This window comes from Robertmurraya kyonggiensis (assembly GCF_005116465.1).
In the GTDB taxonomy this organism is placed as follows: Bacteria; Bacillota; Bacilli; order Bacillales; family Cytobacillaceae; genus Robertmurraya; species Robertmurraya kyonggiensis.
The window spans coordinates 173015-288357 of sequence record NZ_SWBM01000005.1 but is presented as its reverse complement, the minus strand read 5'-3'; the positions used below and the strand labels follow the sequence as shown (position 1 = coordinate 288357).

Sequence of the window (115343 nt, the reverse complement as noted above, 5' to 3'; positions counted from 1 at the left end):
ACTTTCATCGGTTCCATCATTTTCCCATCCGTACCAAATGCTAATCGGAATTTTTTCTAATTGATTAATTAATAACATTCTCACAAGGTATGTCGCTTGTTCTTCCTCACTTAAATGTAAATCGTACCAACCATTTTCTGTAGAATAGCCCCACTCACCTGAAATAATTGGAACATTTTTAGAAGAATATTTTTCCACCAGTTCTCTTAATACATCATATTCATATGCAACGGTTTCAGGTGCCCAAGAACGATACGGATGAACTGATATGGCATCCATATGTTCTAAAGCCCCTAACCTAAAAAGTTCTTCTAGCCATACAAATGATTCTTCTGAAAGTCCCGCAAGAGCTGGTGCGACTATATAGCCACTAGGGTCATTCGCTCTGATGGTTTTAGCCGTTTCTTTCAAAAGTTTGTAATACTCCTCTGGCTTCCACAAGCCGATATTCGGCTCGTTCCAAACTTCCCAAATAATATTTTTATTTTTATATCTTTGAGTTGCTTCATCTACATAACGATCGAAAGCTTTGAAGCCTTTTTCTGTTTGGATGAATGCCCCATCTTCCTCATAAAGTGTATTGCTATAATCGAGGACGTAATACGGCGTGATATTTTCTTTTTCCAGTTCAGAGGTTAGTTCATCATAACCAAATGAATTGAAGTCAAAAACACCTTGTTCTTTTTCAATAGCCGACCAAAACAGATCTGTTCTAACCATATTAATTCCGGCATCACGAATCCTGTCAATATCTGCCTGCTTGCCAGTAAAATGAATATTCACTCCTACTCCTCCAGGAAATGTTGCATTCATTTTCTTTACGTAAGGTATTAGACAAATGCAAAGAAGCATCAAAAATATTCCTACAAGGATAAGACTCCATCTTTTTCTCATATTTCTACGACCTCTTATTCACGAAAAAGTCATACAGATTCTTGCCTTGAAATAGCCAACCAGTTATGCCTACTTCTTTCGCAGCATCCATATCTGAATTCTTATCCCCAATGACAACACTTGCACTTATGTCTATATCAAAATCATGGAAAGCTTGGTGAATCAAACCGGGCTTTGGTTTTCTACATTGGCATTCCCTCTTATATGAACCAATACCATGGGAAGGATGATGAGGACAATAATAAAAAGCATCGATCTGTGTCCTATATCTTAGGAAGAGTTCTTCGTTCATCCACAGATGAAGTTGCTGCACATCTTCTTCCTTATAGAGCCCCCTTGCAACTCCTGATTGATTCGTTATGACAAAAATAGAATAGCCTTCATCCTTTAAAAATTTGATTGTTTTCATCGCACCTGGCATCCATTTAAATTGTTTCTGGTGATATACATATCCCAAATCCTCATTTAACACGCCATCTCGATCAAAGAATACTGCTGGTCTTGACAAAATGTTCACCTATTTCTACTTTTTTCATTGCTTCAAATACATCGTCCACTTGAATCGTCGAGATACACCCATCTTCTAGAACGCATTGATGCTTCTCGAAGCCTAAGCTTAGTAATTGATCACATTTGATATTCGGTGTCAGAATAACAGATTTTTTTGTTACAGGACCCCATCTTTCTGGTGATGTCGGTCCATGCAATGCAACAATATATGCATCCATTACGGCTGCTAGATGCATAACCCCTGTGTTCACAGTAATAATCGCTCCGACTTCCTTTATTACCGCCGCTGTTTCTTCAAGAGAAACCTTCCCCGCGAGTGAGAAGCATTGGAATCCACCTATGAGCTGAACAAAAGCTTCTGCCTGCTCTTTATCCTCTTTTCCACCTGTCAAGATAATCGTATATCCTTCCTCCATTAGTCGTTGGGCTAATTCGAACCATAGCTTTTTGGGCCATTCTTTCTTCATTTTATGAGAGCCTGAGGCAAACATATGAAAAACAACATATTTCCTTTTAGGATTTAACCATTGGCTATTTTCACTACTTACCTTAAACTCAGGGTCTAACGAAAGTAATCGATGTCCAAGTGCTCTAACTAAATTTCTGTAATTTTCTATTTCATGTAATTCATCGATATGTTCAGTTATGCAATCATAAATATAATGGCGATACATTGATTTTCTTTTGAAGCCAACTTTAAAATTCGCCTTAATCACAAAAGAAATAAAAGCATTGAATTTGGCCCACGTTCCAAAATCAAATAATAAATCATATTCGGGAAGTTTCCTCAACAAAAAAAAGCTCCCCAATACATTCGCCATATCAAACTTGATCATATGGTCGACTTGAGGGAGATTTTTTGCCGCTTGGATATTACCTTTTGAACAAACAAGTGTAATAGCGACGTTTGGAAAGAGTAGTTTTAACTCCTTAATAATCGCTGATAACAGAATGGTATCTCCGATTGCTGCAATCATCACAATTACGATATTTTGAGGATTCCTCTGGAGCTCTTTTTTCTTTTTTCTAAACAAACCAAGCATAAATATAAGCGGAATTCCGATATATTTATCCATGAACTTCAGTTTCGAGTTTCCGCGTTCATTCAATTTCGACACCTTCTTTAGCTTAGTTCGTGATTTTTTCAATTATAGTAGTAGTTGAATATCCATCAACAAAAGGAAGTATCTCTACTCTCCCAGCATATTCCTTGCCCAATACAGCTTCAGCTTGATAGTCTCCACCTTTTACAAGAACATCAGGTCGAATTTCAGCAATTAAATTCTCTGGAGTATCTTCGTCAAAAACTATGACTGCATCAATAAACTCAAAAAACGATAGCATTTTCGCACGATCATGCTCATGAACAATCGGTCTACTCGCTCCCTTGAGACGTTTAACCGACTCATCGCTATTAAGTCCAATAATTAATTTATCTCCCATTTTTTTAGCGTTCTGTAAGTAGGTTGCATGACCAATGTGGAGGAGGTCGAAACAGCCATTCGTAAAAATGATTGAATGCCCTTTAGATTTCCATTTATTAATAACTGACTGATACTTTTTACCGAAGTAAATTTTGTTTTTCTCCTCATTGAGAATCTCAAGCTCTTCAATCAAGTCATCACCATGAACGGCGTAAGTGCCCACTTTCCCAACAACAATTCCAGCAGCAATATTAGCGACTCTGACCGCATCATGTATCGGAATTCCAATTCCTATAAGCGCCGCCAAGGTGGAGATAACCGTATCCCCAGCACCGGAAACGTCAAAAACCTCTTTTGCTAAAGTTGGAATATGAAACATTTCCTCTGCTCCAATTAGACTCATCCCCTGCTCAGAACGGGTGATTAATAAATATTCAAGCACATACTTATTTCTAAGCATCGGTCCATACGCATGAATTATTTGATCATGATTAGGAAGGTCCTTTCTTAACAAATCCCCTAGTTCTTTTAAATTAGGAGTAATCATCGTTGCTTCAGCATATTTCCCCCAATCATTCCCTTTCGGATCAATGATAATTGGGATCTTTTTTTTCTTTGCGAAAGCAATTGCAAATTGACAAAGTTCCTTCCGGCAAAATCCTTTTCCGTAATCAGAAATAATGATTGCATCGTATATTTTAGTGTTGACCTTAGCACTAAACCAATCCTCAAACTGTTTCAAGCTTGCGTCCGTGATTTCCTTCTGTTCTTCCTGATCAATCCTTAACACTTGCTGATTGCCACTGATGATACGTGTCTTTGTAGTCGTAAATCGGTCATCCGTGAAAATACCCGATACATCAACACCTTTAAATTCGAGCATTTCAAGTAGTTCATCGCGTCCCTGATCGTTTCCTACTATACCTGCCAAAGATACCTGGCAGCCTAAATGTACGAGATTATTAGCAACATTTGCTGCCCCTCCCAAAGTTTTTGTCTCCTCTTTCATATTAACAACCGGGACAGGGGCTTCCGGTGATATCCTTTTCATATCCCCAAAATAATATTTATCAAGCATCAAGTCGCCAATCACAAGGACTTGGCAACCTTTTATTTTTTCTCGGAAAATCTGGACAACAGATCTAAGATTTTGGCTCATAATCATTTCCCTCATCGATAATTTCACAAATGATATGTCCAATTAAAATATGGGCCTCTTGGATTCGAGCAGTCGTATTGGAAGGAATGACAATACAGTGGTCAGAAATCTCCTTTAACATTCCTCCATCTTTTCCAGTTAAACCGACGGTAATAGCACCAAGTTCTCTTGCCTTAACCATCGCATGAAGAATGTTAGAACTATTACCAGATGTCGTTATGCCTATGACAATATCATTTGGCCGCACTAAAGCCTCAACTTGTCTCGAAAACACTTCATCATACCCATAATCATTTCCCACTGCTGTAAGAATTGAGGTATCTGTCGTTAAGGCGAGCGCAGGTAATCCTTTTCGTTCTTTTACAAATCTGCCCACAAGCTCTGCCGCCAAATGCTGACTGTCTGCCGCACTACCTCCATTCCCCATGAAGAAAATGGTTTGCTTATTTGTAACGGCTTTTTTACATCTTTGGGCGACTAATTCAATATCAGACCTTAATTTTGTTTTTACTAACTCCATAACAATCTGATGCTCAGACATTGCTTTCTCTAAAATATCTAAAACAATTGTCATGTGCTCATCTCCCCTAATTTAATGATAAATAAGCCACTAAGAATGCAAACTAGCGACTTAACCTTTTTATCCTTATGTTTTTATTAACATCTTCTTGGCAAGATTTTTAAGTGAAGCATTAGAACGAAGCATTTTATAACCACTTTTTAATAGCATCGACTTAGGCGAATTGTTGAAAAACTGATATTTATGATTAAAATTTTCCGTGGTTCCCCATTTATGTTTGTACTCCTCGTCTCCCCTAAGGAAGTCTAAAACTTCATATCCTTCTTTACATGCTTCAATAGCAAGCCTGTGAACGAGAAGTTTACCAGGTGAATACTTTTGGAATTTCATATTAATAGAATGGAGATAGAAATATTTTCTCTTTCCATCCCCCATACCAAAATGGACCACAACAATTTCATCATTCACGCTTAAGTATGCTAAATATAATAAGTTATTTTTAAATAAACCCTTCGCAGCTTCAAGCGCGTAGTCTCTTTCTTCCTTATACCGATAACCGCTTGGAGTATTTGTATGCTCCCATCTTTCACAATGTAGTTCAAAAAACTTATTCATAACAGGTTCTATTTCTCGTTCAGAGCTAACTTTTACAAACCTTAGCTCCCCGAGCTTACTTATTTTTCTTTCTTTGTAACGTACTCCTTTTAAAAAATTCGGGTCAAAGGTTTGTTGAAGGTCATTAATATCTCCTCTTATTCTTATAAATGGACACGTTTCTGACCTAAATATTTTCACTAACCCTGAGTAATTATAAAAATGGTTATCTATGAATGATGCAAAATTTGTGTCTTCTGGTACCGATCCCCATTCTAAAATATCCCATTCTTTATCTTGATAGATTTTCTCGAATGCTAATTTTAGAAGTCGATCGGGTGAATATTTTTTCGATAATATCGGTAGCAGATAGTCGGAATTTCCGGTTCCGATTGGTTCAAGCATTCGTATTTCTATTCCTTTTATCCTTTTACTCGATTGATAAAGTGGAAGGATTCCGATCGTTTGACCTTCCTCTACTATTTCCAAAATATAAGGAGTTATTTTCTTTCCTTGATTACTTTTATAATGCCACCAATTACGTAACCAATTTCGGTCTTGAAAGATGGTTGAATCATAAAAATCTGTTCTTAATACTTCCCATTGAGGAAAAATCTCATCAAAAGACTCTGAGTCCTTGCGTATGATCACATCCAACATTGCCACCTCGTCTAATCGATATCTGAAAAAGAACAAAAGCGCAAGCGCCTTGCTCAGCCCCGACTGCTGCTTGCGGACCCAGTGGGTCTGAAGCGACCAATGAAAAATTGAACTTTATTTTTCAAAAGAGGGGCTAGGCGCTGGAGCTAAACGTAGACACTCTTAATAAAAAAAGTTATCCACAAAAGCGAAATCTATAATTTCTTATTAAAATAAAAAAGCCTTTTGCAAGAGAACACAGCAACTTTAAACGGAGTGATTCTCCGATTCTAATACTGTAAGCTCACTAAAAAATATATTCATTTGAAAATCCTGTACTAGGGGCTCTAAACAACTACTTGATATGGGACAATAACGATAAAGTTCTATGTCCGAGTTTTTTAACTCTGCCTTTCTAATCGTTTCCCCTTGTCGATAGTATTTATCAACTCCTTGTGACTTGTGAAAGGACAACATTTTTCTCTTTATTTTTCTCTCATCTTCTGAAATTTCAATCATTTCAACTCCTGTTTTATCTATTGTACTTGATAAAAACTTCACTTTTTCCGTTCCAATTGGCTGAGCAGGATAATATTGGGTGTATTCGAACACATTAAAGTATCCAAGCTTGTGGCAAGTTGACTTGACCGCAAAGCTTGTCATATCATGATCAATATGTCCACCTTCGATACCATGAACATAGACCCTATTAGGGTTCAATTTGTTTATTAGCATGGTAATATCCACAGCCATTTGTTTCATGTATCTTTGCGTGCCTCCATCAGGAAGACCCAGACAATAGATATCTTTCTTTGAAACACCAATTTGAGCTAAAGCCAGAGAACCTTCATGATATCTTAAATTCGCCCTGTTCTTAGCCTTATCTTTTCTCCGATACCAGCTTTCTCCATTTCCAGCTGTCCCATTTGTCACAAAAACAACTTTAATTTTTTCATCCTTCAACCGATGTCGATACAATACTGTCCCTATGCCTAATATGTCATCATCTGGATGTGCTGCAAAGACAAGTACATCCGTTTTATCAAAGTTTATATCCATTTTTCTTCCCAACATTTGATTCGGATATCTGTAAAGTCCCCTATGATACTCGATAACTTTGATGAATTTATCAAAAAAGGTCACCCTGGTCCTGAAATATAAAATAATATTGCTTATCACTCGATCATCGACAAATCGGTTAACTTTGAAGATAAATCTTTTGATTTGACCTGTAATATTCATTACACCATACCACCTAGTTTACACCTCTAAATACCCCATAATATCTTTTACACTCTCCGCCGTAAAAATGGCCCCAACCTGCTCAATGTCTTCCTTCGCTTTAAAGCCAAAACCATATGTTACACCGATAAAATCAATACCAGCTTCCTTGGCACCAATTGCATCAAAAATACTATCTCCGATCAACACAACTCTTGAAAAATCATATTCCTCTATTTCTTTTAAACACAATTGAATAATATCTTTCTTAGAAAGAGTATCCTTTTCATCAATCCCATTGATCGAATCGAAATAATGAAACAACCCAAAATGCTGCAAGATCTCTTTTGCAAATCGATCCATTTTCAGAGTTGCCACCGCCAATTTGAAGCCCTTCTTCTTCAACAATGCAAGCAATTCCTCCATTTTGTAATAATGTTTGGCTTCATATAAACCTTTTTCTTGATACCTTTCCCGGTACATACTGACAGCTATTTCTGCTTCAGACTTTGTTAGTCCACATTCTCTTATAAAAGATTCTAGAATCGGTGGACCAATAAAGCTTTTTTGTTGGTCAGTTGTTAGCTCGGAAATCCCCATCCTCTGTGCCGTATAACTTGCGCCAACCATAATTCCTTCTGAGGTATCGAGTAAGGTTCCATCTAAATCGAAAATAATAGTTGAGTACTTCATGGCTTCATCACTTTTTCCTTAACTGTATCTCGATATACGGTTGATGTAATAAATTGAATTTCCATCTTCTTCTCCATGAAAGAAAGATATTGTCTAATGGCATCATTTATTTTCACCAAATCCTCAGGCTTGGCATTAGTATTTAAATTGGGAGTGAAATAGTTTGTTGACTGATTAATTGTGAATCCATCAAACCCTGCAAAGTATACACTCTTTACTGATAATCTTCTTAAGAGTTTTAATAGCATAAGTGCTGCATTATCTGCAATCATAGGATTCTCATTTAGTAAATCGGAATAATTCACCTGTAGTGTGGTGTATTTATTAGACACGGTAATATTGGAGGTCGTGATGCAAGACATCGCTTCATTTTTCTGATGAAAAGTATCCTCTACCTTTTCAAAGCGCTTTGAGTTACTAATAAACACTGCATCGACACAAAAGAATTGAGGAATAAAGTTTACACTAATCACATAAGGATTTTCATTTCGAATGAAAGCTTGAACTTCTTCTTTCTCATTCTCGATCGATTTCCCAGGTGCAAGGACAAGTAAGTCTCGGTTCTGAACCATTTCTCTTAGTTCCTCAAGAGTATGAAAATCATCAATTAAATTACTTTGATAGTTAATATACAGTTCTTCAAGATGTTCCTTGTCGTACATATCTCTTTTTATTCGAGGAATCATGCTTAAAATGGCACTAATCGATTTAACCGAGAGCGTTTGCTTATTGATTAAATGGTAGGCATAGTTCGGATGGCATCTATAAATGGCTGCAAGAAAGTATGGAATAGAATAACCCCATTTAGCTTCTAGACTGATTCTATTCAAATGTTCATCAATTATTTGTAATAAAGGAATAGTCTCATATCTTGTTTCTATATTCTCATTTATATATTGAGTGATTAACTCCGTACATAAATTACCCGCACCTCTTCCCATGCCAAAAACAGAGGAATCTATAATTATATTTCTTTTAGTAGGCAGTGTTAATAATTCCTGTGCATTTGAAAAAGACAACTGAAGATTGTTATGGGAATGAAATCCAATCGAGATAGAATCATGCAAATTATGATCTAGGAGATGAAACATACGTAGTAAATCGTTCTTATACATAATTCCGAGTGTATCAACTAAATAGAAGGCGTATGGATTAAGCTGATTTACCCGTTGAATTAAATCTAGCAAACTGGCATCTGAGTAACTCGTTGTTCCGACTGGCTGGATAAACACCTTATAGCCCTTGTCAATCAATTGCTTACCATATACTAGTGCTTCATCAATTTCATCTTCATGAAATGTGAGGCGGATCCCATCAATAGAATTGCCATCACATTCAGAAATAAGTTCAATCGGGATATACGGCTGTGCGATCATCCCGACATACATAATATGATGTTCCTTAGGTTCAATAAATTCCCTCATTCTCTCCACACTATTAAATAACGATTTATTATAATCGACCCCTTCTTCATCAAGAAATCCACATTCAATAATGTCGATTTTCGACTCCGTTAGTTTGTGGATAACCTTTTTAATTGTCTCTTCTCCAAAATTCCACCCGTTTATATAGCCACCATCACGGAGAGTACAATCTAATATCATGATTTTATTCATACACAAATTCCCTCCCTTCCAATTTTTCAGACATCAGTAGCCTTACTTTATCCAAATCTTTCGGCGTATCGACAGATATCGTAGTAACATTAGCCTCAAAGAATTTGATTTTTTGCCCATTCTCTAGGAAACGAAATTCATCAATATCTTCAGCTTCCTCAAGAGGACCTCTATTAGCGTAATAACAGAATTCAAGAGCACTTTTTGTAAAGCATTGAACCCCAACGAATTTTTTGTAGACAAAATTATACGTTCCTTTTGGATATGGAATTGGGCTTCTGGCCATATATAATCCATTACCGAAAACATCTGTTGTAACTTTAATTTTCGAAAAATCAACCGCTTCTAATGGATTTTTCAATTCTGTCATGAGATTTGCAACATACAAGCTACTAGGATCAATATCTATGGGGATCATCTGCTCAATAGCACTGGTTTCAATTAACGGTTCATCTCCATTTACGTTAATAAAGAAATCAGCCTCAATTTTGGTTGAAACTTCATACAATCTATCCAAATGGGTTTTATGATCGGTTGACGTCATTATCGATTGAATATTGAGTTGTTCACATACACTTCTAATCCTCGAATCATCCGTCGCAATATAAACCTCATCAATTCCTTGCACCATTTTAGTCTGCTGATGGACCCACCAAAGCATTGGTTTCCCACATATGTCCGCTAAAGGCTTTCCTGGGAATCTAGAAGAATGATAACGTGCCGGTATAATACCTACAATTTTCAAATTTGATAACTCCTTTGCTTTTTATTCCAAATTTCTCGATATTCGATGTTTAAAACTTCTTCAAGCTGAATTCGTTTAAAAACTTCCAGCTTGCCACCTCTAGTAGCGTTTCTAATTAATACACCCTCGTCTTCTGCAAAATTTTTGGCCGACAAAAAACCTAAGAAAGATTTCTCTAAATTAGGTAGTTTCAATCCTATATTGTGATCATTTGAAAAATAGTCCTTAACACCTTCTTGGATGATGATGTTTCCTTCATTATCAATTGTCTGGGCATAATTGAAATCGACCCCTAGAAGATAGATTTCCTTAAAGCCCATATAGACAGCCAGTTGAATGGCAGCATACGTAACCGAGTAACCTTCATAGACTTCCTTACTAGCATTCTTGCTAAATCGAGGTAGTTGCGTGGAAAATTCCTCAGAATTCAAATAAAAATACACTGCGTCATCGATATTAAAATCATGTAACCACTTTATATTAATAGGGAAAAATTTATTTTTGGCCTCTACTTTCTTCGCTTGTTCTTCGATCTCCTTGAGTAAAACAAAATCCTGCCCTAAGTAATATGTTGGACGCCATTCAGTCCCGGAAAAGATATTGTAAATTCTATGGGCCGCAAAGGTAACTTCATTCTTAAGCAAATCTAAATCCTCCACATTCAAGCTTGGACCGTTGCCAATAATAAAACATCTTTCTTCATGATGAATGTTTTGGAAAGTCTTAAGCCTTGTACAGTCATTTGATCGATAATAGAATTCTAATCTTATTTTCCTACTAATCAACACTAAGAAATGATAGAATTTTTTAAAAATAGGGATCGACTTAAATACTTCTCTTATATTCACCTTTACTTTGATCCTTTCTAAATAATTTCGTTATAAGCATCTCCTTAATACCACGTAAGTCATGTCTATTTAGCGTGATAAGAACGCTTGTAATGTAACCAATGAGTGCACAGGCGCAGGAAATTGCAACTAAATCTGTCCACTGATTGATATGGACGATCCCTTTAATACAATAAAAAAGAAATACCAATAAACTCATTGCACCGAGATTACGAATGATTAAACCATAGAAAGTACTCCACTTTCTTCCTAAGCATAAAGCTGGGTATATAGGAGTAAAAATGGAGTTTCGAATCACACTCAAACTAGTACTTGAGATTGCGATTCCGAGCAAACCAAGATTTGTAAAATTGATCAAAAGAAACACGAGAGGAACATTGATTATTCCAGTTACAAACAGCATAATGGATGGCACTTTGACTTTGTTTAAAATCGTGTTCACATTAAATAACACATTAATAGAGCCATTTATAAGATAGGGACCCATCATGATGATCGATAACAAGTGTAAGTAATCTGCATCTTCACTCGGCACCCATAATCGATAAAACACATCACCAAAAACGATAAAGCCCGAAATCGGAACGCTGATTAAGATGCCTAGTACTTTACTTGAAAATTTAATTTCACTTACTAACCCATTCACATCATTTTTGGCGAATCTTGCAGCTAAAGGTGGTACAAATACACTAACAAGCATTCCTATCAATGAGGCAATAAAGATTGGCACAGTCTGGGCAATCGAATACTCTCCAGCCTTAGCCGCACCAAAGAAAATATTCGCTATTAAGAGATCGAGACCAGTTAGTAAAATAACGCTTAAATGATTAAATGAGCCCCAGACCCCAGAACTTAACAGCTCTTTAACAACAGTTTTGTTAAAATATGAAAAGGAAAGATGAATTTTTGGTAATAAGCGCTTCGTGTAGTAAATTGCAATAATACTTCCAATCACACTTACACTAAAACTAACAATCCCTACATATATGATGGAGGGAGCAAACAGTGCAAATAAAGCAATAAACAAAACTGCTCTCAAGCCACTTTGAATAATTTTTTGATAAGAGTCCAAATCGATTCTATTCATCGAAATGGGAGCAACACTGAAGACAGAACCTAAAACCGATATCAAGAAAGTAAGAAAGATAAAAATAAAGAGGGTTTTAACCTCGCCTTCTAAGCCAACTGGGATATCCAAGAAGCTTTCGATGAAAAATACAATGAGACAAAGTGGAATGAATAGTAAGCAAATCATGATGATATTGGAAAAAAAAACTGAATTAAAATAAATATTTGCTTTGGCAAAATCCTTTTTCATCACTTCTAGCATAATAAATCTTGCAGCCATGGAGTTTAAGGCTATTACCAATAGATTAATATAAGCTACAAAATTATTAGCCAATGGATAAAATCCGAATGCCTCTTTTCCTATATGTTTTATTAAAAAAGGAGTAAGCAAGAAGCTTACACCAATACCGATAGAAAATGACATAATATTTGCTAATAAATTGACACTAAGTTGCTTTTTATTCTTCATAAAGTTTTCCTTCTAACTATAAGAGATTTATTCCCTTTTCCGGTTATTTAAACACATAAGAAAAAGAACTCGCATCTTCAAACCAGTCCGCGTTCTCTTTATACCAATCAATCGTTCTTTTAATTCCCTCTTCAAATGTATAAAGTGGTCTCCAACCTAATTCATTCGTTATTTTGAAATTGTCTATTGCATATCTTCTGTCATGCCCTAATCGATCCTGCACATAGCATAGTAGATCCTCACTTTTTTCAAGATAGCTAAGAATCAGTTTGACTAATTCCACATTTATTTTTTCGTTATTCCCACCAATATTGTAGACCTCCCCCAATTTCCCCTTGTGTAAAATCATATCTATGGCTCGACAATGATCAAGTACATATAGCCAATCTCTTATTTGTCTACCATCCCCATAGATCGGAATAGCTTTTTCCATCATGGCATTTTTAATGGTCAATGGAATCAGTTTTTCCGGATGCTGATATGGTCCGTAATTATTTGAACATCTTGTAATATTAATAGGTAAGCCATACGTTTCAAAATAAGCTCTTACCATAAAATCAGCAGCCGCCTTTGATGCGGAATAAGGACTATTAGGAGCTAGACTTGTTCTCTCTGTAAAATATCCATCTTTGCCCAATGTTCCATACACTTCATCCGTTGAAATTTGGATAAATCTAACCCCATCCATAAAAGCAGCGACTTCAGTTTTCCAATTATCTTTCGATACTTCCAACAATATTTGAGTCCCAAAAACATTCGTTCTCAAGAAAATTTCCGGGTCTTCAATACTTCTATCTACATGTGATTGGGCTGCAAAGTTAATAACGCTATTAATCTTGTATTTTTCAAATAACTCTTCTACTAAACCTCTGTCACAAATGTCCCCTTTTACAAAATGATATCGTTGATGTGTTTCAATATCTTTCAAATTTTCCAGATTACCGGCATAGGTTAAAGCATCAATATTAATGATCCTGTAATCATATCTAGCCAGCATATATTTAATGAAATTTGAACCGATAAATCCTGCTCCTCCGGTAACTAAAATATTCATTTTCGTATTTCACCCCCACAACTAATAAGAATAGAGCAATGGCATAGAATTTTTACTATTAGCAATTTCCATTAAATATTTTCCATAGTTTGTTTTCATTAATGGAAATGCTAAATCCTGTAGCTGCTGTCTTGAAATATATCCTCTGCGAAAGGCGATTTCTTCAATGCAGGCGATATATAATCCCTGGCGCTTTTGAACTGCTTCAACAAAATTACATGCTTCCAGCCACGATTCGTTCGTTCCTGTATCAAGCCATGCTAAGCCTCTTCCTAACAGTTCGACTTTAAGCTCTCTTCTAGCGATATATTGTTCTATGACGGATGTTATTTCCAGTTCACCTCTAGTAGAAGGGGTTACCTTCTTTGCTATTTCTACCACTTGATAATCAAAGAAATATAGCCCAGGTACAGCATACGACGATTTTGGCTCCTCTGGTTTTTCTTCAATAGAGATCGCATTATCATGCTCATCCACTTCAACAACACCATAGGCCCTCGGATCTTTTACAAAACAACCAAAAATAATGCCTCCTTTTATTAAAGAGGCAGCTTCTTGTACTTTATTTCCGAAATCAGTTCCGTAAAAGATATTATCCCCCAAAATTAAAGCAACAGGTGAATGATCAATAAATTTTTCTCCAATGATAAATGCTTCCGCCAATCCATTGGGATGGTTTTGAATAGCATATTCAATGCTAATTCCAAGGTGTTTTCCATCTCCTAATAGGTTCTTAAAGACCTCAACATCTCTTGGGGTCGAAATTAATAAAATTTCCCTAATTCCCGCGAGCATTAATACAGACAAAGGATAGTAAATCATCGGTTTATCATAGATCGGTAAAATTTGTTTTGAAACAGCCTTTGTAAGAGGATATAGTCGAGTACCAGAGCCACCTGCCATAATAATCCCTTTCAATCTCTCACCCACTTTTGAGAATTTTTCTCGTCCACTTACTGAACAACCTTCGAATAAAAGCTCTTTAAAATTTCACAGATTCTAATGACGTCCTCTTTTTCTAGACCTCCATAAAAAGGCATAGAAAGAGTTTCCGAAACCGTTTTATAAGCCTGTGGTAAATTTTTCTTATGTGCCGATGATAAATGGCTATACCATGCAAAATCACTACATAGGGGTGTAAAATATCTTCTCGTAAACACATTATAGTTTTTGAATTCTTCGTGCACCCAATCTCTAGAGCGACCAAATTCATTTTCATTTATCTCAATAACAAAATACTGATAACTACTACTTTCTTTGTGATGCATTGTAACAATACGTATGCCTGGAACTTCATCGAGTTCATTTTCATACGTACGTCGTATATGGTCCCTTTTTGTTCTTTCTTCATCTATAATCTTTAATACTTCGAGTCCAACACTAGCTTGAATCTCGTTCATCTTTGCGTTTAGTCCAGAGAATTTTACTTCCTCTGGGCTCACTAAACCAAAGTTTTTAAGACTATTCACCTTTTCTATCAAAGCAGGATCATTGAAGATCAGTGCGCCTCCTTCAATCGTATTGAATAGTTTCGTTGCATGAAAACTTAACATCGTCATATCGCCATAACGACTGATCGGCTTATTATTTATTTTTGTTCCAAATGCATGAGCACCGTCATAAATCACCTTCAGATGATATTTTTCCGCTATCTCCTGTATTTTCACAACGTTGCACGGATTTCCAAATACATGGACAGCTAGAATAGCACTAGTTTTATCCGTAATTAATGATTCAATTTTATAGGCATCAATATTCCAACTATCTTTTTCAATATCACAAAATATCGGTGTTAGCCCATTCCAATCAAGAGCCTGAACTGTAGCAGGAAAGGTAAAAGGCGTTGTAATTACTTCCCCTGTTAACTCTAAAGTTTTTATTCCAAGTACCAAAGCTAAAGTACCATTATTAAAAAGCGAAATTTCATCAATCTCTAAATAGTTCTTTAATGCTTCTTCTAATTGTCGATGCTGCTCTCCGTTATTTGTTACCCATTTCTTTTCCCAGACTTCTCTTAATCTAACATGTAAATTCTGAATATCTGGAAGTAGGGGACTTGTAACATGAATTGGCTGTTTTAAAGCTGGAATCGCACGTGACACCACACTAGTCTCATGCATATTTATCAACTCTTTTCCCTTCAAAAATAGGTTTTATTTTATGGTAACTAACCATACATAATCGCAGTAATCCTGCTTTATATAAGAATAGCTTTAGCAATAATTCATAATCGATTGGACGATTATATTTGATGAATTCCTGAATTGTGATTGGCTTTAAATTTTTCTCAAAGGTTTCTCTTAATTTATCTGACTCTTTTAAAACTTCAGAACAAGCACCAAACTCAGTTAAAAAGCAGCCACTCGTATAGATAAAATATTCTTTTCTATATTTACCGAATAGATTCTCTTCTTCCAATACATCCTTTACCCTATGAATTGCCTCAATAAAGCTGGTTACATTTTTTTCATTTTTTGAAAAGGAAAATGAGGTATGATGCTGGACGTAATGATAAAAAGTTTGATTAATGTACTTACATTTTTTTATTTTTGTTAATATTTTGAAAATAGTAGGTATATCTCCATAGCTAATATCAGGGTATTCGATTTGGAAATCCTGAAATAGACTCCGTTTCATTAATTTATTCCACGAATAAGCTTCTACAAGCTCTTTCTTATTTAAGAAAAACTCGCGTATGATTTCGCTACTAGTAAATATTTTGTTATCAAAATCTACGTGATCATGGTGATTTATGAAATTCCCCTTCACGTCCACTCTATCCCAATTGCACAAAACGACATCTAAATCATGAAAGGTAGCTTCATAGTATAATGTCTCTAACATTTTGGGTTCAATGTAGTCATCCGCGTCAACAAATGCGATATAGTTTCCAGTAGCAACACTCAATGCACGATTCACAGCATTCGAGTAACCACCGTTTTCTTGATCAATCACGACGATATCGGAATGAGAATTTTCATAATTTCTTAAAATATCAAGACTTCCATCTATTGAACCATCATTGACAGTGATAATTTCACAATCACTTAATGTTTGATTTAGAACACTATCAAGACATTTATTTAGGAATTTCTCGTTATTATAAACTGGGATAATAACACTCACCTTAACGTCATTCATTACTTATTACCACCCACTTTTTCTTCATTTTCCATCTGATACAAGAAACTATTATTAAAGAGTTGGAATTAAGATGGAGTTTCTTCTAAAATTGTTCGAAATAAATACTCATATTCTGGAATAATTTTTTGAAGTGAAAAATCATTTGCCCTTAATATTCTTTCATGTTTATTTTGTTCCGAGTCACTCATTATCGTTTCATGTATTCTATTTCCTAATGCCTTATAATCATCTTGAGGAGACAAGAGACCATATTTTCCATCCTCAAGGATCTCCGCAGGACCACTTTGACAATTCGTTGACACAACTGGAATTCCTGCTGCCAAAGCTTCAGCCACAACTAAGGAAAAGCCTTCGTATCTGGAGCTTAATACAAAGACATTTGCTGTACGTAAATATTTGTATGGGTTATTCACGAATCCCTTTAGCCTTACGCTTTTCTGTACTTGAAGTTCAGCAATTAAGGTTTCTAGAGATGCTCTTTGGTCACCTTCTCCTAATATGATCAACTGATTAGGTATCTTCTGATCTAGCAAATATTTATGGGCTTTAATAAGGTTGTCAAATCCCTTGGCGGCCGTCAGCCTCCCAATACCTAAAATAATAGGTTCATTGACTTCTTCAAGGTCATGTTGCTCCAAGAACAAATGACTTATTTCTTCTATACGAATCGGATTGTAAATACGCTTAACACGTACCTGAAGATTGGGAAACATTTCTTCAAATGACTTTTTCGCCCCATCGGAAACAGCAATGACAACTTTTAACCTTTTGTACAATTTCCGAGTAAGATAGCGATGAATTGGAGCATTTATTTTCGGATATTGTTTCACATCGATATGCACCCAACCAATCGCAGGTTTCTTCGTCAAGACCGAAACAATAGATGCCAAGTATGTTGGAGTCATCTCTAATGTACCAATGATTAAATCAGATTGTTTTGCAGCCTTTAGAACTGTTCTAATTACTTTGAAAAAGTGAAAATAACTCTTCTCCCTTTCTCTTAATACTGGAATCACCTTGATATCTTTCGGAACAGTTGAGACTAATTCTCCGAAATAGTTGACGACCAATATAGTCGGTTCAAAGAGACTTTTATCAAGGTGTTTGATTACATCGAGCGTTACCCTCTCCGCCCCTCCACCCTGAAGACTTTGCATAATAAACAACAATTTTTTTCTCACCAGTGGAAGACACCTCGTTTCATCTTTTCTTAATATTTCTAATCGTTAGGAAGACGACTGTAATTGCGGTCATGAGAAACCCTTCTCCTAATCGATCCATTTTCTTTATATAGCTGTCCCCAAATCGATTCGAAAAATAGCTTGTATTCGTTAATAGATAGGGATTCTCTTTCCAATCAGCAAAATAATGATAGATTAGCTCTCTTGTAGTTTTCATTTTTTTGTAAAAACCCACAAAGTTTAATTTGTAGTACTTTAACTGCCGATACATATTGGGCCATAGCAAAATTTTGACGTACTGATAACAAAGCCCCTCTGCGTTTTTCGAAAAAGCACCATTTCTTTTGTAAAATGTATAGGTATCTTCTAACACATCATAAATATCATTAATCCTAGGAGAAATAGTCGTTAAAATACTACCTTGTCTATTTTTACGATATTTGTATATAGGTTTGTTAATGTACACGTAATCTTCAATAAAGGAAAGGAGCTTATAAGTCGTTCCCACATCTTCATAAATCTTCCCCTTGGGAAATTCCACCTTATCAAATAATTTTGTTTTATAAACTTTATTCCATGCGCTTGGTTGTACGGTCCATAAGTACTCAGGAATTTCGATCCCTTTTACAATATTCGTATAATCATCATCCCCTACATCCATCCAATCAAAAATAACCATGTCAGGTTCGCTTTTTAACGCATTAAAAATCTCTGAAAAATAATTTTCCGCAATATAATCATCACTGTCGAGGAAGGTCACATAGGAGTATTTAACAAATTTCAGACCGAAATTCCTCGCATCTGATAAACCACCATTCTCTTTCAATGCATACAAAAACAGTTCATACTGTGCAGCGAAGCTCTGAGCTATTTTTCCTGACTCATCTTTGGATCCATCATCGACAAGAATAACTTGAACATTTGTGAACGTACCAAGACTTTCTACAATCGAGGTTAAACATTGAGTAATATATTTTTCCACATTATAAATTGGAATGACTACACTTAATCCATCCATCATCAAATTCTCCTAACCATGCTCTAAATAAAAAAGTTATACGGAACAATGCCATGAACATTGATCGATAACCTCAATGTGTAATACAAAATCCAAAAAGCAATGATGAGAAAAACAAAAAACTGCTCGAATATTTTTTTCCTATTTATTAGGAGATGTATTAAGTAAGCATAAAAATAAATGTTAAAGCTAGAAAAGTAGATTTGTAGTCGATCTACCGCTTCCACTCCAGCAAGAGCATAGAGACAAAGATTAATAATGACAGCGTTCGTGCTAAAAATATATAATTTTTCATTTAGGTTTAACTTTCTATTAAACTTGGGTATATAAAGAGAGACTACAACGAATATCATTTGCACGATCACCGGAATTAACTGCAACAATCCTTTTTCCTTATTCACGCCAAAAAAGTTATAACCGCTTGAATATTTCTCTCCATAGGACCCTGAAATGGCGATCATTAGCTCTCCTATTTGATTTTTAAAACCTGGAATAAAATATAGAACGATCGTAATCAGAAAAAGTGGAATCACTAGCTTCGAACTATATTTTTTCTTCGGCATAAAAAAGAGGATAAATAAAAAAATAGCACTATTATGAAACCATAGAGCTAATAAAAGAATAAAAACATATTTGAGTTTATCGATTTTTTTACCAGAAGTGAGAAAATGGACAAAGCAAAATACAATCGAAACAGCTAATAATTGACGTATTTGATTAAAGGCATTGTAATAAATGTGCATAATGACAAATAATAAGATACTAATTACATAGTTCGGGGTATTCTTCTTAATTCCATAAAACATGAACAGAAGAAATAATGAATAGACAAGAATAGAAAAGACATAAAAATTATCATATTTTACTGCTAAATCATATAAAAAACTAATTCCCGGCTCTAGAAGTTCACGATAATTTTCTTGAACAAAAAAACCATAATACATAGGGTAATCGACGCCAACTTCCATCCCCTTAAAGGCAACTAAGACAAGGAGAAGGATAAACCATATCAGGAGGACCCATTTGCTTCGGGAAACAAATATTTCATTTCCCCCGCCAGAGGTATGCTTAATTATCGTAATTCTCGAAAGGAAAAAGCAGTAAAATATAGTAACGAGTAGAATAAAATAAATAAGCATAAGCTTCTCCTAGAATGTTTTTAATATGCCCCTTTTCGATTAATCACCTGTACAAACGTATTAAATAATATCTTAATATCGAGCTGTAATGAACGATTGAATACGTAATAAAGTTCGATATCCACCCGCTCTGGGTAGCCAACTGTACTTCTTCCACCTGATTGCCAATAGCCCGTAATACCTGGTTTTACCGATAGAAACTCTTGAACTCTCTCTTTATATTCTTGTAATTCAATATCTACCACAGGTCTTGGGCCAACAAGACTCATTTCACCTCTCAAGACATTAATAAATTGCGGAAATTCGTCAAGACTGGTATTGCGGATAAATTTCCCGAATTTCGTCAATCTAGGATCCTCTTCTTGCTCTAACTTATAATTGTTCTTTAGATATTTTTGATAAAGGATTTTATTTTTCAATAATTTTTCCTCTGCATCGATGACCATGGAACGAAACTTGTACACTTCAAACCTCTTTCCGTTTTTCCCTACTCTTACTTGTTTGTAAAACATGGGCCCTTTGTTTTCACCTAATTGATAAATTGCAAAAAAAAGCAGCATCAATAAAAAAAGCACTAATATACCTATTAGCGCCCCCATTACATCCATTATTCTTTTTATGATTAAGAACACTTTATCATCATTCCTACTAGCGACTACGTAGTCCTGACTTGTAAGCTTCCTACTATTCACCTGAGACTCCAACTACTTTACCCCCTCAGACAACTTCTCCAATGATACTTTATTGATTAAATAGCGAAGCAGGTCATCTCTTAACTCATCCTGACTCAGGGCAAATTCAATTATCGTTTGAATAAATCCTAATTTCTCTCCAACATCAAAGCGTTTTCCTTCAAATTGATAAGCAAACACACTTTGGACATTATTTAATTGTTGAATGGCATCAGTGAGTTGGATTTCTCCTCCTGCCCCTATTTCTTGTTTATCTAAAAAAGTAAAGATTTCAGGAGTAAAGACGTAACGACCAATTATCGCCAAATTCGATGGTTCTTCACCAAGTGCTGGTTTCTCGATCAGGTTCTTAATCTCATAACGTCTACCTAATTGTTTTTTAAAATCTACAATTCCATAACGATCCGTTTCACCTGTAGGTACATTTTGGACAGCAATAACGGAAGAGCCAGTTTTTTCATATTCATTCATCAATTGACGCATGCATGGTACTTGAGACTGAACAATGTCATCACCCAGCAAGACAGCAAATGGCTCATCATCGACAAATTTCCTGGCACACCAGACCGCATGACCTAATCCTTTTGGTTCCTTTTGGCGAATATAATGAATATCTACCTTTGACGGTGCCTGAACCTTTTCAAGTAATTCAAACTTGTTTTTTTCCATCAAATTATTTTCAAGCTCAAATGCATTGTCAAAATGATCTTCAATTGCTCGTTTTCCTTTCCCAGTTACAATAATGATGTCTTCAATTCCAGAAGCAATTGCTTCTTCTACAATATATTGGATGGTGGGTTTATCAACAATGGGTAGCATTTCCTTCGGCATTGCTTTCGTTACAGGTAAAAATCTCGTTCCAAGTCCTGCTGCTGGAATAATCGCTTTTCTTATTTTTTTCATATCCCAATCTCCCCTAGTTCCACTTTTTATAGTTCATACATGATACTTTCTCGAACCTCGCTTTCGCTCTATTCGATTTAAAACCACACCAAGCAGCTGAGCTTGTGCTTTTTCCAATAACTCCTTTGCCTCTAAAGCTGCATTTTTCAACGTTTTTCTACTACTAATCACGAGTACCACACCATCGCATTGATTGGCTAGTACTTGAGCATCTGTAACAGAAAGTGCAGGTGGTGTATCAAAGACGATAAAATGATAGTCAGTATACATTTCCTTCATGAGCACCTTCATTGAATTAGAATTTAATAACTCGGAAGGATTTAATGGAATAGGACCGCTTGTTAGAACATCCAAATGTGGAATATAGGTTTTCGTTATGGCCTCATCTAAATATACTTCTTTCCTCAATGCACTAGTAAGTCCTATTTGATTGCTAATATTAAAAACAAGGTGGAGTGAGGGCTTCCTTAAATCCGTATCAACAAGTAGTACCTTTTTTCCCTGTTGAGCTAGAACAATAGCAAGATTGGTAGCTGTGGTAGACTTCCCTTCACCTTGCTCTGGTGACGTAATCATAATCGATTTGATTTCTTTATCCACAGCTGAATACAAAATGTTTGTTCGAATTAGTCGATACTGCTCTGTTACAGACATTCTCGGGAAATTATGGGCAAGCAACTCTACCGAATTCTTACTTTTATTTTTTTGCTTACGTCCCAAATGTCTCAACCCCTACTTCATGTAATTTAGTGGCTTTTTTGACTTTCTGTTTTGATATTTCTTCAATCGAACCGAGCACTGGTAGAGCTAGAAATATATCTACTTCTTGACTGTTCTTAACCGTGTTGTCTAAGTATTCAGATAACAAAGCCCAACCAATTCCAAGTGCCAAACTCACCGATACTCCAGCCGCAATAATCAATAATGGTTTTGGTTTTACGGGTACCCGTTTCTCTTTTTGCTCTGCTTTTGCTAATACACTTACATTATCCACGTTCATAATGTTTTTAACTTCTTTTTGAAATGTATCAGTAATTGAATTGACAATTTTCACAGCCATCTCTGGATCACTATGCTGAAACATTAAGGAAAATACCTGAGAATTACTTTGACTTCCTACTGAAATTCCTTTATTTAGTTGCTCAACGCTTGTGGATAGGTTAAGATTTTCAATTACCTTCTCCAAAATTGCTGGGCTCTTGATAATAACACTGTAAGTGTTAATTAAACTGATATTACTCTGTTGTTGACCAATATCAATCATATTTTCCGAGTTTTTCTGATTAACTAATATTTGTGTAGAAGCCTGATAGACTGGAGTCAAGTAGTAGTATGTTACAGCACTACATATAAGAGCTGCAAAGATGGGGATTGTAACAAGAAGCTTCCAGCGATTAATTAGTATTTTAAATATATCCTTTATACTGATTGATTCTTCCATGTGAACCTCCATAGTTATTCCCAAAGCCACGTGGTATGTATGAGAGATATTTGACAAGGTATACGACGTGGACATGTAAAATAGTTTCCTAGTCTATTTTTCATTCTTCCATTTAATGAATTCAATCAGAGTTTTGTATTCTTCTATCTGATCTTTCTCAATACCTAATTCCTTAAGTTCATGCATCAAGACAACCCATTCGCAATCATACGAAAGATGTTTATCAAAATCTGTCCCTGTCTTTAAAAGTGTGACCAAATCTACATTTAAGACAGTAGCAATTTTTTGAATGACATCGAGGGAAGGGTTCTGGTGAATATTGCGTTCAATATTACTTAAGTATGATTTTGAAACATTCGATAATTGGGCGAGCTCAGTTAATGTATATCCTCTTTTCCTTCTAATTTCTCCAATATTTTTACCAATCATTGATTAAATGCCCCTTTTTCTACTCACCAAATTAAGTGTTACACGTGTCGTCACTTACAAGTCAGATGCTATTCATTACTAAAACTAACCTCTCCAATATACATTCTCATTATCTATTCATTAGGAAGATATTAAAGCTATCACTTCGTCTTACTGAAAGTAACCAATAATGACACAATTACACACCTCCAAGTTCTATAAAATAAATATAAATCCTTAACTATAATGTCTTCTGATCTTATTCCCTTAAAGTTCCAATATGTGTAAAAATAGGTGATATATAGTTCATGATATTTATAAGAGAAAACTTCATAGTTAAGAATTTAAGCATAATTAAAGTGGGCATCTAACCCATCCTCACATCACACTTTTGACGACTAGCGTCTAAGGTTGATTACAACCCACAGCATAACCGAGTGCCTTCATTGATAATGGCAAGAAGACATCGCCAATTTTTCATTAAATCCCTTATTAGATTACAATAAATTCTTTATAAAGAACAAAATAAGAAAATAAAAACCGTTCATATCATTCTTAATAAAGAACGTTTGAATCAAAGTCATTTGATAAAAAACTTTTATTTTGTTTTAATATGATTATTTTAATTCTTAATAAAGAACAGGTCAATACATTTCTCAAACTAAATTTTTCCAAAAATAGACTTAATTCTTTAAAACTACCCTTTTCCCCTCATTCGTAGTACCATGTAAAAATACGAATTGATTGAAGGAGATTTGCATTCATGAATACACAGGAACAATGGACATCGAAATTAGGTTTTATTTTAGCCGCAGCAGGGTCCGCCATCGGGCTCGGTGCAATTTGGAAGTTCCCTTATGTTGCGGGAACGAATGGAGGAGCAATCTTCTTTCTTATCTTTATTTTAATGACCATATTTATCGGGGCTCCAATCTTAATTGCTGAATTTGTGATTGGACGACGTACACAGAAAGATGCGATTAGTGCTTATCGTGAACTTGCACCACGTTCCCCTTGGCAATTGCTTGGTTACTTAGGCGTCATTGCGTCGATTATATTGTTATCTTTTTACAGTGTTGTCGGAGGATGGATTTTATCGTATTTATGGAGAAGCTTTACAGGGGCATTTTCGGGATTAACTCAAGCGGAATACGGCTCCTTATTTGAAAATACGATTGGCAATCCAGTTGAAGCAGTCATTGCTCAGCTTATCTTTATGATTTTAACGATTTGGGTCGTTCGAGGTGGTGTACAAAAAGGAATCGAAAAGGCAAATAAATATATGATGCCTGCATTGTTTATCCTTTTTATCGTACTAGCTATCCGCTCCATGACGTTACCAGGAGCATCCACCGGTGTTGAATTTTTACTCAAGCCAGATTTTAGCCATATATCCGCGAATACGTTGTTGCTTGCTTTAGGCCAATCATTCTTTGCTCTAAGCGTCGGTATTTCCGTAATGGTCACTTACGCATCTTATTTATCTAAAAAAGAACATATCGTAAAGTCGGCTTTCTCTGTAGTCGGATTGAACATTTTGATTTCGTTATTAGCAGGGCTAGTGATTTTCCCTGCAGTATTCGCTTTAGGATTCGAGCCTACTGCTGGACCCGGGTTAGTGTTTGTCGTGCTACCAGCTGTTTTTAATGAGATTGTGTTCGGTGGCTTCTTTTTTGCGATATTCTTAGTTTTACTCTTATTTGCCACATTGACTTCTGCTTTTTCAATTTTGGAAATCGTTGTGTCGGTATTAGTGAAAAACGATGCTCGTAAAAGAAATAAGGCCTCCTGGTTAGCAGGCATTGTTATTTTTGTCGTGGGAATTCCAAGTGCTTTGTCTTTCGGAAGTTTAGCGAATATCACAATAATGGATCGAAGCATTTTTGATTTTGCTGATTTCCTTGTGAGTAACATCAGCTTGCCACTTGGCGCGTTCTTCATTTCTTGGTTTGTCGGCTACCGCATTCCAAAACAAATGGTAAAAGATGAGCTAGAATCGGGAACAAAAGGATTAGGAATACTTTTTAACGTGTGGTATTTCGCGATTCGTTTCATTGTTCCGATTGGCATACTACTAGTCTTTTTGAATTCAATTGGGTTAATCTAAGAGTTAACAAAATATTCAAGTAAGCGCAGTTTAGAGACAGTCCTTCCATGATACAATGAAAATAGAATAGATCTGATTTGTTATGAAAGGACGGTGTGACCATGGCTTCAATTGGCGAAAATATAAAGCTATATCGGGAAAGAGTGAATATGTCCCAAGAGGATCTCGCACTAAAAATTCGTGTCGGTGCTGCGAGAATTGAGAGTTACGAATCCGGGGAACAGATTCCAACGAAAGAAACCATCCTTAAAATTTCAACTGTACTTGATATTCCTGCTTCAGAGATTATGGATACTAGAGCATTGTGAGACCTAAAGACTTGTTCAAGAGGACAGCCGAATGTGGCTGTCTTTTTCTTTGGTTATTGTTGGATGGATTTTGAGAGTGGAGATGGGATTTCATAGTTACCACTGGGTTATCTCTTTCTTCGCAACGGGCATTATAGAGCCTTCATAGTTACCATCCGCTCTCCTTTTTCTGCACGAAGGGCATTATGAAGCCTTCATAGTTACTATAGGAACCTATTTTCATGCACCACAAACATTATAAAACCTCCATCTTCCCAAACAAACAAAATGAAAAGAACGCCACCCGGTGATGAAGGCAACGTTCTCCCCAAACATATACTATGGTCTTTCAATAAAGCTCTTGATTCTTTTAATCGATTCCTGAAGCTGCTCCATTGAGGAAGCATAGGAGCAACGGATATGTCCTTCTCCGCTTTCGCCAAACACATCTCCAGGCACGACTGCAACCTTTTCCTCAAGCAATAACCGTTCAGCAAACTGAGTCGAGGTTAGACCTGTACTTTTGATGGAAGGAAATACGTAGAATGCTCCACCTGGCACATGGCACTCTAGTCCCAATTCATTCAAACTATGTACAAAATAGTTTCTTCTGCGGCGATAGCTCTTTCTCATATCTTCCACATCACCGCGTCCATTTTTTAATGCTTCTACTGCTGCAAATTGCGCCATCGTCGGTGCACACATCATGGCATATTGGTGAATTTTTAGCATCGCCTGCGTGAGTTCTTCTGGTGCACAAACAAAGCCAAGTCGCCAGCCCGTCATGGCAAAACCCTTGGAAAAACCAGAAATAAGAATTGTTCGCTCCCTCATTCCTTCAATGGCAGCCAAACTAACAAATTGTTCATCGTAAGACAACTCTGCGTATATTTCATCTGATAAAATCAGCAAATCATACTTTTTCGCCACTTCCGCAATGCCGATAAGATCCTCACGGCCCAGCATCGTTCCGGTTGGATTGTTCGGCGAGCATAAAATAATTGCCTTCGTACGAGACGTAATCACCTGCTCTAACTCTTCTTTTGAAACCTTAAAATCATTTTCCTTTTTTGTGTTCACCGTAACAGCCTTACCACCTGCTAAAACTACTAACGGTGCATAGGAAACAAAGCTAGGCTCGATCACAATTACCTCATCGCCTGGATCGACAATTGCTCTTAAAGCAATATCCAACGCTTGGCTAGCCCCTACTGTTACAATGATTTCATTTTTAGGAGAATACGGAACACCGAAGCTCTGCCCCATATAAGCCGAAATTTCTTCTCTTAATTCCATCAAACCAGCATTCGCCGTATAGGAAGTATAACCTTGTTCTAATGACAAAATTGCTGCTTCTCGGACAGACCAGGACGTAACAAAGTCTGGCTCCCCTACCCCTAAAGAAATGACTCCTTCCATTCCAGCAGCCAAATCAAAAAAACGTCTAATGCCAGATGGCTTTAATTCTTCTACTGTCTTTGATAAATAACTCGTTTTTTTCATATTAAGGAGACACCACAATTCTTCGGTCATCATCATTTTGTTCAAAAATTGTTCCGTCATGCTTATATTTCTTCAGTATAAAATGAGTTGTTGTGGAAAGTACTGAGTCTAATGTAGAAAGCTTATCCGACACAAAGTGTGCCACCTCATTCATCGATTTTCCTTCAACAACAACAGATAAATCGTAAGCACCGGACATTAAGTAAAGTGCCTTCACTTCTTTAAAACGATAAATTCGCTCAGCAATTTCGTCAAAGCCAACTCCTCGTTTTGGAGTTACTTTTACATCGATCATCGCTGTTACACCTTCATGACCAGCAATTTTGGACCAATCAACAATAGCTGAATATTGAACAATGACGTTGCTTTCTTCAAGTTTCTTGATTAAACCTTCTGTTTCTTCTAGACTTAAATTTAACATTTTCGCGATATCTTCTGTTGAAGTTCGTGCATCTTTTTCCAAAATTTCTACAATTTCAAGCTCTTTTTCAGTTAGCTTCATAAAGACCACCTTAATCCTTCATAAAATATTTAAATTATAGCAAAATATCCATTAGTTGAATATTTTATTTTTACCTATTTTGATAAAAACATTTTTGCAAAGGAGGATTGTTCATGGAAAATCCCGATTACAAAGGTCACAAGTTAATCAACGGCAACGACCTTTATTACGAGTATTATAAAAATGAATCGTCCTCAAGAACCGTCGTATTAATTCACGGCTTTCTTTCCTCTACCTTCAGTTTTCGCCGTTTGGTTCCTTTGCTGCAGGAAGAATACAATGTTCTTTCAGTTGACCTTCCCCCATTTGGAAACAGTGGGAAATCAACGCAATTCGTTTACTCTTATGAAAATATGGCCAAATCAGTGGTGGAGCTTACTCAACAGTTAGAGGTCGATCGATTTGTTGTCATTGGACATTCGATGGGCGGACAAATTTCTTTAAATATTGCTCATATGCAACCGGAACTCGTGGAGAAAGCTGTACTACTTTGTAGCTCAGGTTATTTAGAAAGGTCCAAGCAGTCTTTAATTTTGCTTAGCTATATGCCTTTTTTTCATTTATTTGTCAAGCGACACCTAGCCAAATCAGGCGTACTGAAGAACCTTCAAAATGTCGTTTATCGTCAGGAATTAATTGATGAAGAGATGTTTCATGGTTACATGAAACCATTTTTAGAAGAACAGATTTTCAAAGGATTAACTCGATTACTCCGTGATCGGGAAGGTGATTTACCAGAAGATATTTTGCAAAAAATCGAGACTCCTTGCTTATTGATTTGGGGAGAACAAGATAAAGTCGTGCCGTTACATATTGGTAAACGATTGAACAAAGATTTGAAGAACGCCAAACTTGTGGTCTTACAGGAAACCGGTCACTTAGTGCCAGAGGAGCGGCCAGAAGAGGTTTTTTCACATATTAAGGAGTTTATCGAAGGGGCATAAGGCCCCTTTTTATATGGAACATGACCCTTCATTTTTGATAAGCAATAGCTCATGAGCAATACTTATACATTTTTCTAAAGGAATAATTTCCTCAAAGGAAAACTCATAAATCCCTTGAATTTTCCGTGCAAGCTTTTCTTCATCTTCAATATAATGAACCGCTGCAGCAGAATCAGCAACCTCTGGATCATATGCTTCCTCACCAAGCTTTAGGGGATCCCATTTTTTCAAAGCCTTCACGAGTCTTAAATTGGTTTCTAACAATTCCATTCTGATCACCTAATTGATTTATATTTTCTCTCCAATATTTTATCATAGGTATTAGTAAGAATATATTCTGAGAAACGGGGTGTTACAATGGGAAATTATGATTTTGATAAAAGGATCGACCGCCACAATACAGCTTCCGTCAAATGGGGACTAAACCGAGTTATTTTTGGTACGGACGACGTGCTGCCGATGTGGGTGGCAGATATGGATTTTGAACCTCCTCATGAGGTAACAGAAGCCCTCAAAGAGCAGCTGAATCACGGCATCTATGGTTATACTTACATACCTGAATCAGTGGCTGATGCCATTCAATTATGGGTGAAAAAGCGGCATGATTGGGATATTCAAGCTTCTTGGATTTTATACAGCCCTGGAGTTGTACCTTCTATCGGAGTCGCCATCCATGCATTCACACAGCCTGGAGATAAAGTACTAATTCAATCACCAGTCTACACACCGTTTTTTAAAACGATTGAACAAAATGATCGTGTTGTCGTGAATTCACCACTTATCTTAAAAGGTAACCGCTATGAAATTGATTTTGCGGATTTTGAGGAGAAGCTTAAAGAAGGCGCGAAGCTTTTCGTCCTATGCAATCCACATAATCCAAGTGGAAGATCTTGGAGTGAGAGTGAATTAAGAAAAATCGCTGATTTGTGTATTCAATATAATTGCCTAATCGTTTCTGATGAAATTCATTCAGACTTAATGTTCAAGCCGAGTCGACATATCCCGATTGTGTCATTGGACGAAAAATATCAAGATCATATCATAACCTTTGTTGCACCGAGCAAGACATTTAATTTAGCAGGTCTTCAAGCTTCTGCTGCCATTATTCCAAACACCGAACTTCGTAAAGCTTTTAAAACGACACAAGGAAAGCTTGGGTTCTTTCATTTGAATATCTTTGGTGTTACGGCAATGGAAGCAGCCTACCGTCATGGGGAGCCTTGGTTAGAGGAACTCATCGCCTATGTGAAAGAAAATATCGACATCACTACCGATTTTATTGAACGAGAATTGCCGGAACTGACTGTCATGCAGCCTGATGGTACATATCTTCTTTGGATTGATTGCCGTAATCTTGGTTTGTCCGATGAAGAAATAAAAGAAAACCTGATTAAGAAAGGTAAACTTGGCCTTGAGCCTGGTCCGAAATATGGTCCCGGTGGCGAAGGATTTGTCCGCATGAACCTTGCTTGCACACGCGAGACGCTTATGGATGGACTTGACCGGTTAAAAAAAGCATTCTCCTAACTGAATTTTCGGCAGCCACTAAACACTTTCAAGCAAAGTAAAAGCTACCTAGCTCTTAAACTAGGTAGCTTATTTATCTTGTTGTTCTTTTAGCATTTTTTCTTCAAGTTCTTTCGTTTTTTCTTCGTCACGCTTCGATTTTTTGATGATCCAACGCATCGTAATAATCGCTGCAATTAAAAAGATCGCAGACGTGATTCCTGCAGGGATATATTCTGTTTTATCCTCAGGAAAATATAAAAATAGTGAAAGCACACCCCAATGTAACATCTGTTTCTCCCTTTCTGTCCAACCCTTCTCTTTTGTTCATTATATCCTCACAAACTTGGAATTCAAAGCACTTTGTTTTTCATTCAGATTGGGTCATAATGAGGATTAAGCAATTAGAAAGGGGCAAAAACATGAGCGAATTGAAGATCGGCGATTATGTAACTGCGTTTTACAAAACGGGAAAATATATTGGAGAAATCACAAATATACGGGAAGAACATTATTTGGTGAGGGTATTAGCCGTGGCTAAGCATCCGATGCAAGGTGACATACATACTGGGAAGGAAGTGGACGTTCCTTTTTTCCATGAAAGACGTGCCCTTGCTTATCGCGAACAGGCGAATATGCCGAAAAAAATGGTTAAGCCTTACGAGGGAGAAATTCCAGAATATAAGGATTCCTTAAAAGAAGCTGTAGAGAAAATAAAGGGTGAGTTACAAGAGGACGCTTCTCCTTGGGCACAACAAAGCTTAAAACATATCGAAACCCTTGAGCAAGATTATTTTAAATGAATATAATAATAAGCCAAATCATAGGATAGAGATTTGGCTTATTAGGCAAAATTATTGAACAGCTTGGAGAAATCGACTCGGTCTCCAATCGTTGTTGGTTCATGTTGCTTTAAGTATTTTTTGTCCTTTTCAACTAGATTGAAAATATGATAGGTAGTAAGAGCGTCATCTAATGCTCGATGATGCTTTCCAACCCCTTCTTTTCCATATTCCTCGACAGCCTTCCATAGGCCCGTTTGATTTTGGTCTCCAAAAAAACGCTTGTACTCCATCGACAAATCGATTTCCTGGCTCTTTATCGGAAAAGAAAAACCACCCTTTTGGCAATTGTTGCGGAGAACCTTCATATCCATGTTCCCCCAAGTTACGACGGTACTCTTTTTCGAATCAGAGGTAATATCTTCAAATTTTCGAACTAACTCTGCAAAAGACATCCCTGTGTCCACTTGTTCCTGTGAAATATTCAAAAATGACTTGCAGCGTGCAGACAAGATGGGAAAACGTACGGGCGTGACATAAGAAGAAAATGTTTCATAAATTTGATTATTGCGCACTGCTACAATTCCGACTTCAATAATCTCAGGAAAAAAACCACGATACTTGGCACTTTTTTCAGGCATCGTAAATTCAAAGTCTATGAATAAATATTGGTGCTCCACCATTTTTTCTCCCTCCCTCCTTAACTTATTATTTATTCCTGTATGTAATCCGCCATTCCGAAAATCTTGAATGGCTATTAGATTTATTCATTATACCATTTTTTAGAATTGTTTTTTAACTTTTCTGTGAAAACTTCTTGCTGAAATTACCTAGTAAAATTGAAAATATTGTTGAGTTATTTTTCGTATAAGTCTCTTTTTTCGACACAAATTGTTCTATAATGAGGTAAGTTCAAATAATTTACAAATGGTACTAGGAAGGAACGACTAATAATGCGGGTGTTTACTGGCTACTTTTTTATCATACTATTATTACCTGTATTTATTATACTTCTCATTCAGCTTTCCGAAGAGACTAGTAGAGTACAAAGCTTACATAAAGTACTCGATAAAAATATTCAGGTTGAAGAAACAAACCTTTCCCAATCCAGCTTTATAAAGGATCAAAACGAAGAAATTATCTCTGAAATTCACAAGCCTAGGAACCGAATCTATGTGAGTTCAGAAAAAATCCCTGAATTCATAAAAGAGATTTTTATTCTTTCAGAAGACCAGCATTTTTATGAGCATGCTGGTTTTGACATTGCCGCAATGGGAAGAGCCCTAGCGGTAAATATACAAGCAAACGGAATTGAAGAAGGCGCGAGTACGATTACCCAACAGCTCGCACGCAATCTTTATTTATCCTACGAGCAGACCTATAATCGTAAATTAAGTGAGGTCCTTTACGCGTATCAGCTAGAGCGTACATACTCCAAGGAAGAGATATTAGAACTCTATTTAAATACGATTTATTTTAATAGCGGTGCTTACGGGATTGAGGCAGCTGCCAACACTTATTTTCAAAAAAGTACGGAACAGCTAACGAAAGCGGAGCTCGCTTTTTTAGCAGCGATCCCAAATAATCCAACCTTGTACAATCCGATTACTCATTTTGAGCAAACAAAGGCCCGACAGGAACGATTAATCGATTTAGTTGCAAAAGATGGTCTTCTTAATAATGAAGAAGCGATGGCCCTAAAAGGGGAAAACATCCACCTCAATCCGAAAAAGAGGATTGATCAATACCCCGATTATGTCACGTTTGTAGAGAGTGAATTAAAGGATTTAATTGCTCAAGCAGAAGGCTTCACTGTACAAATGGCCGGAGCCGATGCTTCTCAAAAAGAGTTACTGGAAAAGAATTTAGACACTCGAGTAAACGAAGTTATCGCTTCAGGCATTGTGATTGAAACTGCTTTGAATCCGACGGTTCAGGAAAGAGCAGTTCAAGCTGTGAAACGATTTCTTCCTTATGAAGACATCGAGGGCTCAGCCACCGTGATTGATCATGGAGCTCACGAAATCATCGCCCTTGTTGGTGGAAAAAATTATCAGAAATATGATTTTAACCGCGCATATCAAGGGTACCGTCAGCCTGGTTCTGCAATAAAGCCATTGCTCGTCTATGCACCTTATATCAATCAAACAAACGCCGCGCTATCTGAAAAAATAAGTGCTGATAATATTTGCTTTAATGAATATTGTCCAAAAAATTATGGCGAAGGCACTTACGGAAAGGTTACGCTTGAGCAAGCATTGATTAAGTCCTACAACACACCTGCTGTACGGATTCTGAATAAAACTGGAATCGAGAACGCCTTTAATGACTTAGCTAAGTTTCAATTCAAAAAGGTCACTGCTGAAGATCAGCGATTACCTGCAGCAATTGGAGGATTTTCTTACGGTATGACTTCTCTTGAAATGACCAATGCCTTTACCGTTTTTGCGAATGGGGGCAACTACCAACCTGCTCGAACAATTCGGCAAGTCACCGACTTAAGCGGAAAGGTACTTTATAAATGGGAAGACTCTCCGACTATTGTATGGAAAAGTACTACCGTTGATAAAATGAGGTCTCTACTAAATAAAGTAGTCACTTCCGGAACAGGAAGAAAAGCATATTTCTCGAGTCCTTATATCGGCGGAAAAACTGGAACAACAAATGATTACCATGATTTTTGGTTTATCGGCCTGACCGATAAAGTAACTGCTGGTGTATGGGTCGGCAAGGACAATCCTGCAAATATTAAATATGTAGAATCAACCGCTCCTCACCAGTTGATTTGGAAGGAGATTGTGTCGGGGATACAATAATGCTTAATGCATGTTTGATTGACAAATTGACTGATATTCAACCGGATTTTGTCATTCATTCTCTATTTGAATGACAACCCGAGCGACATTCTACTAGTTTTTGTCACTCAAACACCCTAAAAACAAAAAAGCTTTCCTCTAAAGGGCATCACCCTTAAGGAAAGCTTCTTTTCATTTATTAGCCTTGTACTACAGCCTTTTTCCCGCGCAGCGCCATTGGAGTATACACACAATATGGTTCGCTTTCTAGGTAGTCACCTGTCACTGCATACGTTCTCGAACGTGAGCCACCGCAGACAAAGCGATATTCACAAACTCCACATTTCCCTTTGTATAAATCCGGATTGCGAAGCTCCTTCAACACTGGTGATTCACGGTAAATTTCTTTTAATGGCTTCTCTCTAACATTTCCAACCTTAATCGGAAGAAGTCCACTTGGTAGAACGTCACCAACATGGGAAATAAAAATAAATCCATTTCCGTCATTTACTCCTTTTGGAGCTCGTTTAAGACCATCAATCATGGACGCATGGTCAGTCGTGATCGTATCCTCATAACGAATCTCCGAACTATCAATTCGATGTTCTCTCGCTTTTTGCTGTAAGACAACACGGCGATAATGTTGAGCAGCCGTAGTTTTAATATCAAATGGAGCCGTTTTACTTAAATCATACAACCAACGAAAGACCTTCTCGTGTTCAGCAGGCGTGATACAAGCATCTTCCTGACCACGTCCAGTAGGAACAAGAAGAAAAATATACCACATAATCGCCTTTAGGTCCTTCACTAGCTCAGCCATTTGCTCCAGATGGTCATAATTATAACGAGAAATTACCGTATTGATCTGTAGTGGCATTTCCAACTCATTCAAATACTTAATTTTCTCTAATGTTAAATCAAAAGAACCCGGTGTTCCTCTAAAATGATCATGGATTTCAGGAGTTGGTCCATCTAAACTGAATCCCCATCTAGAGAGCCCCACATTCTTCGCTCTTTCCATTCTTTCCTTCGTTACATTAGCAGTAGCACTTGGCGTCATCGACACACGCATTCCTTTTTTAACCGCGTATTCAGCTAAATCGAATAAGTCCTCACGCATCATACAGTCGCCGCCAGTGAAGACGAGCATCGGATTATTCATTTCGTATATTTGATCAATGAGCTGAATTCCTTCCTCATGCGTGAGCTCTCTCGGATCAGGTTTTGTTTGCGCATCTGCCCGACAATGTACACATTTTAGCTGACAGGCTCTCGTAACCTCCCAAATAGCAATAAAAGGATTTTCATTATAATCAATCATTTTTCCCATATGTGGATGTCCTTGACCATGCATATTGCTCACCTAATTTCACATTATATTTTTTATTTAATTATAAAAATTATAAATAAGATAAGCAGTTACATTTGTCACTTTTACATACAGACAAAAGAGGAAATCCCATTGCACTGGGACTTCCTCCTACTTAAATTGGCAAGCTTGCCATAATACTGTTATATACTTTTACCGCCAAGAATAATACGCCTGTCAAAAGCGCTGACCAAATCACAACTTGAAAAAAGATAACCCCGATTGTCCCAGCAAAAGTCATTGAAGGACTAATTTTAAATACAAAATAAATAAAATATACCACCGTCGTACCCACAAAAATCGCCACAATGCCGATCATACTAAAGAGACTAAATAGCGATATAGCTCCGCCAATAAAGTAAATAAGTGAACCAGCGCGAATATACTTTAAACTATCGCCTTCTGAATCCTTAGAAAAGAAAAGGAGAGAAATTTCATTCACCGTATTAGCGATGAGCTTCAATGCAGCAAACACCATAAAAAAGAGAATTAGAAGTAAGCTGAGAAGGGCTAATTTAATGCCACCATCAGTAAAGAACTCCTTCATTCCTTCATAAATTCCAGCATTTTTTAAGATCTCAAGGAGCTCCATCTCAACCCGAATCGATAAAGAAAGGCTGAATAAAAGAATTGCAAGAAGTGGAAAGTAGCTAGTTAAGTATGTATTTTTCATCATAATTCTCCAACCTCAAAAAGTAGATTTCGCAAAATGAAATCTACTTTATTATGAAAGAATTATTTATTACTGACAAGTTATTTCAAATTATTATAAATTTTTTCTCATAAATCATATTGTTAAAATCCTAATGCCGTTGGCCAGCGGCCGATTTTAACGTAAAAATAGATATTTGTGCTTATTATACTGTGTGTAGCTCTTTTCTCTCTCTTTCAAGCCATTGAGTATCAAAAAAATTATTTGATTCACTATATATTAGCTCCAACTGCAAAAAAGTTTGAGAAAAGAGCCTTTATAATTCTTCTATTCTCACATATTCTCTCGCTTTAAAAATCTTGTACTTTCTAGGTACGCTCTGTACTGGATTTGAAATTGGCAATATCTCCAAGACGTCTTCGTTTTCCAATCCAATCATGGGATCATAAAACTCTCTTTTATGCTGCCCATCCCAGAACCATGCTAAAGAAAATAGGAGGAGAAAAATGGATGAGACTATTAGTATTTTTCTTCTCAATTCACACACCTCCGTCTCAAGTTAGTGTGTCAAAACATGCCTAACGTTATACGTAAAAAAATTTTTTTTAAGAATTTTTCCCTTGTATTTTTACACGTTTCTACCTATTTATTATAAAGGGTTAGGAACCTTAAGGAATAAGCCATCGATCCATGCAACTAGATATTTTTTAATGTATAATTTTATGTATACGATATTCATAATCGTCAAATCTAGGGGAAAAACATACAGGAATAATATCTTTTTCTTGGATTTTTTAAGGGGGGGTTGTTTTGTCATTGTTGCATTTAGCTATTATTGCACCATTGCTATACGCTATTTTAGTTCCACTTTTTTATAAAAGCTTTCGTCAAATACATACAGGCTGGTTTGTGTTACCGCTACCGATTATTCTTTTTGCTTACTTCTTTTCCTATATCTCCACAACGAGACATCAAGCTATCGTTATGGAAACGCTTAATTGGATCCCATCCATGGGCATCAATTTCACTGCAAAAGTAGACGGCCTTGGACTACTTTTCGCCTTGCTAATTACCGGTATAGGTTCATTAGTCATCCTTTACTCTATTTACTATTTGTCAAAAACAAAGGAAAAACTTAACACCTTTTATACCTATTTGCTCCTTTTTATGGGTGCTATGCTTGGGGTTGTCCTCTCCGATAACCTAATTGTCATGTATGCTTTTTGGGAGTTAACGAGCTTCTCTTCATTTTTACTGATTGGTTATTGGTATCAAAGAGAAAAATCTCGATATGGGGCACAAAAATCGATGATCATCACAGTGTTTGGTGGTCTTGCAATGCTCGGAGGGATCATCCTCTTACACTTGATGACCGGAAGCTTCAGTATTACAGAAATCATTGCTCAGGCACATGATATCGTAAATCATTCCTTATTTATTCCAGCATTACTATGCGTATTGTTAGGGGCATTTACAAAGTCCGCTCAATTCCCGTTTCACATCTGGCTTCCAGATGCGATGGAGGCACCTACACCAGTTAGTGCATACCTTCACTCCGCTACAATGGTCAAAGCAGGTATTTATTTAGTCGCACGACTTACACCTGTATTTGCTGTAGATGGATTGTGGGTCTGGTTAGTCGCTGGATTTGGAATCGTAACCCTATTCTGGGGTTCTTTCTCGGCTGTGAAACAAACCGATTTAAAAAGCATCCTTGCTTTTTCAACGGTCAGTCAGCTCGGCTTAATTATGTCTCTACTTGGAGTTGGTGCAGCGGCTCTTCATTTTCCAGGTGTGGAGGACAATCTTTATATTGTTGCCACGACGGCTGCAGTGTTCCATTTAATCAACCATGCCACCTTTAAAGGAAGCTTATTCATGGTCGCTGGTATTGTCGATCATGAAACTGGGACAAGAGACATTCGTAAACTAGGCGGCTTAATGCATTTTATGCCGATTACATTTACAATCGCGATTATTGGAACATTCTCCATGGCAGGATTACCGCCATTTAACGGATTTTTAAGTAAGGAAATGTTCTTTACAGGAATGCTTCATGTCCTTGAACTCGATTTATTCAATTTCCAATCCGTTGCAATTCTATTTCCGATTATTGCATGGATTGCAAGTGTCTTTACCTTCATTTATAGTATGATGCTTGTATTTAAAACTTTTACAGGGAAACATCAACCAGAAAAATTGGACAAGAAGCCTCACGAGGCACCGATCGGAATGCTAATTTCTCCTACGATTTTAGCTTCACTTGTCATTATTATTTTCTTTTTCTCAAATTCACTTTTATCAGAGAATATAATTGAGCCAGCACTAGCTGCTATCTTTCCAGGGTTACTTACAGAAGGAACTGGATTTATGGTCCATATCGATATATGGCATGGTTTCAAACCTGAACTATTTATGACACTTGGTGTTATAGCTTTTGGAATCTTGCTCTATCTCACATATCCGAAATGGCGAAAAATTTACAAGCTTTTCCCAGATAAGCTAGCGCTAAACCGTCTTTACGATGGGATACTAGAAAGAGCTCAAAACGGATCCAATCGTTTAACAAATTCCTATATGACAGGTTCCATTCGATCATACTTAGTGTACATTTTCACTTTCTTTATTATTATTTTGGCAACTTCACTCTTTGTGAAAAATGCTTTTAAACTGGATACAAGTAAGGTATCTTCCATCGGAATCTATGAATTATTGCTGGCCCTTTTCATTGTCATTGGCGCAATTAGTACCGTTTTTGCAAAAACGAGATTGGCCTCGATCCTTTTACTAGGGGCTGTTGGCTATATGGTATCACTGTTCTATGTATTGTTTAGAGCACCTGACCTGGCCCTAACACAACTCGTCATTGAGACGGTTTCTGTCGCTTTATTTTTAGTCTGTTTCTACCATTTACCGAAGCTGCGCAAAGAAGATTCACGTGTACGCTTTAAACTAATGAACGCGCTGATTTCTGTCGGAGTAGGGATAATGGTGACGTTAATCGCTTTATCTGCTCATAGCAATAAATTCTTTCAATCCATTTCACAGTATTATATTGAAAATACGTATACAGAAGCAGCCGGAAAGAACATGGTTAACGTCATCCTTGTTGACTTCCGTGGCTTCGATACCCTTTTTGAAATCACCGTACTTGCTATTGCTTCATTAGGGATTTACGGAATGATTCGTTTACGTTTAACAAGGGGGGATGAGGAATGAGATCGAACAATAACATCATTTTAGAAACAACGATTAAAGTTGTTCTCTTTATCATCGTCCTCTTCTCTGTCTACATTTTCTTTGCCGGACATTACTACCCAGGTGGCGGATTTATCGGTGGCTTAATGACTTCAGGAGCGATCGTCCTCCTTTTAATCGCATACGACATCAAGACCGTCGCAACGATTTTACCGGTAAATTATCGGACAATGACCGGAATTGGACTTTTGTTTGCAATCGGAACAAGTGCCGGTTCGCTTCTATTTAACGTACCTTTCTTGACTCATGCATTCGGACATATTGAAGTGCCTGTGCTTGGTGAAATTTCCCTTCATACAGCTACACTATTTGATTTAGGCGTGTATTTAGTTGTTGTTGGAGTCACGATGACCATTATTCAAACGATAGGAGAGGATGAATAGTGGAAATAGTAATGGCAATTGTTGTTGGAATTTTGTTCATGACGGCTACTTATTTAATGCTCTCAAAGAGTTTATTACGTATTATTGTCGGAACTGGGCTACTCAGTCACGGTGCTCACTTATTGATTTTAACAATGGGTAGGTTAAAAAGAGGTTCGGCTCCACTTTTAGGAGAAAAGGGCCCGTATACAGATCCATTGCCACAAGCTCTTATCTTAACTGCAATCGTCATTAGCTTCGGAGTTACCGCCTTTTTCTTAGTATTGGCATATCGAGCTTATAAAGAACTAGGCACAGATAACATTGAAAAGATGAGAGGAAATAGAGGCAATGAATAATTTAATCATTTTACCAATACTAATTCCGTTTGTAACAGCAGCAATCCTAATCTTTTTTCATAAAAAAGTTAAGGTTCAAAGATGGTTCTCTGCCCTTTCTTCCATTGCCACCATCATCGCTGCCCTGGTCCTTGTTCAAAAGGTCCATACGGATGGGATTCAATCACTGAATATTAGTAGCTGGGATGCTCCATTTGGGATTACACTCGTTTCAGACATGCTGTCGGCTCTACTTGTACTAACTACGAGCATCGTCGCATTTGTCTGTCTTATTTATTCGTTTAAGTCCATAGGAGCAGAACGTGAAAAGTATTATTACTATCCCGTGTTCAATTTCTTAATTGTTGGGGTAAACGGTGCTTTCACAACAGGAGATATTTTCAACCTCTTCGTCTTTTTCGAAGTGATGCTGATGTCTTCCTATGTATTGATCGTATTAGGTGGCACAAAGATTCAGCTAAGAGAATCGATTAAGTACTTGCTTGTCAATGTTATTTCATCGGCTCTTTTCGTTATTACGGTAGCCTATCTCTACTCTGTAGTCGGAACGCTGAATATGGCCCATATTTCTCAGCGCATCGCCGAAATTGGACAGCCAGGAATTTTATCGGTTATCGCCGTGCTATTCTTGATTGTATTTGGATTAAAAGGAGCCATTTTCCCTCTGTATTTTTGGATGCCTGGCTCCTATTATGCACCGCCTGCACCAGTCTTAGCATTATTTGGTGCTTTATTAACAAAGGTTGGAGTCTACTCCATCACCAGAACGTATACATTATTCTTTTACCATGACCAAGGCTTCACCCATGAACTGTTGCAGCTCCTGGCACTCGTTTCAATTATTGCCGGAGTGATCGGTGCTATCGCTTATTGGGACATAAAAAAAGTTATTATTTATAACATCATTGTGGCAGTTGGCGTTATTTTATATGGCGTCTCAGTCATGAATATTGATGCACTAACTGGATCAATCTTTTATCTCATCCACGATATGATTATTAAAGCCGCCTTGTTCCTTCTTGTTGGTATTATGATTGCTATAACAGGGACAAGTAACCTGAAAAAAATTAGTGGCTTAATCAAACGCTATCCCGGTGTCGGTTGGACCTTCTTTATCTCAGCCTTGGCACTGGCTGGAATTCCTCCTTTAAGTGGTTTTATTGGAAAATTACTGATTGTGCAAGGAGGATTTGAGGGAAGTAGCTATGTCGGGGCAGCCATCGTTCTTATGTCGAGTTTACTAGTCCTCTTCTCTGTTATGAAAATCTTCATTAATGGATTTTGGGGCGTTCACCGAGCATATGAAAATGAGGACAAGGCTCCAGTAAAATGGCTTCTTATTTCTCCTGTGATTTTAGTTATTTTGTCAGCATTGTACGGTATTGGAACAGAAGCAATCTTACCGTATATTTCTCAAGCAGCAGAAACCTTAGCTAATCCAAGTATGTATATTGATGCTGTCTTAAAGGAGTGATGGGAATGGCATTTCAAATTTTGCTCAATGTTTTTCTAGCATTCTTATGGATGTTTATTAAAGTATCCTATGATTTGTCTAGCTTTATTAAAGGTTACTTTTTCGGTCTGATTATCATGTTTGTGTTCAGAAGATTTTTCCGCTCTCGTTTCTATGTTGGGAAGGTAATAGCTGTCATTAAACTTCTGTTCATTTTTTTAAGAGAGCTTGTATTGTCCAATATTTCTGTTTTAAAAGTAGTATTGAAACCAAAGCTAGATATGCGTCCTGGAATATTTGCGTATGAGACGATACTAAAAAAGGACTGGGAAATTACAGTCCTGTCAAACCTCATTACCCTGACTCCTGGAACACTTGTAGTGGATGTTTCTGATGATAATAAAACATTGTACATTCATGCGATGGATATTGCCGATGTAGATGAGGCGATTACCAGCATCAAGGAATCGTTTGAAAAAGCAATCTTGGAGGTGAGCAAATGATGTTAGATATCGTCATTCGAATTGCTCTATTCTGTTTGGCTCTTGCCATGGTAGCACTCATTTATCGTGTGATTAAGGGGCCATCGATGCCCGACCGCATCATCGCATTAGATGCAATCGGAATTAATCTTGTTGCCATTATTGCGCTCATTTCCATTGAATTAAGAACAAATGCTTTTCTTGAAATTATCCTTCTTATCGGGATACTGGCCTTCATCGGAACAGTTGCCTTCGCCAAGTATTTAGAAAAGGAGGTTCTATTTGAACGTGAACGAGATCAGTAATATTATAATCGCTTTTTTCATCCTCGTCGGAGCTTTTTTAAGCCTTGTCGCAGCGTTTGGTGTGATTCGACTACCTGATGTCTATACTAGGAACCACGCCGCTTCTAAAGCCGCTACATTAGGTGTGATGTCCATTTTGTTCGGTGCCTTCTTATATTTCTATTTGGTGGAAGGTCATTTTAACTCACGACTTATTTTAGGAATCGTCTTTATCTTTATGACTTCACCTGTCGCAGGACACTTAATCAGTAGAGCAGCCTATAATACTGGTGTGAAGCTGTGGGATAAAAGTGTTCATGATGATTTGAAAACAAAAGTAAAAAGTAAAGAGTTGTAAGCACGAAAAGAACCAAACTTTTGATAGTTTGGTTCTTTTTTGGGGTTTATGTAACTGATTTCGAGCTTATTTTTCAATATATCGGTCGTTATTCAAATATATCGGTCTAAACATCAAAATACTACTTCCTTTTCACCACTGCCATCGTACATCTCGAAACACAGATTAACTTATTCTCTTCATCAGTAATTTTAATATCCCATACCATTGTAGTTTTTCCTTGATGAAGTACAGTTCCGGTCGCAGTAACAATTCCATCTTTCTTTCCTCTTACATGATTCGCGTTGATTTCAAGCCCAACAGCCGCCTCTGTTTCCTGGTCAATCAATTCAAACGCCCCCACAGATGCAACAGTTTCCGCTAAGGCAACTGACGCTCCACCATGCAACAAACCGAATGGTTGACGTGTTCTATCATCTACAGGCATCGTTGCAACTACATGCCCTTTTTCTAATGTCGTAATTTCGATCCCTAATGTATTCATAAGCGTTTTTGAAAAATCCATTCCCTATCCCCTCCAAATTCGTTTCTACTAATGTTTATGACATTGAATTGAGTTTTTCCTTCTTTTTCCTACGAAAAAATGCAAACAACAAATAACCCAGTACAAGAACAACTCCGACGATTATAAGTTCTTTCTCAAAATCAAAGATTTTTTCTTTATGATCGCCAAACCAGTAACCCAAACTAAAAACAATCGTGACCCATACGAAAGCGCCAGAGTATGCAAAGAGCATAAACGTTTTTATCGGTAATTTGCTGACCCCATATAAAAATGGAACAAAATTTCTTAAGCCTGGCAGAAAATAGCTAAACGATAAAGAATAGGAATGATATTTATCCATCACTTTAAGCGAACGCTCAATCACATTCGCAAAATGCTTCCGTTTTTGTAAAAAAGGGAGCAGTGGACCGCCAACGATCCTCCCAAGCAAATAAGCTGTTGTTAATCCGGCTAAAATGCCTCCGTATGTAACAATAAAGGTGCCTATCGTATTCAGTACTTCCTCTGATGCTGCAAGCCCAACAGTCATAACAATAACCTCATTCGGAAGTGGAGCACCAAACACACCTAACCAAAGCCATAGAAAAAGGCCCAAATAACCGCTTTTTTCTATAATATCTAAAATAAATTCGAGCTCCATTTTGTTGCTCCTTCCCTTCTCGGGATCAAGAAACTTTCCCCTTAAAAATTCGTCTTATTATTTAAAAAAGAACAAAAGGTGGAAATGGTTAATGAAATTATACCAAATCCTGCTACTCTTAGTCTGTTTATTTGTTTTGCCATCTTGGGTACTAGCTGCTCCTGATCCAGCCGTAGTAAAAGAACGGAAACAAGAAGCACATCTTCATGTGAGCGGAAAGGTCATCGATGATTCATTGGTTGAGGAGTTTAAAGAAGACCAAACTCAGTCGCGAAAGATGATTATTAAAATTGAGGAAATTTATCAGCAAACTATCACACCTCCTGAATCCGTTCAAGAACTGATTGAGGTGCAGTATCTCTATGTGCCTGACTGGATTGACTATACTGGAAAAAGCGTTCATGTTCGGACCGGGGACATTGTCGAGCTCTGGCTAGAGAAGGACGGACAATTTTTGACTCCGACTATCGGTGGTTATGGAGTGGAGATGCTTCAAAGTAGTGGCCCGAGAGTAGAACATATTCCTGAACCGTTCACCCACAAGGTTAAGTCCATTTGGCATGAAGCCTGGTCAAATTCCTTTTCTCCTTTTACTGTTTTCATTGTTTTAGTGTTAATACTCTTTATTCTTTTATGGTACGGGAGTAAAAATTGGAAAAAACATTAGCCAAGCCTTTCTTGCATATACATAGTGGAGATGCTCAAGAAGAAAGGAGATGAAAGTGTGCATCCGCATCAGCGTAGAGCTTACTATTTCCCTCCTCCTAATAACTATGTCCCTTATTTTTATCCACCACCTTATTATTACCAACGAGTACTTCCACAAGTAGATCCAACATTATTCATAACCTCTGCCAAACATATGCAAATTATTATGAAAGACGCAAGTATTTTACTAGATAGAATGTCAACGTCAAGACAGTTTGCCTTTGATCTCATGACAGCTGCACAAAATTCCGAGCAAGCCAAGGTCAATCAAATGTTAAAAAACACAGGCATTCAAACAACACCTAAAATTTCCTTTAACCCTGATGGGCTAATACTCAATTTCAGTTCTGTTGCAGCAGATCTGGACTGCTGCCATCTTAGCCTATCATTACGGTGGCGAAAATAAGAAAAATAGGTGCATTTTATAGTGCACCTATTTCTTAAATCATTGATCACTTGGTTTTGTGGTTTCCTTCGAGATATCTACTTTCCAAGAAACGATAGTTGTACTATCTCTGACATTATGAGACTGTATTATCTCTATCATGTGTTGAATACACTCAGCATCTACAGTGTTTAAAAAGGAATTATAAATGGTTATTGGATTTGAATAGGGTTCTCCCGGACATTCTATTAAACCATCTGTTGTTAGAAAAAGATGATTTTCTCCTTTTCTCAATTCCTTTATTCCACTACTGTAACAAGGAACCTCTTGCTCAAAAGTATTAACTTGTCCCACCCATTCATAGAATTGTCTTTGGTTTACTTGGTACTGTCCAAGTGCTGCTAATTCTTCATGGAATAAGTAGAGAATACAGTCCCCTACCGAGAACCACCATACATACTTATCTTTTCTCACTACTATTAAACAAGCTGTTTCACCAGTAGCATTTCGACACCTTTCCAAAAAGGCTTCTGATTGGAACATACTTAATATCTTTTCTTCTAGGGGTTTGAACATTTGCTGAGCTCTCGGCAATGATAATAGTTTCTTTATGTGATATTTTTCTTCCTCAAACAGTTCTAACACAATCTCAGCACTCTCTGCAGTTTTATGTGCATCAAGAATAATAGCAAACTCCCAACCTTCCTTTTCATTCAGCCATACCAAGCATCCGTCTTCATTTTTGTATTGTCCTGCATTTGAATTGCCACCATAAAGCCCCACAACTACATGCGAAAGTTGCTTAATATATGGTTTATCAACGAAATCCTCTTGACTACCAACCCAGTTAAAATCATGTATATGGTTAGTCATAGGCATTATCTAAATACTTTTTAATACGAGCACAAAGGTCAATAACCTCTGAATTTGTTCCCATCGGAGCTTGTGGCCAATCGTATACAGCATTGGGACCCCAATATTCTTTAGGTGTATTCGGATAACGTGGCACTAGGTGCATATGAAGATGAGGAACTGCATCCCCCAAAACATACGAATAAATATGTTCCGCATGTTCATTGTCCATTAACGCCTTGCTTACCCTAGCCAACATCAACCCAAATGCTTTTGCCTCTTCCTCACTCATATCCCCAAGCGTTGGAGCATGCCTTTTTAAGTCAATCATAATGTGGCCTAAATAATTGGGTTCTCCATTTCTATCAATGTGACCAATATAAACCAATTCGTCTTCATAAATCGTCAATCCAGCAGTCTGTATCTTCCCAGCATGTTTGTTGCAAATGAAACAAGCCTCCACAAGAACTCCCTCCCTTTTTTGATATTTCTACGATTATATTATAATCTTAGTTTAATTGGAATAATTTTCTAGAATAAAAGAGAAATGCACCTCACATTGATATGCATTTCTCTTTTACCACCTACTAATAAAACGGTGGACCACCGAAGTTTCCAAAATTCCCTTTGTTTCCATAGGCTCCTAAAACATTATTTCCATAAGGTCCGGGACCACCAAAATTTCCATATCCACCACCAAAGTTTCCAGGGTTACCAAAACCGCCTGGTCCCCCAAAGCCATACGGACCATACGGTACTGGGTAAGGAAACGGCCTCGGACGAGCAAAGGCTCCACCGATTAGGCCACCAGCTAAGCCACCAATCAAGCCTCCCCAAAACGGAGCTCCAAAGGCAAAAAAGAACCTTTGATCAGGCACAAAAGGCCCTCTATAATAACGCATTCTCAAACCTCCTTAATATTACACTCCTTCCCTATTGCATATGCAACAAGCACCTAATTAGAGTGGGCTGATTAAGGAAATTCACACTTATCATTGGGGCAATTCTTCTACTTTTTCTAATTCAGTCGTGACCATTAACTCATATGCATCTTCATTTTTATAGTAGAACTCCTTTTTCACAAGGCCATATTGTTTTGCCCAGTAATGCCGATTCATGCTTTCATTTCCATTTGTTTTCTCCAAGACGATGACATCATTTAGAGTTCCAATTGGCAATGTAAGCTCATGAGCGATATCAACAATTTCCCAGCCGTTTATCATCCTTCCCTTTTCAACAGGTACTGTCAACACATCCTGTATCTGAAACTGTTCTTGAAGCGACGCTACTGATGGCGGTGATTCCTCATAGTATTCAGGCACTTCATAGACTAGATGAATTCCGTTCTGTGTTAATTGATACACCCTTAAAACCTGTGTTCCTCCGTTGTTCCCCAAAGATACTAAGAATTCTCCTTCTCTTTGAAAAATCGTTTCAACTTCAGATGCGTACTCATTTCCTTCTCCTCTAAAATGCTTTATAACATTTTCAGGAGGAAAATATTCTTGAATATTGATAGTAGCCACTTCTTCCACTGGTGTTTCTTCAACTTCAGGAGCTTCCTCTTCGTCGTCAGTACTTGGCTTATCAACACCGTCATCAGATGTAACCTCTTCATTATTCGTATCCTTAGGAGTTTCACCATCAGAATCTGAAGTTGCATTGCAACCAACCAGAAAAAACAATATGAATAACGCATATAATAGCTTTTTAATCCTACCCACCTCATAAATTATGACATTCTTAATTCAGTAGACGTAATCTCAGAAGTTTAGTTGCATGTCCATAAAATAAGGCACGAAAAAACAGCTCCCCATAAAATGAGAAGCTGTTAAAAAATTTTAAGATTCGATTCCTTCGAATCGTTCAACCAACAGAGCTAACGTGCGTGTCATTACACCAGTTGCTCCTGAAGGGCCCATATCAGTTATTTTGGAAGTTGTCGCCGTTCCAGCAATATCAAGATGTACCCAAGGTGTACCTTCTGCAAATTCTCCGACAAATGCTCCACCCATAATGGCGTGTCCTTCTCGGCCAGGAGAATTATTTAAATCGGCAATCTTACTGCTACGAACTCGTTCAATATCGTTTTCAAACAATGGTAAGCGCCAAATTGGTTCACCTGCTTCATAGGAAGCTTCTAATACCTGCTCGAACCATGCTTCATCATTCGTTAAAGCACCTGTTGTTTCCGTTCCAAGTGCAACGATAACACCACCCGTTAATGTAGCGATATCAACTAGATAATTCGCTCCATGATGCTTCGCATACGTAACCGCATCTGCTAAAACAAGGCGTCCTTCCGCATCTGTATTCAGCACTTCAATTGTTTTACCACTCATAGAAGTGATTACATCATCCGGCTTAAATGCTGTACCACTGACCATATTGTCAGTTGAAGGAATCACGGCAACGACATTTTGTTCAGGCTGAAGTTCTCCGATAATTTCCATGGCTCCTAAAACAGCAGCTGCTCCACCCATATCAGATTTCATGCCAACAATGCCATCCTTTGTCTTGATCGAGTAACCACCTGTATCAAAGGTAATTCCTTTTCCAACTAAGCCAATAACATCCTTCCATTCGTCCTTCCCTTGATATTTCAGAACGATCATTTTGGGCGGTTCAGCTGATCCTTGGTTCACGGCTAGCAAAGCGCCCATCCCAAGCTTTAACATATCTTCTTTTTCCAAGATCTCTACTTCAAAACCGTATTTATCACCAAGCTCTTTTGCATAGTTGGCCATGTCAGTTGCCGTTAATAAATTTCCAGGTGTATTCACAAGTGTACGAGCGGAATTTGTTCCTTTTCCATACACATAACCTACTGCTAATGCAGCTTGGATTTCTTCCTCATCTTGCTCCGTTAAAACGATAACTTTTTCAATTTCTTTTTTTGGCTCATTTGATTTTTGCTTATAGCCTTCAAACTCATATGTAGCAAGTGGCAATGCCTCACCTAGAGCATGGGTAGCATCAAGAGCTTCAATCGTTTCCGAAGTAAATGAATCTAAGTACACGGCTACTTCTTCAAGCTTTGCACTTTGAATCTCCTTAAATACTTTTCCAAAAGCTTCGCGAAGAATTTCAAAGGATGCTTCCTTTTCTTTTCCTAAGCCTACGAAAAATAATCTTTTTGCCCCTATTTTTTCAAAAGTATGTATTTTTGAGACAGATTTCTTTTTAGCAGAAATGTCCCCACTTTTAACAAGTTCCGTTAATTGACCTTGAAATAACTCATCTAGATTTGATAAACTACCAGAAAACTTATCTGGTTTGTCATAAAAACCGACCACTAAGCATTCATACTTATCTTGAAAATTTACTACATTGTTCACATTAAACATTACGTCACCCCCAAGAAATATGATTTTATTATATATGAAAGGAAGAAAAGTTTCGACTATCTAACTATCTTCCAAATATAAATATAGCTGTGGCAACTGGGGTAAAGTGTCTACTTTTTCGTAGGAAACTCGATCCAAGTGTTGTGGTATAATGGTTAAACTAGCTTCGATAAACGGATATACTTTTTCAAGATCAAGTCCCCAATGTTTTGGACGATAGTCCTGTAAATATTCGTTGGCGGTTTTCATCATCGCACGAGCACCTTTTACATTTCCATATTCATAATGATATATGGCCACACTCATCTGTAGAAGCCCTTTTAAAAACAGATTCGATTTATCGGTCATCCACATTTCTTCCAGTAAGTCATGACAGGTATAATAGTCGCCTTCATTAAAATGAACAAAGAATTGATAGTATTCGAGTGGATATTCAGTCATTTTGCCTCACCCTTTAAAAATATCTTCTTATTTTCCAACACAAAGGTGGTTACAACATTGGATTTATTGATGAATTTCTCACTATGGGCCGCAATTTTCGCAATATTCTTTGCCCAATTTGTAAAGGTCCCGATTCATTTCGCCGTTACGAAAAAGCTCAACTGGTCGTTACTAACGAGCACTGGTGGAATGCCTAGCTCTCACTCGGCTGCAGTAACGGCATTGTCGACTGGTATTGGTATGGAATCGGGCTTTGATTCGAATGTTTTTGCCATTTCAGCGATATTTGCCATTATCACGATGTTTGATGCTACCGGGGTTCGTCGTCAAGCCGGCGAGCAAGCGATTGTATTAAATCGTTTGGTCACGGATTTCAATAAATTCGTCGATGAAGTAAGGGATTGGCCCAAAAAAGCTGATAAAACAAAGCAAAAAGAATTAAAGGAACTATTAGGACATAAGCCACTTGAGGTTTTCTTTGGAGGATTAACAGGAATTCTGTTAACTCTTATTCTACATTATATAGTATATCTATGAGAAAAACTGACCTCTACTCAAAAATGTAGAGGTCAGTTTTTCTGTATTATTCACTTTTAGATTGAATGATTTGCTGGCGAAACACCTGCATCGATTCATTTTCATTTAACGCTTTTAATTCTTCTTCTGTCAGCTTCCCGTCACCTTTTTCGATTACGTAGACTTCGAGCTTCTTCTTACCCCATTTTTCATATACTTCTTCAACTGTATCGTAATAAAGGTCGACTTCATTTCCTTTAATGGCTCCTCCCTTATCCGCTACAACACCATAACCATAGCCAGGGATATAGAGAATTGTGCCAATCGGAAACACATTTAAGTCTGCTGCAACCGTTGAATACAGGTCACGTGTTACTTTTACCCCTGAATACGTAATTCCGTATTGGGGATGTTCAGGTCCTTTTCCAGTTGATTCTACTCCAGCTGTATAGCCAGTCGCAGTCACTTCTGTACTTGGATATTTGGACCAATCCATTTCATCTAAAGTAGGCGGCGTTCCAGATACTTTTTCACTCGAAGATATTTTTAAATCCGTATTCGTTACTTTTTGTAAAAATTTAAAAGCAACTTCCATCGGTTTAAATTTGTGATCCGTAGTGGAATCATTTTCCTCTTCGTGACCAAGGTATGTGGTAAGTGACATGGCCTCGACACCAGAAATTCCCTGATATGTTGTCATCAAAGCTGCACAAAATAAAAATGTCATCAACAAACGTCTTGTCCAATTTTTAAAGTTTCTCATCTAAAAAATCGCTCCTCCCATGACTATTCATTTCCGATCTTGCGATGAATTATTCATGAGATTGAGCGATTTTTGTTAAAATATATAGAAAATTCAATATAATTAGCTGCACATATAAAAAAACCTTCACATTTTTAGTGAAGGTTTTAAAACATTCGATATCCTTTTTTGCGAAGAATTCTCATTGTTATTCCTGCTCCAATTGCTCCAGCAAGTCCGCTGCTAAGAATTAGAATATCCGCAAGGGCTAAATGAGAAAATCTTGTTCCTAGTTCAGTAAAAGATGATTTACTATCTGTAAAATATTCGATGAATCTCACTTTATCAACAATAAAAATGGTGATGATCGGATAGACAAATGCCATAATCCAAGTCATTCTTAATAGCATATTTAAAATAAAACCAATTCCAAAGAACAGTACAAAAAAGAGTAGCATCGAAATCGGTAGGGTAAATATCGTCATCTGCATTGCGCACAAGCCTCCCTTATATCACCATTAAGTGTACTTAATGGAATGTAGGGAGTCAACAAGAAAGTACGCTCATAATAGGTCGAAAAAAATACTCCGAAGCTCAGCTTCAGAGTATTTTTCCATTTAAAGATTTACTTAAAAGATATTGAATTTACCTTTTTTCAGTACTAATGATGGTCCACCAACCATATATAGAGAACGGTTGTCGATCACTTTCTTCATGAATGATGCTGTAGAACCAGTCATTTTCTTACCGAATGCAACCCCAATTGCATCGTCATGACCTAGAGAACATACAGTACCTTTAATATCTGGTACGAATGTTTCTAACTCTTTTCCACGAATTAGTGCAAGGATGTTGTGTGCAACTGTTACACCTTGTTGCATCGCAATTTGAGCAGTTGGTGGGTATGGACGATTGATTTCTTCATTAATTACTAGAGAAGAATCTCCAATAATGAATACATCATCATGACCTGGTGCTCTTAAATCTGGTTGAACCTTTACACGCCCGCGCATTGCTTCAAAACCAGACTTTTCAACGATTGCGTTTCCTCTTACACCAGCAGCCCAAACAACCGTTCCAGCTTTGATTTCTTCTACTTCGTCTTCACCTTTACCAACGATGATTCCTGTTTCAGTTGCTTCTTTAACAGCTGTTCCAATCATGAAAGTAACGCCTTTTTTCTCTAATTGAGCCACTGCATAGTTTACTAACTCAGGGTCAAATCCTGGTAAAACAGTTGGAGCTGCTTCAACACAGATGATTTTAACCTTATGAGGATCAATATCGTACTCTTTGCATAATTCTGGTACACGATTTCCTAATTCACCCAGGAACTCGATACCTGTGAATCCTGCTCCACCAACGACAATAGTTAGGCGCTCTTCTTTTTTATCTTCTTCTGCTTGATAAGTCGCAAATTGATATTCGATATGGTCACGAATTTGACGTGCTGAATTTACGTTTACAATGGAAAAAGCATATTCCTTAAGCCCTTTAATTCCGAAAGTTTCTGATTCTCCACCTACTGCGACTACAAGATAGTCGTATGGAAGTTCGCCTTCTTCAAGGATAACTTTTTTCTCATCTCTATTTACTTCAACAACCGTACCTTGTATAAATTCAACTTTGTTACGGTCAATTACACTAGAAATGTCGTAACGTACACGATCATGATGTAATGTACCAGCAGATGCTTCATGTAACCAAGTTGTTTCATAGTGATAGTCATTTTTGTTCACAAGCTGGATTTCAACTTCATTCATTCCTACTGCCTTTTGTAATCTTGTTGCAGTCATTAGGCCACCGTAACCGGCACCTAGAATCACGATTTTTGGCTTTCTCAAAGTGATCACTTCCACCTTTTATTCTTTATTTTTTCTCTTTTCTGCTTACCTTTTCTTATCTTCACCACATTATTCATTTATAGTAGTGAAAGTAAGAAAAAAGTTTGTGATACTTTTCACTAACTCAAGCAAAAAAATGTCGAAAATTTGTCACACAAATTTAACATATTACCTAAAGTACATGATATTCCTTTTCTCTCGCTTTTTCAAGCTAAATATACATAAAAAATAACTTGTTTATGTTGGTAATTCATTTAGAAATTCTCAACTATTAAATGAATGGAGAGTACTCCTTCCCTTTTACCCTGATGTAGTTTGAAATTATTTATGGTAATATATAAGGTGGCAATTGCACTATTTCTATCTGGGGGGATTTGGAATGAAAGAAGATCAAAAAGTATTTGATATAACCATCATTGGCGGTGGACCGGTTGGTCTATTCACAGCCTTTTACGGTGGGATGAGACAGGCATCAGTTAAAATCATCGAAAGCTTGCCTCAGCTGGGGGGACAATTATCTGCGTTATATCCTGAAAAATACATATATGATGTAGCTGGTTTTCCAAAGGTTCGTGCTCAAGAGTTAGTTAATAACTTAAAAGAGCAAATGTCCAAATTTGAGCAATCCATCATCCTAGAGCAATCCGTTGAAAAGATTGAAAAGCAAGAAGACAATATATTTAAATTAACAACAAACAAAGAAATTCACTATACAAAAACAGTTATTATTACAGCTGGGAACGGTGCTTTCCAACCGCGTCGCTTAGAGCTTGAGAATGCTACTGAGTACGAAGGAAAGAACCTACATTACTTCATTGATGATTTAAACCAATTTGCTGATAAAAGAGTCGTTGTTTTTGGTGGCGGAGATTCCGCAGTAGACTGGGCTTTAATGCTTGAACCAATCGCAGAAAAAGTGACGATTGTACATCGTCGTGATAAATTCCGTGCCCATGAACATAGCGTTGAAAACCTAAACAATTCTAAGGTCGACATCAAAACACCATACGTCCCAGTAGAATTAGTGGGAGATGTAACTGGTATTAAACAGGTCGTCCTTCAAGATGCAAATGGCGAAGAAAAAACTTCGATTGATGTAGATGCTGTTATTTGTAACTATGGCTTTGTTTCATCCCTAGGACCGATTAAAGAATGGGGTCTTGAAATTGAAAAGAACTCCATCGTCGTTAACTCTAAGATGGAAACAAACATTCCTGGAATTTATGCAGCTGGAGATATTTGCACATACGATGGTAAAGTGAAGCTAATCGCGAGTGGATTTGGTGAAGCACCAACAGCCATCAACAATGCAAAAACATACATTGATCCAAAAGCAAAAGCACAACCACTTCATAGTTCTTCTATGTTTAAGTAATATAAGAAAAGCAAAGCCGCGGGGCTTTGCTTTTTCTAATTCTGTTTTGTTTTTGTACTTGTTTTTCGTAAATGTCCTAAGGCCGACATTTACACCTCTTACGTGGTTTATTGCTACAAATTATTTGTGCACAGCACTTTTCGCTACCTTATTATTAAAAGATCATATTACTTGCTATTCATCCAATCAAAAATTATCTAACAGTAATAATTTTTGCGAAAAGAGCCTTCTATTTAACAAGTCTCTGGTGTACCAGCATCTTTAGCCGTTCTAAATGATGAACCGCATCCACAAGAAGCAATGGCATTTGGATTATCGATTGTGAATCCACCGCCCATGAGCGATTGCTTGTAGTCGATTTTTGTTCCTTTTAGGGCTGCAGCACTATCCTTATCAACAAGAACATTGATTCCATGCTGTTCAAATTGAGTATCTCCTTCTTCTACTTCATGAGCAAAGCCCATTCCATAAGAAAGGCCACTACAGCCTCCACCTTGGATCGCCACTCGTAAGAATGCACTCTCTTCTTCGTTTTCTTTCATCATATCTTTTATCTGCAAAGCAGCAGCTTCTGTAATTGTTACAATATCCATTGTATTCCCTCCTAATTTTTAGGATTTGATCTTACTTATAGTATATACAGCAATGAACCTTTCCTCAACTAGACTGCTTCATTAATTCGATTTCTTTGGACAAATCCTCTCAATCGGTACTTTGTTCATAACAATTGCTGTATAATGAAATTTAACTAAAACTTATACTCAATACGAAAGTAGGTGAAAAAAGTGACAGAATTACTCCCTCTTTACGATAAAAAATTTGAATGCCTTATGTGTAAAAAGACATTTACCTCGAAAAAGGTGCGCTCTCGCTTTGTAAAAGTAACCGAATATGATACGGATTTTTGTCCAAGCTATGCTTCTGAAGAAGCGAATCCTCTTTTATACTATGTAAAAGTTTGTCCACATTGTGGATTTTCATTTTCTGAAGATTTTCTGCCTATTTTTTCACCAGATAGTAAAAATGAGATTACGAAGAAAGTTTGCGATCAGTGGGTTCCTCAGGATTTTGGTCAAGAACGGACGATCCAAACAGCTATTCAAACTTACAAGCTTGCCGCTTATTGTGGAACTTTAAAAAAGGAAAAACATATTAATTTATCTGGTTTGTATATGCGTCTCGGATGGCTCTATCGAGGATTAGAAAATCAGGAGCAAGAACGGAGATTTACAAATTTAGCTTTGCAGGAGTACATGGATTCCTACATGACCGATGATTATAAAGGAACGCAAGTATCAGAAGTTCGTCTTCTCTACTTAATCGGTGAATTATCGAGAAGAACTGATAACATTCCTCAAGCGATCAAATATTTTTCAAAAGTAATCGAAAAGCAAAAGAGTACCACCGAAACTGCCACTATCGAAATGGCAAAGGATCGCTGGCACGAAATTAAAGAAATGCAGAAAACGAACTAGAAATTGGCCTGAGCCAATTTCTTTTTTTATTTAACGGCTCTGTTATTATTCATTGCTGATTTTTTGATTTTCGATAGGTATTCCCACATAACCGGAGAAAATCCGTTTATTTTGAAAAATCCATGAATATTAGGTGAAATAGGCGGAGATTTTCCGCTAATTGACCTTAAAGGCCTTAAAATCATCAAAAATATTTAGCTTAACTGGAAAAATTTCGCTTATTGATAGGGAAATTGGGGAGTTTCTTGATTTATCCGGAGTTTTCCGCCTATTTTCCAATGCAATAAATTCAACACCAAACCTTAACAGAGTTATTTAATACACATGATGTTCATCAATGCGTTGATAGATTTTCTCTACTAAATCGTCGGGTGTTTCGCCCGTCACCACTTCCCCTTCAACTAGGGCATATAAGGTTGCAGAACATTTTCCACAATAGCTTAAGCAGCCATATTCAATAATATCAAGGTTCGGATCCCTCTGGAGTTTTTCCATTGCTTTATGAGAACCACTAGCAAGATTGCTAATGCAAAATTCGATAACCGGCCTAAGCATTACCTTTCACCTCTTAACAAAATAACGCATCATGAAATCCATCATATATCAAGATTAAAAATATTGGCAAGAGCAAAAATCGCCAAATAGTCGAAATTTTGTCAAGAATATGTTGTGATTTTGTCACAATTTCGATATACTTTGAATGACTTTAAAGCGTTTTCCTTAAATATAGAGAGAAGATTTTTTCATCTAATAGAGCTGCACAAAGGGGATATCCAAAAATGAAAAATCTAGTTATTTTAGGTGGAGGATATGGAGGAATGAGAGTCCTTTCTCGTCTCTTACCGAATGAACTCCCAGAAGACGTATCCATCACTTTAGTAGACCGAACTCCTTACCACTGTCTAAAGACTGAATACTACGCATTAGCCGCAGGGACTATTTCCGATCAACATGTTCGCGTTCCTTTCCCTGAGCATCCTAGATTAACAATTCAATATGGGGAAGTAACTGAAATCAATATTAAAGAGAAAAGAATTGTCCTAAAGGACGCCGATTCACTTACTTATGATGATTTGATTATTGGATTAGGCTGTGAGGATAAATACCACAATGTTCCTGGTGCAAAGGAACACACATATAGCATTCAATCTATTGAAAAATCTAGAAAAACTTATCAAGCATTAAATAATCTACCGCCTGAATCTGTCGTTAGCATTGTAGGTGCAGGATTAAGCGGTGTTGAATTAGCGAGTGAACTGAATGAAAGTCGTCCAGACCTGAAGATTAAGCTTTTTGATCGAGGCAACTACATTCTTTCAGCATTCCCAGTCCGACTAAGTACGTATGTAGAAAATTGGTTTGATAATCACAATGTAGAGATTATCAACAATTCGAATATTACTAGAGTAGAAGAGAATACTCTCTATAACCATAACGAGCCTATCTATAGCGATATTATTGTTTGGACAGCTGGAATTCAACCAATTGAAGTCGTTCGTAACATGGATGTGGAAAAGGATAAACAAGATCGCATTGTTTTGACACTTCACCATAACATTCCTGGAGATGAACACGTTTATGTCGTGGGGGATTGTGCAAGCCTACCACATGCTCCTAGTGCCCAACTTGCAGAAGGACAGGCTGAGCAAATTGTGGATATCCTGTTGAAAAGATGGAAGAATGAAGAGCTTCCAGAATCGTTGCCAACAATTAAACTAAAAGGCATTCTTGGTTCCTTAGGAAAAAAACATGGCTTTGGTCTAGTAGCAGAACGACCAATTACTGGCCGTGTTGCACGATTACTGAAATCCGGTATCTTGTGGATGTATAAATATCATAATGGATAAGAAAAGCGGAAGCGCCTTGGTCATCGCCGTACAAACTGGAGGGGCATCGACTGAGATAAAAGGAAACTGGAATTGCGTAAGCAATTCCTAGTTGACTTATCGTAGGGAGTAAAAATGCACTTCAATTTTTACCTGGTGACCCGAAGTTTGCTAGGCGATAGGCGCTGGAGCTAGACAATTCTCAAAGTAGAGAATTATATTTACTTAATCTATAAAAAATTAGCGCTGTTTCCATCTAGAGTGGGAACAACGCTTTTTATTTTCATTCAGCTTCGTAGCCGTATTTTTCTAACTCTGCAAAAATAGTTTTTAATCGAGGGTTTCCTTCTCCAACCACTTCATCTTCGACTAATACAACAGGATAAAACATATCCTCTTCAATGACTCTTTGAGCAAAATCTTTTTGTTTATCTTCACTCGGCGGATTATGGATATCCACATATGAAATTTTGAAAGATTGATTCGGGAATTTTCTGCTTACCGCTGCTTCCAACCACTCATAGGTTTCCTTAGAAGACGGTAGATTGATACAACTAGGACAAAGCTGTTCTGCACCATAAACGGAAATTTCAACTTCTTTTTTTGTCATGATTCTTCCCCCCTGCTTCTTATTTTCATTGTACACGAAGGAACCAGTATTTAGAAATGAGAAAACGGCAAACTAAAAGAGAATTCTCCTAAAATGTAGAATATTGGATTTCATGCATTTAGATAGATTTTTCAAATGGAAGACATTATAATAAGTATTAAGAAAGGAGCGATTAAGATGGCAGAGCAAATGTTAGAACAAGTTCAAGATGTACTAGATAAATTACGTCCATTCCTTCTTCGTGACGGAGGAGACTGTGAATTAGTTGATGTAGAAGACGGTATTGTGAAATTACGTTTATTAGGTGCTTGCGGTTCATGCCCAAGTTCAACTATCACCCTAAAAGCTGGTATTGAACGTGCCCTTCTAGAAGAGGTTCCTGGCGTAGTAGAAGTTGAACAAGTATTCTAAAATGAAATTTTAAAAAGCGATCTCGCCAGAGCGAAATCGCTTTTTGTTTGCATTAATTTCATAATGGCTCACTTCAATTAAAAAACGAACATTATGATTCTTAGTTACCTAATGTTATTAACTTTGTTCGTTTTTTAGATTATCTTCATACATTGTAAATAGTCACACATATTTCTGAATCTGGACTGAGCTACCGACCTGATCAATTCTCAATTGATGACAGGTCATTTCTGGATACTTGCCCTCCAGTTTTTCTTGTAGCTCCTCGCCTTGACCCTTTTCACAGAAACAAAGCACTGTTGGACCTGCTCCACTCAAAGCTACCCCAAATGCACCAGCATCATAGGCCACATCCTCGATCTCTTGTAAATGAGGGACAAGCTTTTTACGATAGGGCTGATGAAAACGGTCCTGCCTCATCATTTTCCCTGCTAAAAAATAATCTTCTCTAAGCAAAGCAGCTACCAGTACATTCCCAACTGCTCCTGCACGAACTGCATCGGCAAAAGGCAATTCCAATGGCAATACATTGCGTGAATCCTTTGTGAGTAACTCTTCCTTTGGAACAACCGCCACTAAGTCAAACTGTAGGTCACGACAGACAACTGCATCGACACCAGTCTCTCGTTGACTGCCGATGACCAATCCTCCAAAAAGAGAGGCACCGACATTATCAGGATGTCCTTCTAGCTCAGCAGCAATCAAAAACTTTTCATCCACAGTTAAATTTAACTCTCCCACAACATCGGCTAGCTCAATTCCAGCAATAATCGCTGCTGCACTCGAGCCTAGCCCCCTTGCTAACGGTATTTCGCTGTACATTTTAATCGTACAACAAGGAAGCGTTTTTTGATATTTCGCCGCTGTTTGCAGAGCAACTTGTACAATATAATTGGACTCATCTTTTGGAAAAATCTCTAACTCCCTTGATTCCATAACAATTTTCCAAGTGTCCGATTTTTCTACGTCCAAACGTAAATAAAGGTTTAGTGCCAAGCCCATTGAATCAAAGCCAGGACCTAGGTTCGCTGTGCTTCCAGGGACTTGAATTGTTAGCATGTCCCCTTCCTTCATGAGTGAACAACTCCACGAATATGCTCAGCAACCGCCTTCTCATCATTTGGAAGGAGAACAGGCTTAATCGAACTGTAATCAATTGCAGTATTCGGATCCTTCAAACCATTCCCTGTTAAAATCGCAACGATTTTAGTACCCTTTGCAATTTTTCCGTTTTGAATATGCTTATAGACACCCGCTATGGAAGCACAAGAACCTGGTTCTGCAAAAATACCTTCTGAGCTAGCAATCTTCTTATAAGCTGCGATAATTTCATCATCGGTTACTTCATCGATAATTCCTTGCGACTCTTCTGCAGCGGCAACGGCTAAATGCCAGCTTGCAGGGTTTCCGATGCGAATCGCTGTCGCAATCGTCTCAGGATTTTCAAAGACACGGTTATGGACAATCGCTGCTGCTCCTGCTGCTTCAAATCCATGAACTTTTGGCAAGCCTGTATTCTTCGCCTCATGATATTCTTTAAAGCCTTTCCAGTAGGCACTAATATTCCCTGCATTTCCGACTGGAATTGCTAGAATATCTGGAGCCTTCCCTCCTAGTTGGTCACAAATTTCGAAAGCTCCTGTCTTCTGACCTTCTAGACGATATGGATTTACAGAGTTCACAAGCGTTACAGGCTCTTTCTCACTAATATTGCGAACCATTTTTAAGGCTTCATCAAAGTTCCCTTCAATGGAAATAATCTCAGCTCCATACATCACCGCTTGAGCAAGCTTTCCCATCGCGATTTTTCCTTCAGGAATAACGACAATACATCTCATTCCTGCTCTTGCAGCATAAGCCGCTGCAGCTGCTGAGGTATTACCAGTGGAAGCGCAGATCACTGTGTCACTTCCTTCCTCTTTCGCTTTCGCTACAGCCATCACCATACCTCGGTCCTTAAAAGAACCGGTTGGATTTGTTCCTTCTGTTTTCACATAAAGCTCGACGCCCCACTCCTCAGAGAGTCTATCTAATTTGATAAGGGGTGTATTTCCTTCATTTAATGTAAGCTTCGGTGTATTCTCATTGATTGGTAAGAATTCTTTATAGGCGTCTAGTAACCCGTTCCATCTCATGAATGGCCATTCCCTTCTACTCGATATGAACTCTTGATATGATGAACAGATGATAAATCTTCTAATTCTACTAAGATTTCTTCATAGTCTTTTAAAGACGTACTATGTGTGACAACAACAAGCTCTGAAAGTCCTTTTTCCTTCACAGGAAGCTGTAGAATTTTTTCAAAGCTAACTCCATGATTGGTAAAAATGGAGGTAATGTTTGCAAAGACGCCTACCTCGTCGATTACGTGCAGTCTCAAGAAATATTTCGAACGTATTTCATTCGGCTCTTTCATCCGTTTTTCAAATTGCGGGGAAATGATACTTTTTCCATTGACCCCTAATACCAAGTTCTTCAGCACAACGACAAGGTCAGACACAATAGAAGTCGCTGTTGGCAGGCTGCCCGCTCCTGGACCATAAAACATCGTTTCGCCAACTGCTTCTCCGTATACATAAACGGCATTATATTCATTATTCACAGCCGCTAACGGGTGTGTTTCCCCCAAGAGCGTCGGCTGAACGCTAACCTCCACCTTATCATCCTCGATTTGCGCCATTCCGATAAGCTTCATCGTATACCCAAGCTGCTTGGCATATTGAAGGTCTTCTTCCGAAATATTTGTGATTCCTTGTACTCTTACATCATCTAAATCAATTTTCATGGAAAAACCGAGGGTTGCTAATATCACCATTTTTCTTGCAGCGTCTAGCCCTTCTACGTCAGAGGTTGGATCTGTTTCTGCATAGCCCAATCTCTGCGCTTCTTTCAACACTTCTTCGTAAGCACTGCCTTGCTTAGTCATCTTTGTCAGGATGAAGTTTGTTGTACCGTTCACAATCCCCATCATTTTCGTAATATGATCAGAGGATAATCCGTCCACTAAGCTTCTTAAAATAGGAATACCGCCAGCCACACTTGCCTCATAGAAAAGATCGCAGCTATTTTCTATAGCAACAGACAGAAGCTCAGAGCCGTACAGAGCCATTAAGTCTTTGTTCGCCGTGACAACATGCTTTTTATTTTTGAGCGCTTGTAAAAGGTAGTTTCTTGTCTCGTCAACGCCACCCATGACTTCAATAATGACATCAATTTCTGGATTGTCGATTACATCCTTGGCATTTGTTGTCAGCATCTCTGGGGCAATCTTTACAGCTCTTTCCTTCGTTAAATCTTTCACAAGAACCTTATTTATTTTAATCGGACAGCCAATTTGGTGCATAAGCTTATCTTGATGATCTTCAATAATTTTTACTACTCCTGTTCCAACCGTCCCGAGCCCTAATAACCCGATTGATATAGCTTCCATCTCGATCCCTCCTTGTTGTGTTCTCTCTAGAAAAACAACTGTTTTCTCATAGTAGACATTATAGAGTGTGTTAGCTTTTTTTACAATAGACATTTTCCATATGAAAGCAATTATGTAATCGCTTAATCCCTTATGTTTCATACCTCCATAGATGTTTTTATTTTCTTTTTATAAATAATATTCTAACTTATTTGATTACATTTCGGGGAAAAATTATTCACAGTTCGTAATGGTTGTGGGTAACTCGTCTAGTTATAAAAAAATGAGGATAACTTCGGAAAGTTATCCCCATCTAAATTATTATTTCACCAGTGTCTTCGGCTCTTTCCCAGACAAAACAGCATCGATGTTTTCAACACAAAGCCTCATCATATTCATTCGCGTATCAATAGAAGCACTTCCGATGTGTGGAAGGGCAACGACGTTCGACAATCTTAATAGCGGATGGGTTTTGTCAATTGGTTCTTTGTCAAACACATCTAATCCCGCTGCGGCAATATCGCCCGCCACTAGAGCATCATAAAGTTCCTGTTCATTCACAACAGGTCCACGAGAAGCATTTATGAAAACAACATCGTTTTTCATCCGTTTAAAGACATCTCGAGTAAACAGATTTCTTGTTTCTGGTGTCAGCGGAGTTAAGCAGACAATAAAATCTGCTTGTTCAACTAACTCGTCAAACGAGCAATAAGTGGCCCCTAATTGTGACTCTAGCTCTACTTTTCTAGAACGATTATGGTAAAGTACCTTCATGTCAAAGCCCACGGCTCTTTTCGCAACTGCAGCCCCAATGCTTCCCATTCCGACAATCCCAATTGTCTTATGATGAATATCATGTCCAGCTAGTAAAAGAGGACTCCAGCTTTTCCAATTTCCTTCTTTTACAAACTCAGCAGCCTCTACAATTCTTCTTGCAGTGGCCATCAATAAGGCGAATGTTAAGTCGGCCGTAGCATCTGTTAAAACGTCTGGTGTATTGCATATCGCTACACCATGAGCAGATGCTGCTGCGAGGTCAATATTATCAAAGCCCACTGCTAGATTTGTAACAATTTTTAGCTTCGTGCTCACCGAAAATAACTCTTCGTTCACTTGGTCAGAAAGCATGGTCAATAACGCATCTGCTTGACTTGCTTCCTCTAGTAATACAGAGCGTGGCACAACTACATCCTCTTTCTCCCACATTTTCACTTCATATTTATCAAGGAGCGGTGCTATTACTTCGTCTGGTAGTTTTCTTGTTATGTAAATATAAGGCTTCATCTTTTTCTCCTTTTATTTCCTTTTTCTCAATTATAAAAAAAGATGAGCCATTTTAAAAGAAACTCATCTTTTTAACCATTCGATCTCTGGAATTTGGTATCTCCTTGTTGGTACTTCTACTAATGTAAAAAAATCTCTGAGAAATTCCTCATGTTCACGCGTTTGATCTAAATATTTCTTTAATCTCTCTTCCGACACATGCCTTTGTTGCTCAGAGCCCGTAATGTAGTAATCCTCGATACATTCAAAATAATGCAGTGGAAAAAGGAGACGAGCATAAACTAATCGCCAGGAGAAGGATGATAATGTTGTGATCGTGGCATAGTCTTGATAGAATTGTCTCACAGCCGGCTCATACGTTTTAATATTGTGGAAATAGCGTTCCCTGGTCCACTCGGCTAAATCCCTTGCACAATGATCAAAGACCCAATCAAATGGATTTTTCATCGTAAGACTATCACCCCAAGTTTGCACAGAGAAGCGTTCGTGACAAACGGTACCGCTGTCCACGAATGCTGGTTGATCATCAAGCTCTGTATCACTTAAGTATTGAATGGCGTTTTCCGTAAGTCCCATATAATATGGAAAAGATTCTATAAACAAGCGTTCAAATTCATTTTCTGGTGACTGCATAATTTGCCCATTCCATACGTTTTCCATTTGATTTAATCGTTGCTCCCAAAACGTTTTCCACATCCCAATTCGGTTTATGTTTCTTATTTCAAAGGGAACAGCTCTCCCTCTATAGTGAAATTTGGCCAGTTTCCTACCTAGCCTTTTCAATGGCCGTGTTTCAGAAGCAGCCTTTGCAAGCACACAATAACGACTTTGCTCCCATTCAACGATGTTTTTCCCATCTTTTGATTTTAAAAATTGGCAAACACTCGCATCCCCATACTGCTTTAGATGACTCGTTAACCGTTCTAATTCGATCACACTATCTTCTTCCATTGCACCAACCGGTATAAGAAGATACAGATTGTTTTGGTCCTGACAAGCACTATATGGACCGTGTTTAAATTCTTCTTGTATATGAATTCCGTATAATTGATTAAGCAATCGTTGAAGCATTTTTCCCACCTACCGCTTCTTTTGTCCTTACCAAATGTATATGAATAGATGTAAAGGGAAATGATAAAACCATTTTGTTCTGCATATTCTATCTAAATAGAATTTCGCAAATACATGAAGAAAAGGTGAAGCTTATGTCCGAACAAAGAAATGTAGATATTGTGGAGAAAACAGCAAGAAAGTGGCTCGAGGATCGAGGCGTGAAAATTCAAGATATCGCAGACCTCGTTTTTTATCTTCAAGAAAAATATCATCCTAATTTAAAAATGGAAGAATGCATTAATAATGTGGAAAGAGTTTTATCGAAGAGAGAAGTTCAAAATGCCATACTAACAGGCATCCAGCTCGATATTCTAGCGGAAAAGAAAATGTTAGAGGAGCCTCTACAAACGATGTTGGCCACAGATGAAAGTCTTTACGGGATCGATGAGATATTGGCGTTCTCCATTGTTAACGTGTATGGCTCCATTGGCTTTACCAATTATGGCTTTATCGATAAAATGAAGCCTGGTATATTAGATCGACTAAATGACAAAGCGAGCGGGCAATGTCATACCTTCCTCGATGATATCGTCGGCGCCATTGCAGCAGCCGCTTCAAGCCGATTAGCCCATCGCGCTCAAAATACAGAGTGATAAGAAAAAGCGGGAGAAAGGTTCTCCCGCTTTTTGTATTTGATTATAGTAACTAATATATCGCAAAGACTGATATATTTGTCTGAAGACCGATATATTGCAATGAAGACCGATAAAATGAAATAAAGACCGATATATTTGAATAAGGACCGATATATTCCGATAACGACCGATATCCAATAAATTCGTTGCACTATTTAAGGATTTAGGCTCCAAAAAAGGTCATTTACCAGAGAAAAAACGCAAATTAGTTAGGGACTGCCCCTTCATAGTTGTTTTGGCGTTAAAACTTATACTTCCCACTCATCCAGCGAGTCAACCACGTAGGTCGGCTGCACATCATATGCGGAGAGATGCTCTTTTTTCGTCACACCTGTATGCACTAATAATGTGTCCATCCCTGCATTGATGCCCGCCATAATATCCGTATCGTAATTGTCCCCAACCATTAATGTTTCTTCTTTCTTTGTCCCAATTACGGCTAATGCTTGCTCCATAATAATCGATTCAGGCTTGCCGATAAAGATTGGGTTTGTCTTTGTTGAGACGGTAATCACAGAAGTGATAGAGCCGTTCCCAGGCAAAAGTCCTCTCTCCGTCGGTAGGGCAACATCCCCATTTGTCGAAATGAAAGTTGCACCATTACGAACCGCCAAGCAAGCAGTCGCCAGCTTTTCATAGTTGATTTCACGGTCAATCCCAACGACTACATAGTCCGCATTCTCCTCAGCAAGTTGGAACCCTTTTTCAGCAATCGCTGTATGGAGTCCCTCTTCTCCAATCACATATATTGATGCATCACTATTAAGTCCTTCTATGTAATTAGCCGTTGCTTGGCTTGTTGTAAAAACTTGCTCTTCCTCGGCTGGAATCGAAAAGTTTCTTAGCTTTTCTGCTACCTGAGAGGGTGTTCTTGATGAATTATTCGTCACAAATAAATATGGGATATTCTCGACTTTTAACTTCTTTACAAAATCAGCGGCTTCCTGTATGAGTTCAGTTCCCCGGTACATCGTCCCATCCAAGTCGATTAAGTATCCTTTATATTTTTTCATCTCTATCACTCCTAAGTTGGAAAATGGAAAAACGCTCTGTATAAGAGCGCCTAATTTCTAAATGCCGTAACCGGCCCTAACTCTTCAATTAAATACTGTCTTACACTTGGTGCAAACTGTTTAAGCGCTTCCTTCTGCTCCAAAAACGAGTTGAAAACGGCTTGATGATCAACCTCTGTATACTCTTGTACTAACTGTTTACGGTTTTGAATGATCTGTTTCAACCCTTCAATCGTATCCTTCGATACCACTTTTTCATCATCTAAAATATCGATTATGTCTTCATAGCTACCAGGATCCCGCATAATAAAACCGTCGATAACCGCATTACCAACGTCTAGAATCCCTTCAATGATCGTATGGCAAATTCGTTCAAGAGCGGCTTTTTCAAGAGGTGTTTCCCATTGATTCGTATTTTCAAACAAAAATAACTGTTGTTCAATATAACCTAAAATGGTTTCGATCTTTTCTCTATCCACAAAATACATATGATCCGACCTTTCACGTGTTGCTATAGTGACAACGTTATTGTAGCACAATTTTGACATCTCGTATATTTTACTGGCCGTTTTTGATAAGATAAAGGAAACCGTTTTTTATAGGAGGATTACCATGTCAGAAAGATTTTATTTATATAATGATTTAGTGGACACCAGAACCCGATTTGTTAGTTTTACAGGAGAAAATACACGTTTTGATTTAGCCATTCTTCAGTCGGATCGCCATTATGGAAAGCAGATCGTCATGGATTTACAGGGCAGTCGTTTTGCCATTATTGGGGAGGATGACTTAAAGGAAGAAGGTTATCTGGAGTACGCTTTTAATTTGTCGGAAGAAGATGCAGAGGAACTACGAGATTTTCTATACGAAATCGTTTAAGGAGGCTAAGAGCCTTCTTTTTTTTCGGAAAGATTGGGAAAGAATAAGCTTGAGGTGATAATTGTGGATCAATATAAGGATTTTAAAAGCGTGGAAAAACAAAAGAACTTACTCACAGCTGAAGAGTTCCCAGATGGTGCTTACGGCTCACCAATAAATCGTGATGAAATCGTGAAAAACAAGAAAATGCAAGAAGGGGAAAAATTTTACCGAAGCTTCGGTTACGAGAATGAGACGCTACATGAGGATTTGCCAAGGCAAATGGATGAAGATCAAAGTTAAGCTATCAGTTGGCTCCACTGATAGCTTAGCCTTGCACCTTTTTAATAACAAAATACGAGCAACCAAAATTACAGAATTCGTAAATATATTCTGTTAGGATACTGATTTTCGTATCAAATGTAGCTTTTTGATTTTTATCATCATAAAAACCTTTTAATCGAAGCTGTCCATAGCCCCAATCCCCAACGATATAATCATACTTGCTTAAGATATCACTGTATCTGTTTTGGAAAGCCTCTTCGTTAAAGCCTTCCCCTCTTTCTTCTATAATCTCGTAACTCATATTGTTAATGTTAATCAATTCCGTCACCTCTTTTTGGCACACTATGTTTACATTATAAACTATTCACCATCAATTACTAAGAGAAAAAATTAAATATTGGCTCATACTACAAATGGAGGTGTAGATCATGAACAAAATAATCCCTTTAATCTGCTTACTTAGCCTTTCACTTTTAGCAGCCTGTAATAACAATGATCAATCAGCCAAAGATGGCCTTTATCAGGAAAGTGGCAACACCGTTAATGTTAATGATCAGCGAGCGGATATTTATAATAAAAATGGAAAAGATGTTTCCGAGGACTTCGGTTATGTTCGTCATCAAAGAAGTCCCGTTACTGGACAACAGGTTTCTAATGACCATTATACCCCTTTAGATAGGGAAAAACTTGCTGATACGATTAGTAAGCTAGCTACCGATATTCCAAATGTGGATGATGTTTCGACTTTGGTTACAAGTGAAGAGGTATTAGTCGTGTATGCAACTAACGCTGACAATCGCTCAACTATAGCGGATCAAGTGAAGAAAACGGCGATGTCTGTCGTTCCTCGCTGGTATCAAATTTACGTGACCGACAACACCGCTTTACGAAAAAACGTGGAAAACTTCGCGACAATGGATTCTGATAGCATAAGAACAGAATACGCAATCGACGAGCTTATTAAGGAAATGAAAAAATCTCCACAAGGGAAATAATTTTGTGACAGAAATATACTTAGTTCAATCCATAACGTCTGTTCGGAACAATTCGGACAGACGTTATTTTTGGGGTTGTCGGGTGTACTTGGGAGTCTACCTGTTCAGATCTGATTTGTCGGTCAGATCGTAAGCCAGTTCCCTCATCTTGGCGTAAAAACCTAGTTTGTCCGCCACCCCTGGCCCAATTTCCTCAATCTTAATGGAAAAGCGAATCCCACCCAAAAATCATACTAAAAAAGACTGTTCCCAAAAACCCGGCCAAGGACTTTTAGAAACAGTCTTATTTATCGTATTAAGCTTCTTTCGCAGCTTCTTTTTCAGCGAGCATTTGTTTATGCTTAGTTGCCTCATTTACTTGCTCATCTGCGTGGTAAGAAGAGCGAACCATTGGGCCGGCCTCACAATGGCTGAAGCCTTTGCTTAGAGCAATTTCTTTCAGCTCTTGGAATTCATCTGGATGGTAGTACTTCAATACCGGCAAATGTTTCTTCGAAGGCTGTAGATATTGACCAATCGTCATAATATCAACGTTGTTGGCTCTTAAATCGTCCATTGTTTCGATAATTTCTTCTTTTGTCTCGCCTAAACCAATCATCAAACTAGACTTCGTTGGGATATTCGGGTACATCTCTTTTGCTCTTCTTAAAAATTCTAATGAACGATCATATTTCGCACGTGCTCTAACTCTTGGAGTCAATCGACGAACTGTTTCGATATTATGATTCAAAATATCTGGTTTCGCGTTCATTAGCATTTCAAGATTTTCGTAAACGCCACCCATATCTGAAGGTAGAACTTCAATACTTGTAAAAGGACTCTTTCTTCGAATTGCGCGAACCGTTTCGGCAAAAACAGCTGATCCGCCATCTTTTAAATCGTCACGAGCAACAGCTGTAACGACAACGTGCTTTAAATTCATTTGAACAACGGAATCCGCTACTCTTTCTGGTTCAGCCCAATCAAGCTCAGTTGGAAGTCCAGTTTTTACAGCACAGAAACGACAAGCTCTTGTACAAGTATCCCCTAAAATCATAAAAGTCGCCGTACGACGTACAGCCCAGCACTCATGAATATTTGGGCATTTTGCTTCTTCGCAGACCGTATGAAGGCTCTTCTCACGCATCATTTTTTTCAAGCCTGTGTAATTTTCATTCGTGTTTAGCTTTATTTTTAACCACTCAGGTTTACGTAAATACTCTTGGTTTTGACTCATTTTCTCTACACCATCCTTACCATGATCCGTTCGTGCTGTTATGTATCTCTTCTCATGCAACTTTATCACAAGAAAACATGAAGAACAAGCAAACTGACCATTTCAAGGATTACCATTTATTGATATTTATTTATTCCATTCATTGTTCACAAACTAATGAATGTGAATCTAGTCTACGAGGAGGATTCTTGTGGGATATCGTCGATTATATATATCCATTATTATCGTTTTCCTAGTACTAGGGTCAGTTCCCGTTCATGCTGAGGATCAAAACGAAGTGTATGCGCAACGTATGACCCTATACAAAAAAGTAGAAGCGGTGACCAATATTCCCTGGTACTACATAGCTGCTATCGACCAATACGAACGAAATGTCCGTTCAGCGCGAAAAGATATTCCAAAGGCTGAAGGAATTACAGGGATTTATTTTAAACCGGAGGAATGGGTCGGTATTCTTAATCCCAATCTAGAAGATCAAAATCCTACCTCGATCAAATTTTTCAATGGGATTGGATATGACGGAAATGGAGACGGAAAAGCCGATCTTCATAATGATGAAGATGTTATCCAAGCATTTGCCCAGTATCTTCTGAAGTATGGGGTCGATCATGATAATATCAAAATCGGTCTTTGGGATTATTATAAGCGTGACAAGGCAGTTGGGTTAATTATTGATAAATCAAAAATCTATAAGCATTTTGGAAGAATCGATTTGGAAGGACATGCTTTCCCGGTCCCTTATAAAAGTAACCATAGCTACAAAAACACTTGGGGAGACGCGCGCGGCTGGGGAGGTAGAAGAATTCATGAAGGAACCGATATATTTGCTGATTATGGAGTTCCCGTACGCGCAACTTGTTTCGGGATTGTGGAAATGAAGGGTTGGAACCGCTATGGTGGTTGGCGAGTGGGAATAAGAGATATCAATAATAACTATCATTATTTTGCCCACTTGAGTGGCTTTGAGAAAAACTTAAAAGTTGGACAAGTAGTTGAACCTGGAATGTTGATCGGTGGTGTTGGAAGTTCAGGCTATGGACCTCCAGGAACGTCCGGAAAATTCCCACCTCACCTCCATTATGGTATGTATAAAGATAATGGCTTCACCGAATGGTCATATGATCCTTATCCACATCTTCGACTTTGGGAGAGACAGGATCGTCAAAAAGCTAGAAAGAAATAATTTTTTTGAGGGCTACCGAAAAATGGTAGCTCTTTCATTTTGCACATTATCCTCCCTTTTATTTGATAAAAAACAATATATTTAGTATTCAGAAATATATTAATTGACAAAAAATTATCTAGACGAATAGAAATCTATGATCTAAAATACTGGTAGTGAACAAATATTTAAAATTATTTTTCTATTCTGGAATAGCTTATTCCGAAAGTTTGATTTAATTTATCAGAATAGTTAAATAACAAAAAAGGGGGAAAAATTTCATAATGAAAAAGATTTCAAAGCTACTGATGACATCTGTATTATTTGCCGGTGTCCTTGCTGGATGTGCAAGCGGCAATGAAACTACTGGAGGCAGTGAAGGCGACACGATAAAAGTTGGTGCAAACCTTGAGCTTTCAGGGGCAGTTGCTTCCTACGGTGAAGGAATTAAGGAAGGTATTGATTTAGCTATCGAAGAAATTAACGCCGCAGGTGGCGTTGATGGAAAAGAATTAGAAGTAGTACCTGTTGACAATAAGTCTGAAGGTTCAGAAGCTACGAATGCAGCGATTAAATTAGTCAACCAAGATAAGGTAACTGCTATTATCGGTTCTGCTACAAGCGGTAACACCAAAGCACAAACGCAAATCGCGGATGAAGGTAAAACTATTCTGATTACACCATCTGGTACAGCTGATGACTTAACATTAGGTACAGATGGAAACGTAATTGACTATGTTTTCCGTACTTCTTTCATTGATTCATTCCAAGGAAAAGTAGCAGCAAACTTTGCAACTGAGCTAGGCATTAAGAATGCAGCTATTTATGCGGACAACGCAAGTGACTATGCAAAAGGACTTGCTAAATCATTTAAAGAGACTTTTGAAGCTGCTGGCGGGAAAGTTGTAGCAGAAGAATCCTATATTGCTGATGATACAGACTTCCGTTCAACATTAACGAACTTAAAATCAGCTGAACCAGAGTTTATCTTTATCCCTGGTTATTATGAAGAAGTAGGCTTAATTGTTAAACAAGCTCGCGAATTAGGTATCGATGTTCCATTAATGGGAGCAGATGGATGGGATTCTCCTACACTAGTTGAATTAGCAGGTGCAGAAAACCTTAACAATACTTATATTACGAACCACTATTCTTCTGGTGACCCAGATGAGACGATTCAAAAATTTGTTGAAGCATTCTCCAAAAAATATGACGGTGCTAAGCCTGATGCTTTCAACGCACTAGGATATGACTCTGTATACCTACTAGTTGATGCAATGGACCGTGCTGGTACGACGACAGATAAAGAAAAAATTAAAGATGCTCTAGCGGAAACGAAGGATCTATCGCTTATTACAGGAAAAATTACAATTGACGAACTACACAACCCAACTAAATCAGCGACTGTATTAGAATACAAAGACGGTGAGCAAGTATTCAAATCTAAAGTAAATCCTTAAGATGAGACTGAGAAATGGGGGGACGATTTTATCCTCCCATTTCTTATTATCAATTAAGGAACAGAATATGCCTTTTAAAAGGAGTGAAAATTTGATGGAATGGATTCAGCAATTAATTAATGGGATTTCACTCGGAAGCATCTATGCACTCATAGCACTTGGCTATACCATGGTATACGGGATTATCAAGCTCATTAACTTTGCTCATGGCGATGTTTTTATGATCGGTGCATTTGTTGGATTTTATGCGATCGCTGGATGGGGACTTGGCTTTTTTCCTGCATTGCTACTCGCAATGGCAGTCTGTGCTGTATTCGGTGTCTTAATTGAACGGATCGCCTATAAGAGACTTAGAAATGCGACTCGAATCGCTGCTTTAATCACAGCAATCGGTGTATCCCTGCTGATCGAATATGGATTTATCTACGTGCGTGGTGCACAAGCAGCAGCCTATCCAGACGTCTTAGCAAACAAGAAGTATGACCTTTTCGGCATTCAAGTAAGCAGCCAATCACTTCTAATTCTTGTTGTTTCGATTGTCCTTATGATTATTTTGCATTTTGTTGTACATAGAACGAAAATCGGGAAAGCAATGCGTGCCGTTTCTCATGATATGGAAGCAGCACAACTGATGGGGATTAATGTGAATACAACAATTTCTGCAACCTTTGCAATAGGTTCTGCATTAGCAGGTGCAGCAGGTGTTTTTTTCGGTGTCTATTATACAAAGATCGAACCACTCATGGGTGTCATTCCTGGGGTGAAAGCTTTCGTTGCCGCAGTTTTAGGTGGGATTGGCATTATTCCGGGAGCAATGGTCGGCGGTCTTGTTCTTGGTGTCGTTGAAACCATCGTTAGTGCTTTAGGTTTTTCCCAGTGGAGAGATGCAGCTGCGTTTATTATCCTAATCTTAATCTTGTTATTCAGACCTTCCGGCATCTTCGGAAAAAACGCAAGAGAGAAAGTGTAGGTGAAGAAGTCTATGAAAAAGGTAAAAGGATTTTGGATATATGTCGTCCTATCAGTAGTAATTTATGGGGTCGTACAGCTTCTCATCAACGGTGGAATTTTAAATCCTTTTTATGCGAATACCCTTATTTTTATCGGAATTAATATTATTTTGGCGGTAAGCTTGCATTTGGTTATCGGAATTACTGGGCAATTTTCAATTGGACATGCTGGCTTTTTAGCTGTTGGCGCTTATATTTCCGCCATCATTACAATGAAGTTTCAGCTTCCTTTTCCATTAGCACTATTAGCTGGTGGAATTGTTGCAGCCTTAGCTGGTCTTCTCGTTGGAATCCCAAGTCTTCGCTTAAAAGGAGATTATTTAGCAATTGCCACACTAGGCTTTGGAGAAATCATTCGAATTGTCTTTTTGAATATTGACTACGTTGGCGGGGCTTCTGGAATGCAAGTTACCCATTTAACAACTTGGACTTATACATTCATTTGCCTATTCATTACGATTACAGTCATTACAAACTTTACCAATTCTAGACATGGTCGTGCCTGTATTTCCGTTCGTGAAAATGAGATTGCAGCTGATGCAATGGGTATTAATACCACTTACTATAAAGTTGTCGCCTTTGCTTTAGGTTCATTCTTTGCCGGTATTGCTGGAGGGTTATTCGCCCATAACTTCTATATTATTCAGCCTGGTAACTTTGGCTTCTTAAAATCCTTTGATATTTTGATCTTTGTTGTTTTAGGTGGATTAGGAAGTTTATCTGGCTCAGTAATCGCCGCGATTTTATTAACAGTTGTTTCAACCTTCCTGCAGGACTATCCAGAGACTCGCATGATTATTTACAGCGTTGTCCTAGTTCTTGTCATGCTTTATCGCCCACAGGGATTAATGGGGACTCGAGAAGTCACCGACCTGTTTGGAAAGTGGAAAGGTCCAAAAGGAGGTAACTCATATGGGAAGTAACCCTTTGTTAAAAGTTCAAAGTGCAGGAATCCAATTCGGCGGATTGAAGGCTGTTTGGGACTTCAATATGGAAATACACCAAGGAGAACTTGTTGGTCTTATCGGTCCGAATGGTGCAGGGAAAACAACATGTTTCAATTTATTAACAGGCGTTTATGTACCTACTGAAGGGGATATTTCCCTTGAAGGACAGCGTTTAAATGGCCTAGCACCTTATCAAGTAACTCGTAAGGGCATTAGCCGTACATTCCAGAACATTCGTCTTTTTAACGAACTTTCGGTTTTGGACAATGTTAAAGTTGCCTATCATTCTTTAGCAAAGCATTCAATAGTTAGCTCGATTTTCCGCTTACCTTCTCACTTTTCTGGGGAAAAAGAGATGGAGGAAAAGTCCATTGAGTTCTTAAAAATTTTTCAACTTGAACCTTATTTATACGAAAAAGCGAAAAATCTACCATATGGGATGCAACGCCGCTTGGAAATTGCACGAGCATTAGCGGCTGGTCCAAAATTATTGCTCTTAGATGAACCTGCTGCCGGGATGAATCCTCAAGAAACGCATGAATTAATGGAGTTAATCGCTTTTGTTCGTGAAAAATTTAATTTGACCATCCTCTTAATTGAGCATGATATGAAATTGGTCATGGGAATCTGTGAAAGAATCTATGTTTTAGACCATGGTCAGCTAATTGCAGATGGAACACCAAATGAAATCCGAAATAATCCTAAAGTTATTGAAGCTTATTTAGGAGAGGAGGCTGCTGAAAGCCATGCTGAAAGTTCACCAAATTGATGTTTTTTATGGGAATATTCAAGCACTTAAAGGCGTTTCATTAGAAGTTCAAGAGGGTGAAATTGTAACATTAATTGGTGCCAATGGAGCTGGGAAAAGCACACTCCTTAAAACATTATCCGGATTGCTTAAGCCTAAAAAGGGAACAATCCAATATTTAGAGAATTCAATTGCAGGAAAGCCTGCTCAATCAATTGTTAAAGCCGGCATTTCCCATGTTCCTGAAGGTCGTCGCGTATTTGCCAATATGACCGTGGAAGAAAATCTTCAATTAGGTGCTTACTTAAGAAAGGATTTGCAAGGAGTTAAGCAGGATTTTGAGCGAGTGTATGAACTTTTCCCTCGACTTCTTGAACGAAAAAAGCAGTTGTCCGGTACTCTTTCAGGAGGAGAACAGCAAATGCTGGCAATGGGAAGAGCCATTATGGCGAAACCTAAGTTGCTTCTTCTTGATGAACCGTCGATGGGACTCGCTCCCTTAATGGTAAAAACCATTTTCTCAATTATTGAGGAAATTAATCGTGCAGGCACAACAATTCTTTTAGTTGAGCAAAATGCCCATATGGCTCTTTCTATAGCAAACCGCGCTTATGTCATTGAAACAGGAAGCGTCGTTGCTTCTGGACCTGCAGCCGAACTACAAGCAAGTGAACAAATTAAAGAAGCCTATCTTGGTGGACTATAAAGGGATGTCTCTATGAGACATCCCCTTTTATTAGTCCACAGGAATCTCCAACGATGGCGCTCCTCCTTCCCCACCATTATTGTAAAATTGCGGAACCTCACCTTTGATAACTCCTAATGCAATCGGAATTTCTTGCTCGAGCACTGCCTCATCAGTTGCAAATGGAATAATCACTTGGACATTTACCTTTAACTTAATTTTAACCTGAATATAAATATTATTGATTCCAATTTCCTCAAATTCCGTTTCAATATCAGATTCCATGTGACCAATCGCTGTAAATCGGATTGGGATTTTAGGACCTAAATTTCCGAGAAGAGCATTATTGGTCGCCTGTCCTAAAGGGACATAATAGACGATCCCATCTTCATCCTTTGTCTTCTCAGGATCGAATTCAACGTCTGAAAGTGTTTCAATCTCTCCCAAATCCCCGCCTTCTGCCGTTTTAATATTATTTAAAATTAAACGAGTTGTTTCCCCGAGTTTGGTTAAAATTTTTTCCGTATCAAAGTTTGCCGTGGACGTTTCTGGATCGACAATGATGATATTATTAATATCCTCTGTTTTCGTTTCTAAAATAGCATTATTGATAATGAGAGAGGCGATTTGTACCGTTTGTGATGATGCGTAGGCCATCAACGTATCTTTTAGCCCTTTATTAATAATCCATAACCCTGCCGTCGTGGAGAACACGAAAAAAACAAGGGTGAGTAACAAAACATATCTGAACGGCAACGGACCTCTCCGCGGCATACGACCGCGAAATTTAGCCAAAACAATCCCCCCTTTACAAGCTATATGTATGCTGTAAAAGGGGGGACTATCTCTATTTTATAACGAAATGTTGTAGTACTTGCTGTTTAAATATCGGTACTATTACATATGACCCTTAGATCATTTTTAGCATTGCTTCTTTTCCGACCATTCCTTTATGAATCCCGAGAGCCTCGGCCTCGTACGTAACAGACTCTAGAGGAGCCTCCAACAATTGCTCGATCGTTTTCACACCTACAGCTCTACCTGCAATGATTTTTCGATCCTTTAGCTTTTCATTTAATAACGCAACGTCTAACGCACCGCACATAATATATCCTTTATCACTTGTAACAACAAGTAAATTCGTTTTAGGTAACACAACAGATATGCTCAAAAAGGTGTGACCACTGATATCGATTGGGGATACATCGATCATTTTTCAACACACTCCTTTCCTCTCTCTAACAAGTTATGTAGAAAGCAGGAAAATCGTGTAGGCAAGTATGCCAACCATTACTTGGAAAGTCCTCAAAACAAATCCAATTGCCTCGGAGCCAGATTATCATATTCAATCTTCATGAGTTCCAGCATCTGCTTTCCATTATCTGCTGCATCTCCCCCAGAATTATTGTTGAACACAACAAATACATCCTGACATTCCTTCTGCAATTGAACTATGTGATTGGCCCACTCTTCTAGTTCCGCCTGATTGTATCGATACAAATAACGAACCTCACGCCAATTAACATCGGTTCTCTTCTGCCAACCATTAACATTTCTCCCGTGGAAGCGGACAAGAACCTTATCAGTCGTAGTCGGAGTTAATACCGTAGGAATCGATCCCTCTCCAGATTGAGGTTCGTCACAGATGCTATGAATCCATGTTTCATCCCTCATAAACTGAAGCGTCTGTTCATAGAACTGTGGTCGAAACCAGGACTGATGGCGAAATTCAAGTGCACAAGGAATGTCTCCCATTTCTTTTTTACACCATCTCAAATATTGCACGTTTTCCTTTTTGCAATCGAACCAAGGTGGAAATTGAAATAAGACCATCGCTAATTTTTCGGCCTTTATATAAGGAATTAAGGATTCTTTAAAGGCATCAAACATGGTCTGTTTATTGTCAAATGGGATTTCACCTCTCAAGTGACCTGTCATCCCTTGATAAGCTTTGACAACAAATTTAAAACCTTCAGGGGTCTCTGATACCCATTTTTGTGCGTTTTTCTGTGGTTGGACAGCGTAAAATGAGGAATCGACTTCCACAATCGGAAAATGTCCTGCGTAATCCTTTAGCTTATCTCTTGGAGAAGTTTGCCTTTGATATAAGCTATCATGGTCTCCCCATCCAGTCATTCCTATGTAGATCACCTTTAATCACCTCACCTTCTTATGATAAGAAAACTTTCCCATTCAATCTACTAATTCGCCTTCTTCGCAGTCGCTAAATACATTCATGTAATATGATGGATGAAATTTAAATAAGCCATCGTTATTATGTTCTAAACGATGGTCTGTCTTAAAAATAAGTATTTAACTAGGAAAATCATCAATGCTTATTCTCTATTTGAAGGTATATCCGCAAAAAAATATCTCCACCTTTTTGCAAAAATTTTATTCTGCCTTGTATGTTCTCCTGATTTCTGGTCCTCTACTTCATTTTTCGGTTTATTATTTGCTAATTAATGTAATTTTTTGTCGAAAGTATTCCTATAGTTATTGTTGGGGACGAAATTGTAAGTAAAACAGAGAAAATAACGAAATACTAAAGTAAAACTGCTAAATTCCATAAATTCACATAATTGATTATACGCTATAATTCTCTTAAGGAAGGGAAAAAAGGTTTGCATTAATTTGTCTAGATCTGTTTTTATTTGTTGCAATATTGCAAAAAAAATAAAGGAGTGATAGTATGAAATTTATCAAAAAGTTACTATTTGTATTTATTGTTTTAATGTTTGTTGGAAGTAATTCTATATATGCAAATGAATTAATCATTTCCCCGACTACAGACAATGGAGGAGTCACTTTAAATGCTGGAACAAAACCATCATTAAAAGATTTAGGTAATAGCACTCCAAGTATGGGAGATATGAAGATGATGGGTAGCAGTATAGCAAGCAGCGTAGCAAGAAGTGCTGGATACAAGGATGTCCATGCATTTAAAAAGGCTCATGTATCCGGTAAAACAGACACAAATGTTTCTCACTGGGATATGTATGAAGTAACTGGTAAAGTTGGAAGAGGAGATGTTTTCTTAGTATATAAGACAAGAACTTCAGTAATGATTAATACTTATGAGAATAGATATGGATATTATCCAACTTGGCCATAAGTCTAATTAGGAGGTTGGCTTTTGGAATATACAAAAACTTCTATTGAAGTTTATTTCTCTTTAGAATCTAAAGCAGAAAATGATTTTTCTATTGCATATGTAACAAATAAATTAGGTGTTTTCCCAACTTATACCCAAAAAAAAGGCGAATGGCATAAACCTACCCCTCCTATACATCGAAGCTATACACCAAGACAACATAAATACACCGAATGGAAATATAGCACAGAATTAAGAGAAACTGTAAATTTACCTTTACTACTAGACCAAATGCTAAATACTTTTAGCTCTAAAGTGCATATAATTAACCAACTCAAAGAGGAATTACAAATTCATCCTTATTTTCGTATTGTTGTATATATTGTTGATGGAGCCTCTCCGATGTTTACTTTTAGCAAAGAGATTATGCAATTTGCTATAGATATCGGAGTAGAAATTGATATAGATCAATACGTTTTTGGGTTTAAGGAAGAAGTATAAAACCCTCTAATCAAAATTATTAAAAGGAACTTCATTTTGATCAATCTTTGTTCAAAATGGAGTTTTTATATTTGATAAAAATAAGGAGTTACATGGAGCTATTTGATCAAACTTTATTTTAAATTTTAAAGTAACATCTAAATACCTTACGGACTATAAAAATCGGTTGGACTCCTATGGAGAGACCAAAGTCACAAAAAATCTTTTTAATACGAGCTACCAATAAGCACTCTTCGCAGCCCCTAAATACTTTTTCCGAAATTCATTAGGAGAAATCCCTTCCTGCTTCTTAAAAAGCCGGCTAAAATAGGACATTTGTGAAAACCCACAGTTCTCAGAGACCTTCTCTATACTCCAGTCCTTCGAAACCATTAATAGCTTTGCCTGGTCAATCCGAATCCGATTTAAGTATTCAATAGGAGTAAAACCAAAGGAAGAAATCATGCATCTCGCGATATGGTTCGGATGAAAACTCAAAGCCTCTCCAAGCTCGGCATAGGTGATTTTTCTTCGATAATTTTTGCGAATGTAAGCTGCTGCCTGTTCCGCAACGGCTAGTGATGGCATCATTTTTTCCAACTGAGCATGCTCTGATAAAACATTTAGTAATTGTTGAAAAAGAATTTGTCGCTGCCATTCCCAGTTATTGTTCAGCTCATGACCCGTTTTGACGATTTGTTGGCAAAGGTGCTCAGCGACCTTCCAGTTATGGAGCAAACAAAAGTTCGGTACGACAATCCCAAAAGGAAATTCGGTAAATGGGTTCCTACTTTGTTCACCTTCTGTCATGTTTTGAATGTGGCCCGGTTCCTTTAATTCTTTCCATTCCTTCGGTGTGACAAAATGAAACCAGTAAAAATGAGTTTCTTCTTCACAGGGCTGATAAGAAAAGTGATGACGATCTGGATAAAGGATGAGGCAATGACCACTTTTCACTTCATATTTTTTCTCACCCTCTTGCATAAACAAAGTGCCTTTCGTGACAACAAGCACATCAAATACCCCAATCCGATGACGGTTCGGATGGGATTGACCTGATTCATATGTATCTTCACCTGCGTCCAATAGGACTGGTAACGGCGGTGCGGTTAAATGAAGCATGAACAATTCATTCCCTTGTTAGGATTGTGCAAAAACTTGTTATTATCCTGCATATATTTATTGCCATTATACCATTACACTAATTTTATAGATGTATTAATTTTAATAAAAGAGGTGTAGGTAATGACCGAAACAATCTCAAAAACGTTACTCGAAAGTTCATTCAAATCCTTACCGCTTGGAAGCATCAAACCAACTGGATGGTTAAAAAATCAATTAGAAATTCAGGCCAATGGATTTACTGGTCATTTAGATGAACACTGGGAAGATGTCGGACCTAATAACGGCTGGTTAGGTGGCTCTGGTGACAGCTGGGAAAGAGGCCCTTATTATTTAGACGGTCTGCTGCCGTTAGCCTACCTTTTAGATGATGAAAAACTTATCAAGAAGGTTCAACCATGGATTGAATGGGCTTTGAATAGCCAACGTGAGGATGGTTCATTTGGACCTAGTAACTTAATCCAGCTTAACGCGGTTTTGGGTGATAACCAAGATTGGTGGCAGGAAATGATTATGTTAAAAGTACTAACACAATTTCATGAAGCCACTGGTGATGAACGGGTAATTCCTTTTATGAGCCGTTACTTTAACTTTCTTAATGAAGCCATAATCAAATATCCTTTAAAAGAATGGGCTCAGGCTCGTGGTGCAGACCTTTTATTGTCCATTCATTGGCTCTATGAACGGACTGAGGATTCTAGTTTGCTAGAATTTGCAGAAATCGTACGCGAACAAACAACAAACTGGAGTGAAATTTTTGCCAAGTTTCCGTTCTGGCGCAAACAAAACCAATGGGACCATCGTACACATGTAGTCAATGTAGCCATGGGTGTAAAAACGCCAGCTGTTTTTTACCGTCAAACGAAGAATGAATGGGAAAGAGAAGCTGTCTATCAAGGGATTGAAAGCTTAATGACCCATCATGGGCAAGCGCACGGAATGTTTTCAGGTGATGAGTGGCTTTCTGGAACACACCCGAGCCAAGGTGTGGAGCTATGTGCAGTGGTTGAGTATATGTTTAGCATGGAGAATCTTGTCCGCATTCTAGGAGATGGAAAATTTGCTGATATTCTCGAAAAAGTGGCTTTCAATGCCCTACCAGCAACGATTTCGCCAGAATGGGACTCACATCAATATGATCAGCAGGTCAATCAGGTGATGTGTAATTCAGCTAAAAGACCATGGGTGAATAATGAGGAAGCAAATATGTTTGGTTTAGAACCGAACTTTGGTTGCTGTACTTCTAATATGCATCAGGGCTGGCCCAAATTAGCTGCAAGCCTCTGGATGGCTACAAATGATGGTGGTGTTGCAGCCGTTTCCTATACACCTTGCCGTGTACAAACTAATGTTGCAGGTAACACTGAGTTAGAGCTAAAAGTGGATAGCCATTATCCGTTTCGCGAAAATGTCTTAATCAACCTTAAACTTTTGAACACTGCACGCTTCCCACTTTTACTACATGTTCCAGGATGGTGTTCAGGATTCCAGGTGAAGGTGAATAATGCGTTTCAACAGGTTCAAGTCGAAAATGGATTTGCCCGTATAGAACGCGAATGGCAGTCTGGGGATCAAATCGAAGTATTTTTACCAATGGAAGTAACACCTGAGGACCGCAACAATTACGCGATTGCTGTAAACCGTGGACCACTTGTCTATGCATTACCGATTGGTGAACAATGGATACAAGTGCAGGAGCGTGAACGTTTCCATGATTGGGAGCTCTATCCGACTACCCCATGGCGATTCGGATTAATGAAGAATGCTGAGTTTGAAGTGAAAGTGGAAGAGGTTTCGTATCAGCCTTTTAAAACAGACTCCGCTCCAGTCAAACTAGTAACTAAGGGTCAACAGGTGGCAAACTGGGTGATGGAAAACAACTCAGCCGGTGAGCCACCATTAAATCCAGTCCCTTATCCGAATGCGAAAGTTGAAACAATTGAGCTTGTTCCATATGGATGTGCTCGATTACGAATTGGAGAATTTCCGGTTATAAAAGAATAGAGGATAAGCTGTCCCAAGTTTATTGGTTACATTACACTTGGGATGGCTTTTTTTGTGGTATTTCTTTGTGTGGACCGTTCATGAAGACATTAATCTGAGTAGCAACACAATTAGCTTCCGCATGAACACTTCATAAAGACACTATTCTAAGTAGCGCAGCAATTAGCGTCCGCATGAACCCTCCATAAAGACACTAATCTAAGTAAGTCCACAATTTGCGTCCGCATAAACGCTTCATGAAGACACTATTCTAAGTAGCGCAGCAATTAGCGTCCGAATGAACACTTCATATAGACACTAATCTAAGTAGAAACACAATTTGCGTCCGCATGAACCCTCCATAAAGACACTAATCTAAGTAGAAACACAATTTGCGTCCGCATGCTCTCCCCATGAAGACACTATTCTAAGTAGCAACACAATTAGCGTCCGAATGAACGCTTCATAAAGACACTAATCTAAGTAAGTCCACAATTTGCGTCCGCATGAAGTGTTCATAAATAAAACAATCCCGCACTGAAATCAGTGCGGGATTATTCCTATTTCTTCAAAAGCATTTCAGCCAACGAAGCAGATGCAGAGCCATTACCCCAATCAAAAATGGTGAACTCACCTGCATACTTTTCATCGTTCTCACCATGGTGGGCATTTTCCATCTCAAAGCCGTAGTCCTTCTCTCCAAAATGAGGAAACGTTTTTTCATAAATTTCTTTTACAGTCGGATTTTCCGGACAATACATCATATAGAAAGAGGCCTTCATTGCCCAAAAACTACGATGCTTATATTCTTCCTTGTTCGTAATCTTATAGTAGTCTTGATAGGTTAAGGCAAACAAGCTTTGGCGGGAATCATTCCATTCATCATCAGAAGTCATAACCCCGAATCCGCCTAAAACAGGTAAATGTAAATATGCAGGCTCCCAAATCGCTTGATATAGCGAAAGTTCAGCTAAGACTTTTTCCCCTTCTCGTAAAAACGTTTCATCCTTTGTGACTAAATACAATTCTTTCAATGCTTCAGCGGTCCAATAAATCGAGAAATTACATTGATTGTACAAACCGCTGCGCTTATCCTTTACCCCGTATTGTTTTTCCTCCCATGCACGTGAGCATGACCAATACGTTTCAAAGTCCTCCCACCGGCCTTCTGGTAGAACATCGTTTAAGACAAACTTCATTCCATTAATAGCCGCAAGTAAATAATGACCTTCTCCCGTAAGTTGATAAAACTTTGCCAGCAGCCAAACATGGATAGACGTCTCAGGGCTATCCTTTAGAAAAGGGGAGACATCCCCAGTTTCTTCATGTACCCAAGCCGGAAAACTACCGTCTGTTGCCTGTAGTGTCAGCAATCTCGTAATATAGTTCCTCGTATACTCTAATAATCCTAAGTCTTGCTCAATATCCTCATACCATTTCAACATCCATATACAAGTCCAAGACATATCCAATAAATGAGCATAATCGTCGTGATGCTCCGGTCTACGGTCTGAATGGCCCCAGTTTCCCGCTTCCCATTGATTATCTGCACCTGCCCAATAAACAGATGGAAATAACCCATTTTTCTGCGGTGCCGCTAATGCAAAGTTTTTGGCAAGCTCTGCCCTGCGAACCATATCAGCATTATTCCAGTGTTTTCCCCACAGATGATAACCATAGGCACTTCGAAGACTGGAAAACCACGCCTGATTCCATAGGCTTTTCTTTTCGCGCCAATTGTCTTCCTGACCCTTTCCAGGAGACTGAGCTCCTCGAACAATAAAGACACATCCTCCGACCTTTTCTTGCTCGAGCTCAAATTCATTCCAAACAATCTTTTCCCAGTTATGAAACGCCCAATTATACGTATGTTTAGCATAAGGCTCAATATCCTTTACAGAAACCTCTGCTTGAAGCATTCGTTTTTCCGCAAAGTTCTCCCATAAGTATTCCGTAACCGGAAGAAAATTTCTGCTTCCCTTGAATTCATCCCACTCAACTAAATGGAAGCGAAACAACGTCTCCCCTTGCTCTACACGAAAAGATTCTTCTACTCTTTTAAAATACACATGTTTGGTCTTTTCATAGTGTCCTAAGCCATAAAATAGTGTTCGTTTTGGCTCAACATAATCCATGAAATGAGGAACTACTCTGCTAGACTCGATAAAATCTATATCCGGAACCAACGCGAAAAGCTTATCTTCTTTTTCAAAGATCATCACAGGTGAGCGAAAAACCTGGTCGCTAATGACCATATCTTCTTCTGGAGCCAAATGTGGTTTCCACATACATCGAATATCGGCGTCCATCAACTTCATGTTTAATTGAACCGAGTCAACCTCTTGGGACGGAAGATTCCATTTCGCTTCTACAATTAACCTTTTATATTTACTCGTTTGCGTTTCTGATATTGATAGTTTAAGAGTCTCATCAATTTCAAGCCAATCATTCAGCCGCATATTAATTCCTCCTACGGGATTTTACAATAAGTACATCTAATCCATTGATGACTATTTCACCTGAAACTACTTTTTCTGTAATGACGTCCAAGCCTTCTTCGACCGCAACATTAACCGGTTCCCGATTTACATTCATATAAAAAGTAAAGCAATCCTGCTCATTCACACGTCTTGTCAAATAAACTTCCTTTGGAACATTGGTAACGGTCAGCTTTAGTTCTTCAGCCACATCAGCCAAGAAATCCAAGGCAAGTTCGCTATTTCCCATAACCCCTACGTAATAGACAAGTCCTGCACCATGTGAATTTTTCGAAATCGCTGTCCGTCCTGCGTAAAATTTCTGGGTGTAGACAGCCAGCGTTTCGGCGGTTTGATTGTCGAGCATATCTAACCAGACCTTAACAGGATATTCCTTCCCTTTATAGGTAATGGCATTGGCATATTCGTCAGGAAGAACTTCAAATTCATCAACGACCGTTCCAGCCATTTCAGCGAGTAATCCTGGCCATGGCAATTCATGCGTGGTATTGGACCATGTCTTCATTCCACTTCGAGCCCCGATAATGAGGCAACCACCATTTTCAACATAGCGGTTAAAGTTTTCATAGATTTCATTGCTAACCATTGTCATCGAAGGGGCAATAACCAGCTTATATTTTGATAGATCAGTAGTTGGGTCGACGAGGTCAGCCGTCAATCCTAGCTTTGTTAAAGCACGGTAATAGGTAAGCAAATGTTCCCTATGGTCAAAACTCTTATATTGCTTATGCGCTTCAAAAGCCCACATTTGGTCGTAGCTGTAGATTAACGCGACCGGTGCTTCTACAGTTGTATCTACAAGTTCTTTTTCAAATCTGCTTAATTCCTCTGTCAACTGCTTTACTTCATAGTAAGGTCGTCTTGGCGTTCCATCATGCCTTAGCAAGCCATTTGGATTTTGTTCCCCACTATACTTATTTGACCTCCAACGGTAAAACAAGACCCCGTTTGCCCCACGAGCAATATCCTGATATGTCCAAAGGCGAACCAATCCCGGTTCAATCGCTAGATTATAGTCACTGTAATTGAAGTAGCCATTTTTCTGTTCTAACACCCAATGAGCCTTGTGCTTTGCACCGCGATAATGGTCATGTAAGAAACATTCAATATGATTGTCTCCATCCACATTAGGGTAAGAATCCCAGCCGATAAAATCGAGCTTTTTCGAAAGGTCGTAAGCATTTAGATTCGGATACCAACCCAACATATTATGGGTAACCTCATGATGTGGCGCAAAGCTTTTAATAATGTCTACTTGACGATTTAAATGGTTCACTGTTGAATCTGAACCAAAGCGCGTAAAATCAAGAATTTGACTAACGGAAATCGTCAATTGATCGGCTGAAGGTGGCGTCACTTCTTCCCAACTGTTGTACACCTGACTCCAGAAGCATGTCCCCCATGCTTGATTCAATCCCTCTAATGTTCCATACCGGTCCTCAAGCCATTTTTGAAAAGCTTCCCTACAATCCGAACAATAACAATCTACATTTCGAAGCTCATTATCAATTTGCCATCCAATAACAGCAGGATTCGAAGCGTAGTGCTCAGCCATTTTTGTAACAATACGATTCACGTAAAAGATGAAGGCACGGCTGTTATGACAATGCATTCCTCGTTCGCCATGAATTCGATCGACCTTATCATGTCTGACAACCTCTGGATGCTTGTGACGTAACCACACCGGCGATGCCTCAATTGGCGTACAGAGGAGAATTTGAATATCCGCGGCATGTGCTAGTTCGATAAAGTCATCAAGCCAGGAAAAATCAAACTCCCCCTCCCTCGGTTCTAAAAACGACCAAGAAAGCTCTGCTAATCTTAAAATCTTGATTCCCGCTTCCTTCATTAGTTCAATATCCTTCGGCCATCTTTCCCGCGGCCAGTGATCTGGATAATAGCCAGCACCAATATAGATTTCCTTTTTCATCTTTGTGACCTCCATTCAGTAAGATTGAAAACGCGCAATCAGTAGAGGGAAATCGCCAACCGAGTGCGAATTATCTTATGTTTGGGTTCTTCAAGACAATTTGTCCTTCTTCTAGTTCAATGCGCATCTTATTAAGGTCTTTCATCCCAAGTTCCTCCAAATAGTCACTCGGGATTTGAATTCGACCAGCGCTATCTAGCACAGCCAATTCCACATGCGATTCCTCTGCTTCTTCTTCCATTTCATTCAAATAATTTTCATAGATATTTCTTCTTAAGATTTCACTCGATGTCTTCCCATCGCGGATAGCAACCACTCGATCCATCTTTTTCATTAACTGTGTATCGTGGGTTACGATGACAATCGTTAGTCCTAAAGATTTATTTAGATTACGAAAAACATCTAAAATGACATCCGCGGTTTTCCCATCGACACTTCCGGTTGGTTCATCTGCTAATAACAACCGCGGATTATTGGCAAGTCCGATGGCGATCGCAATTCTTTGCTGCTCCCCACCAGATAATTGATTAAGACGATTGTGCTTTCGATGTCCCATTCCAACCATCTCTAAAAGCTCGATTGCTCGTTCTCTTTTATGACGGCCTTTTAACAGCATCGGTAGCTCCACATTTTCTACCGCTGTTAAATAAGGAATCAGGTTTCTTGCATTGTTCTGCCATACAAATCCAACCGTTTCGAGCTTATAGTCTACGAGTTCTTTGTCTGTGACCCTTAATAGGTCCTTCCCATCGACAAGAATTTTACCAGCGGAAGGACGGTCCAATCCTCCGAGAATATTAAGCAAAGTCGATTTCCCGCTTCCACTGCTGCCGATAATGCCCATTAGTTCGCCTTTATCAACATCCAAATCTAACCCCTGTAAGGCAATCACTTCAATGTCATCATTAAGCTTGTAAATTTTCATGAGATTGCTGCAATGAATCATTAATCTTCACCTAACTTAATCGCTTGAGAAATGCGGATATTTTTTAATATAAGCGCTAAAATCGCTAGTCCTATCAGCAAAGTAACCAGAACAAATCCATAGATGGTCCACTCGTCTCCCGCGTCAAAAATAACCTGGAATGGCGGAACGACATCTTTCGGGTTAAAGGACAACTGGAACATTGGCACAAATATAGTGCTCGTAATGCTTCCAATCCCGATTCCAAGTAGACAGGCAATTCCAGAGGTTAGTAATTGCTCATAGAGCAAGATTGCAATCAACTGACGAAGTGGAATCCCCATCGCTCTGTAAATTCCATATTGTAGACTTCGTGATTTCATTGTTAAAATCCAATAAATCAAGAAACCAATAAAGGTAACCATAATCGAGATTAAGAAGCCTAGTGATAGGGTACCGTTGATTCCTAATAAAAAGGCGCTATTTTTCATTTCAACTAACTGAGGCTGAACATCTGCTACATTTGTTAAAGGGAGTCCAGTCTCTTTCAATTCTTGATAGAGCGTTTCTCTCGTAGCACCATCCTTCACCTTCAACCACACCTCATATGGCTCAAGGCCAATCATATTTTGGACATAGGACAGATTTGCCACTACTAAGGTCGAAGCTGGTTTGTCCTCTTCTGATTGTAACGGGTTAAAACCTGGCCAATACTCAATAATTCCAAACACAACAAATTCAACCGGAGTTGTGCCATTCGAAGAAATCGTTAAGTAATCGCCTTCCTTCACTCCGAGATTTGATGCAGCCGTTTTCGATAAAAGGACAGCACTTGGTTCTTTTGCGAGTAAGTTTAAGTATTGATACCAATGATGTGACAATAAGGATGGCTTAAACCAAGCGGTCTCACCAAAATCCTTTGAATCAATCGCCATCATATTAACCGAGGAAATCGATTCCCCTTTTGCATCAATCGTGACATCTTCTTTTTGAAAAACCTTTGTGACATGCTCTGCCGACTTCAATTTCAGAAATGGATCATACGGTGGTTCTGCGTAGATCGTCTCTCTTACTCCAGTCACAGCTTCTTCTTCCTCTTGATTTTCCGTACTGGTTTCTGATGGAGAACCTGTTGGCCCTACAGGGGAACTAACTCCACCTGAGGTTACACTATCCCAACGAACCTGAACCGCTACATCGGCACCATTGCCATAGCGAATTTGTTCCTCTAAATTATTGTTAATTGTTCTCGCGGCACTCGCACTAAATACGCCGACCGCAATCGTCAAAATGAGAAATAACATTAAATAGAGATACTGTTTGGCTGAACGGCTAACCTGAATAAGCGTGCTATAAAAGGATAAAGAGAAATATTTTTTCCCTAGTCTATTAATTCCTTTTAATAAAAAAGGATAGATTCGTAACATTAATAATCCTAATCCGATAACAAAAGCCGCTGGGACAAAGAACAGTAAGGGGTCAACAGTAAATGAATTTGCCGTATCTCCTAATGCCAATAGTTCTTTTTGGCGACGGTTAAAAATGGTCCAACCATAAACTGAAATCCCTAAAAGAGCGATTTCGATAAACACTGTATACCACCCGACATTTCCGACCACTCGGAAGGCCGTGCGTTTATGATGTACAATGTTTTGTCTAGACGCTTGATAAATCGGGATCATCATCATGAAGATACAAGCGAGTACTGCCAAGAAGGAATATAGAAACGATTCCTTTAATAGCTTCGTTTGCAAGGATGAACGCTGGACGAATTCTAAGAAGCCATTCGTCGCACCTAAGATTTTACAGAGCCACAGCCCTAGAAATGGACCAATAATAAAAGCGACGGTACCGAGTAGTCCAATCTCGATTAAATAGATAAGGAGAATCTGTACTCGTTTAGCTCCTCGACTATTAAGAATCGCAATTTCATTCCGCTGACGGTCGATGATTAGCTTCGTAACCATATAAAGATAGATGCCGAGCATAATAAACAACGGAACATTCAACGACCAAAGCATCGTCTTCAACTGTCCGCTTTTATCAAAATAATTCGTGATGATGTTTTGTGCTGGAAAATTCACTATGAGCTTGCCATCTGTTATTTCACTGACAGCCGCCTTTGTTCTCTTTTCCATTCCAACTAATGACTCCAGTTGATTTACCGAGACTGCATGATAATCAAATGCTGTATAAAAACGAATCGATTCGATTTTTTGTGAATCCCCATTCACAAAAGCTGTTTCGAAGGTTTCTTCTGGCAGGAAGAAATCTTCATTGTAGGAATCAGGAGAAGTAAACCAATAAGGATCCCGTTCATCTTTTGCCTTAAAGGTTCCCACAGGCTTAATGACAATTTGTTCATTGTCCTTTCCCGCTAAAAAAGTTGTATTTAGCACAATATCACGCTTTTTCAGCGCGCTCTCCGGAACTAAAACCTCATAGATTCCATCTTTAGTTGGTGCATTCGGCCAATTTCCATCGGTTATCTCAATATGCTTTTTTAAATCACTAAAGGAAAGAATGCTCCCAAATTTTTGCTCCTTTAAGTTTGATGAGTCTTCGTTTGCTATCGCAAGAGGGGCTGTACTCATCATCGTCAGTGTTGCTTCGATTGGCAGATTGACCTCATTCGTAAGATTTGTGCTTGTTTTCTTTAACTCATTTACGAGACTCTTTTGATCCTCTTCCGCACTTGGAAATTGGATAAGATAAGAATACTCTCCTGGGTATTTATCATTTTTCACTTGGTAATCTTCTAGTTCCTTTAGTAACAGCTTTGATAGAACACTAGAGGAATACGTAGGGATACTCGATACGAGCGAAGACGTAATTAATAAACCGAGGAATAGACTGCCAACAAGCCAACGATTATTAAGTATTTTACGTATGATAATCTTTAAGATCGCCATGGCACATTCCTCCTATTTTAAAATAACCTTGTCTCCCTCACTGAGACCTTTTATGACCTCAACCTCTGTATCCGTACTAATTCCTACTTCAATATCCACTTCTCTTTTCGTGTTGCCATCGAGAACTTGGACATAGTTTCTTCCCATCGCCAGCCTTAAACCGTTTTTCGGGATAACAAGCACCTTTTCTTTTTGCTGGGTAATGACTTCAAAATCGATTAAATCACCGACTTTTGCATCCTTTGGCAGTTCAGCGAGACTCATTAAAATACTCTTTTGATAAAGCTCTGCATTGGTTTCCATAATATCGAGTGGAACATCTTTTGGTGTTTGCACTACTTTCCCTGTGATCGCTTTGCCATTGCTCATTAGATTCGCAGTCATACCGAGCTTGATATCCGCGATTTGGTCGACACTTTGAGCCGTATATAAAACCTGCAGCTTGCTTGTATCGGCCACTTGAACAATCGATTGAAAGGCTTGCACCGGGTCACCCGCTTTTTGCTCGCCCACAAAGGTTACGATCCCATTTATCGGTGATTTTAGCTGTGATTTCGCTAGCTGCTCTCTCATATACTGGACTCTGTTTTTCACAGACTGGACATCCAATTTAGCAATATCAATCGTGAGTTGAGGGCCACTTTGACTTTGTAGAGCTTTAAGCTGAAGCTCCGCCTTTTTTAAATCAATTTCTGCTTGTTTTGTGTCAAAGCTGAGAGTTGCAGTATCGACTTCTACAAGAAGTTGCCCTTTTTTCACCACATCTCCTTCGCTAACGTGGAATTTTTTAATTCTTCCACCTGATTCTGAAAAAGAGAGGGTGTGATTTTCGACAGGTGTTAAGGACCCTGCTCCCTTAAGACTTTTGACAATACTACCCGTTTTCACATCGACCACATCGTATTCTACTTTTGCAGGCTCTACTAAAGGAGGTGCAAGCACGGCCTCTTCTTTCGGCAAGAAAGAACAAGCAGATAAGGTGGAAACGATTACACACACAGATAAACTGGTCACGAGTTTTGAATATTTTTGTTGAGCTTTACGCAATTTTGCCATCCTCCAATTCAAAAACATGCTCGATCATTTCTAAAATTGCTGGATCATGTGTTGTCATAACGATCGTTGTTTTCTTTTCTTCTACCAGCTTCTTGAATCTTGTAATGATTTGAAAAGCTGTTTTACTATCTAGTTCCGCGGTTGGTTCGTCAGCTAGGATAATGGAAGGAGAAGGTGCGATGGCTCTAGCAATCGCACAACGCTGTTGCTCCCCACCAGATAGTTCAAAAGGATGGTGACTAGCTCGTTTTGTTAAGCCAACAAGTTCTAATGCATCCTGCACTCGCTCTGCCCATTCCTCCCTTGGTGTACCTGCCACACGAAGACCAAATTCAATGTTTTCCTCCACTGTCATTAATGGGACAAGGCCAAACGATTGAAAAATAAAACCGATTTTCTTTCTTCTAAACTCCGTTCTCTCTTTCTCTGAAAGCTTGCTGATATCACTATTTTCAAAGAGTACTTTTCCATCCGAGGGGTAGTCTAGAGCACCCATGATATTAATGAGAGTCGTTTTTCCAGAACCCGATCTCCCTTTTAAAGCCACTAATGTATTCGGTTGAATCGATAAATTAATTTTTGAAAGAACTTGGACTTTGTTGTCGCCAGCACCATATTCCTTCACAACATCTGTCACTGAAATAAGTGGAAGCATGTATGTAACCCCCGAAAAGTATAATAAATCACGTTTTTTTTATTTAAGCATTTACTGTTTTTCGATCAGGAGCAGAATAAGCAATGATCATCCGGCAGGGCTCCCAGCTCGTTACAGTTGCATTGTGCGGTACATTTCTCGGAATACGCAACATCATTCCAGGTGTTAAATGAATGGTTTCCTCGCCTAAAGTATGGTCACACTCACCCGAGAGGACAAAAATAAGCTCCTCACAATTTGGATGATAATGCCTATGGTTGGATTGACCCGCATGAATATAGACCATTCCAAAGGTCATTTCCGCATCTGGATCAATCTCTTGACCACAAAGCCATTGGATTTTTCCCCAATCCATTTCTAACAAATGCTTTTGTTCTGATAAATTGGTTATTGTCGTCATTATTGGTCTAACCTCCAATTACGAATTAATGGTTGCTCTATTCCCAGCTTCAGTAAATCTGTATGCTTCAAAAAGCTTAAGAATTTCTAATGATTCTTCTAACGTACCCTTTTGTGGCGGGTTTCCTGTTAGAATACTCTCACAAAAATGGTTAACCTCTTGAACATATCCCAAATAAAATAGATTTTTATTATAGAGCTGACCGAGCGAAAATTCTGGTTCCCAATGAAGAGGTGCTACTTCATTATCCACTAAATAGGAGGAATCCCGTCCATATGCTGGAAGAGCTGCCTTTCGGTAATAGGTGACCTTCACTCCGTTTTCCACGACAATATTGGCTCCCTCGCCGATCACTTCTAGCCTCTCAAGCGGACTACTTCCTGATATTCCAGCTGTTAAATGCAGGGTCCCAACCGCTCCAGACAAAAAGTGAAAATTCGTTACACTTCCTCCATTCACAGGCTCCCACTCGTAGGAAAGTGATTCAATCTTACCCATTAAATAATGGATAATCGCGCCAGGATGAAAGATATGATCCAGCAAACTCGTTATGTTTCGTAAATCCTTTCGTTCTTCGAAGGGTGGCATATGCTGAGGATAGCGAATGTAGATGGAGGATACTTTCCCAAACTCTGGTGTACGAATAATTTCTTTCACCTTTTCGATCGACGGGAAAAATGTTTTTTTCAAACCAGTCATGACATAGCGGTTGTATTGCTGACTGGCATCGATTAGCTGTTGGACTTCTTCAGTACTTGATGCTGTTGGTTTTTCCATCCACACATGGGCTCCTGCTTTTAAACAATCCAAAGCAAGGTCGGTGGCTTGTACTCTTCCGTCAGGATGATAGGAGGTCACAATAAAGACTGCATCTGGTTTTTCTTTTTCTAACATTTCTAGATGATTCGTATAATAAGCTTTTGCACCAAACTGAGCTGCGTAAGAAGCTGCCTTCTCAGCATCCTGATCACAAACAGCAAGTAACTGAATCGGTGCGTATTGAAAGGTCGGATAAACGTTACGAAATGAGTGTCCACCGGCTCCGATAAAACAAACATTAACCTTTTTTTCATATTCGAAGTTATAGGTTATCAATGATCTTGCCATGAGTCTTCAACTCCTTATTTGGATAAAAGAAAATGTAAAGGTATCACTGCCTTTACACTTTCTTTGTATATTTAATTAGATAACCTCTAAATCATCCTTGCTCGGAAGCGTAGGATAAGAGTTATGTGGCTCAGCCTGATACCAGAACGCAGTCGAAGCAATATCGTCCTGAAGTGGCAGATATCTATGTCCTGAACGCCATCCTAAAGCTTGAATGGTCACTTTTAAATCTTCTTCAAAACGAATTGGATCCATCACATGCCAACGATACATGCCAAAACGTTGCTGACTTTGATACAGTCCATCCGGCTTGATTACTTGGTGCATCCCAAGATACGCTGTTGAGTACGTACCGTATTCACCCTTTGGTTGCTCCCAGTTCCATGCGCCACCAAAGTAGTCTTCTGTTCCCGTTCCACAGATAGTCGGATATTCCTTATCTCCATCCATATAGAACTTGATTTCACCTTCGCCCCACCAGCCGGTGTTGTTAACGCCCCATGCAATATAGGTACCGACATAATGGCCATGGCCTTTAACACCATCAAGAATGGTATGAACATCTTTGTATTGTAATGGATTGCTTCTTCTCCATTGTGCATGGAAATAAGCCGCATCCTCTGGAATATCCGTTAATGTGTAATCCACTTGATAATAAAGAACCTCATCATTGTCAGTGATGTTCTCAACCGTAATTTTTGCTGATTTACGGAAAGGCATCTCCCAATAGCTGTTCATTCCGCCAGCTGGATTCACAGCTACAGGAATCGAACTCACATTGCTGCGCTCTCCCCAACCGTTACAGAAGAAATCACCAATCGGTACTTCTACAGAAGGTGTTTCTTCGCCATCCCAATACATACGAAGAATCAGATATCGCCATGATGGTGGGAAGCAAGTAAGCCAAATATGTTGGATTGCTCCTGGTCCATCCATTTCTGCCATTGTAATCGTTGACTTTGCTTTCACATGGACAGACGGTGAAACCTTCCAGCCTTGTCCTAAATCTCTTGCACACTCTGCACCTGTTCCCTCAGTTGCCATGCCACCTTTGCCTTTTTCACCAGTGAAATTTTCTGGGCTGATTGAACGTGTTTTTGCTTTTGATAAACGTGATAGATTCCCTAATCCCATTCCTAATCCGTTAAACATAATCTGTCACTCCAGTCTCTAATATTTATTCTAGTTCCAATTCTGCTTTCATCATGTAGCTATTGTAGGTGCCCCAGCGCGACATCGTGAAATACATCGTCTTTCCTTCATTTTTGATAAAAGAAGGATGCATGTACGAGCCGTATAGACCAGGGAAATCCTTTTGTGCGACCATCACTTTCGGTTCTGTCAATGGTCCCCATGGATTTTCGGATTCAACGAAATCAATATTCGTCGTCTCACCATTGATATAGGTCATTATCCAGCGCTCTAAATCTGGATTCCACACAACCGATAATTCACCAGCTGTTGTTTCTAAAATAGACTTGGCCTCTTTTTCTTCACTCGACCATTGTGGTTTCCCATTTGTATCTGTTCCAGTAAAGTATTCATAGCTGTTCTTGTCTTCGATTTTATTCTTATTCACTTTCATTAACTGAATAGGGCTGTATCTTCCTGCTTTCACCCCGTAAAAATAAATGTCATCGCCAAGAACTTCGTTTTGCTCAGGCTTTACAATCGCAACCTGAGTAAAATTACTGTCCCCTTCCCATGTTAACTGTTCAAGTGGAGCCCATGTTTCCCCTGCATCATTTGACTTGTATACGCCAGAATATGAAGTCACCCATACTCCCGGATCGCCCCAAGCGTCTACTGCCATGTAATAGAGGTACATGCTTCCAGCAACAGCTACCCCATAGGTTGGGATGGAGGTTAAATGATACCCTTGCGTCTTCTTAGAAGGAATGATTTCTTTCGCCATTCCACTTTCATCCGCTAAAAATCCGTCAAGTTCAATCCCATCAGTTGGGTCCATATCTTTTGAAAATCCAACCGTATTCGATCGCCAATTTGTTGATGGACCAGTACCTGGAGGCACTGCACTTCCCGCTCCAAACGTATCACCGAACACGTAGTAAAATGTTCCATCCATATCAAAAATACTTCCTAAATCTGTACCTGCAATATCATACTGTTCTTCCGTTTTATTCACGGAATCCTGGCCTGTTATCGCAGCAATTTCCGTTACCTCAATGTCTTTAATTTTCGCCTTCGGACTGTCCTTACTATATGAGTTTTGGAGATTCATAAAAATATAGAACCCAACTGCAAGTACTACTATCCCTATTAATGACGCTGACTTTTTCACGGTTGTCATTTTCTTTAACATCTGTATTCCACCTTTAATTGTGAATACGCGCCTTAGTTTGCTTCCAGCATGACATACCCTTTAGCCGGAATTTGAACATCTACAACTTGTTTATCAGTAGGATTCATGGTTAGCAGTTCAACCTTTTTATCTGCGGTCACAATATTAACCTTGATAGAGTCATTCGCAAAGTATGAAGCTAAGTCTAACTCAATTTGAATCGTTTTCACTTCATCACTTACATTGGCAAAAAATAATCCAACACTCGAGTCCCGATATTGCCATGCCGAATGAATAATAGAGTCAACCACTAATTCACCAGTATCGTTGTATTCCTTATGATCTTTGGCACAGTTGTAGATGAACCAATTTAGGTTAACCTTTTCAACATGAAACTCGAACGGTTTTAACATTTTTCCATAGGCCAAATATTTATTCCCTGTTCCAGTCCGAAGCTTAGCAAATTTCGAAATGTATTCAGCCCTTGCTGGTGAGAACTCATAGCCTCTTGCCTCAAACGGATAATAATGCTCTTCATGCGTATTTTCTTTTCCCTCAATAACTTCCATCGGACTATATTCGTAGTTTAATTCGTATAAACCGCCCCATAAATACGTACGAGCCACATGGAAATAGAACAGGTCGCCGATTTCTTCAACAATTTTTCCCCATCCATCTAAACGAACGGCACCATATTCATGGTAAACATACGTAAACATCGGGATTAATTCTGCTTCGCCTTTTTTGAGTAGTTCTCGGACGTTATAGCCTTCTAATGGCGCAGCAGGTGCCCCTCCAGCACGTGTCTGATAATAGTCTAGTACATCAAGGAATACTTCGTTGATCATTTCAGTCCCCATTGGAATGTATCGTCCATCCGCAGCACGGCTCATCGCAGCTTTTGTCTGGATGTAATTCTCGCGATAGGCTTGAGTAATCTGTTTTCCAGCACCCTTTGTATGACCATGAGAATCATCCATACATAGTTTCATAATATTATTAGCGGAAATATCATAATAGATAGAATCCACATTGCTTTCTATTTGAAGTGTTTCATCCCTGCGAACATGAAGGTCTTGGACATATGGGTCTGCTGGGCATACAAACGGAAATCTATATTGGTCAATACTTTTTGACGGGTCTCTAGGAATCTCTTGAAGTGCTCTTTTTCCTTTGATCCCATCTGCACCAAAAAGATTAAACAAGTAATCAAATTCAAATGGGGCAAATTTATCCTCATTTGCTCTAATCGCATTCAAAGTCGCTTCATTAAATTTCGTTGGAAACCAATCCTTATATCCTCCAGGAATCCCGCTTCCAAAGCTTTGGATTTTGTTTGTCCAGTCAGGACCAAGAATATGAAGCATCTTTGTATCAATATGTTCATGATATTTCTCAATCCATTCAGATCTGTCCGCCCCAGCATTAATTCCAAATGTGGAAAGTCCTATATCATCTAAGAGCCAGTCACATTTATGATCTGTCTTAGAAAGTTCGCCTTTTTGACACCAATATTGATTAACTGCCCAATCTTTATAAATATCTGCAGCCTCATACCAGTTATGACCTTCTAACGTTTTGATAACGATTGGATAGTTAACGTTGATTCCTTTATTAGGGCCAATATCTTCACAGCTGTGAAGGAAGGTAGCCTCAAGGAATCCTTGCTCATTCTTATAAAAATTCAGCCATTTTGTATAACTGTCACCATCATAGGCTGCAAAGTAAAGTCCACCTTTACCCTTGCCATAGTAGCTAAAAAATTGCATCGTTGAACCTGAAAAACCTTCAGGATATGGCATGTACCTAAATCCATTCCACTCACTTGTAAAATTCTTCAGTGGATTATGGATTAGAAAGCCTGTTGCAAAGCTATGAGCGAGATAATCATCTTCCCCTTGCTCTGTAATACTTCCTATGTTCGGAATAATCGGATATTCGAGCGTATAGATGGACTTATTTGAATCATTTTGTAATTCACATTGAAAAGAAACCTCATTCGAATCATCCTGAATCCAGACTCTTGCCTTCAAAGCAAGTTCCGGGGTCAATTCCCATACAAATCTATATCCGTAATGCTCTTTATCCAACTCATAGGAAAATCGTTGAAACGCAAACTTAGTTTCTTCCTCTAGTTCCACCCGGAACGGGACGGATGATAACTTTTCGGGAATGTATTCAATTTTCTTTTGTTTATCTACTAAACTACAAATCGAACCCGTTTCCTTATTAAAAGAAATAGATATGAAATCATTTTCTAGTAAAATCATCGTCATCATCCTTTGAATCTATCATTTATTTACGTACACCTTATTTAATACCAGAAAGCTTGATTCCCTCGATTAAATACTTTTGGAAGACCGCAAATAGAATAATCGTTGGGATTGCAGCCATTGTAGAACCAGCCATAATCATCGCCCATTCTGTTGCTTGTGCTGAACGGAAATACGCTAATGTCTGCATGATTTGGTATAATCTTTCATCTGAAATCGTCATAATTGGCCAGATTAGTGAATTCCAGAATCCTAAAAATGAACCAATCCCTACTAAAACGAATACTGGTACAGATAATGGTAAGAAGATATGACGATAGATTCCAAACTTTGTAGCTCCATCGATGACGGCAGCTTCTTCAAGCTCTTTTGGAATACCTAAGTAAAACTGGCGCATTAAGAACATATTGACAGCTGAGGCGACCCCAGGCAAGATAAGCACAGTCAATGTATTAAGCATCTTTAATTTCGCAACAACAATATAAGATGGGATCAATATCGCCATTGACGGAATAAACATCGTCATGATGACATAGATAAACAACACGTTTTTATATGGGAAATTCAAGCGAGCAAAAGAGTATGCAGCCATTGAATTGACAAAGATAACAAGAATCGTAAAAATGATAGCCCCTACAAAGGTAACACCCATGGAGCGGATAAATTCTGTTGAATGCAATAGCTCATTATAGTTGGAGAAGTCCCACACTGTTGGAAAGAATTTAAATGGATAACCAAGAACCTCTGTCTTTGGTTTAAAACCGGCAAGCGCCATCCAAAATAGTGGAAAAATCGATATTAAGGCAACTAGTAATCCTGCAATGGTCAATATAGTCTTTTTTATTTTCTTCATTTTTTACTCACCTCCAAAATACTTGATCAATCTTCCACTTGTTTAGAATTAATCAATCTAAACATAAGCGCAGATATTACACCGATGATGACAAACAGTAATAACGCTGCTGAAATCGTATATCCCATGTAAGGATCATTTTTGAAATGGGTGTAAATAAATAGATTTGGTGTCATGGTTGAATTTAACGGTCCACCATTGGTCATGACATACGCTAAATCGAACTGTTGAATAGCGCCTGTAAGTCCGACAACAATGACATATAAGAATACATTTTTTAATAAAGGCAATGTAATGAAAATCATTTTATGAAATGTATTCGCACCGTCTATTTCTGCAGCCTCATAATAAGAATCAGGAATATCATTGATACCAGCAAGGATAATGAGAGTCGTGAAACCAAATCCGAGCCAAATAGCTGGAAGTGAAATACTACCTAAGGCATACTTTACATCTGCAAGAAACGGAATAGGTTCGCTTCCAAATAAACTGACGATGTAGTTCGCTAAACCGCCGTTGTAGTTGTAAATGAACATAAACACGATTGAAGCTACTACCCCAGAGATTACGTGTGGAATATAGATAGATGTTTTAACGAAACCGCCGACCTTTGCAGTCAAATTTTTAATTAAATGTGCAAATAGGAATGCGGCAACAAATTGAATTGGTATAACAATGAGGGCGAATTTAATACCTGTCCACATTGCTTTATAGAACGCTTGGTCCTTTAATACGAGCAAATAGTTGGAAAATCCTACAAAAATAGAGTCTTGGTAAAAGCTCCATTGATAGAAGCTAACAAAGATGGCATAAAGTAGTGGAATGACAACAAAGACTGTTAGTAGACCAACAATTGGGAGTAACATGATATATGCTGTCTTCATATCGTTCTTTTTAAGAGTATTATTCATATGATTTCACCATCCTAATAATCAGGGCCTGGTAACACTGCTCCCCAGACCCCAATAAATTATTTAATTATTATTTTTTCGGGTTGGTTCCTGCGTAGTTATTATTTTTAATGTAATCATTGATTTCTTTCTCAGCAGTTTGTAGAGATTTCTCTAAATCTGTACCTTCAAGCATTACACGTTCTAGAGCAGTTGCATACGCCATACTAACTTCCCAAGCGTAGATTGGTTCAGCAACAGCATAAGGTACAACTTCTTCTGCAATTAATTTTCTCCATGGGTCATTTGCACCTTCAGAATCTTGTGCTAATACTTCGTCAACAGACTTACGTGCAGTAAATTTAGAGAATTTCGTTACATCTTTGAAGAAATCAACCATGATTTGTTCGTCGCCAGCTAGTAACCACTGGATAAATTCAGCTGATTCTTTTGGATGCTTAGAATTTCCATCAATTGTTAATGTCCAGCCACCTAATGAAGCAGTTGGCTTATCTTGATTTCCATCATTTGTAGGAACAACAGCAACACCGATATTATCTAAAAGATCCGGATAGTCATTTCTTAATTGACCAATTGCCCAAGAACCGTTAATTTGCATTGCTACTTGGCCTTCAGCAAGTGGTTTAATGTCTGTATATCCGCCTAATGGTTGTTTTGGAAGAATTCCAGATTGATACATTTCATTCCAGAATGTGATTAACTCTTTAGTAGGCTCGTTTACGATTGTTGCTTCAGACCAGTCTTCACTAATTGGTTGTTGACCTACCATTGCTTGGAAGCCCCAGTGTGTCCAACCATACTCAGCTGCGTTACCTGCCGCTGCTAATCCAAATACATTACCTTTTTTAAGCTTTTTACCGTATTCAATTAGCTCATCCCAAGTAACTGGAGCCTTTTCTGGGTCTAAGCCAGCTTCTTTAAACATGTCTTTGCGGTAGAACAATACTGCAGATGGTTCAGCTAACATTGGATATGCATAATGTTTACCATCTAGAGTAACGAATTCTGCAATGTTTTCATATAGGTCATCCCAGATAGCTGGGTCTGTATATTCATCTAATGGTAAAATTTTTCCTTGTTCAGCAGAGAAAATGATTTTATTATAGTTCATTGTTGTTATATCGGGGCTAGTTCCTGCAGCTTGTGCAGCGACAACTTTTTGATCCCATGCATCTCCAGGAACAATCTCAAGTTTAACTTCAACTTTGTCCTGTGATTTATTATAGGCTTCAATGTTTTTCTCCCACCACTCTTTGTCTGCATCTCCCCATTGTGGTGTCCAGAAGTTAAGAACTGTTTTGCCAGAATCTGATGAATCATCTGGTTTTTCTTCTTCTGTTCCAGCAGGACCAGTTCCTGAGCAGCCAGTAAGAATGGAAGAAATAATGAATAAAACTGTTAACATAAATGCTAAAAACTTAGGTTTCTTCATAAAAAATTGCCTCCCTTATTTTTTTGTTTTTTTTATAAGAACAACTTCAGGTGAAGTTCTCTTAACAAGTAGGTATGAACCTTCATTTCAGAAAACGTTTACACATTCAATAAAGCAACCACCCCCTTCAACAACAGGGTAGAAAGATGTGTTCTATTAAAATGCAATTCAGTAATTCTCGTATTCAGGCAGGTTGTCATATAGCTCAGGTTTTTTTACTAACTAGGTCATTAGTCAAAAAGTTCAGAACTTAATATCTGTAATCGTTTACATACAACGGATGGTTATAAACTGAAAACGCTTACTTATATGATATTATATGAATTATAACTTATCAATATTATTTTTGTGTTTTTCTTGATTATTAAATTTTTCGTCACATTTTTTTTAAAAAGCTCCTTTGAAAACAAGTAATCTATCAATTTCAAAGGAGCTCACATTGCTAAAAATTAATAATCAAAGCATTTCTTCAAGTCATCTGGGTTGAACGGTAAAGTATCTGGTAATGGCAATCTTTCCTTCACAGGGAGGATTGGATGAACCGTCTTGTGTGGTTCTGTTTGATACCAGTAAGCCGTACTTGAGTAATCATCACTTCTATTGTTGTTATGACCATGTTCAATCGATACCTTAATCGATTTATCAAACATAATCGGATCCTCAATATGATAGCGATAAGCAGTAATTTTACCAGACCAGTTCGGTCCTCCACCAAGGATAATTCCATGGTATGGTGTGCTTTGTTCTTGTTGTGGACACCATGCAGTGTTGAAATAGTCTTCCATTCCAGTTCCGTGAAGTGACGGGGGCCAAGGCTCTCCGTCGATAAAGATCATATCGTCTCCTTCACCATACCAGTTCCACTCTTGTGTAAAGCGCAAATTATGAATGTTGAGGTTACAGCCAACATAATGACCTTTTCCTTCTGCTTCTAAAATGACATAGTTTTCATCACCAGTCGTATTTTTACCTCCGAAGCAATACAACGCATTCGATACGTCACCTTCAATACCCTTTGTTAACTCTCTTGTCCAAAGTGCATGGAAACGCAATTGACTATCGATTTCTTTATCATAAACTTCATAATCTACGTAAAAATAAAACTTAATTGGCTCATCTGCATGGCTTTCAATTTCCACTCTTGCATTTTCGCCAAAGGGCATTGGAAACCAACAGTTCATCGCTGTTCCATTTTCAGGGCTCATTTGTAATGGAGCAGATACGAAGTTCTTTGTAATTCCATGACCCATTCCAAAGAAGTCACCAATTGGTGCTTGGACACTTGGATTTTCTTCCCCATCCCAGTACATACGAATAACAATTTTACGGTGTAAATATTCTTCCATAACATCATTTAGTGGAGCCATTGTCATCCATATATGTGTGATACAACCTGCACCTTGAAGGTTACAAATATCAATTTTTTCTCCAGGATAGATTTTTAAATAATCTCTGTTTCCTCCTGTTGTATCATAACTTGATGCTCTTCTTCTTTTGCTATCTCGCTTACGATATAAATCTCTTAAAGATGATCCTAAAAATGTCATGTTCATATTTCCTTTCTGTGCAATATTATTCATTTGATAGTATTATACATGAATTTTATTATTTTATTGTGTTTTTTCTGATAATTGTTTTCCAAGACTTCCGCCTGGATGATAGAGATGAAAATCCTCTTTCTTAAATCCTTTTAGGATAGAAAGTGCAACCGCTAACGCGTCTCCTATGACAAGAGTTAAGGTAGAACTTGTCGTTGGAGCTAAACCAAGCGGATCAGCTTCTCGATCATACTGATATCCGAGTGCTACATCAGATGCTTTTGCAAGAGTTGATTCCGTTTTAGAAGTGATGGCAATCTTTTTACAGCCTATTTTACCTAATGATGGCAGTAGACTTAAAACTTCACCCGTTTCGCCGCTATTGGAAATCATTATGACTACATCATTCTCCTGAATCATTCCTAAATCCCCATGCACACCTTCTGTGCTATGAACAAAGAATGCTGGAGTACCGGTACTGGCTAAGGAAGCAGCAATTTTTTTACCAATATGACCTGACTTCCCTACGCCTGTAATCACCACTTTGCCTTTACAATTTGCAAGTAGCGTGATGGCGCTTTCAAATTCTGGACCAACGTTCTCTGATAGTTTTTTGATCGAATCAGCTTCAACATCAATCGCGTTTTTCACATAGCTTAATAGATCCATAGTTTTCCCCTCTCACTTAGGTTATAAAATCTGTGAAACTACCTGCTAAAATCCCTAATCAAGAGATCTTTTTTTAGAAAATTGTTAACCTGTAATCGTTTACAGTTGTCTTAAAAAAAATATATTTTCTAAAGTGTGTGTAAACGTTTAACTATCGTACAAAAAAATTTGTGCAAACAAAAAACATGTAAACGTTTAACTTGAGTTTATGACAAGATTAAGATTATAGCAATACCTTTTTTAAATTTTTCAAATAAATTTTTCAATTTCGATACCCTCCTTGAAAATGGAAAAAGGCGAGACTATAGTCCCGCCTTCCCTAAACACTTTGTTTCTAAAATTTTTGTTACTTTTTCTGCCCTAATTTTGCTACATTGGATAATTTATTCAGGTCTATTAGAGAATCTGCTACAAATACTTCTAATGTGTAGCCTGAATTATTACCAGGCATTTTGAAACCACCTGAAATTTTTTCGACTCCACCTGAAGGAATGGATTGTGTGATTCCAGATAAATTCTCCATTTCACCCTTTTTGTTGTAGAGGGCAAAAACTAGTGTAACTGTCTTTTCTTCACTAGAGTTGTTACGAATATCGGCACTTGCCATAACAATGCCTTTTGTTGGCAAGTATTTTAACTCACCTCCATCACTTCCACTGAATACCGCATTGCTAACTGTGTATTCTTCTCCTGTTACTTTCACTGTTCTCGTAACCTCAGCTGCTTTATTTCCATCCGAATCGGTTACATTGTATTTTAAAGAATAGGTTCCAACAATGTCCGTATTTACCTTACCTGATACTTGAATTTTAGAAGTCAAATCCCCGTCTAAATTATCAATAGCCGTGGCACCAGGATCCGTAAATGAATCTCCCAATTTTAATTCAATTTCTGCTTCACCTTTGAGCGTGATTTCTGGAGCCGTTTGATCAACAGGCACTAACATATAATCATCCGCTTGAATCCAGGTATCCCCACCAGAATGCATGCCCGTAAATACGCGAACTGTTGTATTGTTGCCTGAATTGAATTGAACTGTAAGTTTCTCATAGTTATCATGTCTACCAAACTTCACTTCTTTTAAAATATCGCCAGCAGAACCTCTTACCCCAAAATACCCATTTGCATTATTTTGTGATGTTTTTACATAACCAGTTAGTCTGTAAACGGTGTTTGGTTGAACTGCAATATCTTGTGTGAAGGCATTCCAGCCTGTCGTATCGCGTAAATAAACATTATTCGTTCCAGCTCGTGAGGTTTTAGCACCTCTATCCACTCCACCATTTTTATTCCCTTCAATTACCCATGGCGGAGAAATCCTATTCGTTGTTTGTTGTTCAAATGATGGATCTTGAATAAGATTAGATACTGGAGTTCCTTTGCTTAGTGTTGAATGCATTAGCACCGTATTATATGGACCCCATTCTGACATCACAAAGTATAAATCATCCCCATCATTTGTCCACGGGTGAATAAATGCACCGTAAAGACCTGGGAATTCTGCACCTGTTGCAATTTCAACTTCATCTGACCATCCTCCAGTTAAGCTGTCAGAGCTTCTCATTACAAGTGCATAGCGGTTTTCATTGAGATACGTCATAATATATTTTTTGTATTTTGAATTATAAGCAACAGACAATTCACTAACTGGTGCTTCAATAACTGGTACTGCAGCAGCTTCATTGTTCTTAATCCATTCCGAGCCATTCCAGTATTCATATTCTTCTTTTACAAGCATATTTTCTGGCTTCACTCTCGCTAGATACGCTGCATCAAAGCGTCCAGCTGGTGTTCCGAACATGTAAACGTTTACAGAATCGTTTAAAAAAGCAGCCTGGGCAAACTTACTATCTGCACCCCATTTAATTCCGGACTTCGTCCAATTTTGTCCTTCATCATCAGAGTAAGCAATTTCAGAGAAATTCGTATTCCATCTACCGTTTGCTCCCCAATTACGGATCTGCATGTAATGAATAAAATGTCTGTCACCAACGGTTACTCCAGCAGTAGGAATGGCTGTAAAATCGCTGCTTCCTGAAGTATTATGAGCAGAATAAATGATTTCTTTTGCATAATTAGGAGTTTCTTCATCGGCAATCATCGTTGAAAATGTCATTCCATCTGTCAGGTCAGTGTCCTCTGATAAGGCCAATAGATTTCCTCTCCAGCCAGTACCTCCACCACCAAAGCCACCCCATCCATCATCATAGGAATCTCCAAAGGCAACCATTACTTTTTTGTGTTCTGGATCAGTTGTAGCATCCCAAACAATGCCTAGGTCAGTTGCTGTAAGTCCATAGTTCTCGGGAGTATTACTAGGATTCGGGATGGTTTCTCCCTCAAGTGTTCTACCTGTAACTCGAGCAATTTTTTGAGCTTTACTCGCAACGAGTTCAAAGCTTTCAGTTGGTTCTGCTGTGTCCGATGCAGTTGTTAGATTACTTTGTGTCTGCGCAAGTGATGGAATTGTAATCGATACAACGAGTAGTAATATAAGCAAAATAGAAAAAATAGATTTCGATTTTATACTTTTCACTAGTCTAACCTCCGAATAATATTTTGATGAGTGTAAGCGGCTTCAATTTACATTTTTTTGATTCCCTCCGTACGTTTTTTATTACCACTCTACTCAATTCAGATTATATTTGATAGATTTGATAAAGAAAACAGAATTTTCTTGACGATAATAGAAATAGGTAATAGTTCTTATGTTTTTCGAAATGCCTTTGTTAAGTAGGCTATTAATTTGAAAAGTTATTCTTGAATAGAAAATCTACTTACTATAGTTAAACTAAAATAAATCAACAAAATTAAAACCTTCGGTTAATGTTATAGATAATGTATGTAAAATGTAGGTTGATTTCCAGTCCAGGCGGACGCTTTCCGCGGGCTGGCCGAGCCTCTTCCCTCGCTACGCTCAGTCTGGGGTCTCGACTTTCCCACTTTTCCCGCTGGAGTCGCGTTCTTCCCTTCCAATCAACTAATTATACAAATAAAAAAGACTTCTTTCTCTCTAGTCATTAGAAAACTTAACCAGATATGAACTTTCTTTTTTATTTGAAATTTTCTGCTAAAAACTATTTCTACCAATCGTTTAATATATCCATATATCGGAATCTACACTATTTCATCAGAGAATATAATTCCATCTATATTCATTTATTTTTCACAAAGGATTATCATGCTAAAATAATGATACAGTTCTTCTTGCGCGATTGACCGAAAAACTCGCATTGCATATTTTTTAATTGAAGTATGACGGAGGAGCTATTTATTTGAATTCGACTAGATATGGTGAAAAAAGAACCAAACAATAGAATAGCAATCGTCACAAAAACATCATTAAAGGGTGAGAAGAAATTTCCAAATAACAACATTGGAACGATTGTTAAGAATACAAATATAAGTCTTCCCCATAATGTTATTTGGTGTTCGACCCTACATTGACTACATACAATTGGTCTATATCCTAACCAAAAAGATTTATAAATACTCGCCCAACTAAATTTTGCATTACAACTCTTATATTTTTGCATTACCTCATCACACTTTCTCTATATAATTATTCTTATATAACAAATTCATATCCCTTGGTTTTGGAACGGCATTTCATTCTCTTTAAAGTCTAATTTTAATTTTGATATATCATCAGGTAAAACTGACGATACAATAAATGTAAAAATGTCAAGGCTACCTCTTTCCGCTGGTTTATTAAATCACAGATTTTTTCATCAATAGATTCAATGCTGTTATCATAATGTTCTGCTGGTGGTTCGAATGAAATTCGTTTCATATCTTCTTCCTTCAAGGTAATATATATTACGATTATTTAAACATAAATGGTAATAGAGATAAAAAAATTTAATTTCGCCAGCTCAATCATTCATTACAATATTTAAACAATAAAAATCCCTAGCTTTTTTATATTATCCAATTGAACCTTCCATCTCGAATCTAATTAATTTCGCTTCAATCTGAATGAAATAGACTACAATTTAATCCACTTAAGTGTTGATATAAGGTCATTTGATAAAACATGTTAAAACCATTTATAAATTGAACTTTTGCACGTGGTTAGCATTGGTTAAAGTCACATAAAATAAGTGCTTTATACATTAAGAACTCATGGTTCCCGCTGTGAGTTCCTTTTATTTTTTTGAAGATTTTTATTGAACGCACCCGTTTGTTAAATAAGGATGAAGTATTACTATATAAGTAAAATTCACTTAATCTAGACATGATAATGGTTTAACACTGTCCATGATGATGTAATGTTCCACTGTCCCTCTATCTTATATTCTGTATAAATTAATTGTTTTTACAGACACTATTAAAAACGGTTGAAGGAAATGTTACAAATGACAAAGCGTCATAATAATGATAACCTCCTTGGTTATGAAAAAATTAAATCCATTCTTAATGAATCACCCGATTTGATTTGTCGAAAGCTTGAAGTTGGACAAGAGGGGATTCATATTATTTTTATGAAAAATTTAATTAAGCCAGAGATTCTAAATGAGTACGTCATTAAATACATTGAAGAACTTTCTGTAGAATACTTACATTACACCTATTTAATGAAAAACATACCTATAGATGAAATAAAAGTAAATTTGGAGGAACAAGAGATAATTTCTTCCCTATTAAATGGATTTGCTTATCTTTATTTTTTAGATGAGAAAAAGGCATTCATTGTGAACTGCGCAAATCCCATTGAACGTTCTATCGAGAAAGCAGAGACAGAATCGTTAGTATATGGACCTAAAATTTCGTTCACTGAATCATTAACTTCTAACGTTAAGATAATCAGACAAAATCTAAATGATTATAATTTGTGCACGGATGAAATAAAGATTGGGGAACGCCTTCAAAAGCAGGTAAGAATTGTATATATAAAAGATATTGCGAACCATGACACTCTTCAGACACTTAAGGACAGGATTAAACAATTAAAAATGGAAGATATAATTGACAGTTCGGTTTTGGCTCAATGCCTAGAAGATAAACATTACTCTTTACTTCCACAATTTATATTGACAGAGCTACCCGATCGATTCATCTACTCGATTTTAAACGGACGAATTGGTATTTTTATAGATGGTAGCCCAGTAGCAATTATAGGTCCTGCTAATTTTTTCTCATTTTTCGAATCAACAGAAGATATCTATTTGAGATGGTCTTTAAGTACATTTATTCGTTTAATCCGATTATTTGCTATGGTAGGTTCTCTTTTTTTAACAGCCATTTATGTGGCTACCATGACTTATCATTTTGAACTCATACCATCTAAATTGTTAATTATCATTGGACAATCACGTTCACAAATTCCTTTTCCACCATTATTAGAAGCACTCTTACTAGAATTGTTAATTGAATTACTTAGAGAAGCTGGGGCCCGCCTTCCTTCAAAAGTAGGACAAACAATGGGAATTGTAGGAGGTATTGTCATTGGACAAGCAACAGTTGAGGCAGGATTAACTAGCAATATTTTAATTATCATTGTTGCATTTAGTGCATTAGGGGCATTTTCGGCTCCTATTTATGAAATGGGCACTGCCGTAAGAATTGCTAGATTTCCAATCATTATTTTAGCAGGTGTTTGGGGGTTAAATGGAATCATTGTCGGTATATGTATTCTAATAGTTCACTTGTTAAGATTAACTTCCTTAAATAAACCTTACCTTGCACCTCTATATCCTCTAAGAATGAAAGATTTGAAATATTTTTTAATACGCCTCCCACACCATTTTTATATGAGGAGACCGTTAGTAAATCGACCAAAAGACTCCATTCGCCTAAAGGAGCGATTAAAAAATATAACAGATTTAGATGAATTTTGAGGTGCAAAATGAGATCAAATATACGTTTTGTTAACGCCTTTATGGCGTTTTATATCATACATACTTCGCAAATTGGTATGGGAATTCTTGGAGTTCCAAGAATTATGTATCTAGAATCAAAAAAAGATGCTTGGATATCCATTTTAATATCTGGATTATTCGTTAGCTTAATTACATGGTTAATGATTTCTATCCTAAAAAAAAATGAAGGTGGTACTCTATTTGAAATTCATGAACATATTTTCGGACGCTTTATTGGTAGTATCTTTAACTTCCTTATTGTCATTTACTTTATTGCCGTCCATTATTCGATCACCATTAGTTATGTAGAGCTGTCACTAACATGGGGATATGAAGGTGTCTATGAATGGGTAGGGGTATTAGCTTTGTTAATATTAACCATTTATGCTGTATCCGGTGGATTTAGAGTTGTGACCGGTGTTTGCTTCTTATCCTTTTTATTGACTATATGGCTGCTATTTGTTGTGTATCAACCACTTCAAAGGATAAACCTAACTAGGATTTTACCTATTATGACGACAACTCCTTCAGAAATTATAAAAGGAGTTTTCAAGAGCAGTTATACAATGTTAGGTTTCGAGACGTTACTTTTTATTTTTCCATTTATAAAGGAGAAAAATCAACTACACCTGTTTAGTCAAATAGCAGTCTGGTTTACGACCATTCTTGTTTTAATAACAACTGTCGTTTCTATTTTATTTTTTAGCGGGAAAGAATTAGAGAAGAACGTATGGCCTGTTGTCAGCATGATTAGCACAGTCCATTTTCCATTTATTGAGCGCTTTGAATTTGTTGCAGTTCCATTGTGGATTTTAGTTATTTTTCCAAATCTATGTATCACTCTATATATTTCTTCCAAGGGTATTAAACAGATTTTTCATATAAAACAAAAATATGGAATATGGCTCATCTCAATTATCCTTTTTATCTGTAGTTTTTTAATTACTAAAAGAGTAGATAATAATTATTTTTTTGATCAAGTTGGCAAAACTGGATTTTTCCTGTGGTTTATCTATCCGATATTCTTGTATGGAATAACCATTATAAAATTAAAAATCAATACTCGTTCAAGACGGAGTTGAAAGAATGAAAAAAATTGTTATTCTGCTATGTTCTCTTCTTTGTACTGCATGTATGGCCCCTGAAAAAATAATAGAAATGCAAGGTATTTCAACTATTATTGGTTTTGACTTTCTTGATGACAATACATTCAAAGGCACTATAAGTTTGTTACAGTTTGACCGAAAAGAAGAAAATACGAGTGTAACCCTTTCTGCTGAGGGAACGACTAGTAAACAAATCAGACAAAAACTAGAGGAACAGACAAGCCATGACATTACATCTGGTCAATTAAGGACCATACTGTTTAATAAAAATATGGCAGCAACAGTAGGAATTTCTTCTTTTCTGGACACAATGCAACGAGATAGCAGTATCAGTTCTTTAATATTTTTGGCCATTACTGATAATGCTGAGGAGACGATTAACAATACAAACTATGAAGAATATCCCGAAATGGGATCCTATATCTATCAACTATTGGATAAACACGAAAAGAAAGAAATGTTAGTCAACTCTAACTTACATGATTTTATAACCACACTATATGAAATTGGTATCGATCCTACCCTCCCCATCATAAATAATGCAAATGGGGTAGCACCTTCTATAGATGGTGTTGCATTATTCAAAGAAGATAAAATTGTTGGGTCTATTTCGTTGATAAACACCCTTTATATAAAATTATTCACAAATAATAAGGCATTTTTAGGTGATATAACTGTAGAGATCGCTACTGAAGAACTAGAGAAAAGGGGTATGGCCGAACTCAACCTTTCTAAAAGTGATAGTTATAAGATTACACTTCATCCAATAAAGTACAAAGGAAACATTGAAATAAAGAACCCAGAATTTGTTCATTTAAATGCAACGATATCCGTTTCAACATTAGAATTTCAACCCTCTACTTCTGTGAAAAATAAAGATTCACTAAAGAAAATGGAGCAACTAATTGGTGAAGCACTAAACAAAGAATTTAGATATATACTTGAGGAATTAAAAAATTTAAATACTGATCCCATCGGCATTGGAAGAAAAATAAGAAGTATTAGAAAATATTCCCATCTAACTGAGGGAGATTTAAGACAAAATTACTCAGCACTAAAGATAAAACCAAATATACAGGTGGAAATTAAGCGAACTGGATTAGTTGATTAACATGTTGTTTTTAGTAAGAAAAACAGTGGAAAAACCGCCCGGTCCTTTTTTGTTAGAGAACATCCGAGAGTTAGTACTCTAAACCATGTACTCCTTTGTAATATACAGGATACATTTGCCCACCACACTTCTCACATGAATACATCGGTGGTGTCGAGGGATCCCACTTTATTGTTGAACGCCTTTTGTAATCGGGGTGGATTCTTCTATTTTTCCTTTTCTAAAACCCTTTGCGTATTAGTTTTAATACGAAAGTCTGCCACAACTTTCGAAGCATTTCAAATGGCAAGAAATCGTACTGTTTCCACTCTCCATTTTTAGTTAAACCACCCATTGTGACTAACATATACATGGGGATTAAAGTTCACTCTAGAACCGAAGGTGCGTAGACCAGTTCTAATTCCTGGAGTTACTTTAGCATTTTTTCAAAGAATCCCTTAATCAAATGAGCTGCTTCATCCATAAGATCTTTTAACAAATGTCGATGTAGTAAAAATACATCACGTAACCCTTCATCTATCGAAAAATCAAATGTCTGTGGTTAACTTGTACAACGTCTTCTGTAAGTAAACGACCCTATTCTTCGCTTTCACCAACCGAACAAGTTGTGCAGAAACGCCCATTACAACGATAAGGAATTTTTCTAACATCATGGCAACCTTCACAGGAAAAGTTTAACACCATTTTTCGTATTTCCGCATCCTCTGGATTTTTCTACTTCCTTAGAGACAATTTGGCGGATTTTAGTTTCATGCTTTGTAAGAAAGTTATCCCATTGGTTATTTCTATCGAAGATTATCTGTCTCAAAATCTTGTTTTCCATGGCAATCGAGTAGGAGGATAATCATTAATTGATTATCCTCCTACTCGATTGCCATCGTACTTAAGGTTCCGTATACGGTGGTTCAACTTTATCCTAAAAGTGAGGTCACTTGACAATTTCGTTCATATCAGGAAGCTCACCGCCCGCACCCCGGAAAGCAAGTACTCGGAGCGGGAATCAATGGATATCAACCGCAATTTGATCCAAAAATGACAAAAGACACTGAGAGAGCGTCTCTCAGTGTCTTTTGTCTATGAAACCCTTATAAAATAAGTTTTTTTCTTCATTAACCGATAGAACCTTCCATCTCGAATTTGATGAGACGGTTCATTTCAACGGCGTATTCCATTGGAAGTTCTTTTGTGAATGGCTCGATGAAGCCCATTACGATCATTTCTGTTGCTTCTTCTTCAGAAATACCGCGGCTCATGAGGTAGAATAATTGTTCTTCTGATACTTTTGAAACCTTCGCTTCATGCTCTAGAGAGATGTTGTCGTTTAAGATTTCGTTGTAAGGAATTGTATCAGAAGTTGATTTGTTATCAAGAATCAATGTGTCACATTCGATATTAGAACGTGCGCCATCAGCCTTGCGTCCAAAGTGAACGATACCACGGTATGTTACTTTTCCGCCTTGCTTAGAAATTGATTTTGAAACAATTGTTGAAGATGTATTTGGTGCCAAATGAAGCATTTTTGCACCTGCATCCTGGTGCTGACCTTTACCTGCAATCGCAATCGATAAAGTCATACCACGAGCGCCTTCACCTTTCAAAATAACAGCTGGGTACTTCATTGTTAATTTTGAACCGATGTTTCCATCAATCCATTCCATTGTTGCGTTAGCATCACAAACCGCACGCTTTGTAACTAAGTTATAAACGTTGTTTGCCCAGTTTTGGATTGTTGTATAACGGCAGTAAGCATCTTTTTTGATAACAATTTCAACAACCGCACTGTGAAGTGAGTTTGTTGTATAAACAGGAGCTGTACATCCTTCAACATAGTGAACATGTGCGCCTTCATCAACGATGATAAGAGTACGCTCGAATTGTCCCATGTTCTCAGAGTTAATACGGAAGTAAGCTTGTAAAGGCGTTTCAACCTTTACGCCTTTTGGTACGTAGATGAAAGATCCACCAGACCAAACAGCTGAGTTTAATGCAGCAAATTTGTTATCTGTAGGTGGGATCGTTTTTCCAAAATGCTCACGGAAAATGTCTTCATTTTCTCTTAAGGCAGAATCTGTATCCTTGAAAACAATTCCCATATTTTCAAGGTCTTCTTGCATGTTATGGTAAACAACCTCAGATTCGTACTGAGCAGATACACCAGCTAAATACTTTTGCTCTGCTTCTGGAATACCAAGCTTATCGAAAGTTTGCTTAATCTCTTCAGGAACTTCATCCCAAGAGCGTTCTGTTTTCTCAGATGGTTTTACGTAGTACGTAATTTCATCAAAGTTTAAAGAGTTTAAATCCCCTCCCCATTGTGGCATTGGCATTTTATAAAAATGCTCCAATGACTTCAAGCGGAAATCTAACATCCACTGTGGCTCTTCTTTCATTTTAGAAATTTCTTCTACGATTTCACGTGTAAGACCACGTTTTGATCGGAAGATGGAAACGTCTTTATCATGAAAGCCATATTTATAATCACCGATCTCAGGCGCTTTTTTTGCCATCGAAAGTCTTCCTCCTTCATAAAAGGACAAAGGGTATTGCTCCATCCCTTATATCCCTATTCTATTATTGTTCATCTTCCTTTAGGCCTTTTTCCATTGCCTTCCATGCTAAAGTAGCACATTTAATCCGTGCTGGAAATTTGGATACGCCTGAAAGTGCTTCAATGTCACCTAAATCTTGTGTCTCGTCATAGTCTTTCCCTTGCATCATATCGGAAAAAATCGTTGAAAGCTTTAAAGCTTCTTTTATATCCTTCCCTTTAATCGCTTGAGTCATCATAGATGCAGAAGACATTGAAATGGAGCAACCTTCACCTTCAAATTTCGCATCCGTTACTTTTCCATCGTTCACCTTAAGCGTCAATTGAATACGGTCGCCGCAGGTTGGATTATTCATATTTATCGTTAAACTGTCATCCTCTAAAACACCTTTATTACGAGGATTTTTATAATGATCCATAATCACTTGTCGATACAATTGATCCAAATTATTAGAAGACATCCGAAAAATACTCCTTTGTTTTGAGAAGCCCAGATACGAGCTTATCAATTTCCTCTTCTGTGTTATACAGATAGAAGCTAGCACGAGCTGTTGCCGATGCTTTTAACCATTTCATTAATGGTTGTGCACAATGATGTCCAGCGCGAACGGCAATTCCTTCCGCATCCAGTACAGTCGCTACGTCATGCGGATGTACATCCTCTAAGTTAAAGGTAACTAGGCCTGCTCGTTTTGCTGCATCCTTTGGACCATAAATGGTCATCCCTTCAACTGTAGACATTTTTTCAAGAGCGTATGCTGCCAAGCGATGCTCATGTGCTTGGATATTGTCCAAACCTACTTCTGTTAAAAAGTCGATCGCCGCACCCAATCCAATTGCTCCAGCAATTATCGGTGTTCCACCTTCAAACTTCCATGGAAGCTCCTTCCAAGTGGAATCATATAGGTCAACAAAATCAATCATTTCCCCACCGAACTCGATTGGCTTCATGTTTTCAAGAAGCTGTTTTTTTCCATATAAAACACCAATTCCTGTTGGACCACACATTTTGTGACCAGAAAAACCAAGGAAATCGATGTCTAAGTCTTGAACGTCAATTTTCATATGTGGAGCAGCTTGCGCACCATCCACGACCATTACCGCACCATTGCTATGTGCAATTTGGGTAATTTCTTTAATTGGGTTCATCACACCTAGAACATTCGAAACCATCGTTACCGATACAAGCTTCGTATTGACATTAATCGTCTCTTGAACATCTTCAAGTAGAATCGTTCCATCTTCTTGAAGAGGCAAATATTTTAACGTCGCACCTGTTACTTTTGCAAGCTGTTGCCAAGGAATGATATTGCTGTGATGCTCCATATAAGTGATGACAATCTCATCACCTTCTTGAAGATTCGCTCTACCATAACTTGCTGCAACAGTGTTCAACGCTGTCGTTGTTCCTCTTGTAAAAATAATCTCTTGAGTCGATTTGGCATTGATAAATTTTCTTACCTTATCCCTTGCACCCTCGTATCCATCTGTCGCTTTTGTTCCCAGTGTATGTACACCACGGTGAACATTCGAATTGTATTCACGATAATACTTATCTACAGCTTCAATGACTTGGATAGGTTTTTGAGAAGTAGCTGCACTATCCAAATATACAAGGGGATTGCCATTGACTTCCTGATTTAAAATCGGAAAATAAGAACGAACATCCGAGATATTCATTATTTTACTTTCCTTTCAATCACTTCACGCAGTTGGTT

117 protein-coding genes and 1 pseudogene (2 of these 118 running past the window's edge) are annotated in these 115343 nt (G+C 38.0%); 36 read left to right on the top strand and 82 right to left on the bottom strand.

What is annotated here, in order from left to right; translation table 11 throughout:
* The 24 genes from FA727_RS19030 to FA727_RS18915 form a co-directional block, all read right to left on the bottom strand.
* Positions 1–783 carry the 5' portion of a cellulase family glycosylhydrolase gene (locus FA727_RS19030; protein ID WP_246041964.1) on the bottom strand. 312 nt of this gene lie to the left of the window's left edge, so 783 of the gene's 1095 nt are visible here — the first part of the coding sequence; its start codon is at positions 781–783; its stop codon lies off the left edge, out of view.
* 115 nt (positions 784–898) lie between these two features.
* Complete coding sequence (locus tag FA727_RS19025; RefSeq protein WP_136833112.1) at positions 899–1402, bottom strand: D-glycero-alpha-D-manno-heptose-1,7-bisphosphate 7-phosphatase; 504 nt, start codon at positions 1400–1402, stop codon at positions 899–901.
* The gene (locus FA727_RS19020; RefSeq protein ID WP_246041963.1) at positions 1377–2522 is read right to left on the bottom strand and encodes a glycosyltransferase family 9 protein; all 1146 of its coding nucleotides are present in this window, start codon (positions 2520–2522) and stop codon (positions 1377–1379) included. Before FA727_RS19020 ends, FA727_RS19025 begins: the two co-directional genes overlap by 26 nt.
* Positions 2523–2532: 10 nt before the next feature.
* Complete coding sequence (gene rfaE1, locus FA727_RS19015) at positions 2533–3987, bottom strand: D-glycero-beta-D-manno-heptose-7-phosphate kinase (protein WP_136833111.1); 1455 nt, start codon at positions 3985–3987, stop codon at positions 2533–2535.
* A complete protein-coding gene (locus FA727_RS19010; protein WP_136833110.1) occupies positions 3971–4561 on the bottom strand; it encodes a D-sedoheptulose 7-phosphate isomerase in 591 nt (196 codons plus the stop codon). The genes rfaE1 and FA727_RS19010 overlap by 17 nt, the downstream gene beginning before the upstream one ends.
* A 72-nt stretch (positions 4562–4633) precedes the next feature.
* Positions 4634–5752, bottom strand: a complete 1119-nt coding sequence (locus FA727_RS19005; protein WP_246041970.1) for a GNAT family N-acetyltransferase — start codon at positions 5750–5752, stop codon at positions 4634–4636.
* Between the two features lie 255 nt (positions 5753–6007).
* The gene (locus FA727_RS19000; protein ID WP_136833108.1) at positions 6008–6982 is read right to left on the bottom strand and encodes a PIG-L deacetylase family protein; all 975 of its coding nucleotides are present in this window, start codon (positions 6980–6982) and stop codon (positions 6008–6010) included.
* Between the two features lie 18 nt (positions 6983–7000).
* A complete protein-coding gene (locus FA727_RS18995; RefSeq protein WP_136833107.1) occupies positions 7001–7654 on the bottom strand; it encodes an HAD hydrolase-like protein in 654 nt (217 codons plus the stop codon).
* Positions 7651–9270 carry an aldolase catalytic domain-containing protein gene (locus tag FA727_RS18990; protein WP_136833106.1) on the bottom strand — a complete coding sequence of 540 codons (1620 nt, stop codon included), beginning with the start codon at positions 9268–9270 and terminating at the stop codon, positions 7651–7653. The genes FA727_RS18995 and FA727_RS18990 overlap by 4 nt, the downstream gene beginning before the upstream one ends.
* Positions 9263–10015 carry a 3-deoxy-manno-octulosonate cytidylyltransferase gene (locus FA727_RS18985; protein ID WP_136833105.1) on the bottom strand — a complete coding sequence of 251 codons (753 nt, stop codon included), beginning with the start codon at positions 10013–10015 and terminating at the stop codon, positions 9263–9265. The genes FA727_RS18990 and FA727_RS18985 overlap by 8 nt, the downstream gene beginning before the upstream one ends.
* Positions 10012–10803 carry a 6-hydroxymethylpterin diphosphokinase MptE-like protein gene (locus FA727_RS18980; protein WP_246041969.1) on the bottom strand — a complete coding sequence of 264 codons (792 nt, stop codon included), beginning with the start codon at positions 10801–10803 and terminating at the stop codon, positions 10012–10014. Before FA727_RS18980 ends, FA727_RS18985 begins: the two co-directional genes overlap by 4 nt.
* 37 nt (positions 10804–10840) lie before the next feature.
* Positions 10841–12400, bottom strand: coding sequence for an oligosaccharide flippase family protein (locus FA727_RS18975; protein ID WP_136833103.1), 1560 nt, complete (start codon positions 12398–12400; stop codon positions 10841–10843).
* Between the two features lie 43 nt (positions 12401–12443).
* A complete protein-coding gene (gene rfbB, locus FA727_RS18970; protein WP_136833102.1) occupies positions 12444–13454 on the bottom strand; it encodes a dTDP-glucose 4,6-dehydratase in 1011 nt (336 codons plus the stop codon).
* A gap of 21 nt (positions 13455–13475) precedes the next feature.
* Positions 13476–14372, bottom strand: a complete 897-nt coding sequence (rfbA, locus tag FA727_RS18965) for a glucose-1-phosphate thymidylyltransferase RfbA (protein ID WP_136833101.1) — start codon at positions 14370–14372, stop codon at positions 13476–13478.
* A 35-nt stretch (positions 14373–14407) separates the two neighbouring features.
* A complete protein-coding gene (locus FA727_RS18960) occupies positions 14408–15574 on the bottom strand; it encodes a DegT/DnrJ/EryC1/StrS family aminotransferase (protein ID WP_136833100.1) in 1167 nt (388 codons plus the stop codon).
* On the bottom strand, positions 15567–16595 hold the full coding sequence (locus FA727_RS18955) for a glycosyltransferase (RefSeq protein WP_136833099.1): 1029 nt from the start codon (positions 16593–16595) through the stop codon (positions 15567–15569). The genes FA727_RS18960 and FA727_RS18955 overlap by 8 nt, the downstream gene beginning before the upstream one ends.
* A 68-nt stretch (positions 16596–16663) precedes the next feature.
* Positions 16664–17755 carry a glycosyltransferase gene (locus FA727_RS18950; protein WP_158318914.1) on the bottom strand — a complete coding sequence of 364 codons (1092 nt, stop codon included), beginning with the start codon at positions 17753–17755 and terminating at the stop codon, positions 16664–16666.
* 43 nt (positions 17756–17798) lie between these two features.
* Positions 17799–18797 (bottom strand): glycosyltransferase family 2 protein, encoded by a 999-nt coding sequence (locus FA727_RS18945; RefSeq protein WP_136833129.1) that lies wholly within the window; start codon positions 18795–18797, stop codon positions 17799–17801.
* A 23-nt stretch (positions 18798–18820) separates the two neighbouring features.
* On the bottom strand, positions 18821–19936 hold the full coding sequence (locus FA727_RS18940) for an EpsG family protein (RefSeq protein WP_136833097.1): 1116 nt from the start codon (positions 19934–19936) through the stop codon (positions 18821–18823).
* 20 nt (positions 19937–19956) lie between these two features.
* On the bottom strand, positions 19957–20568 hold the full coding sequence (locus FA727_RS18935) for a sugar transferase (RefSeq protein WP_246041968.1): 612 nt from the start codon (positions 20566–20568) through the stop codon (positions 19957–19959).
* A gap of 72 nt (positions 20569–20640) precedes the next feature.
* A complete protein-coding gene (galU, locus tag FA727_RS18930) occupies positions 20641–21531 on the bottom strand; it encodes a UTP--glucose-1-phosphate uridylyltransferase GalU (protein ID WP_136833096.1) in 891 nt (296 codons plus the stop codon).
* Between the two features lie 33 nt (positions 21532–21564).
* Positions 21565–22251, bottom strand: a complete 687-nt coding sequence (locus FA727_RS18925; RefSeq protein WP_136833095.1) for a CpsD/CapB family tyrosine-protein kinase — start codon at positions 22249–22251, stop codon at positions 21565–21567.
* A complete protein-coding gene (locus FA727_RS18920) occupies positions 22241–22972 on the bottom strand; it encodes a YveK family protein (protein WP_136833094.1) in 732 nt (243 codons plus the stop codon). The genes FA727_RS18925 and FA727_RS18920 overlap by 11 nt, the downstream gene beginning before the upstream one ends.
* Positions 22973–23065: 93 nt before the next feature.
* On the bottom strand, positions 23066–23401 hold the full coding sequence (locus FA727_RS18915; protein WP_136833093.1) for a helix-turn-helix domain-containing protein: 336 nt from the start codon (positions 23399–23401) through the stop codon (positions 23066–23068).
* Positions 23402–24143: 742 nt separating this feature from the next.
* Between FA727_RS18915 and FA727_RS18910 the strand changes: the two genes are divergently transcribed.
* Positions 24144–25487 carry a sodium-dependent transporter gene (locus FA727_RS18910; RefSeq protein WP_136833092.1) on the top strand — a complete coding sequence of 448 codons (1344 nt, stop codon included), beginning with the start codon at positions 24144–24146 and terminating at the stop codon, positions 25485–25487.
* Positions 25488–25588: 101 nt separating this feature from the next.
* Complete coding sequence (locus FA727_RS18905; protein ID WP_136833091.1) at positions 25589–25795, top strand: helix-turn-helix domain-containing protein; 207 nt, start codon at positions 25589–25591, stop codon at positions 25793–25795.
* Positions 25796–26113: 318 nt separating this feature from the next.
* Here FA727_RS18905 and FA727_RS18900 read toward each other — a convergent pair whose 3' ends face one another.
* Entirely contained in the window at positions 26114–27277 is a 1164-nt protein-coding gene (locus FA727_RS18900) for an aminotransferase (protein ID WP_136833090.1), read from the bottom strand.
* 1 nt (position 27278) lies between these two features.
* Positions 27279–27779: an Lrp/AsnC family transcriptional regulator gene (locus FA727_RS18895; RefSeq protein WP_136833089.1), complete on the bottom strand. Its 501-nt coding sequence runs from the start codon at positions 27777–27779 to the stop codon at positions 27279–27281.
* A gap of 113 nt (positions 27780–27892) precedes the next feature.
* On the opposite strand from FA727_RS18895, the gene FA727_RS18890 reads away from it, so the two are divergent.
* A complete protein-coding gene (locus FA727_RS18890; RefSeq protein ID WP_136833088.1) occupies positions 27893–28723 on the top strand; it encodes an alpha/beta fold hydrolase in 831 nt (276 codons plus the stop codon).
* Positions 28724–28732: 9 nt separating this feature from the next.
* Here the strand turns inward: FA727_RS18890 and FA727_RS18885 are convergent, their stop codons facing one another.
* Positions 28733–28993, bottom strand: a complete 261-nt coding sequence (locus FA727_RS18885) for a DUF1871 family protein (protein ID WP_136833087.1) — start codon at positions 28991–28993, stop codon at positions 28733–28735.
* Between the two features lie 87 nt (positions 28994–29080).
* Here FA727_RS18885 and FA727_RS18880 point away from each other — a divergent pair, with 87 nt between their 5' ends.
* Positions 29081–30250 carry a MalY/PatB family protein gene (locus FA727_RS18880; RefSeq protein ID WP_136833086.1) on the top strand — a complete coding sequence of 390 codons (1170 nt, stop codon included), beginning with the start codon at positions 29081–29083 and terminating at the stop codon, positions 30248–30250.
* 69 nt (positions 30251–30319) lie between these two features.
* Here the strand turns inward: FA727_RS18880 and FA727_RS18875 are convergent, their stop codons facing one another.
* Positions 30320–30520: a hypothetical protein gene (locus FA727_RS18875; RefSeq protein ID WP_136833085.1), complete on the bottom strand. Its 201-nt coding sequence runs from the start codon at positions 30518–30520 to the stop codon at positions 30320–30322.
* Positions 30521–30651: 131 nt separating this feature from the next.
* On the opposite strand from FA727_RS18875, the gene kapB reads away from it, so the two are divergent.
* On the top strand, positions 30652–31032 hold the full coding sequence (gene kapB / locus FA727_RS18870) for a kinase-associated lipoprotein KapB (RefSeq protein WP_136833084.1): 381 nt from the start codon (positions 30652–30654) through the stop codon (positions 31030–31032).
* A gap of 41 nt (positions 31033–31073) precedes the next feature.
* Here the strand turns inward: kapB and kapD are convergent, their stop codons facing one another.
* The gene (gene kapD, locus FA727_RS18865; protein ID WP_136833083.1) at positions 31074–31694 is read right to left on the bottom strand and encodes a 3'-5' exonuclease KapD; all 621 of its coding nucleotides are present in this window, start codon (positions 31692–31694) and stop codon (positions 31074–31076) included.
* 270 nt (positions 31695–31964) lie between these two features.
* On the opposite strand from kapD, the gene FA727_RS18860 reads away from it, so the two are divergent.
* The gene (locus FA727_RS18860; protein WP_170209290.1) at positions 31965–33827 is read left to right on the top strand and encodes a transglycosylase domain-containing protein; all 1863 of its coding nucleotides are present in this window, start codon (positions 31965–31967) and stop codon (positions 33825–33827) included.
* 178 nt (positions 33828–34005) lie between these two features.
* On the opposite strand, the gene FA727_RS18855 is transcribed toward FA727_RS18860, so the two are convergent.
* From FA727_RS18855 to FA727_RS18845, 3 genes are all read right to left on the bottom strand, one after another.
* Positions 34006–35160 (bottom strand): TIGR04053 family radical SAM/SPASM domain-containing protein, encoded by a 1155-nt coding sequence (locus FA727_RS18855; protein ID WP_136833081.1) that lies wholly within the window; start codon positions 35158–35160, stop codon positions 34006–34008.
* A 130-nt stretch (positions 35161–35290) separates the two neighbouring features.
* A complete protein-coding gene (locus FA727_RS18850; RefSeq protein ID WP_136833127.1) occupies positions 35291–35848 on the bottom strand; it encodes a DUF5366 family protein in 558 nt (185 codons plus the stop codon).
* A gap of 295 nt (positions 35849–36143) precedes the next feature.
* Complete coding sequence (locus FA727_RS18845) at positions 36144–36365, bottom strand: hypothetical protein (RefSeq protein ID WP_136833080.1); 222 nt, start codon at positions 36363–36365, stop codon at positions 36144–36146.
* A gap of 272 nt (positions 36366–36637) precedes the next feature.
* On the opposite strand from FA727_RS18845, the gene FA727_RS18840 reads away from it, so the two are divergent.
* From FA727_RS18840 to mnhG, 7 genes are read left to right on the top strand one after another with little or no spacing between them, the layout of a single operon-like run.
* Positions 36638–39046, top strand: coding sequence for a Na+/H+ antiporter subunit A (locus tag FA727_RS18840; protein WP_136833079.1), 2409 nt, complete (start codon positions 36638–36640; stop codon positions 39044–39046).
* Positions 39043–39468, top strand: coding sequence for a Na(+)/H(+) antiporter subunit B (locus FA727_RS18835; RefSeq protein WP_136833078.1), 426 nt, complete (start codon positions 39043–39045; stop codon positions 39466–39468). The genes FA727_RS18840 and FA727_RS18835 overlap by 4 nt, the downstream gene beginning before the upstream one ends.
* The gene (locus FA727_RS18830) at positions 39468–39806 is read left to right on the top strand and encodes a Na(+)/H(+) antiporter subunit C (protein ID WP_136833077.1); all 339 of its coding nucleotides are present in this window, start codon (positions 39468–39470) and stop codon (positions 39804–39806) included. Before FA727_RS18835 ends, FA727_RS18830 begins: the two co-directional genes overlap by 1 nt.
* Entirely contained in the window at positions 39799–41280 is a 1482-nt protein-coding gene (locus FA727_RS18825; RefSeq protein ID WP_136833076.1) for a Na+/H+ antiporter subunit D, read from the top strand. The genes FA727_RS18830 and FA727_RS18825 overlap by 8 nt, the downstream gene beginning before the upstream one ends.
* A gap of 5 nt (positions 41281–41285) precedes the next feature.
* A complete protein-coding gene (locus FA727_RS18820) occupies positions 41286–41762 on the top strand; it encodes a Na+/H+ antiporter subunit E (protein ID WP_136833075.1) in 477 nt (158 codons plus the stop codon).
* Entirely contained in the window at positions 41762–42046 is a 285-nt protein-coding gene (locus FA727_RS18815) for a Na(+)/H(+) antiporter subunit F1 (RefSeq protein ID WP_136833126.1), read from the top strand. Before FA727_RS18820 ends, FA727_RS18815 begins: the two co-directional genes overlap by 1 nt.
* A complete protein-coding gene (gene mnhG / locus FA727_RS18810; RefSeq protein ID WP_136833125.1) occupies positions 42030–42383 on the top strand; it encodes a monovalent cation/H(+) antiporter subunit G in 354 nt (117 codons plus the stop codon). Before FA727_RS18815 ends, mnhG begins: the two co-directional genes overlap by 17 nt.
* A 121-nt stretch (positions 42384–42504) precedes the next feature.
* Here mnhG and FA727_RS18805 read toward each other — a convergent pair whose 3' ends face one another.
* Positions 42505–42888 carry a hotdog fold thioesterase gene (locus FA727_RS18805; RefSeq protein WP_136833074.1) on the bottom strand — a complete coding sequence of 128 codons (384 nt, stop codon included), beginning with the start codon at positions 42886–42888 and terminating at the stop codon, positions 42505–42507.
* Positions 42889–42922: 34 nt separating this feature from the next.
* Positions 42923–43528: a DedA family protein gene (locus FA727_RS18800; RefSeq protein WP_136833073.1), complete on the bottom strand. Its 606-nt coding sequence runs from the start codon at positions 43526–43528 to the stop codon at positions 42923–42925.
* Between the two features lie 91 nt (positions 43529–43619).
* Between FA727_RS18800 and FA727_RS18795 the strand changes: the two genes are divergently transcribed.
* Together FA727_RS18795 and FA727_RS18790 are read left to right on the top strand one after the other, a co-directional pair.
* Positions 43620–44195 carry a hypothetical protein gene (locus FA727_RS18795; protein WP_136833072.1) on the top strand — a complete coding sequence of 192 codons (576 nt, stop codon included), beginning with the start codon at positions 43620–43622 and terminating at the stop codon, positions 44193–44195.
* Between the two features lie 30 nt (positions 44196–44225).
* Positions 44226–44642 carry a YuzC family spore coat inner layer protein gene (locus FA727_RS18790; RefSeq protein WP_497707048.1) on the top strand — a complete coding sequence of 139 codons (417 nt, stop codon included), beginning with the start codon at positions 44226–44228 and terminating at the stop codon, positions 44640–44642.
* A 39-nt stretch (positions 44643–44681) separates the two neighbouring features.
* Here FA727_RS18790 and FA727_RS18785 read toward each other — a convergent pair whose 3' ends face one another.
* From FA727_RS18785 to FA727_RS18760, 6 genes are all read right to left on the bottom strand, one after another.
* Positions 44682–45494 carry a PP2C family serine/threonine-protein phosphatase gene (locus tag FA727_RS18785; RefSeq protein WP_136833070.1) on the bottom strand — a complete coding sequence of 271 codons (813 nt, stop codon included), beginning with the start codon at positions 45492–45494 and terminating at the stop codon, positions 44682–44684.
* Entirely contained in the window at positions 45487–45936 is a 450-nt protein-coding gene (locus tag FA727_RS18780; protein ID WP_136833069.1) for an HIT family protein, read from the bottom strand. Before FA727_RS18780 ends, FA727_RS18785 begins: the two co-directional genes overlap by 8 nt.
* A gap of 124 nt (positions 45937–46060) precedes the next feature.
* Positions 46061–46375 carry a hypothetical protein gene (locus FA727_RS18775; protein WP_246041962.1) on the bottom strand — a complete coding sequence of 105 codons (315 nt, stop codon included), beginning with the start codon at positions 46373–46375 and terminating at the stop codon, positions 46061–46063.
* A 90-nt stretch (positions 46376–46465) separates the two neighbouring features.
* Positions 46466–47197, bottom strand: coding sequence for a hypothetical protein (locus FA727_RS18770; protein ID WP_136833068.1), 732 nt, complete (start codon positions 47195–47197; stop codon positions 46466–46468).
* 117 nt (positions 47198–47314) lie between these two features.
* Positions 47315–48820, bottom strand: coding sequence for a leucyl aminopeptidase (locus FA727_RS18765; RefSeq protein ID WP_136833067.1), 1506 nt, complete (start codon positions 48818–48820; stop codon positions 47315–47317).
* Positions 48821–48880: 60 nt separating this feature from the next.
* On the bottom strand, positions 48881–49261 hold the full coding sequence (locus FA727_RS18760; RefSeq protein ID WP_136833066.1) for a DUF309 domain-containing protein: 381 nt from the start codon (positions 49259–49261) through the stop codon (positions 48881–48883).
* 57 nt (positions 49262–49318) lie between these two features.
* Here FA727_RS18760 and FA727_RS18755 point away from each other — a divergent pair, with 57 nt between their 5' ends.
* A complete protein-coding gene (locus FA727_RS18755; protein ID WP_136833065.1) occupies positions 49319–49798 on the top strand; it encodes a divergent PAP2 family protein in 480 nt (159 codons plus the stop codon).
* A gap of 46 nt (positions 49799–49844) precedes the next feature.
* Here the strand turns inward: FA727_RS18755 and spsC are convergent, their stop codons facing one another.
* The 3 genes from spsC to FA727_RS18740 form a co-directional block, all read right to left on the bottom strand.
* Positions 49845–50540 carry a stationary phase survival protein SpsC gene (gene spsC / locus FA727_RS18750; protein WP_136833064.1) on the bottom strand — a complete coding sequence of 232 codons (696 nt, stop codon included), beginning with the start codon at positions 50538–50540 and terminating at the stop codon, positions 49845–49847.
* A gap of 146 nt (positions 50541–50686) precedes the next feature.
* Positions 50687–51010, bottom strand: a complete 324-nt coding sequence (locus FA727_RS18745) for a YuiB family protein (RefSeq protein ID WP_136833063.1) — start codon at positions 51008–51010, stop codon at positions 50687–50689.
* A 138-nt stretch (positions 51011–51148) separates the two neighbouring features.
* Positions 51149–52372, bottom strand: coding sequence for an NAD(P)/FAD-dependent oxidoreductase (locus tag FA727_RS18740; RefSeq protein ID WP_194138548.1), 1224 nt, complete (start codon positions 52370–52372; stop codon positions 51149–51151).
* Between the two features lie 370 nt (positions 52373–52742).
* Here FA727_RS18740 and FA727_RS18735 point away from each other — a divergent pair, with 370 nt between their 5' ends.
* Positions 52743–53738, top strand: coding sequence for an NAD(P)/FAD-dependent oxidoreductase (locus FA727_RS18735; protein WP_126405264.1), 996 nt, complete (start codon positions 52743–52745; stop codon positions 53736–53738).
* Between the two features lie 233 nt (positions 53739–53971).
* Here the strand turns inward: FA727_RS18735 and FA727_RS18730 are convergent, their stop codons facing one another.
* Positions 53972–54331, bottom strand: coding sequence for a HesB/IscA family protein (locus FA727_RS18730; protein WP_126405265.1), 360 nt, complete (start codon positions 54329–54331; stop codon positions 53972–53974).
* A 192-nt stretch (positions 54332–54523) separates the two neighbouring features.
* Between FA727_RS18730 and FA727_RS18725 the strand changes: the two genes are divergently transcribed.
* Positions 54524–55213, top strand: coding sequence for a DUF2225 domain-containing protein (locus FA727_RS18725; protein WP_136833061.1), 690 nt, complete (start codon positions 54524–54526; stop codon positions 55211–55213).
* Positions 55214–55528: 315 nt separating this feature from the next.
* On the opposite strand, the gene FA727_RS18720 is transcribed toward FA727_RS18725, so the two are convergent.
* The gene (locus tag FA727_RS18720) at positions 55529–55768 is read right to left on the bottom strand and encodes a YuzB family protein (RefSeq protein ID WP_136833060.1); all 240 of its coding nucleotides are present in this window, start codon (positions 55766–55768) and stop codon (positions 55529–55531) included.
* A 224-nt stretch (positions 55769–55992) separates the two neighbouring features.
* Between FA727_RS18720 and FA727_RS18715 the strand changes: the two genes are divergently transcribed.
* Positions 55993–57060: an NAD(P)/FAD-dependent oxidoreductase gene (locus FA727_RS18715; RefSeq protein WP_136833059.1), complete on the top strand. Its 1068-nt coding sequence runs from the start codon at positions 55993–55995 to the stop codon at positions 57058–57060.
* Positions 57061–57322: 262 nt separating this feature from the next.
* Here the strand turns inward: FA727_RS18715 and FA727_RS18710 are convergent, their stop codons facing one another.
* On the bottom strand, positions 57323–57649 hold the full coding sequence (locus FA727_RS18710; RefSeq protein ID WP_136833058.1) for a YuzD family protein: 327 nt from the start codon (positions 57647–57649) through the stop codon (positions 57323–57325).
* Positions 57650–57784: 135 nt separating this feature from the next.
* Here FA727_RS18710 and FA727_RS18705 point away from each other — a divergent pair, with 135 nt between their 5' ends.
* A complete protein-coding gene (locus tag FA727_RS18705; RefSeq protein WP_246010263.1) occupies positions 57785–58060 on the top strand; it encodes a NifU family protein in 276 nt (91 codons plus the stop codon).
* A 162-nt stretch (positions 58061–58222) separates the two neighbouring features.
* Here the strand turns inward: FA727_RS18705 and thrB are convergent, their stop codons facing one another.
* From thrB to yutH, 5 genes are all read right to left on the bottom strand, one after another.
* Positions 58223–59134 (bottom strand): homoserine kinase, encoded by a 912-nt coding sequence (thrB, locus tag FA727_RS18700; RefSeq protein WP_136833057.1) that lies wholly within the window; start codon positions 59132–59134, stop codon positions 58223–58225.
* Complete coding sequence (gene thrC, locus FA727_RS18695; protein ID WP_136833056.1) at positions 59131–60195, bottom strand: threonine synthase; 1065 nt, start codon at positions 60193–60195, stop codon at positions 59131–59133. Before thrC ends, thrB begins: the two co-directional genes overlap by 4 nt.
* Positions 60192–61490 (bottom strand): homoserine dehydrogenase, encoded by a 1299-nt coding sequence (locus FA727_RS18690; protein WP_136833055.1) that lies wholly within the window; start codon positions 61488–61490, stop codon positions 60192–60194. The genes thrC and FA727_RS18690 overlap by 4 nt, the downstream gene beginning before the upstream one ends.
* A 300-nt stretch (positions 61491–61790) precedes the next feature.
* Positions 61791–62753, bottom strand: coding sequence for a 2-hydroxyacid dehydrogenase (locus tag FA727_RS18685; RefSeq protein WP_136833054.1), 963 nt, complete (start codon positions 62751–62753; stop codon positions 61791–61793).
* Between the two features lie 63 nt (positions 62754–62816).
* Positions 62817–63824 (bottom strand): spore coat putative kinase YutH, encoded by a 1008-nt coding sequence (gene yutH, locus FA727_RS18680; protein WP_136833053.1) that lies wholly within the window; start codon positions 63822–63824, stop codon positions 62817–62819.
* Positions 63825–63958: 134 nt separating this feature from the next.
* On the opposite strand from yutH, the gene FA727_RS18675 reads away from it, so the two are divergent.
* Entirely contained in the window at positions 63959–64459 is a 501-nt protein-coding gene (locus FA727_RS18675) for a phosphatidylglycerophosphatase A family protein (protein WP_136833052.1), read from the top strand.
* Positions 64460–64749: 290 nt separating this feature from the next.
* Here the strand turns inward: FA727_RS18675 and FA727_RS18670 are convergent, their stop codons facing one another.
* A complete protein-coding gene (locus tag FA727_RS18670; RefSeq protein WP_136833051.1) occupies positions 64750–65514 on the bottom strand; it encodes a TIGR01457 family HAD-type hydrolase in 765 nt (254 codons plus the stop codon).
* Positions 65515–65564: 50 nt separating this feature from the next.
* Positions 65565–66002: a DUF86 domain-containing protein gene (locus FA727_RS18665; RefSeq protein WP_136833050.1), complete on the bottom strand. Its 438-nt coding sequence runs from the start codon at positions 66000–66002 to the stop codon at positions 65565–65567.
* A gap of 124 nt (positions 66003–66126) precedes the next feature.
* Here FA727_RS18665 and FA727_RS18660 point away from each other — a divergent pair, with 124 nt between their 5' ends.
* Positions 66127–66393: a DUF3055 domain-containing protein gene (locus FA727_RS18660; protein ID WP_136833049.1), complete on the top strand. Its 267-nt coding sequence runs from the start codon at positions 66127–66129 to the stop codon at positions 66391–66393.
* Between the two features lie 63 nt (positions 66394–66456).
* The gene (locus FA727_RS18655; RefSeq protein ID WP_246041961.1) at positions 66457–66675 is read left to right on the top strand and encodes a hypothetical protein; all 219 of its coding nucleotides are present in this window, start codon (positions 66457–66459) and stop codon (positions 66673–66675) included.
* Between the two features lie 25 nt (positions 66676–66700).
* Here the strand turns inward: FA727_RS18655 and FA727_RS18650 are convergent, their stop codons facing one another.
* On the bottom strand, positions 66701–66976 hold the full coding sequence (locus FA727_RS18650) for a YutD family protein (protein ID WP_126405281.1): 276 nt from the start codon (positions 66974–66976) through the stop codon (positions 66701–66703).
* Between the two features lie 109 nt (positions 66977–67085).
* Here FA727_RS18650 and FA727_RS18645 point away from each other — a divergent pair, with 109 nt between their 5' ends.
* Positions 67086–67652 (top strand): YhcN/YlaJ family sporulation lipoprotein, encoded by a 567-nt coding sequence (locus FA727_RS18645; protein ID WP_136833047.1) that lies wholly within the window; start codon positions 67086–67088, stop codon positions 67650–67652.
* 295 nt (positions 67653–67947) lie between these two features.
* On the opposite strand, the gene lipA is transcribed toward FA727_RS18645, so the two are convergent.
* A complete protein-coding gene (lipA, locus tag FA727_RS18640) occupies positions 67948–68868 on the bottom strand; it encodes a lipoyl synthase (RefSeq protein ID WP_136833046.1) in 921 nt (306 codons plus the stop codon).
* Between the two features lie 220 nt (positions 68869–69088).
* Between lipA and FA727_RS18635 the strand changes: the two genes are divergently transcribed.
* The 6 genes from FA727_RS18635 to FA727_RS18610 all read left to right on the top strand — a co-directional run bounded on the left by FA727_RS18635 (position 69089) and on the right by FA727_RS18610 (position 74901).
* Positions 69089–70051 (top strand): M23 family metallopeptidase, encoded by a 963-nt coding sequence (locus FA727_RS18635; protein ID WP_438646637.1) that lies wholly within the window; start codon positions 69089–69091, stop codon positions 70049–70051.
* A gap of 263 nt (positions 70052–70314) precedes the next feature.
* The gene (locus FA727_RS18630) at positions 70315–71490 is read left to right on the top strand and encodes an ABC transporter substrate-binding protein (protein ID WP_136833045.1); all 1176 of its coding nucleotides are present in this window, start codon (positions 70315–70317) and stop codon (positions 71488–71490) included.
* Between the two features lie 94 nt (positions 71491–71584).
* A complete protein-coding gene (locus tag FA727_RS18625) occupies positions 71585–72460 on the top strand; it encodes a branched-chain amino acid ABC transporter permease (RefSeq protein WP_136833044.1) in 876 nt (291 codons plus the stop codon).
* A gap of 12 nt (positions 72461–72472) precedes the next feature.
* Positions 72473–73423 (top strand): branched-chain amino acid ABC transporter permease, encoded by a 951-nt coding sequence (locus FA727_RS18620; protein ID WP_136833043.1) that lies wholly within the window; start codon positions 72473–72475, stop codon positions 73421–73423.
* Positions 73413–74216, top strand: coding sequence for an ABC transporter ATP-binding protein (locus FA727_RS18615; protein WP_136833042.1), 804 nt, complete (start codon positions 73413–73415; stop codon positions 74214–74216). The genes FA727_RS18620 and FA727_RS18615 overlap by 11 nt, the downstream gene beginning before the upstream one ends.
* Complete coding sequence (locus FA727_RS18610) at positions 74194–74901, top strand: ABC transporter ATP-binding protein (RefSeq protein ID WP_136833041.1); 708 nt, start codon at positions 74194–74196, stop codon at positions 74899–74901. The genes FA727_RS18615 and FA727_RS18610 overlap by 23 nt, the downstream gene beginning before the upstream one ends.
* A 30-nt stretch (positions 74902–74931) precedes the next feature.
* Here FA727_RS18610 and yunB read toward each other — a convergent pair whose 3' ends face one another.
* From yunB to FA727_RS18595, 3 genes are all read right to left on the bottom strand, one after another.
* Positions 74932–75675 (bottom strand): sporulation protein YunB, encoded by a 744-nt coding sequence (yunB, locus tag FA727_RS18605; protein WP_126405290.1) that lies wholly within the window; start codon positions 75673–75675, stop codon positions 74932–74934.
* A gap of 115 nt (positions 75676–75790) precedes the next feature.
* Positions 75791–76093, bottom strand: coding sequence for a YunC family protein (locus tag FA727_RS18600; RefSeq protein ID WP_126405291.1), 303 nt, complete (start codon positions 76091–76093; stop codon positions 75791–75793).
* A gap of 92 nt (positions 76094–76185) precedes the next feature.
* Positions 76186–77031: a DUF72 domain-containing protein gene (locus tag FA727_RS18595; RefSeq protein ID WP_136833040.1), complete on the bottom strand. Its 846-nt coding sequence runs from the start codon at positions 77029–77031 to the stop codon at positions 76186–76188.
* A gap of 541 nt (positions 77032–77572) precedes the next feature.
* Here FA727_RS18595 and FA727_RS18590 point away from each other — a divergent pair.
* A complete protein-coding gene (locus FA727_RS18590) occupies positions 77573–77995 on the top strand; it encodes a hypothetical protein (RefSeq protein ID WP_136833039.1) in 423 nt (140 codons plus the stop codon).
* Between the two features lie 21 nt (positions 77996–78016).
* On the top strand, positions 78017–78475 hold the full coding sequence (locus FA727_RS18585; RefSeq protein ID WP_136833038.1) for a DUF4279 domain-containing protein: 459 nt from the start codon (positions 78017–78019) through the stop codon (positions 78473–78475).
* A gap of 216 nt (positions 78476–78691) precedes the next feature.
* On the opposite strand, the gene FA727_RS18580 is transcribed toward FA727_RS18585, so the two are convergent.
* Positions 78692–79576, bottom strand: a complete 885-nt coding sequence (locus FA727_RS18580; protein WP_136833037.1) for a helix-turn-helix domain-containing protein — start codon at positions 79574–79576, stop codon at positions 78692–78694.
* Positions 79577–79699: 123 nt separating this feature from the next.
* On the opposite strand from FA727_RS18580, the gene FA727_RS18575 reads away from it, so the two are divergent.
* Positions 79700–81580 (top strand): beta-L-arabinofuranosidase domain-containing protein, encoded by a 1881-nt coding sequence (locus tag FA727_RS18575; RefSeq protein WP_136833036.1) that lies wholly within the window; start codon positions 79700–79702, stop codon positions 81578–81580.
* Between the two features lie 539 nt (positions 81581–82119).
* On the opposite strand, the gene FA727_RS18570 is transcribed toward FA727_RS18575, so the two are convergent.
* The 18 genes from FA727_RS18570 to FA727_RS25115 form a co-directional block, all read right to left on the bottom strand.
* Positions 82120–84018 (bottom strand): hypothetical protein, encoded by a 1899-nt coding sequence (locus tag FA727_RS18570; RefSeq protein WP_136833035.1) that lies wholly within the window; start codon positions 84016–84018, stop codon positions 82120–82122.
* A gap of 1 nt (position 84019) precedes the next feature.
* The gene (locus FA727_RS18565; protein WP_158318912.1) at positions 84020–85987 is read right to left on the bottom strand and encodes a beta-galactosidase; all 1968 of its coding nucleotides are present in this window, start codon (positions 85985–85987) and stop codon (positions 84020–84022) included.
* Positions 85988–86057: 70 nt separating this feature from the next.
* Positions 86058–86933 (bottom strand): ABC transporter ATP-binding protein, encoded by an 876-nt coding sequence (locus FA727_RS18560; RefSeq protein WP_136833033.1) that lies wholly within the window; start codon positions 86931–86933, stop codon positions 86058–86060.
* The gene (locus tag FA727_RS18555) at positions 86933–89803 is read right to left on the bottom strand and encodes an ABC transporter permease (RefSeq protein ID WP_136833032.1); all 2871 of its coding nucleotides are present in this window, start codon (positions 89801–89803) and stop codon (positions 86933–86935) included. Before FA727_RS18555 ends, FA727_RS18560 begins: the two co-directional genes overlap by 1 nt.
* A gap of 12 nt (positions 89804–89815) precedes the next feature.
* Positions 89816–90850 (bottom strand): efflux RND transporter periplasmic adaptor subunit, encoded by a 1035-nt coding sequence (locus FA727_RS18550; RefSeq protein ID WP_158318911.1) that lies wholly within the window; start codon positions 90848–90850, stop codon positions 89816–89818.
* Positions 90843–91514: an ABC transporter ATP-binding protein gene (locus FA727_RS18545; protein WP_136833030.1), complete on the bottom strand. Its 672-nt coding sequence runs from the start codon at positions 91512–91514 to the stop codon at positions 90843–90845. Before FA727_RS18545 ends, FA727_RS18550 begins: the two co-directional genes overlap by 8 nt.
* A 43-nt stretch (positions 91515–91557) precedes the next feature.
* Entirely contained in the window at positions 91558–91914 is a 357-nt protein-coding gene (locus tag FA727_RS18540; RefSeq protein WP_136833029.1) for a cupin domain-containing protein, read from the bottom strand.
* An 18-nt stretch (positions 91915–91932) separates the two neighbouring features.
* Complete coding sequence (locus FA727_RS18535) at positions 91933–93021, bottom strand: Gfo/Idh/MocA family protein (RefSeq protein WP_136833028.1); 1089 nt, start codon at positions 93019–93021, stop codon at positions 91933–91935.
* A gap of 75 nt (positions 93022–93096) precedes the next feature.
* On the bottom strand, positions 93097–94173 hold the full coding sequence (locus FA727_RS18530) for a glycoside hydrolase family 172 protein (RefSeq protein ID WP_136833027.1): 1077 nt from the start codon (positions 94171–94173) through the stop codon (positions 93097–93099).
* A 25-nt stretch (positions 94174–94198) separates the two neighbouring features.
* Positions 94199–95344, bottom strand: a complete 1146-nt coding sequence (locus FA727_RS18525) for a glycoside hydrolase family 183 protein (protein WP_136833026.1) — start codon at positions 95342–95344, stop codon at positions 94199–94201.
* Positions 95345–95376: 32 nt separating this feature from the next.
* A complete protein-coding gene (locus FA727_RS18520; RefSeq protein ID WP_136833025.1) occupies positions 95377–97593 on the bottom strand; it encodes a DUF6259 domain-containing protein in 2217 nt (738 codons plus the stop codon).
* Between the two features lie 40 nt (positions 97594–97633).
* Entirely contained in the window at positions 97634–98449 is an 816-nt protein-coding gene (locus tag FA727_RS18515) for a carbohydrate ABC transporter permease (RefSeq protein ID WP_136833024.1), read from the bottom strand.
* 26 nt (positions 98450–98475) lie between these two features.
* Positions 98476–99360: a carbohydrate ABC transporter permease gene (locus FA727_RS18510; protein WP_136833023.1), complete on the bottom strand. Its 885-nt coding sequence runs from the start codon at positions 99358–99360 to the stop codon at positions 98476–98478.
* Between the two features lie 70 nt (positions 99361–99430).
* Positions 99431–100792 (bottom strand): ABC transporter substrate-binding protein, encoded by a 1362-nt coding sequence (locus tag FA727_RS18505; RefSeq protein WP_136833022.1) that lies wholly within the window; start codon positions 100790–100792, stop codon positions 99431–99433.
* A gap of 449 nt (positions 100793–101241) precedes the next feature.
* On the bottom strand, positions 101242–102372 hold the full coding sequence (locus FA727_RS18500; protein ID WP_246041960.1) for a glycoside hydrolase family 172 protein: 1131 nt from the start codon (positions 102370–102372) through the stop codon (positions 101242–101244).
* Between the two features lie 30 nt (positions 102373–102402).
* Entirely contained in the window at positions 102403–102999 is a 597-nt protein-coding gene (locus FA727_RS18495; protein ID WP_136833020.1) for a KpsF/GutQ family sugar-phosphate isomerase, read from the bottom strand.
* A 346-nt stretch (positions 103000–103345) separates the two neighbouring features.
* Positions 103346–105535, bottom strand: coding sequence for a DUF4185 domain-containing protein (locus tag FA727_RS18490; protein ID WP_136833019.1), 2190 nt, complete (start codon positions 105533–105535; stop codon positions 103346–103348).
* A gap of 643 nt (positions 105536–106178) precedes the next feature.
* Positions 106179–106535, bottom strand: coding sequence for a TIGR04104 family putative zinc finger protein (locus FA727_RS25115; RefSeq protein ID WP_136833018.1), 357 nt, complete (start codon positions 106533–106535; stop codon positions 106179–106181).
* 813 nt (positions 106536–107348) lie between these two features.
* On the opposite strand from FA727_RS25115, the gene FA727_RS18480 reads away from it, so the two are divergent.
* The 3 genes from FA727_RS18480 to FA727_RS18470 are packed head-to-tail and all read left to right on the top strand — an operon-like array spanning position 107349 to position 111077.
* Complete coding sequence (locus FA727_RS18480) at positions 107349–108839, top strand: spore germination protein (RefSeq protein WP_170209289.1); 1491 nt, start codon at positions 107349–107351, stop codon at positions 108837–108839.
* An 8-nt stretch (positions 108840–108847) separates the two neighbouring features.
* On the top strand, positions 108848–109942 hold the full coding sequence (locus tag FA727_RS18475) for a GerAB/ArcD/ProY family transporter (protein ID WP_136833016.1): 1095 nt from the start codon (positions 108848–108850) through the stop codon (positions 109940–109942).
* Positions 109943–109946: 4 nt separating this feature from the next.
* The gene (locus FA727_RS18470) at positions 109947–111077 is read left to right on the top strand and encodes a Ger(x)C family spore germination protein (protein WP_136833015.1); all 1131 of its coding nucleotides are present in this window, start codon (positions 109947–109949) and stop codon (positions 111075–111077) included.
* A gap of 229 nt (positions 111078–111306) precedes the next feature.
* On the opposite strand, the pseudogene FA727_RS25455 reads toward FA727_RS18470, so the two are convergent.
* From FA727_RS25455 to sufD, 5 genes and pseudogenes are all read right to left on the bottom strand, one after another.
* A pseudogene (locus tag FA727_RS25455) lies at positions 111307–111900 on the bottom strand (IS91 family transposase); the annotation flags it as partial.
* 286 nt (positions 111901–112186) lie between these two features.
* On the bottom strand, positions 112187–113584 hold the full coding sequence (sufB, locus tag FA727_RS18460; protein WP_136833014.1) for a Fe-S cluster assembly protein SufB: 1398 nt from the start codon (positions 113582–113584) through the stop codon (positions 112187–112189).
* Between the two features lie 64 nt (positions 113585–113648).
* Positions 113649–114086 (bottom strand): Fe-S cluster assembly sulfur transfer protein SufU, encoded by a 438-nt coding sequence (gene sufU, locus FA727_RS18455; protein ID WP_136833013.1) that lies wholly within the window; start codon positions 114084–114086, stop codon positions 113649–113651.
* Positions 114076–115305 carry a cysteine desulfurase gene (locus FA727_RS18450; protein ID WP_136833012.1) on the bottom strand — a complete coding sequence of 410 codons (1230 nt, stop codon included), beginning with the start codon at positions 115303–115305 and terminating at the stop codon, positions 114076–114078. The genes sufU and FA727_RS18450 overlap by 11 nt, the downstream gene beginning before the upstream one ends.
* Positions 115305–115343: the 3' end of a Fe-S cluster assembly protein SufD gene (gene sufD, locus FA727_RS18445; RefSeq protein ID WP_136833011.1), read on the bottom strand. The gene runs 1272 nt beyond the window's last position; 39 of the gene's 1311 nt are visible here — the last part of the coding sequence; the start codon falls outside the window, past its right edge; its stop codon occupies positions 115305–115307. The genes FA727_RS18450 and sufD overlap by 1 nt, the downstream gene beginning before the upstream one ends.

What these genes read in the sequence shown, in the direction of transcription:
- FA727_RS18940 (WP_136833097.1), bottom strand. Translation starts at nt 19,936, where the DNA reads ATGCTTATTTATTTTATTCTACTCGTTACTATATTTTACTGCTTTTTC.
- kapB (WP_136833084.1), top strand. Translation starts at nt 30,652, where the DNA reads ATGAGCGAATTGAAGATCGGCGATTATGTAACTGCGTTTTACAAAACG.
- FA727_RS18850 (WP_136833127.1), bottom strand. Translation starts at nt 35,848, where the DNA reads ATGAAAAATACATACTTAACTAGCTACTTTCCACTTCTTGCAATTCTT.
- FA727_RS18675 (WP_136833052.1), top strand. Translation starts at nt 63,959, where the DNA reads ATGTCCGAACAAAGAAATGTAGATATTGTGGAGAAAACAGCAAGAAAG.
- sufB (WP_136833014.1), bottom strand. Translation starts at nt 113,584, where the DNA reads ATGGCAAAAAAAGCGCCTGAGATCGGTGATTATAAATATGGCTTTCAT.
- FA727_RS18660 (WP_136833049.1), top strand. Translation starts at nt 66,127, where the DNA reads ATGTCAGAAAGATTTTATTTATATAATGATTTAGTGGACACCAGAACC.
- FA727_RS18560 (WP_136833033.1), bottom strand. Translation starts at nt 86,933, where the DNA reads ATGATTCATTGCAGCAATCTCATGAAAATTTACAAGCTTAATGATGAC.
- spsC (WP_136833064.1), bottom strand. Translation starts at nt 50,540, where the DNA reads ATGAGAAACTTTAAAAATTGGACAAGACGTTTGTTGATGACATTTTTA.
- FA727_RS18575 (WP_136833036.1), top strand. Translation starts at nt 79,700, where the DNA reads ATGACCGAAACAATCTCAAAAACGTTACTCGAAAGTTCATTCAAATCC.
- FA727_RS18890 (WP_136833088.1), top strand. Translation starts at nt 27,893, where the DNA reads ATGGAAAATCCCGATTACAAAGGTCACAAGTTAATCAACGGCAACGAC.
- FA727_RS18955 (WP_136833099.1), bottom strand. Translation starts at nt 16,595, where the DNA reads ATGAATGACGTTAAGGTGAGTGTTATTATCCCAGTTTATAATAACGAG.
- FA727_RS18835 (WP_136833078.1), top strand. Translation starts at nt 39,043, where the DNA reads ATGAGATCGAACAATAACATCATTTTAGAAACAACGATTAAAGTTGTT.
- FA727_RS18540 (WP_136833029.1), bottom strand. Translation starts at nt 91,914, where the DNA reads ATGACGACAATAACCAATTTATCAGAACAAAAGCATTTGTTAGAAATG.
- FA727_RS18670 (WP_136833051.1), bottom strand. Translation starts at nt 65,514, where the DNA reads ATGAAAAAATATAAAGGATACTTAATCGACTTGGATGGGACGATGTAC.
- FA727_RS18885 (WP_136833087.1), bottom strand. Translation starts at nt 28,993, where the DNA reads ATGGAATTGTTAGAAACCAATTTAAGACTCGTGAAGGCTTTGAAAAAA.
- FA727_RS18580 (WP_136833037.1), bottom strand. Translation starts at nt 79,576, where the DNA reads ATGCTTCATTTAACCGCACCGCCGTTACCAGTCCTATTGGACGCAGGT.
- FA727_RS18825 (WP_136833076.1), top strand. Translation starts at nt 39,799, where the DNA reads ATGAATAATTTAATCATTTTACCAATACTAATTCCGTTTGTAACAGCA.
- FA727_RS18945 (WP_136833129.1), bottom strand. Translation starts at nt 18,797, where the DNA reads ATGGATGGATTAAGTGTAGTCATTCCAATTTATAATGTGGAAAAATAT.
- FA727_RS18525 (WP_136833026.1), bottom strand. Translation starts at nt 95,344, where the DNA reads ATGTTAAAGAAAATGACAACCGTGAAAAAGTCAGCGTCATTAATAGGG.
- rfaE1 (WP_136833111.1), bottom strand. Translation starts at nt 3,987, where the DNA reads ATGAGCCAAAATCTTAGATCTGTTGTCCAGATTTTCCGAGAAAAAATA.
- FA727_RS18975 (WP_136833103.1), bottom strand. Translation starts at nt 12,400, where the DNA reads ATGAAGAATAAAAAGCAACTTAGTGTCAATTTATTAGCAAATATTATG.
- FA727_RS18645 (WP_136833047.1), top strand. Translation starts at nt 67,086, where the DNA reads ATGAACAAAATAATCCCTTTAATCTGCTTACTTAGCCTTTCACTTTTA.
- yutH (WP_136833053.1), bottom strand. Translation starts at nt 63,824, where the DNA reads ATGCTTCAACGATTGCTTAATCAATTATACGGAATTCATATACAAGAA.
- FA727_RS18555 (WP_136833032.1), bottom strand. Translation starts at nt 89,803, where the DNA reads ATGGCGATCTTAAAGATTATCATACGTAAAATACTTAATAATCGTTGG.
- FA727_RS18610 (WP_136833041.1), top strand. Translation starts at nt 74,194, where the DNA reads ATGCTGAAAGTTCACCAAATTGATGTTTTTTATGGGAATATTCAAGCA.
- FA727_RS18480 (WP_170209289.1), top strand. Translation starts at nt 107,349, where the DNA reads ATGTTACAAATGACAAAGCGTCATAATAATGATAACCTCCTTGGTTAT.
- FA727_RS18715 (WP_136833059.1), top strand. Translation starts at nt 55,993, where the DNA reads ATGAAAAATCTAGTTATTTTAGGTGGAGGATATGGAGGAATGAGAGTC.
- FA727_RS19010 (WP_136833110.1), bottom strand. Translation starts at nt 4,561, where the DNA reads ATGACAATTGTTTTAGATATTTTAGAGAAAGCAATGTCTGAGCATCAG.
- FA727_RS18730 (WP_126405265.1), bottom strand. Translation starts at nt 54,331, where the DNA reads ATGGATATTGTAACAATTACAGAAGCTGCTGCTTTGCAGATAAAAGAT.
- FA727_RS18600 (WP_126405291.1), bottom strand. Translation starts at nt 76,093, where the DNA reads ATGATCGATGTATCCCCAATCGATATCAGTGGTCACACCTTTTTGAGC.
- FA727_RS18570 (WP_136833035.1), bottom strand. Translation starts at nt 84,018, where the DNA reads ATGCGGCTGAATGATTGGCTTGAAATTGATGAGACTCTTAAACTATCA.
- FA727_RS18990 (WP_136833106.1), bottom strand. Translation starts at nt 9,270, where the DNA reads ATGAATAAAATCATGATATTAGATTGTACTCTCCGTGATGGTGGCTAT.
- FA727_RS18545 (WP_136833030.1), bottom strand. Translation starts at nt 91,514, where the DNA reads ATGCTTCCACTTATTTCAGTGACAGATGTTGTGAAGGAATATGGTGCT.
- FA727_RS18495 (WP_136833020.1), bottom strand. Translation starts at nt 102,999, where the DNA reads ATGGATCTATTAAGCTATGTGAAAAACGCGATTGATGTTGAAGCTGAT.
- FA727_RS18785 (WP_136833070.1), bottom strand. Translation starts at nt 45,494, where the DNA reads ATGACTAACCATATACATGATTTTAACTGGGTTGGTAGTCAAGAGGAT.
- FA727_RS18815 (WP_136833126.1), top strand. Translation starts at nt 41,762, where the DNA reads ATGTTAGATATCGTCATTCGAATTGCTCTATTCTGTTTGGCTCTTGCC.
- FA727_RS18625 (WP_136833044.1), top strand. Translation starts at nt 71,585, where the DNA reads ATGGAATGGATTCAGCAATTAATTAATGGGATTTCACTCGGAAGCATC.
- FA727_RS18915 (WP_136833093.1), bottom strand. Translation starts at nt 23,401, where the DNA reads ATGATTGGTAAAAATATTGGAGAAATTAGAAGGAAAAGAGGATATACA.
- FA727_RS18900 (WP_136833090.1), bottom strand. Translation starts at nt 27,277, where the DNA reads ATGAAAAAAACGAGTTATTTATCAAAGACAGTAGAAGAATTAAAGCCA.
- FA727_RS18450 (WP_136833012.1), bottom strand. Translation starts at nt 115,305, where the DNA reads ATGAATATCTCGGATGTTCGTTCTTATTTTCCGATTTTAAATCAGGAA.
- FA727_RS18530 (WP_136833027.1), bottom strand. Translation starts at nt 94,173, where the DNA reads ATGTTTAACGGATTAGGAATGGGATTAGGGAATCTATCACGTTTATCA.
- FA727_RS18905 (WP_136833091.1), top strand. Translation starts at nt 25,589, where the DNA reads ATGGCTTCAATTGGCGAAAATATAAAGCTATATCGGGAAAGAGTGAAT.
- FA727_RS18805 (WP_136833074.1), bottom strand. Translation starts at nt 42,888, where the DNA reads ATGGATTTTTCAAAAACGCTTATGAATACATTAGGGATCGAAATTACG.
- FA727_RS18535 (WP_136833028.1), bottom strand. Translation starts at nt 93,021, where the DNA reads ATGGCAAGATCATTGATAACCTATAACTTCGAATATGAAAAAAAGGTT.
- FA727_RS18520 (WP_136833025.1), bottom strand. Translation starts at nt 97,593, where the DNA reads ATGATTTTACTAGAAAATGATTTCATATCTATTTCTTTTAATAAGGAA.
- FA727_RS18505 (WP_136833022.1), bottom strand. Translation starts at nt 100,792, where the DNA reads ATGAAGAAACCTAAGTTTTTAGCATTTATGTTAACAGTTTTATTCATT.
- FA727_RS18470 (WP_136833015.1), top strand. Translation starts at nt 109,947, where the DNA reads ATGAAAAAAATTGTTATTCTGCTATGTTCTCTTCTTTGTACTGCATGT.
- FA727_RS18705 (WP_246010263.1), top strand. Translation starts at nt 57,785, where the DNA reads ATGGAAGACATTATAATAAGTATTAAGAAAGGAGCGATTAAGATGGCA.
- FA727_RS18820 (WP_136833075.1), top strand. Translation starts at nt 41,286, where the DNA reads ATGGCATTTCAAATTTTGCTCAATGTTTTTCTAGCATTCTTATGGATG.
- FA727_RS18875 (WP_136833085.1), bottom strand. Translation starts at nt 30,520, where the DNA reads ATGTTACATTGGGGTGTGCTTTCACTATTTTTATATTTTCCTGAGGAT.
- FA727_RS18615 (WP_136833042.1), top strand. Translation starts at nt 73,413, where the DNA reads ATGGGAAGTAACCCTTTGTTAAAAGTTCAAAGTGCAGGAATCCAATTC.
- FA727_RS19000 (WP_136833108.1), bottom strand. Translation starts at nt 6,982, where the DNA reads ATGAATATTACAGGTCAAATCAAAAGATTTATCTTCAAAGTTAACCGA.
- FA727_RS18620 (WP_136833043.1), top strand. Translation starts at nt 72,473, where the DNA reads ATGAAAAAGGTAAAAGGATTTTGGATATATGTCGTCCTATCAGTAGTA.
- FA727_RS18775 (WP_246041962.1), bottom strand. Translation starts at nt 46,375, where the DNA reads ATGCGTTATTATAGAGGGCCTTTTGTGCCTGATCAAAGGTTCTTTTTT.
- FA727_RS18720 (WP_136833060.1), bottom strand. Translation starts at nt 55,768, where the DNA reads ATGCTTAGGCCGGTTATCGAATTTTGCATTAGCAATCTTGCTAGTGGT.
- kapD (WP_136833083.1), bottom strand. Translation starts at nt 31,694, where the DNA reads ATGGTGGAGCACCAATATTTATTCATAGACTTTGAATTTACGATGCCT.
- thrC (WP_136833056.1), bottom strand. Translation starts at nt 60,195, where the DNA reads ATGAGATGGAACGGGTTACTAGACGCCTATAAAGAATTCTTACCAATC.
- sufU (WP_136833013.1), bottom strand. Translation starts at nt 114,086, where the DNA reads ATGTCTTCTAATAATTTGGATCAATTGTATCGACAAGTGATTATGGAT.
- FA727_RS18765 (WP_136833067.1), bottom strand. Translation starts at nt 48,820, where the DNA reads ATGTTTAATGTGAACAATGTAGTAAATTTTCAAGATAAGTATGAATGC.
- FA727_RS18665 (WP_136833050.1), bottom strand. Translation starts at nt 66,002, where the DNA reads ATGTATTTTGTGGATAGAGAAAAGATCGAAACCATTTTAGGTTATATT.
- FA727_RS18590 (WP_136833039.1), top strand. Translation starts at nt 77,573, where the DNA reads ATGAAATTTATCAAAAAGTTACTATTTGTATTTATTGTTTTAATGTTT.
- FA727_RS18690 (WP_136833055.1), bottom strand. Translation starts at nt 61,490, where the DNA reads ATGGAAGCTATATCAATCGGGTTATTAGGGCTCGGGACGGTTGGAACA.
- lipA (WP_136833046.1), bottom strand. Translation starts at nt 68,868, where the DNA reads ATGAGTCAAAACCAAGAGTATTTACGTAAACCTGAGTGGTTAAAAATA.
- FA727_RS18500 (WP_246041960.1), bottom strand. Translation starts at nt 102,372, where the DNA reads ATGAATAATATTGCACAGAAAGGAAATATGAACATGACATTTTTAGGA.
- FA727_RS18710 (WP_136833058.1), bottom strand. Translation starts at nt 57,649, where the DNA reads ATGACAAAAAAAGAAGTTGAAATTTCCGTTTATGGTGCAGAACAGCTT.
- FA727_RS18685 (WP_136833054.1), bottom strand. Translation starts at nt 62,753, where the DNA reads ATGAAGCCTTATATTTACATAACAAGAAAACTACCAGACGAAGTAATA.
- FA727_RS18565 (WP_158318912.1), bottom strand. Translation starts at nt 85,987, where the DNA reads ATGAAAAAGGAAATCTATATTGGTGCTGGCTATTATCCAGATCACTGG.
- FA727_RS18910 (WP_136833092.1), top strand. Translation starts at nt 24,144, where the DNA reads ATGAATACACAGGAACAATGGACATCGAAATTAGGTTTTATTTTAGCC.
- FA727_RS18745 (WP_136833063.1), bottom strand. Translation starts at nt 51,010, where the DNA reads ATGCAGATGACGATATTTACCCTACCGATTTCGATGCTACTCTTTTTT.
- FA727_RS18800 (WP_136833073.1), bottom strand. Translation starts at nt 43,528, where the DNA reads ATGGAGCTCGAATTTATTTTAGATATTATAGAAAAAAGCGGTTATTTG.
- FA727_RS18950 (WP_158318914.1), bottom strand. Translation starts at nt 17,755, where the DNA reads ATGCAAAGTCTTCAGGGTGGAGGGGCGGAGAGGGTAACGCTCGATGTA.
- FA727_RS18790 (WP_497707048.1), top strand. Translation starts at nt 44,226, where the DNA reads ATGCTCAAGAAGAAAGGAGATGAAAGTGTGCATCCGCATCAGCGTAGA.
- FA727_RS18860 (WP_170209290.1), top strand. Translation starts at nt 31,965, where the DNA reads ATGCGGGTGTTTACTGGCTACTTTTTTATCATACTATTATTACCTGTA.
- FA727_RS18855 (WP_136833081.1), bottom strand. Translation starts at nt 35,160, where the DNA reads ATGCATGGTCAAGGACATCCACATATGGGAAAAATGATTGATTATAAT.
- FA727_RS18960 (WP_136833100.1), bottom strand. Translation starts at nt 15,574, where the DNA reads ATGCATGAGACTAGTGTGGTGTCACGTGCGATTCCAGCTTTAAAACAG.
- galU (WP_136833096.1), bottom strand. Translation starts at nt 21,531, where the DNA reads ATGAAAAAAATAAGAAAAGCGATTATTCCAGCAGCAGGACTTGGAACG.
- FA727_RS18760 (WP_136833066.1), bottom strand. Translation starts at nt 49,261, where the DNA reads ATGACTGAATATCCACTCGAATACTATCAATTCTTTGTTCATTTTAAT.
- FA727_RS18895 (WP_136833089.1), bottom strand. Translation starts at nt 27,779, where the DNA reads ATGAAGCTAACTGAAAAAGAGCTTGAAATTGTAGAAATTTTGGAAAAA.
- FA727_RS18920 (WP_136833094.1), bottom strand. Translation starts at nt 22,972, where the DNA reads ATGGAAGAATCAATCAGTATAAAGGATATATTTAAAATACTAATTAAT.
- FA727_RS18735 (WP_126405264.1), top strand. Translation starts at nt 52,743, where the DNA reads ATGAAAGAAGATCAAAAAGTATTTGATATAACCATCATTGGCGGTGGA.
- FA727_RS18880 (WP_136833086.1), top strand. Translation starts at nt 29,081, where the DNA reads ATGGGAAATTATGATTTTGATAAAAGGATCGACCGCCACAATACAGCT.
- FA727_RS18515 (WP_136833024.1), bottom strand. Translation starts at nt 98,449, where the DNA reads ATGAAGAAAATAAAAAAGACTATATTGACCATTGCAGGATTACTAGTT.
- FA727_RS18795 (WP_136833072.1), top strand. Translation starts at nt 43,620, where the DNA reads ATGAAATTATACCAAATCCTGCTACTCTTAGTCTGTTTATTTGTTTTG.
- FA727_RS18630 (WP_136833045.1), top strand. Translation starts at nt 70,315, where the DNA reads ATGAAAAAGATTTCAAAGCTACTGATGACATCTGTATTATTTGCCGGT.
- FA727_RS18995 (WP_136833107.1), bottom strand. Translation starts at nt 7,654, where the DNA reads ATGAAGTACTCAACTATTATTTTCGATTTAGATGGAACCTTACTCGAT.
- rfbB (WP_136833102.1), bottom strand. Translation starts at nt 13,454, where the DNA reads ATGAATATTTTAGTTACCGGAGGAGCAGGATTTATCGGTTCAAATTTC.
- FA727_RS18475 (WP_136833016.1), top strand. Translation starts at nt 108,848, where the DNA reads ATGAGATCAAATATACGTTTTGTTAACGCCTTTATGGCGTTTTATATC.
- thrB (WP_136833057.1), bottom strand. Translation starts at nt 59,134, where the DNA reads ATGAAGGAAGGGGACATGCTAACAATTCAAGTCCCTGGAAGCACAGCG.
- FA727_RS25115 (WP_136833018.1), bottom strand. Translation starts at nt 106,535, where the DNA reads ATGCAAAAATATAAGAGTTGTAATGCAAAATTTAGTTGGGCGAGTATT.
- FA727_RS18510 (WP_136833023.1), bottom strand. Translation starts at nt 99,360, where the DNA reads ATGAATAATACTCTTAAAAAGAACGATATGAAGACAGCATATATCATG.